The following is an 87332-nucleotide window of genomic DNA, read 5'->3' as shown; positions in this document are numbered from 1 at the left end:
GGCAGCTACCGCAACAGCTTCGAAGCCCAGCCGGCCGAGGCGCAGGTCGTGCCGCTGTGGCGACCCAAGCCCACGGCTCCCGAGGCCATGGTCGCGCTCGTGGTCGGCGGCGATGACGACGAGGCACCGACCGCTGTCCACACGCAACGCGATCATCGGGTGCAGGTGCGCTTCCATTGGCAGACCCAGCGTGCGGGCCAGCAGCGATCGACCAGCAGCGGACAAGGCAGCCTCGTCGCCGCCGGTCGCCACGCGAGCAATCGCCAGTCCGTCTGGCTGCGCGTGGCGGCCCCCGAGGCCGGCCCCAACTGGGGCGCACACCACCTGCCGCGCGTGGGCTCCGAGGTGCTCGTGTCGTTCATCGAAGGCGACATCGACCGACCGGTGGTCGCTCAGCAGCTGTACAACGGACAGGACCTGCCGCCCTGGTCAGCCGGCACCGACTCATCGGCCAACCATGCGGGCGTTCTCTCGGGCTGGCACAGCCGCGCGCTCGACGGCAGCGGCTACAACCAGTGGATCGCCGACGACGCACCTGGACAAGTTCGCACCCGCCTGGCCAGTTCGCACGCGGCCAGTCAGCTGAACCTGGGCCACCTCAATGCCCAGTCCCCCGACGAGAGCAGCCGCGGCGCCTGGCGCGGCAGCGGCGCCGAGCTGCGCTCCGACGCCTGGGTCGCCACGCGCGCCGGCGAGGGTTTGTTGATCTCCACGCTGGCCCAGGAACGCGCGGCAGGCAGCGTGCAGGACACTACCAGCGTGCGTGGCCAGCTCGCCGGCGCGTTGCGCGAGGCGCAGAAGCTGTCCGATGCGGCCGGCGGCGCCAAGGCGCTGGCGTTGAGCGCCACGGCGCTGCTGCAGCCGCTGATCGACGACATCGATCCGCAGAAGAATGGGCACTATCCCGGCAGCGTCAACGGACAGGACGCGCGCGAGCCCACGGGCGGAGAGAGCGCAGGCTCACGCGAAGGGCAAGACCCCGTGCCCGCTTTCGCCCGGCCGCTCATGGTGCTCGATGCGGCCATGAGCCTGAACATGGCCACGCTCGCCAGTGCGACTGTGTACGCAGGCGAGGCCATCCACTGGACTGCGCAGGCGCAGGCCCACATCGCGGCGGGCAAGACCGTGAGCTTTGCGGCTGGTAAATCCGTGGGGCTGTACAGCCACGAAGGTGGCATCCAGGTCATCGCGCAAGACGGGCCGGTGAGCGTGCAGGCGCACACCGACGAACTCGAATGGCTGGCCAAGGAAGGCTTCACGGTCACCAGCAGCAATGACGAGATCCATGTGCTGGCGCAGCAGAAGATCACGCTCAAGGGTGGGCAGACGAGCATCGAGCTGGATGGGATGAACATCACGCTGAAGATGCCGGGGCTGCTGGACATCAAGGGGACGAGCAAGAGCTTTGTGGGGCCGAAGGGGAATCCGGCGGAGTTGCCATACCTGCCCGTCGGCGCACTGACGGAAACGCCACCCGACCTCGAGCTGCACTACACCTACGACGATCTGACCCCTGTGGTGCAGGCCACCTACAAGGTCACCTTTGACAGTGGCGCCGTGCTGCAAGGCATGCTCGATCAGGACGGCTACAAACTACTGCGCGGGGTGCCCAAGGGCGGTTACCGCGTCGAATACGGTGAAGACGCGCGTGACTGGAAGGCCCCTCCGCTGGCCAAGAACGATGCGGAGTTTCAGAAGCAGGACGTGAAGGACCAGGGCGTTGCCCTGATCGAAAAGGCACTGGCCACAGAACCTCCGATCGGCGGCTGGACATCGGGAGAGGGAGAAAACGCATGAGCGGAACGCGTAGCGAAATCGAGCGCTTCTTTCGCACTCTGCTGCTGGGCGACTTCGAGGAAGACCAGCACTTCGGTGCCCAGATCGTCGGCGGGCTGATCTCGCTGATTCCGATCCTCGACCAGGTGATGGATGCGCGCGACATCACAGGCACCCTGTTCAAGATCAATCAACGCGGAGGGTTCGACAAGGCCAGCTCGGACCAGCTGGTGAACCTGGGCTTTGCGGCGTTCGGCGCCATCCCTGAAGTGGGCAGTGCGTTCAAGACCGTTTTCAAGCCGCTGTGGAGAGAGCGTCGGGCCGTCAAGGGTGCGGTTCACAGCGGCCTGCAAGCCGTGGAAGGCCTGCTGGGGTTGGGCAAGGGCGGCGCGATCAAATGGATACGAAAGGAGCTTCTTGGCAAGTGGGTGGCGCGCAGCAATGAGGCGATCCAGAAAGTCGATCTTGCAATGAACTCCTGCATCGAACTGCTCGAGTTCATTGCGACCGCGAGCGGCTGGAAAGACTGGATGATTCCCGACCCCGTGCAAAAGCTTGCCAGGGAACTGCTGCCCAGCCTGAAGAAGATGCGCGGCCAGATTCGGGCCCCGCTGCAGCGCGCCAGCAAGGAGATCTACGAATTCCTGGAAGACCTGCTGGGCGAGCAGGCCGCAGCCATCGTCATGGCGGCGGGTCAGCGCGCGGTGACGGCGTCTGCGAACCCGGGTACGCGCACCAAGGCGGGCCACAACGCGGTCGAGCTTCATCCCAGGGGGAAGGTGCCGGCTCGACAAAAAAAGCAGACAGTGGTGGGGCGCGCTGAAACCGACACCAGGAGGGGCGGTGGACCGGTTCATGTGGCCAAGCAGCTCATGCGCAAGGCGTTCAAGAGCCTGGCCAGCCAGGAGAAAGGGCTGGTGGGTGAGCACATGGCCGACTATCACGAGGTCAAACGGTTGCGCGGCAGTTGGCCGCACGACAAGCTCGAGGGGAAGTGGTCACCCGTGACGGTTCGAAAGCTCAACGTGGACAAGCGGCCGGTCAACCTGCGTCTGATTGACCTACCGAAGGTGAACCATGCCGGGCTGGATGCGGTGTGGCAACACGGCACGAACTACACCGTGACCGAGGCCAAGGCTCGCGAGAGCATCGGAGCCGCCTACGGGTTGGGGAAATTCCTCGTGAGCAAGGGGAAAATGCCCAAAGTCACCGGTCTGAGCCCAGATCACGAGTTGCTGCACTATCTGTTGAGTGACAGTCAGGATAAGCGAGGCGTGGAGTTCAAGATGGTGCAGATGTCCAAGGAATGGGTGACCGACAGAGCCCCAGCAGAAGGGCTTGATCGCGCGGCTGGAAACGCGATCAAGGCGTATGCAGCCGCACGTCGTGTTGTGCTCATCACCTATGAGTCGGAGGGGGCCGTCGATCACGCGGAGGCTCTCAAGGACATCCACATGGGAAAGCCGGATGCTCATGTCCATCCGCACACTCAGCACGGCCTCACGCGCGAGTGGGAGGCCGCAGCAATTGACGCAGTGGTGAAGGCTCGCGAGCGTGCGCGTCAGGCCAAGATCGAGACATCGCAGAGCGATGGAGCTGCAAGCGACAAGCCAGCGAAACCGAAAAAACCTCGCAAACCGACCAAGCCTCGCAAATGACGAGACATCTCGTCAACTCTAGAAATTTATAACTCCGTGCCATGACAGCTCAACAATTCCGCGCCGAGAGAAGGCAGAAATTCCTGACGGAACAGTACTACAAGCTCAACATTGTTGATCTTGCAGAGAGTTCAAAGGCCTATTCGCAAGGGATCGTCAACCTTCGTGCGCGAGGTGACCTTGAGCCTGCTGGGCAAGGTGGAATATTCAAGGACAAGCTCAATCTCCTGAAGCTGCACTACACCGCCGGTGAAGCCATAGAAGAGCTGAAGCCGATCTACGCAGATGTATTGAAAGCGTTGGGTGAATGGAATGATGCCTACCGTGTCTATATCAAGGCATTGGCGGCCGAGTCAGGCGAAGACTTGCGCGATGATGGAACGCCTCTAGATTTCGAAGACCTGTATCACTTCCAGCTGGCGATTGATGTGGTCAGTCTGGGAGTTCTGCTGGGTGACGGAGATGGGCTACGCCAGATCGCGAAGTGGCTCCAGCAGCATCGCGGCACGGACCTGCTCTTTGAATCCTTGATCGATCCCGCCGTTTCCGATCCACGAGACAACACGGACTTCTTTCATGTCAGCCCGTACGACCCGCTGATCGACGCTTTTTACACGGTTGAGACCCCCGACGAGGCTAGCGCCAAGGTCAAGGAATATCTCGACGGCTGGTACAAGAGCTTCGAAGGCGCGCCTTGGCATGACGGGCATTTGCATGCCGTAGAAGGGGAGTACATGCCCTATTACGGCTACTGGTCGTTTGAAGCCGCTGCTGTCTGCGTGACTCATGACATCGATGACAGCACTTTCCGCGATCACCTTCTGTACCCGAAAGATCTTGCGGACTGGGCGCGGGCCCATCATTCGTTGGCCCAACTCAAGCCCGGCGCATCGAAAGCGGCAGGGACTGACTCGCGCTCGACCCGTGTACCCGGTGGCGACGCTTGCCCTCAAACGGGTTGGTGGCTGACTCCCGCCAAGGTGGGGAGTCGCCGCTACTTCAAGGCTGGCGAAGTCATGCCTATCGTCAAGGGGAGCAACTACGGTTCCACTTTCTGGCAATGGGACATCGATCAGTCTTCTCCGAAGCTCTGAGGATCGAGGCCGAGGTGATAAAGGATCCAAAGGATCCAAGGTTGCGCGGGGAATCCGACTCAAGAACTGCGGCTGAATTGCGTGACGAGCGACCCGCGTGGCCTGGCGCGACAGCATTTCGCATTAGGCGCAGACAAGCGTTTCTGACAGAGCAGGATTACAAACTGAACCTCAAGACGTTCAAGTTTCTGATGTCAGAGTCGGAGAAAGCACTCCTCGAGCGCAAGGCCGCAGGAGAACTTGATCCATTCGGAGAGGCAGGAAAGTTCAAAGACCTCCTGAATATTCTCAAACTCCACTACACCGCCGGCTGTGCCATCGAGGAGCTGATGCCTCTGTACGGAGACGTGATGACAGCGTTGGGTGAATGGCATGCAGCAGAGCATGCATATTCCAAATGGCTCGCAACAAAGCGCGGGGAAGATCTGCGTTTTGATATGACGCCACTCGAATTCGAGGATCTTTCTCACTTCCAGCTCGCCATTGATGTCGTGAGCTTGGGCGTACTGTTGGGTGATGGCGATGCACTTCGCCAAAGCGCCCTCTGGATGCAACGCGCGCGAGGTACCGATCTGCTCTTTGAGTCTCTCATCGATCCAGCAGTCCCGGACCCAGGAGAGAACACGGATTTTTTCCATGTCAGCCCTTACGACCCGCTGATCGACGCCTTCTACACGGTCGATACCCCTGACGAAGCGAGTGCAAAGGTCAAGGAGTATCTCGACGGCTGGTACAAGAGCTTCGAAGGCGCCCCTTGGCATGACGGGCACCTGCATGCCGTCGAAGGCGAGTACGTGCCCTACTACGGCTACTGGTCCTTCGAAGCCGCTGCCGTCTGCGTGATTCACGGCATCGACGACAGCAGCTTTCGTGATCATCTGCTCTACCCCAAGGACCTTGCAGACTGGGCACGGGCCAATCGCTCGCTGGAGCGCCTCAAACCAGTCGCCTAGATGAGGCAAGAAAAGATGCCGTTGGGTCCTGTCGAGAGCGGAACGAAGAAATAGTCCCATGTGGCTCTACCTGCATCACACCGCCTCCGACCTCATCGACCTGGACCCCACAACCGGCCGCTGGCGCCCCGTCGACGACGCCGAGAAACCGCCAGGCGCCTCGGTCCTTGCTGACCTCCCCGTCAAAGGCGGCTACACGATCGAGAACGACAAGCGCTACTACAGCTACTGGACGTCCGACGAGAAGTTCGTCTTTCGCACCGACGACGGTGCCGTGTTCGAGATCTGCCAGAAGCGCGACGACGGCTCCGTGGAGATGCTCTCGCCCGTCCTGCGCAGCGAGATCGCGCCTTCGCGGTATGGCGATGGGCGCTTGCGGCAAGGCTTCAGCCAGTTCCGGCTGATGGACGCTGCGACAGGCAATGTCGTCTTCGAGCTGGACTACAACGCCGAGCGCTATCAACGCCTGTACCAGGCCGACTTCACAGCCGCGGCGGCGGAGCAGGATCTGTCCGACTGGGATTTCTTCGTCGCCTTGCAGGGCGCTATCGAGATCTTCGAAGAGCGTGCCGCGTCTGGCCGCGTCGCGTTCTCCGTGCAGGACGATGGCTCGGCACAGATCCAGGGGCAGCGCATGCGCCGCGATGAACTGCTGTTTGCGGACACGGGCCAGACCTGCCCCCGCTCGGGCGTCTGGGCCTGCCTGACCGATCTGCGGGTGAGCACGGCGGTCACGCAGGGCGAGCCGATGCCCTCGAACGGCGGGCAGCCGGTGCAATGGGTCTGGAGCCGCACCGACTGAGCGCAGCGCAGCCCGCGGCTTTTAACCCCGCCCCAGCCGGGTCACAGACCCTTGCGCATAATTGACGCAAGCTATGACTCTCACCGAACTCAAATACATCGTCGCAGTCGCCCGCGAGCGGCACTTCGGCAAGGCGGCCGAGGCCTGTTATGTGTCCCAGCCGACGCTTTCGGTGGCCATCAAGAAACTCGAGGACGAACTCGAGGTCAAGCTCTTCGAGCGCAGCGCCGGTGAAGTGACCGTGACGCCGCTCGGCGAGCAGATCGTCCAGCAGGCGCAGAGCGTGCTCGACCAGGCCGCCAGCATCAAGGAAATCGCCAAGCGCGGAAAAGACCCGCTGGCCGGCCCGCTGAACCTGGGCGTGATCTACACGATCGGCCCGTACCTGCTGCCCGACCTGGTGCGCCAGGTGATCGCGCGCACGCCGCAGATGCCGCTGGTGCTGCAGGAGAACTTCACGGTCAAGCTGCTCGAGATGCTGCGCGCCGGGGAGATCGACTGCGCGATCATGGCCGAGCCCTTTCCCGACACGGGCCTGGCGATGGCGCCGCTGTACGACGAGCCCTTCATGGCGGCGCTGCCCGTGAAGCACAAGCTGGCCGACCGCGAGTCGATCACCTCGGAAGAGCTGCAGAGCGAGACGATGCTGCTGTTGGGCACGGGCCACTGCTTTCGCGACCACGTGCTCGAGGTGTGCCCCGAGTTCGCGCGCTTCTCGAGCAACGCCGAAGGCATCCGCAAGAGCTTCGAGGGTTCGTCGCTGGAGACCATCAAGCACATGGTGGCCTCGGGCATGGGCGTGACGCTGGTGCCGCGCCTGTCGGTGCCGGCCGAGGCGCTCAAGCCGAAGGTCAAGGGGCGCAAGGAGCCCGAGCAGATGGTGCGCTACCTGCCCGTGCGCGACGCGCAGGACCGCGACCCGCCGATGCGCCGCGTGGTGCTGGCCTGGCGCCGCACCTTCACGCGCTACGAGGCCATTGCGGCGCTGCGCAACGCGATCTACGCGTGCGAGCTGCCGGGTGTCAAACGACTCTCCTAGCGATTCGGGGTCTTCGCCTACGCGCGGGCTGTTTGGGATCGCTGATCGCTGGGATAGAGTGAAGCTGTTGCGAAGCCGCCTGCCGGCTTTCAGAATTTCGGTGTTGTCACCCAACTTCAAGAAAGACCCCTCCGCCATGGCCAAACCCCCGAAAAAGACCAAGTCCCCGTCGCCTGCCTCCTCTGCCGGCAAGGTGCCCAAGAAGGGCGGCGCCGTCGTCGCACAGGAGTCGGGCAGCCGCAACGCGCCGATCATCAACATCGGCATCGAACGCCAGGACCGCGCGGCCATCGCCGAGGGCCTGAGCCGCGTGCTGGCCGACACCTACACGCTGTACCTCACGACGCACAACTTCCACTGGAACGTGACGGGGCCGCACTTCAACTCGCTGCATGCGATGTTCATGACGCAGTACACCGAGCTGTGGGGCTCGACCGACGTGCTCGCCGAGCGCATCCGCGCGCTGGGCCACTACGCGCCGGGTTCGTACGCCGAATTCAGCAAGATCGCCACCGTGCCCGACGTGCCGCAGACCCCGCCCAAGGCGATGGAGATGGTGCGCATCCTCGTGAAGGGCCACGAAACGGTGTCGCGCATCGCGCGCGAGTTCATCCCGGTGGCCGAAGAGGCCGGCGACGATCCTACCGCCGACATGCTGACCGCCCGCTGCACGGTGCACGACCAGACGGCCTGGATGCTGCGCTCGCTGCTCGAGGACTGATGACGTCTTCCTGATGTTCTCCCGGTGCGCCGGGAGTCCCTGCAAGAGCGGCACAATGGCCGCTCTTTTTTCGTCTGCCCGTCCGCCGCATGCCTCTCGCCCGCCGTTTCGCGCTCTACCTCGATCTGATCCGCTGGAACCGGCCGGCCGGCTGGCTGTTGTTGCTGTGGCCCACGTTGGGCGCGCTCTGGTTCGCGGCCGACGGCTGGCCCGGCTGGCACCTGCTCGCGGTGTTCACGCTCGGCACCTTCCTGATGCGCAGCGCAGGCTGCTGCGTCAACGACGTGGCCGACCGCGAGTTCGATCGCCATGTGAAGCGCACGGCCCAGCGGCCCGTCACGAGCGGCGCGATGTCGGTCAAGGAGGCGCTGGGGCTGGGCGCGGTGCTGGCGCTGCTGTCCTTCGGGCTGGTGCTCACCACCAACCGTACGACGGTGCTGTGGTCGTTCGCGGCGCTGGCGATCACGCTGATCTACCCGTTCGCCAAGCGTTTCGTGTCGATCCCGCAAGCGGTGCTGGGCATCGCCTTCAGCTTCGGCATCCCGATGGCCTTTGCCGCGGTGCAGTCGACGGTGCCGGCCTTTGCCTGGTGGCTGCTGGCGGGCAACCTGTTCTGGGTGCTGGCCTACGACACCGAGTACGCGATGGTGGACCGCGACGACGACCTGAAGATCGGCATGAAGACCTCGGCGATCACCTTCGGTCGCTTCGACGTGGCGGCGGTGATGGCCAGCTATGCGATCTTCCTGGCGGTCTGGATCTGGGCCGGTGCCAGCCGGTCGCTGGGGGTGCTCTTCTATCTGGGCGTTGCCGCAGCGGTGGCCCAGGCGCTCTGGCATTGGCGCCTGATCCATGACCGCACGCGCGAGGGCTGCTTCAAGGCCTTCCGCGAAAACCACTGGCTGGGCTTCGCGCTGTTCGTCGGCATCGTGGCGGGCTACACCGCTCGGTAGCCGCCCGCCACCGGCTCAGCCGCGCCCGAACTCCTCGCCCAGCTCGGCCGCGCGCTTCTGCGCGGCGCGGATGGCGGTCTTGAACTGTCCCTTCACATCCGAGGCTTCGAGCGCGCTCAGAGCCGCATAGGTCGTGCCGCCCTTGGAGGTCACGCGTTCGCGCAGCACCGACGGCGGCTCGGTCGCGCTGTGCGCCAGCGCCGAAGCGCCGGTGAACGTGCCGATGGCCAGCCGCTGGGCCTGGTCGGACGTGAGGCCCATCTCGACGCCGGCCTCGGTCATCGCCTCGATGAAATAGAACACGTAGGCCGGGCCGGAGCCCGACATGGCGGTCACCGCGTCGAGCGCGGGTTCGGCGTCGACCCAGATCAGCTCGCCGGTCGGCGCCAGCAGCTGGCCGACGCGCGCACGGTCGGCGCTTTCGACGCCCGCCCGCGCGAAGAGGCCGGTCATGCCCTTGCCCACCAGTGCGGGGGTGTTGGGCATGGCGCGCACCACGCGCTCGGTGCCGAGCCAGCGGGCGATGCTGTCGGACGGAATGCCTGCCGCCACGCTTAGGTGCAGCGCGTCTTCAGCAAAGGCGCGCACCGGGCGGGTGGCTTCCGCGAAGGTCTGGGGCTTGACCGCCCACACCACCACGGCGCAGCGCGCGAGGGCCTCGGTGGCCTCGGCCTTGGCGACGATGCCGAAGGACTGGGCCAGCTTGGTGCGGGCGTCGTCGAAAGGCTCGACCACTTCGAAGTTGTCGGCCGCGACGCCTTGCTGGATCAGGCCGCCGATGATGGCGCTGGCCATGTTGCCGCCGCCGATGAAGGCGATGGGGGGCAGGGGGCCCGGCGCGGTGCGGGGCAGGAAGGTCACGGCGATGGTCATGGTCGGTCGGTGTAGGCGAAAGCGGCGAACTGCGTCACTTGCAGCGGGTTGAAATTGTCGTCGCTCACGACCACCAGCAGGCGGCGGCCGTCGGGCAACGCTGGGCCCCAGCACATGCCCTCGGTGTTGTCGAGGCGCGAGAGGCCGAGGCTGGCGAAGTCGGCCACGAGCGTCTTGGCGGCCGGGCGGTGGTTGCCGGGCGCGAGGGCATCGATCGCGAGCACGTCGTCGGCGGCGCGGGTGTCTATTTCATACAGGCGCAGCGAATTGCCGGCGCCGGTGGCATAGGCCCGCTCCAGCACCAGCATGCGGTGGGCGTCGAGCATCAGCGCCTCGCTCACGCCGTTGTCGGCGTAGGTGCCCGGCACCAGCGGGCGCAGCGGAATGGCGTCGGGCACGTAGGCGATCTGGCGCACGGTGCGGCCGGTCGACAGGTCGACCTGGGTGAAGCGGCAGGGGCCACCGGGGGCGGCGGTGGTCGGGGTCGGGCCGTCCTGGACCAGGGCGTTTTCCATCGCGAGCCAGGCCGAGCGGTCGTCGGGCGTGAGGGCCAGCCCCTCGAACGTCAGGTTGTCGCGCGGGCCGCGGCGTTGGGTGGGGTCCGGGGCGAACATCGCCGGCAGGGCGAACTCACGCAGAAAGCGGCCGTCGCGCGTCGATTCATATAAGGCGGGACCGAAACCGCGGGCGATGTCGCCTTCGCTGGTCCAGAGCAGGGTGCCGGCCGAGGGGCGCAGGCGCAGGGCTTCGGGGTCGGGAACGGGCAGGCCGTCGACCGCCTGGCGCCGCCCGGGCCAGGGGCCGCCACCGGGGCGTTGCAGCTGGACAACGCCGGTGGGCTCGGGTGCGGCGTCGGCAGGCTGGGGCCAGCGTGCGGTGTAGCAGCGCACAGGGGCCAGGTCTGACCGGTCATCGCTGAGAAGCAGGTACTCACCTTTGGCGGGGTCGTAGTCGATGCCCGACAGGCCGCCCGCCGTGGTGTTCTCTATAGAGCGTCGGTGCGCCCAGCGGGCTTCCCCCAGGCGCCGCAGCCGGCCGGTGTCCGGCGCCGGTGCCGCGCTGCGGCATCCCGCGAGCCCCAGCGATCCCAGTCCCAGCAGGCCCGCGCCGCCCGCCAGCAGGCGTCGGCGCAGCACGGAAGGCGGCGAAACGAGGGGGTGGATGGGGGCGCGCACGCCACAAAGTCTAGCGGCTGTCGAAGTTCGCGTGATGAGGCAGTTGACATCGCCCGGCATGGGTGCCACAATCGCGGGCTTCGCTTTCAAAAGGCGAAGCTTTCAGCCCAAAGCGGAAGCGTCTCGAGTGGTTCGAGGCGTGGACGACGGGCCCAAGACTGACCGCGGTGTCTCCCTCCTGGAGGCTCATCGGTACAAGTTGGGAATATCAAGAAATGATCCAAACTGAATCCCGGCTCGAAGTGGCCGACAACACGGGCGCGAAATCCGTCCTGTGTATCAAGGTGCTCGGTGGCTCCAAGCGGCGTTACGCCAGCGTGGGCGACGTCATCAAGGTCAGCATCAAGGAAGCCGCTCCGCGTGGTCGCGTCAAGAAGGGCGAGATCTACAGCGCAGTGGTGGTCCGCACCGCCAAGGGCATCCGTCGTGCTGACGGTTCGCTCGTCAAGTTCGACGGCAATGCCGCCGTGCTGCTCAACGCCAAGCTGGAGCCCATCGGCACCCGCATCTTCGGACCGGTCACGCGCGAACTGCGCACCGAGAAGTTCATGAAGATCGTGTCGCTGGCACCCGAAGTTCTCTAAGGACACAACGCCATGAACAAGATTCGCAAAGGCGACCAGGTCATCGTGTTGGCCGGTCGTGACAAGGGCAAGCGCGGCGTCGTGTCGCTGCGCGCAGACGATTCGCATGTGATCGTCGACGGCATCAACCTCGTCAAGAAGCACACCAAGCCGAACCCCCTCAAGGGTACGACCGGTGGCATCGTCGAGAAGACCATGCCGATTCACCAATCCAACGTGGCGATCTTCAATGCCGCGACCGGCAAGGCCGATCGCGTGGGCATCAAGGTCACCCAAGGTGCCGACGGCAAGCGCGTGGCTGTTCGCGTCTTCAAGTCGAGCGGCGACGAAATCAAGTTCGCCTAAGAGGTACTCACATGGCACGTCTCCAACAACACTATCGCGAAAAGATCGCGAAAGACCTGACGGAAAAGTTCGGCTACAAGTCGCCGATGCAAGTTCCGCGTCTCACCAAGATCACCCTGAACATGGGTGTGGGTGAAGCAGTCGCCGACAAGAAGGTCCTCGACAACGCCGTCGCCGACCTGACCAAGATCGCCGGTCAGAAGCCTGTGGTCACCAAGTCGAAGAAGGCCATCGCCGGCTTCAAGATCCGCGAAAACCAGCCGATCGGCTGCATGGTCACGCTGCGTGGCGTGCACATGTACGAGTTCCTGGACCGTTTCGTCACCGTGGCCCTGCCCCGCGTGCGTGACTTCCGCGGTATCTCGGGTCGCGCATTCGACGGCCGTGGCAACTACAACATCGGCGTCAAAGAGCAGATCATTTTCCCTGAGATCGAGTACGACAAGGTCGACGCCCTGCGCGGTCTCAATATCAGCATCACGACGACGGCCAAGACCGACGAAGAAGCCAAGGCGCTTCTCGCTGGCTTCCGTTTCCCGTTCAAGAACTGAGGCGAACCATGGCCAAACAATCTTTGATCCAGCGCGAACTCAAGCGCGACAAGCTGGTTGCCAAGTTCGCTGCGAAGCACGCGGAACTGAAGGCAATTTCCAACGACGCGAAGAAGAGCGACGAAGAGCGCGCAGCAGCCCGCCTGGGCCTGCAGAAGCTCCCGCGCAACGCGAACCCCACGCGCCAGCGCAACCGTTGCGAAATCACCGGTCGCCCCCGTGGCACCTTCCGTCAATTCGGTCTGGCTCGCGCCAAGATCCGTGAACTGGCTTTCGCTGGCGACATCCCCGGTGTCACCAAGGCCAGCTGGTAAGCCAGGCAGGAGCAAACAACATGAGCATGAGTGATCCCATTGCCGACCTGCTGACGCGTATCCGTAACGCGCAGATGGTGGCGAAGCCCACTGTGTCGATCCCGTCTTCCAAGGTGAAGGCCGCGATTGCACAAGTCCTGAAGGACGAAGGCTACATCGACGGCTTCGAAGTGAAGACCGATGCTGGCAAGTCCGAACTCGTCATCACGCTGAAGTACTACGCTGGCCGCCCGGTCATCGAACGTATCGAACGCGTGAGCCGCCCCGGCCTGCGCGTCTACAAGGCCAGCGCCGCCATCCCGCAAGTCCAGAACGGCCTCGGTGTTGCGATCGTCACGACCCCCCAGGGCGTGATGACCGACCGCAAGGCTCGCGCTACCGGTGTCGGTGGCGAAGTTCTGTGCTACGTCGCCTAACCGAGACATCGAGGAGTTACTGAAATGTCCCGAGTAGGAAAAATGCCGGTCGCCATCCCCGCAGGTGTGGATGTGTCGATCAAGGAAGACCAGATCAGCGTCAAGGGTACGGGCGGCACGCTCAACCTGGCTCGCAATGCGCTGGTGAATGTCGTCAGCAATGACGGCAAGCTGAGCTTCGAGCCCGCCAACGAATCGCGTGAAGCGAATGCGATGAGCGGCACGATTCGCCAGCTGGTGAACAACATGGTGGTTGGCGTGACCAAGGGCTTCGAGAAGAAGCTCAACCTGGTCGGCGTCGGCTACAAGGCTGCAGCGTCCAACAACAAGTTGAACCTGCAAGTCGGTTACTCGCACCCGGTCAACATCGACATGCCGCAAGGCATCACGGTGACCACCGCGACCCCGACCGAAATCGTGATCAAGGGTGCTGACCGTCAGCGCGTTGGTCAAATCGCCGCTGAGATCCGCGCTGTTCGTCCGCCTGAGCCCTACAAGGGCAAGGGCATCCGTTATTCGGACGAGAAGATCGTGATCAAAGAGACCAAGAAGAAGTAAGGGGCAGCAAAATGATGTTGACCAAAAAAGCACAGCGTCTTCGCCGCTCGCGCCAGACCCGCATCCGGATCGCGACGCAGGGCGTGGCCCGCCTCACGGTGAACCGCACCAACCTGCACATCTATGCCACCGTCATTTCCGACGACGGCACCAAGGTGATCGCAACCGCATCGACCGCCGAAGCCGAAGTGCGCGCAGCACTCGGCGCCTCGGGCAAGGGTGGCAATGCCGCCGCTGCCACCGCCATCGGCAAGCGCATCGCTGAAAAGGCGAAGGCTGCCGGCGTCGAGAAGGTCGCTTTCGATCGCGCAGGTTTCGCCTACCACGGCCGCGTCAAGGCGCTGGCCGAGGCAGCCCGCGAAGCCGGTCTGCAGTTCTAATCGGACACGAGATTCAAAATGGCAAAGATTCAAGCAAGAACGCAGAACGAAGGTCCTGAGGACGGTTTGCGCGAGAAGATGATCGCGATCAACCGCGTCACCAAGGTGGTGAAGGGTGGTCGTATCCTCGGTTTCGCAGCACTGACCGTGGTCGGTGACGGTGAAGGCCGCGTCGGCATGGGCAAGGGCAAGTCGAAGGAAGTGCCTGCTGCCGTGCAGAAGGCAATGGAAGAAGCCCGTCGCAACCTGTTCAAGGCTGCGATCAAGAACGGCACGCTGCACCACCAGGTGCAAGGCCATCACGGTGCCGCCAGGGTCGTGATGTACCCGGCTCCCAAGGGTACCGGCATCATCGCCGGCGGCCCGATGCGCGCCGTGTTCGAAGTCATGGGCATCACCGACATCGTGGCCAAGAGCCATGGTTCGTCGAACCCCTACAACATGGTTCGCGCCACGCTCGACGGGTTGAAGAACTCGACGACGGCCGGCAATGTGGCTGCCAAGCGCGGTCTCACCGTCGAAGAAATCTTCGCCTGAGCGCAAGCTCTCGCAAGGCTGAAGGAAGCATTCAAATGACGCAACAACAAACCCTCAAGGTGCAGCTGGTGAAGAGCCCGATCGGCACCAAGGAATCGCATCGCGCGACCGTGCGTGGCCTCGGCCTGCGCAAGCTCAACAGCGTGAGCGAGCTGCAAGACACGCCCGCAGTGCGCGGCATGATCAACAAGATCAGTTATCTGGTCAAAGTTCTGTAAGAGAGACTGATATGGAACTCAATGGCATCAAGCCGGCAGCTGGCGCCAAGCACGCCAAGCGTCGCGTCGGCCGCGGTATCGGCTCCGGCATCGGCAAGACCGCAGGTCGCGGTCACAAGGGCCAGAAGTCGCGCGCAGGCGGTTTCCACAAGGTCGGCTTCGAAGGCGGTCAAATGCCGCTGCAGCGTCGCCTGCCCAAGCGTGGCTTCAAGTCGCACCTGCTGAAGTACAACGCCGAAGTCACGCTGACTGCTCTCGAGCAGCTCGGCCTGGCCGAAGTCGATGTCCTGGCACTGAAGCAAGCCGGCCTCGTGGGCCAGCTCGCCAAGGTCGTCAAGATCATCAAGACCGGCGAACTCACCAAGGCCGTCAAGCTGACGGGCGTGGGTGCGACCGCTGGTGCCAAGGCTGCGATCGAAGCAGCCGGCGGCAGCTTCGCCTGATCACCTTCGGACTGAAAGAAGTTCTTCGTGGCAACTAACGCGGCAACGATCGCAAAAACAGGCAAGTTCGGCGACCTTCGTCGTCGGCTCGTCTTTTTGCTGCTCGCGCTCGTGGTCTACCGGATTGGCGCGCACATTCCTGTGCCGGGTATCAACCCGGACCAGCTGGCAGCGTTGTTCCAGGGCCAGCAGGGCGGCATTCTGAGCCTGTTCAACATGTTCTCGGGCGGGGCGCTGTCGCGTTTCACCGTGTTCGCGTTGGGGATCATGCCGTACATCTCGGCGTCGATCATCATGCAGCTGATGACCTACGTGCTTCCCAGCTTCGAGCAATTGAAGAAGGAAGGCGAGGCCGGTCGCCGCAAGATCACGCAGTACACGCGCTATGGCGCGCTCGGCCTGGCTCTGTTCCAGTCGTTCAGCATCGCAGTGGCCCTCGAATCGTCGGCCGGTCTGGTGATCGCCCCCGGTTTCGGCTTCCGCTTGACCGCCATGGTGAGCCTGACCGCTGGTTCGATGTTCCTGATGTGGCTCGGCGAGCAGATCACCGAACGCGGTCTCGGCAACGGCATCTCGATCCTGATCTTTGCAGGTATCGCGGCCGGTCTGCCGGGTGCCATCGGCGGCCTGGCTTCGCTGGTGACGACCGGTGCGATGAACCCCATCGTCGCGCTCTTCATCATCGCGGTCGTGGTGCTGGTCACCTACTTCGTGGTGTTCGTGGAACGCGGTCAGCGCAAGATCCTCGTGAACTATGCGCGGCGCCAGGTCGGCAACAAGGTCTACGGCGGTCAGTCGTCGCACCTGCCCCTGAAGCTGAACATGGCCGGTGTGATTCCTCCGATCTTCGCGTCGTCGATCATTCTGCTGCCGGCAACGGTGGTGGGCTGGTTCAGCGCTGGTGATGGTGGCTTCCGCTGGATCAAGGACATTGCCAGCGCACTGCGTCCGGGCGAGCCGATCTACGTGCTGCTGTACGCTGCTGCGATCGTTTTCTTCTGCTTCTTCTACACGGCACTCGTGTTCAACAGCAAGGAAACGGCCGACAACCTGAAGAAGAGTGGTGCGTTCATTCCTGGCATTCGCCCGGGTGACCAGACCGCTCGCTATATCGACAAGATTCTGGTTCGCCTGACGTTGGCTGGCGCGGTGTACATCACCTTCGTCTGCCTGCTGCCCGAGTTCCTGATCCTGAAGTACAACGTGCCGTTCTACTTCGGTGGTACCTCCCTGCTGATCATCGTGGTCGTCACGATGGACTTCATGGCCCAGGTGCAAAACTACATGATGTCCCAGCAGTACGAATCGCTGCTGAAGAAGGCGAACTTCAAGACATCGTAGGGCTGTGAGTTTCAGTATTGAGTCCGGGCGGTAGACCGCCACGTTAAACAGTTTTAGGAGAATGAAATGAGAGTTTCGGCTTCGGTCAAAACCATCTGCCGTAATTGCAAGGTCATCCGCCGTAAAGGTGTGGTGCGTGTGATTTGCACCGACCCGCGCCACAAGCAGCGCCAGGGTTGATTGAAGAGTATTAGAGGACGCACATGGCACGTATTGCTGGCATCAACATCCCGCCGCACAAGCACGCTGAAATCGGCCTGACCGCCATTTTCGGTATCGGTCGCACCCGCGCCCGTCAAATCTGCGAAGCGAGCGGCATCGAATATTCGAAGAAGATCAAGGATCTGACCGACGCCGATCTCGAAAAGATCCGCGACCAGATCGCTCTGTTCACGATCGAAGGCGATCTGCGTCGCGAGACGACGATGAACATCAAGCGTTTGATGGACATCGGCTGCTATCGCGGCTTCCGCCACCGTCGCGGCCTGCCGATGCGCGGCCAGCGCACGCGCACCAACGCCCGCACCCGCAAGGGTCCGCGCAAGGCTGCGCAGTCCCTGAAGAAATAAGGATAGACAAGCATGGCTAAAGCACCTGCAAACAACGCCGCACAGCGCGTTCGCAAGAAGGTTCGCAAGAACGTTGCGGACGGTATCGCCCACGTGCATGCCTCGTTCAACAACACCATCATCACGATCACCGATCGCCAGGGCAACGCCCTGTCGTGGGCTTCGTCGGGTGGCCAGGGCTTCAAGGGCTCGCGCAAGTCGACCCCGTTCGCTGCGCAGGTCGCTTCCGAAGTGGCCGGCCGTGCTGCTGTCGAACAAGGTATCAAGAACCTCGACGTCGAGATCAAGGGCCCCGGTCCTGGTCGCGAGTCGTCGGTGCGCGCCCTGGCTGCGCTCGGCATCCGGATCAATTCCATTGCCGACGTGACGCCCGTTCCGCACAACGGCTGCCGTCCCCAGAAGCGTCGCCGCATCTGATCGTCAGTCCGCAAGGCGCAGCCAGCTTTCGAGCGGCTGCGCATTTGTTTTTTCACTAAGCCCACCGCCATCGGCACATCCGCCGACGGCTCCCGCAGGCAACTGCGGCAGATGACACCAAGGAAATACCGTGGCACGTTACCTCGGCCCCAAGGCCAAACTTTCCCGCCGTGAAGGCACCGACCTGTTCCTGAAGAGCGCCCGCCGCTCCATTCAAGACAAGGCCAAGTTCGACTCCAAGCCCGGCCAGCACGGCCGCACCTCGGGTCAGCGCACCTCCGACTACGGTCTGCAGCTGCGTGAGAAGCAGAAGGTCAAGCGCATGTACGGCGTGCTCGAGAAGCAGTTCCGCCGTTACTTCGAAGAAGCCGATCGCCGCCGTGGCAACACCGGCGCCAACCTGCTGTTCATCCTCGAGTCGCGCCTGGACAACGTGGTCTACCGCATGGGCTTCGGCTCGACGCGCGCCGAAGCACGCCAGCTCGTGTCGCACAAGGCGATCACCGTGAACGGCCAGTCGGTCAACATCCCGTCGTACCTGGTCAAGACCGGTGACGTGATCGCCGTGCGTGAAAAGTCGAAGAAGCAGAACCGCATTGTCGAAGCGCTGCAACTCGCCCAACAAGTCGGCATGCCGGCTTGGGTCGATGTGAACGCCGACAAGGCCGAAGGCACCTTCAAGAAGGTCCCGGATCGCGACGAATTCGCAGCCGACATCAACGAATCGCTGATCGTCGAACTGTATTCGCGTTGATTTTCTCTACCCGCCTGCGCGTCTTTGCGCCGGCGGGAGATTGATATTGTTGTTCACGTTCCTGCTCCGCACTCTGTTGCGGATCAGGCGCTTCACCAGCCTTACCGGTGTAACGAGCCGGGGGTATTGAGAGGAAGTCTGCATGCAAACCACCCTGCTGAAACCCAAGACCATCCAGGTCGAGCAACTTGCCGCCAACAAGGCCAAGGTCACGCTCGAACCTTTCGAGCGCGGCTACGGCCACACGCTCGGCAACGCGCTGCGTCGCGTTCTGCTGTCGTCCATGGTCGGCTACTCGGCCACCGAAGTCACGATCGCTGGCGTTCTGCATGAGTACTCGTCGATCGACGGCGTGCAGGAAGATGTCGTCAACATCCTGCTGAATCTCAAGGGCGTGGTGTTCAAGCTCCACAACCGCGACGAAGTCACGCTGAGCCTGCGCAAGGACGGCGAAGGCCCGGTCCTCGCATCGGACATCCAGACCCCGCACGACGTCGAGATCATCAACCCCGACCACGTGATCGCGCACCTGTCGCAAGGCGGCAAGCTCGACATGCAGATCAAGGTCGAAAAGGGTCGCGGCTATGTGCCTGGCACGATGCGCCGCTACGCGGACGAGCCGACCAAGTCGATCGGCCGCATCGTTCTCGACGCGTCGTTCTCGCCCGTCAAGCGCGTGAGCTACACCGTCGAAAGCGCTCGTGTCGAACAGCGTACCGACCTGGACAAGCTGCTGGTCGAGATCGAGACCAACGGTGCGATCAGCGCCGAAGATGCCGTTCGCGCATCGGCTAAAATCCTGGTTGAGCAGCTCGCCGTGTTTGCGCAGCTCGAAGGCGGCGAACTCGCTGCATTCGATGCACCCGCACCGCGCAGCGCCCAGCAATTCGATCCGATCCTGCTGCGCCCTGTCGACGAACTCGAACTGACGGTGCGTTCGGCCAACTGCCTGAAGGCCGAAAACATCTACTACATCGGTGACCTGATCCAGCGCACCGAGAACGAGCTGCTCAAGACCCCGAACCTGGGTCGCAAGTCGCTCAACGAAATCAAGGAAGTCCTCGCTTCGCGCGGTCTCACCTTGGGTATGAAGCTTGAAAGCTGGCCGCCGGCCGGTCTCGACAAGCGTTGATTTTTGTTTTGAATTGAGCCCCTGAGGGCTCGTGCCCGGGCAGTACCTGATACGGCTGCCTGTTTAATAAAGTAAAGGAAAAGCACCATGCGTCACGGACACGGACTTCGCAAACTCAACCGCACCAGCTCGCACCGCCTTGCGATGCTGCAGAACATGATGAATTCGCTCATCGAGCACGAAGTCATCAAGACCACGGTCCCCAAGGCCAAGGAACTGCGCCGCGTCATCGAGCCGATGATCACCCTGGCCAAGAAGCCCACGCTCGCCAACAAGCGCCTGGCCTTCGACCGCCTGCGCAGCCGCGACAGCGTCGTCAAGCTCTTCGGCGAACTCGGCCCGCGTTTCGCAGCGCGTCCGGGCGGCTACACCCGCATCCTGAAGATGGGTTTCCGCGTGGGCGACAACGCCCCGATGGCGCTCGTCGAACTGGTCGACCGTGCTGAAATTAAAGATGCTGGCGCTGAGCAAAACGCCGCTGAATAAGCTATAATTTATACTTGCCGCGCGATGGAGCAGCCTGGTAGCTCGTTGGGCTCATAACCCAAAGGTCGCAAGTTCAAATCTTGCTCGCGCAACCAATTTAAAAGGCCCTTTGAGAAATCAAAGGGCCTTTTTCTTTGTCCAAATTCTTTTGGAAATTCCCGGTCGAAATTCGACACAAAAAAATGCCCTCGCGAAGAGGGCTTTTCTGTTTCTGGACCGGCCCCCAAAGAGGCCGCTGTCGAGAACTTGCGCAGCGAATGCGTCTGAGGGGCTGCGCTGACGCGCAGCCCAAGCGCAGGATCAGTCCGGAATGACCGCCGTCACCTCGATCTCCACCTTCGCACGGTGCTCCACCAGCGCCGCGACCTGCACGCAGGTCATGGCCGGGAAGTTGCGGCCCAGCGCGTCGCGGTAGACCGGGCCGAGCTCGGACAGGCGACGGCTGTACTCGTCGCGGTCCGTCACGTACCAGGTCATGCGCACCATGTGCTCGGGGCCGGCACCGGCTTCGCGCAGCACTTCGGCGATGTTGCGCAGCGCCTGGCCGCACTGGTCGATGAAGTCGTCGGATTCGAACTGCTGCTGGGCATTCCAGCCGATCTGGCCGCCGACGAACACCTGGGTGCCGCGCGCCGCGATGCCGTTTGCATAGCCCTTCGGGGGCAGCCAGCCCGGAGGCTGAATGAGTTTGTTCGTCATGATGGTGTTGCTGTTGAGTTGTCTCAATTTGAAGCGCTGGAGTTTGCCGGTTTCGGTGCGCGGCAGCGCCGTCACGAACTCGATCTCCCGCGGGTACTTGAAGGGGGCGATGGTGGCTTTCACGTGGTCCTGGAGGGCCTTCACCATCGCTGCGTCGCCGGTGTGGCCGGGCTTGAGCACGCAGAAGGCTTTCACGATCATGCCGCGGTCGGCGTCGGGCTTGCCGATCACGCCGCACTCGGCCACGGCCGGGTGCTTGAGCAGCGCATCCTCCACCTCCGGGCCGCCGACGTTGTAGCCGGCCGTGATGATCATGTCGTCCGCACGCGCCTGATAGAAGAAGTAGCCGTCGTCATCCTGCACGAAGGAGTCGCCAGGGTAGTTCCAGCCGTTCTTCACGTAGTCGCCCTGGCGCGGATCGTCGAGGTAGCGGCAACCGACCGGGCCTTGCAGCGCCAGCTTGCCGACCGTACCGCGCGGCACCTCGTTGCCTTCGTCGTCCACCACCTTGGCGGTGAAGCCTGGCACCGCCTTGCCGACGGCGCCGCGGCGCACTTCGTCGCCGGCGGCCGAGATGTAGATGTGAAACACCTCGGTGCCGCCGATGCCGTCGAGCATCTCGATGCCGGTGGTCTCCTTCCAGAGCTGGCGCGTGGCGTCGGGAAGCGCCTCGCCTGCGCTCACGCAGATGCGCAGGCTCGGCGCCCCGTGCTGCCGGACGAAGGGCGCCATCTGGCGATAGAAAGTGGGCGCGGTGTAGCAGAGGGTCGCGCCGACCTCGTTGATGAGCTTCACGAGCGCCTCGGGCGAGAAAGCGCCCTCGGGAAAGTACACCGAAGCACCAGCCCACATCGGGAAGATCAGCAAGCCGCCGAGCCCGAAGGTGAAGGCCAGCGGCGGCGTGCCGACCACGATGTCGTCGCTGCGCGCGCGCAGCACGTGGCGCGGCCAGGTCTGGCACATGGCGACCACGTCGCGGTGCGTGGTGACGGGCGCCTTGGGCTTGCCCGTCGTGCCCGAGGTGAAGGCGAGCAGCGCGATGTCGTCGGCTGCCGTGGGGCAGGCGGGGAACACGCCGCTCTTGCCGGCCGCGCGTGCCGACAGCGAATCGGGCGCGTCGGGCTGGTTGAAGGCAATCACCGTCGTGAGCACCGGATGCGCCTGCTGTGCGGCCACCAGCTCCTCGAGCAGGCGGCCTTCGCACAGCGCGGCCACGGGCTGCGATTTCTCGATGATCTCGCCCAGCTCCTTGGCGCGCAGCAGCGGCATGGTCGCCACGGCGATCAGCCCGGCCTTGACCACGGCCAGCCACGACAGCGCCATCCACACCGAGTTGCCGCCGCGCAGCAGCACGCGGTTGCCGGGCACGAGCCCGAGATCCTCGACCAGCACCTGGGCGATGCGGTTCACCTCGACGCCCGCCTGGGCGTAGGTGAGCACGCCAGCGGGCGAGCGCAGCATCGGCTTGTCGCCGAAGCCCTTGGCGACCGCCTTGTCCAGCAGCTCCTCGACCAGGTTCAGCTGGTCGGGGAACTGCAGCTCGGGCAGGTCGTAGCGAAAGACCGGGAGCTGCGCGGCAGGCGGCAGGCGGTCATGAACGAAGCGATCGACTTGGGCAGACACGGTTTCACCCCCGCAAAACGGATTTGCCGATGATCAGTTGCTGGACTTCCGTCGCGCCTTCGTAAATGCGCAGCGAGCGGATGTCCCGGTACAGGCTTTCGATCTTGGTGCCGACCTTCACGCCGAGGCCACCATGCATCTGCAGCGCCATGTCGATCACGCGGCTCGCGTTCTCGGTGGCGCACATCTTGGCCATGGCGGCAGCCGCCGACACGTCGCCGACCGCCGGGGCGCCACGGCGCTCGGCGTCGTCGCGCATCCACGCGGCGCGGTAGGTGAGCAGCGCGGCGCTGTCGATCAGCGCGGCCATCTCGCCGAGCTTGGCCTGCGTGAGCTGGAAGTCGGCCAGCGTCTGGCCGAACATGCGGCGGCCCTTGGCGTGCGCGATGGCTTCGGCGAGCGCGCGGCGCCCCATGCCGAGCGCGGCGGCGGCCACCGAGGCGCGGAAGATGTCGAGCGTGCGCATCGCGAGCTTGAAGCCGCTGTTCAGCGTGCCCAGCTGCGCCGTGCGCGGCACGACGCAGTTGTCGAAGCGCAGGGTGGCCAGCGGGTGCGGCGCCATCACGTCGATGTGGGCCGAGGTGTCGAGCCCCGGCGTCGTCGCATCGACGATGAACACCGTGATGCCGCGCGTGCCCGCCGTGGGGTCGGTCTTCGCGAACACGCAGTAGAAGTCGGCGATGCCGCCGTTGCTGATCCAGGTCTTCTCGCCGTTCAGGCGCCAGCCGTCGGCGGTGGGCTCGGCGCGCATCGCCATCGCTGCGACGTCGGAGCCGGCCTCGGGTTCGCTGAGCGCGAAGGCCGCGATCTTCTTGCCCTGGCCCACGGCCGTGAGGTACTGCGACTGCTGCTCGGGCGTGCCGTCCAGCGTGATCGCGCCGCTGCCCAGGCCCTGCATCGCGAAGGCGAAGTCGGCCAGTGGCGAGTGGTAGCCGAGCGTCTCGCGCAGCAGCACGAGCGCGCGCGAATCGAGGCGCTCGAGCGCGCCGCCGGCACTGCCGGGCACCGCGTAGCGCAGCCAGCCGGCGTCGCCGAGGCGGCGCACCCATTCGCGGCAGGCCGCGCGGTCGTCGCGCTCATCGATCTCCTGGGCGGCGCACCAGGGCAGCAGGTCGTTGGCGAGCGCGCGGTGCGCGTCGTCGAAGAACGGCAGCGCGAGGTGCGCGGTCGACGGTGGGGCGGGAATCTTGGTCATCATGATGCGCGTCAGTCTCCGCCGAACACCGGCTTGCGCTTGGCCGCGAAGGCCTCGTAGGCGCGCTTGAAGTCTTCGGTTTGCATGCAGATCGCCTGTGCCTGCGCTTCGGCCTCGATGGCCTGGTCGATGGTCATCGACCACTCTTGCGCGAGCATGGTCTTGGTCATGCCGTGCGCGAAGCTCGGGCCTTCGGCCAGGTCGCGCGCGACCTTGGTGGCGGCGTCGAGCAGCGAGGCGCTGTCGTGCAGTGCGTTGAAGAAGCCCCAGGCCTGGCCTTCTTCGGCGGTCATGGCGCGGCCGGTGAAGAGCAACTCCGAGGCGCGGCCCTGGCCGATCACGCGCGGCAGCAGCGCGCAGGCGCCCATGTCGGCGCCGGCCAGACCCACGCGGGTGAAGAGGAAAGCGGTGCGCGTGGCGGGCGTGCCGTAGCGCAGGTCGCAGGCCAGCGCGATCATCGCGCCGGCGCCGGCGCACACGCCGTCGATCGCGCCGACGATCGGCTGCGGGCAGTTGCGGATGGCCTTCACGAGGTCGCCGGTCATGCGCGTGAACTCGAGCAGCTCGGGCATGCGCATGCCGGTCAGCGGGCCGATGATTTCATGCACGTCGCCGCCCGAGCAGAAGTTGCCGCCGGCGCCGGTGACGACGATCACCTTCACGTCGGTTGCGTAGGTCAGCGCGCGGAACAGGTCGCGCAGCTCGGCGTACGAGTCGAATGTCAGCGGGTTCTTGCGCTCGGGGCGGTTCAGCGTGATGGTGCCGACGCCGGCTTCATAACGCCAGGCGAAATGCTCGGCCTTGTAGTCGGCCTTGGGTTCGAATTGCGCGCGCATGGGATTGCTTGCGCCGATGTAGTGCTTCATGCGGTCTCCGCCAATTGGCTGCTGTGGGAATGTTGCTTGACCTTGCCGAGCAGCTTGTGAAGCTGCGCGATCTCCTTGGGGTTGAGGCTTGAAAAAGCCTCGACGATCCAGTCTTCGTGCTGCTGCGCCATCTCGTTGAAGAGCTTGCGCCCGCGCGGTGTGAGGCGCACGCGCCAGGCGCGGCGGTCGCCCTCGACGTTGATGCGCTCCACCAGCCCTTCGGTCACGAGCTGGTCGGTGATGCCGGTGACGTTGCCGCCCGTGACCATCATGCGGCGCGAGAGCTCGTTCATCTTCAGGCCGTCGGGCGAGCGCTCGAGCTGCGACATGAGATCGAAGCGCGGCAGCGTGGTGGCGAACTGCGCGCGCAGTCCGTTGCGCACCTGCTTTTCCACCAGCTGCGTGCAGGTGAGCATGCGCAGCCAGAGGCGCAGCGCCTCGGGGTGCTCGCTGTGGGCGCGTGCTTCGAGGTCCATGTCAGTGTGTCTCTTCGGTGTCGGCCGCGCGGCCCGCGGCAGCGGTGGCCGCGGCGATCTGCTGCTGCTTGGCGATCTCGCGGTACATCTGGTCGCGGCCGCTCAGGTACTGCTTGGGCCAGTCGACGTCGCGGCTTTGCAGCTTGGCCGCTTCGTGCAGCGTCCAGGCGGGGTCGGCCAGGTGCGGGCGCGCCACGGCGCACAGGTCGGCGCGGCCGGCCGCGATGATGCTGTTGGCCTGGTCGGCGTCGGTGATGGCGCCCACCGCGATGGTCGAGATGCCGACCTCGTTGCGGATGCGGTCGGCGAACGGCGTCTGGTACATGCGGCCGTACACGGGCTTCGCATCGCGCGTTGTCTGACCGGAAGAGACGTCGATGAAGTCGGCGCCGGCCTCCTTGAAGAGGCGTGCGATCACCACGGCGTCGGCATCGGTGTTGCCGCCCGGTGCCCAGTCGTGCGCCGAGATGCGCACGCTCATCGGCTTGTCGGCCGGCCACACGGCGCGCATCGCGCGGAACACTTCGAGCGGGTAGCGGCAGCGCGCTGCGATGTCGCCGCCGTACTCGTCGGTGCGCTGGTTGGTGAGCGGGCTGATGAAGGCCGACAGCAGGTAGCCGTGCGCGCAGTGCAGCTCGAGCCAGTCGAAGCCGCATTCGACGGCGCGGCGCGTGGAGTCGACGAACTGGTCGCGCAGCGTGTCCATCTCGGCGCGCGTGATCGCGGCCGGCAGCTGGTTCTGTTCGCCATAGGGCAGGGCGCTCGCGCCGAGCACAGGCCAGTTGCCGCTTTCGAGCGGCTCGTCGGTGCCTTCCCAGCCCACGCGCGTCGAGCCCTTGGGGCCGCTGTGGCCGAGCTGGATCGCGATCTTGGCGCTCGACTGCGTGTGCACGAAATCGACGATGCGCTTGAACGCGGCCTGCTGCGTGTCGTTGTACAGGCCCGTGCAGGCCGGCGTGATGCGGCCTTCGGGCGTCGGGCTCGTCATCTCGACGCACACCATCGCGGCGCCACCGAGCGCGCGCGCACCCAGGTGCACCAGCAGGAAGTCTTGCGGCACGCCGTCGACCGCGCTGTAGGTGGCCATCGGCGAGACCACGATGCGGTTCTTCAGCTCGAGGCCGCGCACCTTCAGCGGCATCAGCATCGGTGCCATCGCCTTGCCGCCTGCCAGCCACTGCTCGTAGCCGCCGAGCCAATGCGTGTCGCGCACGCGCAGGTTCTCGTGGCTGATGCGCTGCGAGCGCGTGAGCAGCGAGTAGGCGAACTGCTCGATCTCCATGCCCGTGTAGCGCGGCACGTTCTCGAACCACTCGGTCGAGTTGCGCGCGGCGTTCTGGATCTTCAGCACCTCGACGCTGCGTCGTGCTTCATAGCCTTCGAGCACGTGGTCGAGCGTGCCGCCCTGTTCGAATTCGTTGGCCAGGTCGATCGCGTCTTCGAGTGCGAGCTTGGTGCCCGAGCCGATCGAGAAGTGCGCGGTGTGCGCGGCGTCGCCCATGAGCACGACGGGCACCGAGCGGCCCTCGACGTCGATGCGGTGCGTCCAGCGCTCGCACACCACGCGCGGAAAGCGGATCCAGTTGGCCGAGCCGCGCAGGTGCGTGGCGTTGCTGATCAGCGCGTGGCCGCCCAGGTACTTGGCGAACAGCTTCTCGCAGAAGGCGATGGCCTCGGGCTGCTCCATCTGGTCCAGGCCGTGGGCCTTCCACACGGCTTCGGGCGTCTCGACGATGAAGGTCGAGGTCTTGTCGTCGAACTGGTAGGCATGCGCCTGGAACCAGCCGTGCTCGGTCTGTTCGAAGGCGAAGGTGAAGGCGTCGAAGGTCTGGTGCGTGCCCAGCCACACGAAGCGGCAGTTGCGCAGATCGACGTCGGGCTTGTACACGTCGGCGTAGCGCTGGCGGATGCGGCTGTTGAGGCCGTCGCTGGCAATGACGAGGTCGGCCTTGTACTGCGCGGCAATGGCCTGGTCGTCGGTGGCGTCGGTTTCGAACACCAGCTCCACGCCGAGTTCGAGGCAGCGTTCCTGCAGGATGTTCAAGAGGCGCTTGCGGCCGATGCCGCAGAAGCCGTGGCCGCCGGAGCGCACCTGGCGGCCCTTGAAGAAGACCTGGATGTCGTCCCAGTGGTGGAACTCGTTGCCGATGAGCGCGGCCGTGGGGCCGTCGGCTTCGCGCAGGTTGCCCAGCGTCTGGTCGCTGAGCACCACGCCCCAGCCGAAGGTGTCGAAGGGGCGGTTGCGTTCGACCACGGTGATCTGCAGCGCCGGGTTGCGGGCCTTCATCAGCAGGGCGAAATACAGGCCGGCTGGACCCCCACCGATGCACAGGATGCGCTGGAGGTCCGAGGCGGGCGCGAGGCGGGGGGTGGTCAAGCTGTTCATGGTTGAATAGTTTAGGCATAAACAATCTGTTGTCAACGAGGGGTTCTCTGCAGAGGCTCCCGTGCCCGTGCGGCGCGCGATGTCATGCAAATTCTTGGAAAAATCAATACCATGGCCCCATGCAACACTTGATACCCAAGATCGAGTCGCAGCTGGCCTCGCTGCCCGTGCCCATCGCACTGGAGCTGCCCGACGGGCGCCGGGTCGCCCAGGCGGGTTCACGCGTGACGCTGGCTTTCAAGGAGTGGTCGGTGCTGGCCAAGCTGGCCGGCCGGCAGGTCGGGGCCATCGGCGAGGCCTACGTCGAGGGCAAGGTGCAGATCGAGGGCGCCATGCGCGACCTGATCGACGCCACCGTCGGCCTGTTGCCCGGCAATCCGGCGGAGACCGACACCAGCTGGTGGAGCCGCCTGCAGCACCGCGCCAAGTCGCGCGGCTCGCACTCGCTGCGCAAGGACGCCGCGCAGATCGAGTTCCACTACGACGTCTCCGACGATTTCTACGCGCTGTGGCTGGACCCGCGCCGCGTCTATTCATGCGCCTACTTCCGCACGCCCGAGCTCACGCTGGCGCAGGCGCAGGAAGCCAAGCTCGACCACATCTGCCGCAAGCTCATGCTGCAGCCCGGCGAGCGTTACCTCGACGTCGGCTCGGGCTGGGGCGCGCTGCTGCTGTGGGCGGCCGAGCACTACGGCGTGGACGCCACCGGCATCACGCTGTCGAAGAACCAGCACGCGCATGTGCAGCGGCTCATCGAAGAAAAAGGGCTGCAGGGCCGCGTGCGCGTGGAGCTGCGCGATTACCGCGAGCTGCCCGACGACCAGCCCTTCGACAAGATCTCGTCGGTGGGCATGTTCGAGCACGTGGGCGCGGCCAACATGCCGACCTACTTCCGCAAGATCCACACGCTGCTCAAGCCGGGCGGGCTGGTGCTCAACCACGGCATCACCTCGGGCGAGCTGAACTACCGCCAGCTCGGTGCCGGCATGGGCGACTTCATCGAGAAATACATCTTCCCCGGCGGCGAACTGCTGCACGTGACGCACGTGCTGCGCGAGACCGCGGCGGCAGGGCTGGAGATGGTCGACACCGAGAGCCTGCGCCCGCACTACGCGCGCACGCTGTGGGCGTGGTCGGATGCGCTCGAGGCGCAGCTCGATGCCGCGCGCGAGGTGCTGGGCCGCAGCGGTGGCCGCCAGGGCGAGAACGCCGAGCGCGTTCTGCGTGCCTACCGCCTGTACCTCGCGGGCTCGGCGATGAGCTTCGAGCAGGGATGGATCTCGCTGCACCAGATGCTGTCGACCAAGCCCGACGGCAAGGTCGAACATGGCGCCTTGCGCGGTGCGCAATCGGTGTACCCTTTTGCCCGTGACTACATCTACAAATAAGTGAGGACACCAGCACCATGCTCTACCGCTTCAAATCCCGGGCCGCTCCAGACTTCGTGATGCTCGAGGTGCATGCGCGCCAGCTGCTCGACATCGTCGGCAAGCCGGCCGCGCCGCAGGGCATCATCACGGTCGAGCAGATTCCGGGCGCCATCGCCGCCCTCGAGGCCGCACTGGCCCGTGAAAGCAGCAAGCCCGCGCCGCACAACCACGACGAGCATGCCGTCGAAGGTCACGACGCCGAAGCCGAGAAGCAGCATGTCGGCCTGCACCAGCGCGCCGCGCCGCTGCTGCACATGCTCAAGGACTCGCAGGCCGAGAGCAAGGATGTGACCTGGGGGACCTGAGCGGTCCCGGCTCGTGATCAGTCCACCTTTGCGCCGGACTCTTTCACGACTTTCGCCCACTTCACGTGCTCGCTCGCAATGAGCTTCGTGAAGTCCGCCGGCGAATTGCCGCTGGGGATCGCGCCCTGGGCCAGCATCTTTTCCTTGATCGCCGGCGTGCCCAGCGACTTGGCCACTTCCTGCTGGATGCGGTTCACGATCTCCGGCGACGTGCCCGCCGGCGCCAGCAGCCCGAACCATGAGCTCGCCTCGTAGCCCTTGAGCGCGGGGCCACCGGCTTCTTCCACCGTCGGCACGTCGGGCAGCGCGGGCGAGCGCTGCGAACTGGTCACGGCCAGCGCCGTGAGCTTGCCGCCCTTGATCTGCGCCATCGACGAGGGCAGGTTGTCGAACATCACATCGGCGTTGCCGCCCACCATGTCCAGCAGCGCCGGGCCCGATCCCTTGTACGGAATATGGGCCATGAAGGTGCCCGTCATGCTCTTGAAGAGTTCGCCCGCCAGGTGGATCGAGGTGCCGCTGCCGCTCGATGCCATGTTCAGCTTGCCGGGATTCGCCTTCGCGTACTTGATGAAGTCCTGCACGTTGCGGATGTTCAGCGACTTGGCTTTTTCGGCGTTCATCTCCATCACGTTCGGCACGGCGGCCACCAGGGTGATCGGCGCGAAATCCTTGATCGGGTCGAAGGGCAGCTTGGGGTACAGCGCGCGGTTGATGCCGTGCGTGCCCACCGTGCCCATCAGCAGCGTGTAGCCGTCGTTGGGCGAGCGCGCGACGATCTCGGCGCCCACGTTGCCGCCGGCGCCCGCGCGGTTGTCCACGATGAACTGCTGGCCGAAGGCCTTCGAGAGCTCGGGCGCCACGGCGCGCGCCAGGATGTCGGTGGTGCCGCCGGCCGCGAAGGGCACGACGATGCGCACCGGCTTGGTCGGCCAGGTGGCCTGCGCGTGCGCGGCGCCGCCGAGCAGCGCCAGAGTGGCCGCCGCCGTGGCGACGAGCGCGAAGCGGCGGGTGGATGAGGTGACGGAAGAAGAGCGGGAGATGGAAGTCATGCGCGCCTTTGTACAGGGGGGCGCCGCAGGCGTCGCGAGTAAAAACCCCGGCCTTCGATGGACATCGCCGCTCAGCCCACCTGCATCCGCTGCGCGAACTGCGCCTCGCGAAAGCGCGCCAGTACGAAGTCGACGAACACCCGCGTCTTCGGCGGCAGCAGCTTCTTGCTCGGGTAGTAGATCCACACGGCGCCCGAATCCTGGTACCACCCGGGCAGCAGCCGCACCAGCGCGCCGCTGCGCAGGCCGCGTTCCACGAAGGGCATCGGCAGCATCGCCACGCCGAGCCCCAGCAGCGCCGCCTGCGCGATCGCCTCGGGGTCGTTGAAGATCGCGCGCGGGCGCGCCGGCAGGTCGACCATGGTTTCCTCGCCGCTCGCATGCCGCAGCGTCCAGGGCCGCAGCCGGCCCGTGGGCGACGAGCGGCGCAGCAGCACGTCGAAGCGCGCCAGCTCGGACGGATGCGCGGGCAGCGCGCGCCCCGTCAGGTAGGCCGGCGCCGCCACCGCGACCACGTGGATGCGCGCCAGCTCGCGCGCCACCACGCCGGGCGACAGCGCGATGCCGCCGCCGATGGCCGCGTCGAAGCCCTCGCCGACCAGGTCGACCTGCTGGTTGTCGAAATGCCAGTCGGGCACGATGCCCGGATAGCGCGCCAGGAAGTCGCCCATGAACGGCAGCACGTGCTCGCGCCCGAAGGCCTGGCCCATGCTCACCTTCAGCGTGCCCGAGGGCTGGCCGTCGTCCTGCGCGAGGCCGGCCACCGCGTCCTGCAGTGTCGCCAGCGCGCCGCCCACCTGCGCCAGGAAACGCTCGCCGGCCTCGGTCAGCGTGAGCCGGCGCGTGCTGCGCTGGAACAGCCGCACGCCCAGCCGCGCCTCGAGCCGCGCCACGTTCTTGCTGACCGCCGCCGGCGTCAGCCCCAGGCGCCGCGCCGCCGCCGAGAAGCTGCCGCCCTCGGCGCTCTGCACGAAGGATTCGAGGTGATTGAGCGGTTCCATGCCGCCATTCTGGCGCTATCTTCAACTTTGGGTTGAATCTGATCGGGCTGATTGATGGCTACCGCAAAGGGAATGGAATTCCGACACTGAAGGCCTTCCTCCTCCAACTGATCGGAAAAATCATGGCTTCCACCTCTGTTTCCTCTTCCCCCGTCCTGGCCGGCAAGGTCGCCTTCGTCACCGGCGGCTCGCGCGGCATCGGCGCCGCCATCGTGCGCCGGCTGGCTCGCGACGGCGCGGCCGTGGCCTTCACCTACGTCAGCGCGCAGGCCGAGGCCGACAAGCTCGCCGGCGAGATCCAGGCCGCCGGCGGCCGCGCGCTGGCCATCCGTGCCGACGCCGGCGACGCCGCCGCGCTGACGGCCGCCATTGCCCAGGGCGCACGCGCCTTCGAGCGCCTCGACATCCTGGTGAACAACGCCGGCGTGTACCTCGGCGGCGAGCTCGACACCTTCTCGCTCGAAGACTTCGACCGCACCATCGACGTCAACGTGCGCGCCACCTTCGTGGCCGTCCAGGCCGCCGCGCGCCACATGGGCGACGGCACGGGCCGCATCGTCAACATCGGGAGCATCAACGCCGAGCGCGTGCTGGACGCGGGCGCCAGCGTCTACGCGATGAGCAAGGCCGCCATCGTCGGCCTCACGCGCGGCCTGGCGCGCGACCTCGGCGCGCGCGGCATCACGGTGAACAACGTGCAGCCCGGCCCCATCGACACCGCCATGAACCCCGCCACCGGCCCGCGCGCCGCCTCGATGCACGACGTGATGGTGCTGCCGCGCCACGGCCGCGCCGAGGAAATCGCCGGCATGGTCGCCTACCTCGTGGGCCCGGACGGCGGCTTCGTCACCGGCGCCAACCTGAGCGTGGACGGTGGCTACACCGTCTGATCGGCGGCGCCGGGGTCGGGCGCGCGCTCCACCGCGCGGATCAGCGTGTCGAGCGTGTCGCTCAGGCGGGCCAGCTCGCCCGCATCGACGCCCGCGAACAGCTCGGCCTCGCGCTGCCGTCCCAGCGCGCCGACGGTGGCGTGCAGCGCCTTGCCGGCGGCCGTGAGGTACAGGCGGCTGCAGCGCTGGTCGGTCGGGTCGCTGCGGCGCTGCACGCGCTGGTGGCGCTTCAGGCCCGCCAGCGCGCGGCTCACGGCCATCTTGTCCAGGCCGGTGAGGTCGGCGACCTGCGTGGCGCTGAGCCCCGGCTGCGCGGCCAGCACGGCCATCGCGCGCCACTCGTTCAGCGTGAGCTGGTGCTCGCGCCCCACGCGCTCATGGAACGGCCGCGCCGTGAGGTTGACCACCCGCACCAGCTTGAAGAAGAGCGGGTCCATGGCCGTTCGTGCCTTTGTGGTTCAGCCGGCCAGCTTCTTCGCCGCCGCCACGATCGCGTCCACGCCGACGCGCGACTGCGCCTCCAGCACCGGCGCGTAGCCGACCGGAATGCGCGGCGCGCCCAGCCGCGCGACGCGGCAGCCCGTGGCCTCGGCCGCGCTCGCGGCGATCTCGGCGCCGAAGCCCGCGGCCTGCACCGCCTCGTGCACCACCAACAGCCGCCCCGTGCGCGCGCACGACGACAGCACCGTCTCGCGGTCCCAGGGCCACAGCGTGCGCAGGTCGATCAGGTCCACCGCGATGCCCTCGGCCGCCAGCGCGTCGCAGGCCGCGGCGCAAGGCTGCATCTGCTTGCTCCAGCTCACGAGCGTGAGCGCGTTGCCCTCGCGCACGCGCGCCGCCTGGCCCAGCGGCACGACCAGCGTGTCGTCCACCTCGCCGCGCACGCCCCACAGCGTCTTGTGCTCGATGTAGACCACCGGGTCGCCGCACTGCAGCGCTGCGCGCAGCAGGCCGTGGTTGTCCTGCGGTGTCGACGGGCTCACCACCACCACGCCCGGCAGGTGCGCGAACCAGGCCTCGAGCGACTGCGAATGCTGCGCCGCCGACGCATCCCAGATGCCGCCCGGCATGCGCGCCACCAGCGGCACGCGGCCCTGGCCGCCGAACATGAAGCGGTTCTTCGCGGCCTGGTTCACCAGCTCGTCCATGCCGCACAGCGCGAAGTCGACCACGCGCATCTCGACCACGGGGCGCAGGCCCGCGAGCGCCATGCCCACGCCGGCGCCCATGATCGCGGCCTCGCTGATCGGCGTGTCGATCACGCGCTCGGCACCGTACTGCTGCTGCAGCCCCTTGTACTGCCCGAAGATGCCGCCGCGGCCCACGTCCTCGCCGAGCACGACCACGCGCGGGTCGGCGTCCATCTCCTGCTGCAGCGCGCGCACGGCGGCTTCGGAATAGCTCAGTGTCGTCACAGCCATTGGCCTGCTCCCGTGGTCTGCACGTCGGTGAAGGCGGCGCTCGCCTCGGGCCAGGGCGCTGCGTCGGCCACGGCGAGGGCCGTGTCCACCTCGTCGCGCGCGGCGTTCTCGATGGCGTCCAGCGTCGCGGCGGCCACGCCAATGTCGAGCAGGTGGCCGCGGGCGCGCGCGATCGGGTCGGTCTCCAGCGCGGCGGCCAGCTCGGCCGGGTCGCGGTAGGCCGCGAGATCGACCGACACGTGGCCCTTCACGCGGTAGGTGAGCGCATGCAGCAGGCGCGGCCCCGCACCGCTGCGCACCTCGGCCACCAGCCGCGCGGCGGCGGCATGCACCGCGAACACGTCGTTGCCGTCGACCTGCGTGGCCGCGATGTCCATCGACGCGGCGCGCGCCGAGGCGCCGTCGCCGGCCGTCATCGGGCCGCTCGCGGTCGTGGCGCTCCAGCGGTTGTCCTCGCAGACGAAGAGCACGGGCAGGTCGTACACGCGGGCCCAGTTCAGCGCTTCGAGGAACGGGCCGCGGTTGATCGCGCCGTCGCCGAAGAAGCAGGCCGTGATGTCGTCGCTGCGCTTCAAGAGTTTTTGCGCATGCGCCGCGCCGACGGCGATCGGCAGCCCCGCCGCGACCACGCCGTTGGCGCCCAGCATGCCGACCGAGAAGTCCGCGATGTGCATCGAGCCGCCCTTGCCGCCGTTGAAGCCCGTGGCCTTGCCGAACAGCTCGCACATCATTCGCGTGAGGTCCGCGCCCTTGGCCAGCGTGTGGCCGTGTCCGCGGTGCGTGGAGGTGAGGTAGTCGCTCGCGCGCAGGTGGGCGCACACGCCCGCCGGCACCGCTTCCTGCCCGGTCGACAGGTGCAGCGGCCCGCGCACCTTGGCGGCGCCGCCCGCCTGCTGGCCGTAGGCGCTGACCCCGCCCTGGCTGGCGGTTTCGGCGGCGTTCTCGAAGGCGCGGATGCGCACCATGACGCGGTACAGCGCCTCGCCGGCGCCTGAGGGGTTGCTCGGGTCCATCTTGTCTCCAACGCCCTGGGGATCGGCGCTTCGAGAAAAATCGTATCAACCGAGACGGATTCGACCTACCGGGCTAACCCTTCGACCCCCCGCCCGGCCTCCTTTTCGGGCGCGGGCTTCCTGTTCTCTTCTCTATTTATTCTTCTTATTTAAGTTAGTAGTAGTAGATAAGGGTAAACCCGCCCTGTGGACAGGGCACTTTTTTCCTTGCCTGACAACAACTTGTGACACCCGAGACACTGTGTGCTCCTGTGCTTCCGTGGTGCTATCAAAAAAGGAACAACTTGGGCGCACGCGGTCCCGCTGTGGATAACAGGGGGCTTGTCCGGAAACTGTCCCCAGAGTTTTCCTGTGAGGAGGCCGGGCCTTGCCGCCCGGCCTCCGGGTCAGAGCGAAATGTCCGCGACGATGCGCGAGACCTGGCGCTCCACGAGGCTGTGTTCCGCGGCCAACGCGCGGATCGACTTGCCCGTGCTGTAGTCCGTGCGGATCCGTTCGTTGCGGAGGGCGTCGAGGGCCCGTTGGGCCTTGGGCAGCACGAAGCGAAGCCCCGTGCCGTCGACGGCGTACTCGGCGCTGAGGGCGCGCAGGTTGTCGAAGCCGATCAGCGCGGCGAACGGATGGTCGGGGGCCGGGTTCGCCGGAATGTAGATCCGCAGGCCGCCGTAGCGCGCGACGAAGGACATGGTGGCCGACAACCCGATCAGGCGGGCGAACTCCCGCAACCGGGGCGGCAGCAGGTCGCGCGCCGGCGCGGCCCGGCGCGGCCACGGCGCGATCGTGTGCGTTGGAAACGGCAAGGTGCTGACGAACTCGGGAGGGCTCATGGGGTGGGGCTCCGTTTCAGATGTCGGTGGGGCCGATCTGCACCTTGGCGGGCGGGCGCTCCCGCATCGCCGAAGGTTCGACCAGGCCCGCGGCTTCGAGCTGCGGCCGGCAGGCGTCGCAGGCGATCTCGTGCAGGCTGGCGCCGGGCGCCATGCACCAGGCGCAGAAAGAGGGTTCGGTGATGTGCATGCTCATACGGCGGCCACGTCCAGGTTGATCGGCGTGTACTCGCCGGTGACGTCGTTGCGTTCGTAGAAGCGGATGTAGGGCTTGGTGCTGGCGATGCGCATGCTGTCGCCGATCGCCCTCATCGCCTGCTGCCACTTCGCATCGGCGATGTCGTGCCGGCGCAGGCCGAGCACGCGGGCCGTGCTGATCTTGCCCTGCTGGTCGACGTGGAATGCATCGTTCACCAGCACCTTGATGTTGGCGTTGCTGCCCTTGCTCCAGCTCTGGATGCACTCGTCGATGAGCGCCTTGGCCGCCTGCAGCCGTTCGTCGAAGACGACGGTGTCCTGCATCCGGCGTTCCACCTTGTGCTTGCCGTCGAAGCTCACGAGCGTGACGTTGCCCTTGCGGCCGCCCTGCTTCACGTCGTAGGCCGCCAGGCTGCGCTCGATGAACGCGTGCACCGCGTTCATGGCGGCCACCTTGAAACCGATCAGCGCCGCGCTCTGCTGGCGGGCCTGCTCGCAGAGTTCGCTGACGACGGCATGGCGGTCCTTGTCGATGGGCTTGATCTTCGACACCGGGATCAGCGCGTCGTTGGCGTCTTTCCAGTAACCCGGGTGGTGTGCGATGGCTTCTTGCATGGAATGTCCTCTCAGGTGTTGGCGTTGTTCTGGGGGGTGTCGTTGTCGGAAAGGGCGAGCTGCCCGAGCAGGGCCGCCAGCGACACCTGGCGCAGCCGGCTTTCGATGCGCAGGCCGGAGACGGCGCGGCTGCGCAGGTAGCGGCAGGTCTCGTCGAGCTCGGCCGCCGTGGCGGCCATGAAGTAGCCGGTGTCGGGCTTGCCGCAGATGTGTTCGCCCTGCAGCCGCAGCGCGGCGACGTGTTCGCGCGCGCGGCGTTCCTGGGCGGGCGCCGGTGTCGAGCGGCCGGTGATGCGGGCGACGAGATCGCGCACGTGCAGGCCGTGCGCGCGCCCGACGCAGGTCCGCAGTTCGGCCAGCACCTGGGCGGCGGTGAGGGTCGGGTCGGCGCCGCTCATTGCGCGGACCCCCAGTAGCCGAACCGCGTGCCGAGCAGCAGGCTCGGCACCCGCGTGAAGTCGAGCGCGCCCGGCCGCACCACGGGGCTGTGCACGGGCATGTAGACGCTGGTGTCGAGCCGCGTCACGCGGCGCGCCGAGGCCATGCGCTCCGCCACGGGCCCGGGGCCGCATCGCCAGCGCCGCCGCCCGCCGACCGTCACGGCGTGGACGTGGCCGCCATCCGCCAGCCGTGCCAGTTGCCGGCGAAGCGCCGGGCTGCCCGGCTCGGGGCGGTAGCCCGCGAGGTGGTGCGCCAGCATGCGGTCGAGTTCCCCGGCCGATGCCGTGCCGTGCGCTTCGAGGTGCGCAGCAACGGCCCGTGCGAGTCGCTGCTCCCATGCGCGATCCGTGCGATCTGCCTGGTCCGTGGTGTCGTTCATGCGGGGTGTCCTTCCCTTGCCGTGCGTGGCGGCGGCGTGGCGCCCACGTCGCGCTGAAGCACGTAGCGTTTCAACCCGTCGACGCGGCGCGCGCCGATGCGCACGTCCTTCGGGCGCTGCCGCGACCAGGACAGCATCAGTGCGCCGGCCTGGCGCCGGGCCTCGGCCACGTCGTCGTCCGCATCGGCCAGCAGGCTCGCGGCTTCGTCGGCGGTCAGCGCGCGGCGGATGCGCAGCAGGCGCCACAGGCGTTCGGCAAAAGGGGCGCCGTCGCCCGCCATCGGCTCGGCCGTGTCGTCGGGCGGCGGTGGCGGCGCGGCCGCTTCGGCCTGCGCGTTCGCGATGCGCTGCTCGGCGAGTGCCAGCAAGGCCTTGGCGACGAACCATTCGGAAGAAGAGGCGGTGTCCTGCATCACGCACCTCCTGCCAGTCGTTCGAAGCGCATCGCGCCGTCGAACGCGGTCTTTTTCTCGGTCTTGACGAAGCCTTTTCTCACAGTACATTTCTCCTCGCTCGTGGCACTGCTCAGTTCACTGGCACGCCCGGTGAAGGCTGCAACCTTCATCGGGCACTCTTGAAATCACTCGTCTCTTCTTCTTCCTGCGTACACGCCAGGCCCTGGCGTGCCATGTCGGGCCACCCGGCCGCATCCCGTGCGACGAGCCCGCCGGCCACGCTCAGTCAGGTCCTTCGCCAGGAGGTGCCAGCGCATGCGGATTGCGCGTCATCGCGATGCCGCGGTGGCGCGGACGCCGGTAACGGCTGGGCCAGATCGCTTCGGGCTCGAGGGCCAGCGCGCGGGCCACGATGCGCTCCGCCGCAACCCAGGGGCGGTACAGAACTTCATTGATGTGCGCGTATTTGTGTTCTTTGGCCAACTTCGACAGGTTGGTTCCGACCATTGCAAGTGCAGCTTTAACCTGAGCCGGGTGCCAGTCCATCGAAAAATCTCGTTTTGTGTTGATAGCTTCGATTATGCACACAAAACAGGTTTTGACAATCTAAAAAAACACGCAAGGCGATATTTCTTGTCGGTGAAACACTTTTTGGGTTGAGAAAGTACCTTTGTGTGTTTAATATGTGCGCCTTCGCACAAAGCAGAGTGATCGTGACGTCGCCCACCCCTACCCCTTTCGACGACACCCAGGTGACCGCCCGCGTCAACGAGCTGGCCCTTGCACAGGGCGCGCGGTTGCGGGATCTGCGCAAGCGCAAGGGCCTGACCATCGACGACCTCGCGCAGCGCAGCGGTCTTCACTTCAATACGGTGGGGCGCATCGAGCGGGGCGTCAGCGACGCCAGCCTCGCGCAGCTGTATGTGATGGCCCTGGCGCTGGGCGTCGATCCGGCGGAGCTGAATCCCTTCCAGTCCGCCCAGCCGGCCAACCCGCTGTCGAGCGGGCTCGACGACGAGACCTTCGTGCTGGTGGAACTGCTCGACGTGCGCGTGAGCGCCGGCGGGGGCTCGTACAACGGCTCGCAGGAAGACATGGGCCGCTTCGCGTTCAACCGGGCCTGGATGGCGCGCAAGGGCGTGAAGCCGGCCTATGCCCGCATCGTCCATGCGCGCGGCGACTCGATGGCCGACAAGATCAACAACGGCGACATCCTGCTGGTCGACACCGCCACCAAGTCGCTCGACCAGGACGGCGTGTACGTGATCCAGCTCGACGGCCACGACTACGTGAAGGTGCTGCAGCGCGACTTCTCGACCGGCGGCCTGCAGATCATCAGCTACAACCCCGCCTACAAGCCCCAGGTGCTCAGCGCCGAGCAGGCCGCCGAACTGCACATCAGCGGTCGCGTCGTCTGGCACGGCGGCGAGATCTGACCCGCGCGTTCCCGCGATCGGCGGGCAGGCCAGTGTAGGCAGCACCCTGCGCTGAAAAGCAGGTCGGCGCATGTCGACCTCAGCCGATCGAGCCCCACGCCCGACCATGAGGGCATGGGCAAAGACATCTCTCGAAGGTTCCGGCGGCAACCTGCGTCCGCCGAAAAAGGGGGCGCGTCGCCGCGCCAATTGCTGACCGTTCTTGCGCTCAGCGCGGCCGGGCTGGTGGGCATCGTCGCGCGGGAGGGCTACAGCGACAAGGCCTACCCCGACCCCGTGCATGGCACCGCGGTGCCGACCATCGGCTTCGGCACCACCGGCGGCGTTCGCATGGGCGACACCACGGCGCCCGTGCCCGCGCTGCAGCGCGCGTTGCGCGATGTGCGGACGTATGAAAGCGCGCTCAAGCAGTGCGTGCAAGTGCCGCTGCACCAACACGAGTACGACGCCTATGTGAGCCTGGCCTACAACATCGGCGCCTTCAACTTCTGCACGGGCGGCCGCGCGGGCCACACCTCGGTGCTGGTGCAGCGGCTCAACCGCGGGGACTACGCCGGCGCATGCGACGCCATCCTTGGCTGGAAGTACGCGGGCACCACCGACTGCTCCGCGCCTGGCAACAAGACCTGCGGCGGGCTCTGGCAAGACCGTCTGCGCCTGCACGCGCAATGCCAGGGGAATGCGCCATGACCTTCAGCGCAAGACTGACCGCGATCGGTGTGGCCGTGGGTGCGGGCGCGCTGTTGCTCGCCGTCGGCGGATGGGCGGTGCACGACGCAGGCCGCACCCAGGAGCGCGTCCTCTGGCAGGACAAGGAAGCGCAGCGCGCCGCGCAATTCGCGAAAGACCTCGAAGCCGAGTACGCGCGCGGGCGTGCCGCATCGACCCGCTACCAGCTCGGCGCCAGCGCCCTGCAGGCCCGCTACTTCACCCTCGAAGGCCCGTTCCATGATCTACGCCGGCGCGTTTCTCTTGTCGTTCCTCCTGCTGTTCCTGATCGCCGCGCTGAGCGGCCTGGCGATCCTGCGCGACCTGTCGCGCCGCGAGCGGACCCGGATGCTGTCGCGCCTGGCGATGCACAGCGCGACCCTGTCGACCGCGGTCATCGCCTCAGCCTTGCTGCTGTCTGGCTGTGGAACAGCGCCCTCGCGGGCACGGACGTTCCCGCCGGTGCCTGCGGACTTGCTGACACCTCCGTCGAAGCCTGTGCTGCTGACGCCGGCCTCACCGTCGAAGACGCCTGGGACAACCACCACCTCAACGCGAAATCCTGCGCCGCCGATCGCCTCCGGCATCGCGCGCTGATCGAGTTCATCACAGAAAGGCCCGTCCCATGAGCGACTCCCACGCCCGCGCACAGGAACTGCTGTTGCTCGGCCAGATCCACGGCCTCGTGCAAGCCCTGAAGGAGGGACAGGACCAGCAGAACCGGCGCATGGACAGCTTCGATGCGCGCTTCGATGCACTCGACGGAAGGCTGCGCGCCGTCGAGCAGCGCGCGGCCGTGTTCGGCGCCGCCTCGGGCGGCGCGATGGCCATCGGCACCGCGCTGCTCATCGAGGCCATCAAGCAGTGGTTTCGCGGTGGGGGTCCCGGTGCGAACTGAACGCACGAACGAAGGCGCGCGCCGCCGTCTTTTCGCACCAGGGGCCGACAGATGTCGGCCTTTTGCATTTCGGGCCCGGCCGCGACAGTTGATTCACCAACCAACGCAGCCAACGATGCACACCACTTCCATCCACACGATCTTCACGCCGCAGCATTCGGCCGGAGCCGCGGCATGAGCGGCCTCGACACCTTGCGCGCGGCCATTGTCCAGACGCTGAACGGCGTGCCGCAGATCGGCCGCGTTCACGATCGCGAGCGCTTCGCGAGCGACGAGGCCGCGCTGCGCGCGCTCTACCTTCACACGCTGCCCGGCGGCGCACAGCAGCTGCGCGGCTGGTGGCTGCGCCGCGACGCCACCGAGGAGCGCAGCCTCAATGTCGGACGCACCCTCAGCGTCGACACCTGGACCTTGCACGGCTACATGGCCGTCGACGACGCCGCCGCATCGGAGCTCGCCTTCGACGCATTGATCGAGGCCGTGCGCGACGCCGTGCGCGCCGACCCGAGCTTCGGCGGCGCATGCGCCCCCAGCCCGATCAAGGACGAGAAAGCCACCGACGGCATGCAGGTCGGCGGCACCGGCGCGGTCAGTTTTTGCGGCGTGCAGTGCCACGGCGCCTCCCTGCAGTTGCGGACCTGGCGCTACCTCTGAGCCAGGCCCTCTGTTCATCAGTCCCTTCCTTCCATCAACCAACCAATCTACGGAGAACGCCGACATGGCAAAACTCATGCGCAAGATGGCCATCCTGGCCAAGCCTGAAACGGTACGCGGTACCGACGCCCTTCCGACCGGTGCGGCCAACGCCATCCTGGTCAGCGAAGTCACCCTGACCCCCATCGAAGGCGATGTGGTCCAGCGCGACAACGTGCGACCCTACTTCGGCTCGCGTGGCTCCGTGCTGGTGACCCAGTACAGCAAGATCGCCTTCTCGGTCGAGATCGCGGGCGTCGCCGCTGCCGGCGACGTGCCGGCCTATGCCGCGCTCATGCGCGGCTGCGCCATCGCCGTCACCACGGCCGCCGGCGTCAGCACCACCTTCGCACCGGCCACCGACAGCCTCGAGTCGCTCACCATCTACGGCAACGTCGACGGCACCGTCTACAAGATGACCGACGCGCACGGCAACGTGAAGGCCACCATCGACGCCAAGGGCATCCCGAAGTGGCAGTTCGAGTTCACGGGCCTGTTCGTGCCTGCCGCCGATGCACCGCTGCCCACGGCCGACTACACCAAGTTCATGGACCCGCTGGGCGTGAACAAGGCCAACACCACCCTCATGCTCGACGGCCTGGGCGTGGCGGCCAGCGCCTTCAGCTTCGATGCCGGCAACACCGTCGTGAAGCGCGACCTCATGACCGTCGACTCGGTCGAGATCACCGCCCGCGTCTCCACCGGCTCGGTCACCTTCGAGAACACCTCGGTGGCCACCAAGGACTGGATCGGCATGGCGCGTTCGAGCAAGCGCGTGCCCCTGGCCCTCAAGCACGGCCAGGGCGCGACCAACGTGGTCGAGTTCCTCTCGCCGCGCGCGCAGATCGGCAAGCCCACCTACAGCGACGTCGACGGCGTGCAGATGGTCACCGTGCCGCTCGAGTTCGTACCCAGCGGCTCGGGCAACGACGAGTGGTCGATCGTCGTGCGCTGAGCACGGCCTTCTTCTTCATTCGCTCAAGCACCCAGTCATTCATTCAAGACACAAGGAAGAGAACCCGATGCCCCAGAAGCTCAAGATCGCCGTGAAGCCCACCTTCATCGCCCCCGTGGTGATGCGTGTGCCCGGTGACGGCCAGGTCGAGGAGGTGCGTTTCGACGCCGTCTTCAAGCGCCTGTCCAAGACCGACAACGAAACGCTGCAGGCGCGGCTGGACGCGCGCAGCCTCACCGACCGCGAACTGCTCGACATGGTGCTGGCCGACTGGAAGGGCCTGGAGGGCGAAGACAACGCGCCCTTCATCTGCACGCCCGACAACCGCGCCGCGGCCGCAGAGGACTGGCCGACCTTCGAGGCGGCCATTGCCTACAGCTACTTCGAGCATGCGTACCCGGCCGCCGTAAAAAACTGAGGGGCGCCGCGCGCTTCGTGCTCGGAGTCGCGCATCGCGTCCATGACGAGCTGGACGACGATCTCCGCAGCCAGTGCGCGTCGCTCGGGCTCGACCCGAAAAAGCTCGTCTCCTCGATGGCGAACGGGGACGGCCCGCCGCCATTCGAGCTGTGGCCGGAACACCAGGAAGCCTTCGAGGTGTTCCATGCCTGCCGCACGCAATGGCGAGTGGTCGCCGGTGCGGCAGGCGCGTGGTTCCAGGGGTTGGACTTCGGTGCGGTCGACGTGGCGATGCGGCGCCTGGGCATTCCGCGTGTGCGCCAGCGTGAAGTGTTCCTGCAGTTGCAGGTGATGGAAGACGAAGGCATTGCGGTGCTGAACGTCTAGCAACAGCGCGGGCCGACGGCCATCGAAGGAGCTTGGGGCCGGCAGATGTCGGCCTTATTTTTTCTTTCTCTCACACGGACCATACAGACATGGCTGCGACACAAAAATTGGCAATCCAGATGACGATGGACGCGTCATCGATGAGTGCGAGCTTCTCGGAGGTCGCCGATGAACTTTCGAAATATATCGAAAGAGCCTCAACCGAAGTGAGCCAGGCGGAAGTCGCCAAGGCCAAGGTCGACGCCTCTATCAAGGACGTCTCTTCCTCGGTCAAGGAGGTCTCTTCCTCGGTTCAAAGCCTCTTTTCAAGTATCCAGAGTGGGAAGTCCCCCTTCACATCGTTGGTGAGTGAAGGCGGCAAGCTCGTCTCCACGCTCGGCGGCATCGGTCCTGCGACCGGGGCGCTGGGTGACTACCTTCTGAGTGCGTCCACCCGGGTCAATCTGGCGACCAAAGCGGTGACCCTTCTGACCGAGGCGTATGTCGAAGGCAGCAAGGAGGCCGCGGCGTACGCCAACGCCAACACAATGACCGGCAACTACGTCGGCCTGACCAGCGACCAGCTTCAGACAAAGGCGATCGAGATCGCCGGGACTAAGGGTACACAGGCCAGGGCCGCCGAAGCGGTGACCGCAGTGGTCAACACCGGAAGAATCGGCGGTGACGTCGTCAGCGAAGTAGCGGGCGCGACGGCTGAAATGAATCGGGTGCTCGGCACGTCGATCAACGAGGCCGTGAGCAATTTCGTCAAGCTGGCCGACGAGCCCTCCAAGGCGTCAGCCAAGCTCAATGAGACCTACCACTATCTGAGCGCGAGCACTTACGAGCGCATCGTCGCGCTGGAGAAGCAAGGGAAGACGGAAGAAGCGGCTGCACTCGCGCAGAAGACATTCGCCGTCGCGATGAAAGAACGGACCACCGAGGTTGTCGCCAATCTCGGCAGTCTGCAACGCGCCTGGCTGAACGTTACCGGATTCGCTCAAAAAGCATGGGATGCGATGCTCAATGTCGGGCGCCCCGTCACGCTTCAACAGCAGATCGATGCAGTCGATAAGCAGATCGCGCAGATCGATCTAGTCCAGCAAGGCAAGGGCTTTGTCAGCAACGGCAACGGCGCGGCTTTCGGTCGAGGAAAGGCCGGTGCGGCCCTGGATCGGGAACGTGCCGAGGCTGTGGCCAGGAAGGCGACGTTGGAGGAGAGCAAAGGACACGCGTCGAAGGCTGCATCCCAAAAGGGCGAGGCCGTTCGAGCCGAGGAGGCAGCCCTCGCCAAGAGCATCAAGAACAACGAGGAAAAGGTCGGTGAAGGGCGAAGAGTTGGAACAGGCGCTTCCGGCATTGGCCGTGCCGAAGACGAGGCTCGTCGAGCAAGCATCGAAGCTGTCCGCGAGGAATACAGCGCCAAGGCGCGAATCACCGCCGAGGGTTTCAAGAACATCGACAGCCTGCGCAAGCGCGATCTGCTCACCGACTATGGCGTCGTCCGGCAGAGGCGTGATCTGCGACTCCAGGATCTGAAGGACCAGGAGGATGCCGTCCAGAAAGAGATGCGATTGCTCGGTCCCGGGAAGGGGGCTGCTAGCGACAGAGGGAAGCTGGAGGCCAAGGCGAAAGAGATCGGCGATCAGCGTGGCTTCGTCAACAACGAAGCCGATCGGTCCTTTGCCGAACTGGATGCTGCCTCCCAGAGCAGCGTACTCAAGACCTCGCAGCAGGCAACGGAAAGGATTCGCGAGCAGGCTCGGGCACAGGAAGAGCAGAACGCCGTGTATGGCCTGTCCAAAGAGGCGATTCAGCAGTTGACCATCGCGCAGACCGAGCGGCAGATCCAGGAACTCGATGCAACCGAGAGCGTCGATCCTGCCTACCTGAAGTCGCTGCAGGCTCGTCTTGTTGCCGAGAAGGAATTGCTCGCGGCAACGCAGACCTCTGAACGCCTGAAAACCACCGACGAGAAGCAGAAGAAGGAGAAGGAAAAGGACGAGGAAAAGTCAAAGAAGATGGCCGGCGAAATCGGTGGCGTGTTCCGCGACGGCTTCGTGAATCTCCTGGAAGGCGGCGGTCGGGATGCCATAGACAAGATGGGCGAAGGGCTCAAGAAGAAGCTCGTGCAGTCGCTGGCTGATGCGTTCTACGACGCAACGCTGAAGGACGCGGTGGACGGCTTCTCCAAATGGTTGTCGGGCTCGCTCAAGAACGCGATGTCCGGCGGGGACGGTGCCAAGTCCGGTGGTGGTTCCTTGTCGGGGCTTGGAGGCATTCTCGGTGCCGTCTCTGGCCTGTTCGGCGGGTTTTCGGGGTCCACGGCCGCCGGGCTCGCGAACACGTTCGGCGGGAGCGATCCGCTCGGGTTCATGGTCAACGCAATGGGCTTGGTCAAGAGCGCCAACGGCAACGTCTTCGCCTCCCCCGGCCTGCACGCCTACGCCAACAGCGTGGTCGGCAAGCCCACCTTCTTCCCCTTCGCCAACGGCATCGGCCTCATGGGCGAGGCCGGGCCCGAAGCCATCATGCCTTTGCGCCGTGGCTCCGACGGCCGCCTTGGCGTGAGCGCTCAAGGTGCGAGTGGCGGCGGCGCGCTGCACTACGCACCCTCCACTGTCTTCCACATCGATTCGAGGTCCGATCGCGGCGCCGTGATGGCCGATCTGGACCGTGCACTTCAAGCAAACAACCAAGGCCAAATGGAACAACTCAAGCGTATGCGGGTGGTGCCCCAATGAGCATCATCACCTTGCCCCCCACCTTGCCTGTCAAGCGGCAGGACTTCGGTATCCAGACCTTCGACCTGAGCTTCAGCAGTGGCGACACCGGCTCGTCGCAGGTCGCCGTGCTGGCACCGCCGCGCCGCACCTGTGCGCTCGTGAGCGAAGAGCGCATTCCGCTGATGAACGAGGCCGCGATGTGGCGCAGCCTGGTGCATGCGCTGCGCGGCCAGGTCAACGTGCTCGCGGTCAGCGACATGTTGCAGCCGGCCCCGCGCGGTAGCGCGCGGGGCACATGGACGGCGCTGGCTGCTGCAGCGGGTGCGTCGTCGCTGTCGATCCAGATGGGGGCGGCCCAGGCCGGCAAGACCCTGCTGCAGGGCGACTGGATCGGCGTGAACCAGGGGTCGATCCAGCGACAGCTGCTGCACGTGCAGGCCGATGCCGTGGCGAACGCGTCGGGGCTGATCGTGGTGTCCGTCGAGCCGGTGTTGCGCGTGGCCGTGGCCGCCAGTAGCGCCGTGGTCTGGGATCGTCCGACCTGCCTCATGCGCAAGGTCGATACCAAGAACAACTGGTCGTCGGAGTCGCGCACGCAGGGCGGCTTCAGCCTCGATCTCATGGAGTCCTGGGAATGACAGTCACCACCAACAGCGGCTTTCAGGCCACCGCCAACGCCGGCGCCTATGGCGAACTCGCACTGGTCGAACTGCAACTGCGCTCGGGCACGGCGCGCTTCACGAACTGGCCGCTCAGCGTACAGGTCATGGGCGAGACCTGGCAGGGCGTGGGCAACCTCGGCTCCATCGGCGAGCTGCACGAGAGCGAAGACGGGGCGGCCGAGAAGCTCACGCTGACGCTCTCGCCAGTGGACATCGGCACACGTGCTTTGGCGCTTGGCGATCCCTCCGACTACCAGGACCGTCGTGTGCGCGTGTGGATCGCGATGCTCGATGCCAACACGCTGCAGATTACCGGCGCGCCCGTGCTGCGTTTCGTCGGCGTGATGGACCAGATGAAGATCGATCGCGACGGCAACAACGCCTCGATCAGCATGGACTGCCGCACGGCGAGCTACGACGTGCGCAGCAATCCCGCTGCACTGCGCATGAACAACGCGCAGCACCAGGCGCGGCATCCGGGCGAGCTCGGCTTCTCCTACCTCACGGGCCTGATCGGCAATCCCTCGATCTGGGTCAGCAAGTGGTTGCAGGCCAATCTTCAATACCGGCAAACCCTGGGGGTGCACAGCAAATGAGCACCGACCTTGACGCCTTCATCGACGCGCGACGCCATACCGGATTCGCCTATTTCAGGCACGACTGCGCAAGCATTGCCGCGGACTGGGTGCGCGAGCAGCGCGGCGCGGACCCGCTCGAGGCGCTGCGCGCGCCGGGCGGTGCATTGGCGCCCAAGAGGCTGCTGACGGCGCTGCGACATGTGCGTGCCTCGGGCGGTTTCGAGGCGGCGGCCTCCGCTCTCCTGGGGACCTCGCAGCCAGGTCGCATGGCGCAACGCGGCGATGTCGTGCTGGCTCGCAGCGGCCGTCGCATTGGCCGCGTTTCGGGCTACAGCTTCGGCATCTGCACGGGCTCACACATCGTGGCGCCCGGCACCGACCGATTGATTTTTCTTCCAATGACCGAGGGGGTGGCCGCATGGCGCATTTGATTCGACGGTTCTCCGTCCTGTTTGGCCTTCTTTGTTTTGCGGCGGTGGCGCATGCGGAGCCGACGTCCATCATCGGCGGGATCATTTCCGCCATCACGAGCTATGGAGCGGCAGTCGCTGCGGTCGTTTCGATCGTGAGTTCGGCCTACGCCTCATCGCAAGCCAAGAAGAAGGCGCGCCAGGCCGCGGCCCGCAAGTTCGCCGAAGACGTTGCCAACCTGCGTGACCGCACCGCCACGCTGGTCAGTTCGGAAGCTCCCTGGTCGACGGTCTACGGCGCACCTGCACGCGTGGGCGGCGCCATCGTTGCTGTGCTCGACAGCGGTGCGATGGCCCATTTCAAGCACATCGTGATCGTCTTCGCGGCGCATGAGTGCGAGGCCATCGACGAAATCTTCATTGACGGTACGTCGGTAGGACGACCTAACGCGGCCGGCTGGACCGATGGTGCCGAGTTCCAGATGCCGCCGCTGTTCAACGGATGGCCCTCGGAAGGTCCGTCGGTGAACGTGCAGTTTCACACCTCGCCCGGCGGTGTGGACTCGGCCGACAGCTTCCTTCGTGCCAGCCTCCATGAGACTTTCCCGGATGTCGATTTCTGGACGGAACAGCACAAGCTTAGCGGCTGCACCTATGCGGTCGTCACGCTCAACCTGCTGTTCGATCGTTTCCAGGGTGGCATTCCCGAGATCACCGCGAGGATTCGTGGCAAGAAGGTGCACGACCCGCGCACCGGTCAGACCGTCTACTCGCGCAACCCGGCACTGTGCCTGGCCGACTTCCTGCGCTCGGAGTCGGGGTACCTCGCGGCGGCCGACCAGATCGACGAGAACGCGCTCATCGCTGCCGCCAACGCTTGCGACGAGCAGGTGTACACCGCGGTGCAAGCAGGCGACGCGCTGAACTACGGCAACTCGCGCGCCCGGTACGTCTGCGACGGCATGTTCCGCTCCGACCAGGACCGCGAATCGACCCGTCAGCAGATCGAGGACGCGATGGCTGGCTTCAGCCTGGAGTCGGGCGGCGTCTGGCGCGTCCAGGCCGGCGCATGGAGCACGCCGGTGCTCAACCTCGACGACGACGACATGCTGGCACCCACGGCGGTGGCCCAGACCGCCCATCCCGGTGCGAGTCGCTTCAACGGCATGCGCGGCACGTATGTCAATGGCGCGCGCAACGGCGTCAGCGAGGACTTCTCGCCCTACCAGAACTCGAACTTCCGTGCACTCGATGCGAAGGACAAGTTCACCGACATGGCGCTGGCCTTCACGGCCTCGCACATGCGCTGCCACCAGATCGCCCGCGTGGTGGTCGAGCAGAGCCGCGGCGGCTTCGTGTTGCGCATCCATCCGAAGATGCTGGCCTGGCATCTGCAGCCCGGCGACCGCATCGTGCTCTCGAGCGCGCTGTACGGCTTCACCAACAAGACCTTCCGCGTCACCGACTGGACCTACGCGCGCAACGCACCGCTGTCGCTGCTCGTGATCGAGGACGTGCCGGCCTACTACGACCTGGCCGACGAGGTGCTGGCCGACGCGGCGCCGAACACCAACCTGCCGAGCCCGTTCCTGCAACCGCAGGCACCGTTCGACTTCAAGGTGGAAAGCGGTCCGTCGCAGATGTCGCTGCAGGACGGCGGCATGGTGGCGCGCGCCCGCGTCTCGTGGGCGAAATCGAACGAGCTCAACATCCTGAAGAGCGGCGCGGTCGAGGTGCAATGGCGCTCGCTGGCGCCGGTGAGCGACTGGCACTCGTCGCAACTGCCGGGCGATGCCACCGAGACCTTCCTGCTGGGCCTGTCGGTGCGCAGCCTCTACCAGGTGCGTGCGCGCTTTCGAACGCCCTACGCATCGAGCCCGTGGGCTACGGCCGAGCACACGCTGGTCGGCAAGGGCGGCGTGCCTGGCGACGTGGCGGGGCTTGCACTCGACGTGACCGACGCCGGCATCGTCGCCACCTGGGGTCAGCCGATCGGGCTCGACCTGCTCGACTGGAGCACGACCCGCGTGCGCATCGGCGCCAGCTGGGAGCTGGCCGACGAGGTGTTCTCCGCCAAGGGCGTGGCGGCCAACCTCGGATGGCTGCGCGTCGGCACCCAGCGTGTCTGGGCTTCGCACGGCAGCACGTCCAACCAATGGTCGGTGCCGGTCTCCGCGTCCATCGACATCGCGGCGCCTGCACAGCCGATCGTGAACGGCACCGTCTGGCGCAACGAGATCGACCTGGCCTGGCAGGACTGCAAGACCATGCAGCCGATCGCGTATTACGAGCTGCGCCGGGGTGCCACGCTCGAGACGTCCGAAGAGATCGGACGCACGGCTGAGCGGACCTTCGTTCGCACCGAAGCCACGGGCAGCTGGCGCTACTGGGTGCGCGCCGTCGATGCCGGCGGCAACGGCAGTGCGGCCGCGTATGTGCAGCTCACGGTGCTGCCCGGCATCGACGAAGCGCTGGAAGAACTCGAAAAGGGCCTGAACGAGGCCGTCGACGAGCTCAAGGCCGTCGATCAGGCGCAGGGCCAGGCGCTGGCGAAGGAAACGCAGGATCGCGCGCAGGCCCTGAGCGCCGAAGCGGCTGCGCGAACGGCCGCCCTGGCGGCAGAAACGGCCGCGCGCTCGGCGGCGTTGGTGTCCGAGGCCCAGCAGCGAACGCAGCAGGTCACGCAGGTGACGAATGCGCTCACCGCCGAAGCCACCACCCGCGCTGCGGCCGACCAGGCCGAGATCACGGCACGTGTGGCGGCCGTCTCGCAGGAGGTGGCCGACCGGAAGGCTGCGGTGACGGCCGAGGCCAGCACCCGCGCCACGGCGATCACCGCCGAACAGAGCGCGCGGGCGGCGGCACTGCTTGCCGAGACCAATGCCCGCAGCGCCGCGATTGCGGACGAGACCACGGCGCGGCAGACCGCGGACGAGTCGCTGTCGTCACGCCTCACGACGCTGAACGCATCGTTGAGCACCGCGCAGGCGGCACTGCAGACCGAAGCCACGACGCGCGCCAGCGCCGATGCGGCGGAAGCATCCGCACGCCAGCAACTGGCCACGCAGCTGCAGGCCGCCGACGCGTCGCTGACTGCCGCCATCGGCAACGAAGCCTCTGCGCGCAGTGCCGCGGACGCGGCCGAGGCCCGCAGCCGCGAGTCGCTCACGGTCGCGCTGGTGGGTGCGACGGACCTCGCCGCCACCTTGGCCTATGTGGATGGCGTGTCGCTGGACATCGGGTTTGCCGAGCAGAGCTACGGCGTCTGGCAGGCGCCGGCGCTGGGGCAGGTGGGCAGCGGCCTGATCGCCGAAGAACGCCAGGCGCGCGTGGCGGCTGACGCCGCAGAAGTCAGCGCGCGCGAGACGCTGCAAGCGCAGCTCACCGGTGGCTACGGCGGGTCGGACCTGTCGCAGGTGGTCAGCGGCCTGATCTACCAGGAGCGCAGCGCGCGCGCCACGAGCGACGAAGCCCTGGCACAGCAGATCACGTTGATCTCGGCAGGCGTGGGCGAGCAGTTCGACTACGCAAGGATCTGGTACTTCGATTCTGGCCTGGAGGCCTGGACGGGCAATGGCACGCCCTCCGTGGCGGCGGGATGGATCCGCCCCGCCAACCATGCGACCGATCCCTTCATCGTGTCGCCTGTGGGGATTGCCGCGAACGGTTCGACCTACGGCCAGATCCGCATGCGTGTGCGCAAGGTCGGTGCGCCCGCATGGGACGGCGCGCTGTCCTGGCGCGCGGCAAGCGACAGCGGCTTCGACGCGTCTCGGCGTGTGACGATGACGGAGCCGACCTACGACGGCGCAGGCATCGGCATGGTCACGGTCAGCCCCGGCTGGGATGTGGCCATCGACCAGCTCCGGATCGAGCTGTCCGCGGCGCAGACTGCCACGGCGTACTTCGAGATCGACTGGGTCGCCATCGGACGCCCGTCGCCGGGTGCTTCGAACGCCGCGCTGCAGAGCGAGATCGCTGCGCGTGCGAGTGCGGACGCCGCCGAAGTCTCGGCGCGCGAGAACCTCGCGACGCAACTGCGCGGCGCCTACAACGGCAACGACATCGGCGCACTGAGCTCGGGCCTCCTGGCATCGGAGCGCGATGCACGGGTGAGCGCGGACAGCGCCGAGGTCACGGCCCGGCAGCAGCTCGCAGCCACGGTGGCCAGCAACAAGACGAACGCGGATGCCGCGCTCGTGGCGGAGCAGACGGCGCGCGCCAATGCCGATGCCGCCGAGGTCACGGCCCGCCAGGCACTGGCCGCGACCGTGGCCGGGAACCTGGCCACCGTCAATGCCGCGATCAACGCCGAACAGAGCGCGCGGGCCACGGCGGACACGGCGGAAGTCACGGCGCGCGAATCGCTGGCCACGCAAGTGCGCGGTGCCTACACCGGCACGGACGTGGGGGCTGTCAGCTCGGGCCTGGTCTACAGCGAGCGCCAGGCACGCATCGCCGCCGACAACGCGGAGATCACGGCCCGCACGGCGCTGGCGGCCACGGTCGCGGGCAACAAGACCAGCGCCGATGCGGCGCTGGTGACTGAGCAGAGCGTGCGCGCCACCGCCGACACGGCCAATGCCAATGCGATCACCGCATTGCAGGCGACCGTCACCGGCAACGCCACGGCCGGCTCCGCAGCGGTGCAGAACGAGGCCGTTGCACGAGCGCAGGCGGACAGTGCAGAGGCGATCCAGCGGCAGGGCCTGTCCGTGGCGCTCACGGGCGTTCCCGATACTTCGGGCAGCCTGGACACGGTGATCGGGGCGTCGCTGGTCAACGACTTCGTGGGCAATGCCTTCGAAGTCTGGGAGAAGCCGACGGGCCCGACGCTCGCCAGCGGCCTGATCTACGAGGAGCGCCAGGCGCGCATCACGGCGGATGCGGCCGAGGTGTCTGCACGTCAGGCGCTCGAGGCGGTCGTCAACACCAACAAGGCGGATGCCGCCGCGGCCGTGACGGCCGAGCAGAGTGCCCGTGTCACCGCAGACACGGCGAATGCCAATGCGATCACGGCCCTGTCGGCCACCGTCAACCACACGACGAACGGCCTGCCGAGCAAGGCCAGCAACACGGCCCTGACCGCATTGACGACGCGCGTCACGAATGCAGAGGGCCTGATCACGTCGCAGGGCGATGCGATCACCAGCATCAACAGTGGGCTGGAGCTGGGGCGTGCCGATTCGCAGGCCAGCCTGACGGCAGACGAGAGCCTGGCGAATGCGACGGCATGGCGCAGCCACTACGGCACCAACCTGTCGACGTTCTTCGTCACGACCACGACCGGCAAGGTCGCCACGACGGTGTGCCGTTCGCCCGTGGGCGGCGCGAACTTCTGGAACTATTCGAAGAGCAAGGTGGTGATCGACCCGGCGCGGACCTACCGCCTCACGGCATGGGTCCGACGCGTGGATGCCAACGGCACGCACTACTGGACCTGGTGGCGCAACACGTTGGGCAACTACAGCAACAGTCCCATCGCCATCGGCAGCCTGCCCAACAACGTCTGGACCCAGATCTCGCTGGACCTGCTCGGCAGCGCCTTCGGTGACACCTCGGTCAGCCCCGGCTTCGCCCTGAACCACACGGGTGGCACGACAGGCTATTCAGAGATCCAGGGGTTCCGTTTCGAGGATGTCACGGACAGCCTGCGGATTACCAAGGCGGAGGCAACGAAGGCGGACGCCAGCGCGGTCAATGCGCTGACCACGCGAGTCACCAGCGCCGAGGGCTCGATCACGGCCCAGGCCAACTCGATGACCTCGTTGACTGCGACGGTGAACGGTCATACCTCGTCGATCTCGACCAACGCCTCTGCCATCGCAACACTGGATGGCACCGTCAAGTCGCAATGGCGCCTGAACGTCAACGCGGACAAGAAGGTCGCGGGCATGATCCTCAACAACGACGGCACGAAGTCCGAGCTGGTCGTGCTGGTCGACAAGTTCGCCATCGCGCAGGACGGCCCGGGCGGCGTGCCGACGTTCCCTTTTGTTGTCGGCAGCATCGGTGGCACACCTTCGGTGGGGATCAACGGCAACATGTTCGTCGACGGGTCGATCAAGGCTCGCTCGCTGGATGTGGAGCAGTTGACGGCTTCGATTTCCAAGCTGGGCTACATCACTTCCGGCCAGATCACGATCAACGGGGACGTGACGGGAACAGGTTGGGGCTACATCCGCAGCCCCAACAAGTGGCGCGACAACTCCTGGGGCTGGATCATGGCGCAGCACCCCAAGGGCGACATGTTCGTCGACTTCAGTCTCGCCGGCTGCGGACTCGTAATGCACTACGTGCCTGCAAGTCAGTCCACGAGTCAATACGCCAGCTTCCGTCTCTGGGGTCCCGGTTTCAACCTGGACCAGAGTGGCCTGACGATCGGAAGGGCAGTGATCGACACGCTCAGCATCCGAGGCGGGGCCGTCACGCTGCCCAATGCGAAGCAAGCCGAAAACGGTGGCAGTGGAACCACGATGTGGTTCACCGTGCCAGACAACGAAGGCGAATGGGTACAGACCTATATCACGGCGACAACTTTCGTGAACCCCTTTGGACTCGGTGTCGGGACACTGACCATTCGTGTGGATGGCAACTCTGAATGGCTGGGCGTCGGCTTGGAGGGAACAACGATCACCGGTGCAATCGTCCGGTACCTGAAGCCCGGCGGACACAGCATCGAAGTTGTAGGGACGTTCAATTGCGCGGGGACTTCCGTATTTTCTTTGGGATGTAGGAGATAAAGAGATGCCTGTTTACACGGTCTACGACAACACATCGGGTCGCGTGCTTGCGAGCGGCTCCGCGCCCACCAACGAGGATTGCTTGATGCAAGCCCGGGAGACGCACGAAAGCGTCTTGCTGGGGCAGACGGTGCCGCAAGGGCACTACCTCCATGTGGCCACACTGAAGCCCATTCCGATGGGCGACAAGCCCAGCCAGCATCATGTGTTCGACTGGACGCAATACGGCTGGGTCGACCCGCGATCGACGGAAAAGCGGCGCCAGGATCTGCGCGCACTCGTGACGGCGCGCCGTTGGGAAATCGAAACCGGCGGCATCACGTTGCAGAACGGCGCGCGTGTTCTCACGGGCAAACCCGACCAGGACCGCATCACGGCGGTGATCGTCAACGCCGAGATCGCCGGCATCGATGCCGTCGACTTCAAGGCCGACAGCGGATGGACCCGCCTGACCATCGACGAACTTCGCGGTGTGGCCCGAGCGATCGGCCTGCATGTCCAGGCGTGCTTCAGTGCCGAGCGCACGCACCACGCCGCCATCGACCAACTCCGGACAGAGGCCGAGACCGAGGCCTATGACATCTCCGCGGGCTGGCCCCTCACCCACAACAGCATCGAAACGCAATGACCACCACGCTCACCGACAAGAATTTCACGGAGCTGTTCACCTACTCTGGTGGCACAAACGGCACCTGCGTCAACTCGCAGGGGCTCATTCAGCCTAGCTCCACGCCGCGCTTCGATTTCGATCCGATCACGAAAGCTTCGAAGGGGTTGCTGATCGAAAGCCCGCGGCAGAACCTGTTGTTGTTCTCGTCTCGCTTCGATAGATATCCAACGTGGACGAGATCGAATGCCACGCCGGTGCCGGAAGCCGCTGTTGCGCCCAATGGGCGATGGGATGCATGCAAGCTGATTCTGAACAGCGGCGCCGCCGCAGGCCTCGGCCACGTCGTTCAGACCGTTGCCAAGGCTGCAACAGCGACCACCTACGCTTACTCCTTCTATGCGAAGGCGGGAGGCTCTTCGAGCGGCTGGATCTATGCGCGAGGCGCCTCTTCTGCTGACAGCATCAGCATTCCCTTCAACCTGACAACGATGGCAGCCGCAGGTGTGGCGAGCGGCGGATTTGTCGAGGTTTCGAAAAGGGTTGTCGATGCAGGCAATGGCTGGCGTCGTGTCGAATTGGTTTTCACGAGCGATGCTTCTGCCGCGCTTGTGGCCGCCATCTACCCCGGTTCTTCTGTTGGCACCAGTGGGTCGGGCGACGGTGTTGCCGGTATCTACATCTGGGGTGCGCAGCTTGAAACTGGCGCGTTCGCAAGCTCCTACATTCCCAGCGTCGATGCCGTCACGGCGCGCAGCTCCATCGGCAGCTACTACGACGCGAAAGGCATCCTGCGCTATGCGGCGGCGGGCGTTGCGCGCAACAGCTACGAGCCGTCGAACCTGATCTTGCCACCCGTGCTGATGGTCGAGGAGCAGCGCACCAACATCCTGCAAAAAAGCAGCGATATGCACTTGACGCCGTGGGCAACGAGCGGCGTCTATCGAGTGTCTGGAAAGTTGGCTCCGGATGGAAGTCTTCGGGCTGTTGAAGTGTCGGGCGCGCCGACGGGGCCTTTCGCTCAAACGGGGCCGGCGGCGACTTCCACTGTCTTGACCTATTCCGTCTACGTTCGAAATGTCTCCCGAACGGCCCCCATCTCACTCCTGCTGCGCAACAGTACGACGTCCACAAACTTCACCTTTGGCCTGTGCACGTTGTCGGGTGCCGCCCCCTCTATCTCAGGGGCCGGGTGGGAAATGCGGTCCGTAGGGAATGGGTGGTTTCGTTGCACCTACACACAGGCAACTGGCATCGGTGTCGGTGATGCGATGGCCTGCTATGCCGGATTCACCGATGCAGGTCCCGATAGCGGCGCTTTTCAGATCTGGGGCGCCCAGCTCGAAGCCGGTGCCTATGCGACCAGCTACATCCCGAGCACCGAGACCTTCACCAGCCGCGCATCCATCGGCACCTACTTCGACGCCACGGGTGTGATGAAGACCGCCGCGGCGGGCGCCGCGCGGATGACCTACAACCCCGCCGACCTGACCGTCGCACCCTGGCTCATGCAAGAGGTGTCCAGCACCAACCTGTTGACCGAGAGCGAGTTTCGCAATGGGCTTGCGGATGCGTCCGTCAGGATCGGATGCGCGGCAGCGTCCTGGAGCGAGCTGGGGTTCACGACAGGCATCGCATTCCCTGCGCCGCCGCCAGCCGGCACGTTCGCGTCTTATGCCGCCAAGTCGCCTGTTCTTGCGCCGTCGACCACCTACGTGATTTCCTGTTTCGTGAAGATGGATGACGGCGGAGCGCCCAGCATGCCCGCGTCTGGCGGCGCGGCGGACTTCGCGCTCGTCATCGCGAACGCGCCGATTTCTCCCGCCGCCTGCACCATGACGCATGTCGGGGGCGGCGTGTACCGGCTCACGGGCACGCGGACCACCGATGCATCCGTTCCCAGCACTGTGTCGGGTATCTGGAAGTACGGCACCAACAGCGCCCGGGCTTTCAAGTTCACGGGCTTACAACTGGAACAGGCGTCGTCCGCGTCGAGCTACATCCCGACAACGACGGCGACAGTGACGCGTCTCGCTGACGGCGCCACTTCAGCAACGACAACCCGACAGGCAGACGCCGCTACCTCCGGGGCAACCACGAGAGCAGGTGATCTCGTCCTCGTCGATGCAAAGAAGGGCTGGTGCAATGCCGCTGAAGGCACCATCTTCATGGAGTTCGGACGGCCGAAGGAGGGAGACACAACGGCAAGGAATCTTGTCGAGATTGGCACAGCGGTCGGAAATCGCGTGGGCATCGGGTTTACTGCATCGGCACTCGCCTACGCGTACTCCGCTGTCAACGGTCCGTCCGGGCCGAACACGGTCTCGGTCGGACTCCAGGGAACACCTGTTGGGAGCCCGGTCAAGGTCGCCCTCAGCTATGGCGCCGATGGCCTTCGGTTCGCGTGCAACGGCCAACTCCTCAAGGCTGCCCTGCCAACGGTCCCGCCGTTCGCCAACCTTGGCATTGGAAACCTGTCCTACGGCGGCAGCAATCAACCCTTTTTCCACGTCCGCGCGGTGCGCTACCAGCCGCAGAAGCTCACGGATGCGGAAGTGGTGGCACTGACGGCGTAAGGAAGTAACCCTGGCCGCAGGCCCAGCGCGAAAAGCGCAATCACACACCAGGCCCCTTCGGGGGCCTTTTTCATGCCCGCTCACGAACTCACGGCATCCCCAGGCAATCCTTCTTCGTACTGCCAAGCCCATCACCCATCCGTGCCTTCCCCCACATCTCGGGGAATTCCCGGGTGCCCGGAACCTCCCGCCGATGGGATAGTTAGTTCGCCACTCAAACTAACTACCCCGGCCCACCGTTCTGAGGAGAGACACCGATGCAACTGACAACGAAAAACACCCTGGCCGCCCTGGCGTTCGGTCTCACGGCCGTGGGCGCGATGGCGCAGACCGTGGTCGGCGTGAGCTGGTCCAACTTCCAGGAAGAACGCTGGAAGACCGACGAGGCCGCGATCAAGGCGCAGCTGGAAAAACTCGGCGCGAAGTACATCAGCGCCGACGCGGGCGGTTCGCCCGAGAAGCAGCTGGGCGACATCGAGGGGCTGATGTCCAAGGGCGCGAAGGCGCTGATCGTGCTGGCGATGGACAAGGACGCGATCCTGCCCGCCGTCACGAAGGCCACGCGGCAGAAGGTGCCGGTGGTGGCGTACGACCGGCTGATCGAGGCGCCCGGCGTGTTCTACATCACCTTCGACAACGTCGAGGTCGGGCGCATGGAGGCGCGCGAGGTGCTCAAGGTCAAGCCCAAGGGCAACTACGTGATCATCAAGGGCTCGCCGAGCGACCCGAACGCCGACTTCCTGCGCGCCGGCCAGCAGGAAGTGCTGGACGCCGCGATCAAGAAGGGCGACATCAAGATCGTCGGCGACGAGTACACCGAAGGCTGGAAGCCCGAGGTGGCGCAGAAGAACATGGAGCAGATCCTCACCAAGAACGGCAACAAGGTCGACGCGGTGGTGGCGGCCAACGACGGCACGGCCGGCGGCGCGGTCGCTGCGCTCACGGCCAAGGGCCTGCGCGGCATTCCGGTGTCGGGCCAGGACGCCGACTTCGCCGCGCTGAACCGCGTGGCGCTGGGCACGCAGACCGCGACGATCTGGAAGGACTCGCGCGAGCTCGGCCGCGAAGCCGCCACGGCCGCGGTCTCGTTGGCGGCCGGCAAGGCGGTCGAGAAGGCCGCGCCCTGGGCCGGCGGTGCCAAGAAGCTCTCGCTGTCCTCCCGCCTGCTGACGCCGGTGCCGATCACGCGCGACAACCTCGACGTGATCGTCAAGGCCGGCTGGATCAAGAAGGACGAACTCTGCAAGGGCGTCTCGGGCGCGAACGCGCCCGCGGCCTGCAAGTAACGCCGCAACCACCGGCGCGTTCGGCCCTTTTCTGAACGGCTGAACGCGCCGCTCCATCTCTTCGCAACATGGCTTCCGGCCGACCCGCAAGGGCCCGCCGGTGGGCGGTTGCGCACCTGTAGTCCGTCCTGAGGGGGCTTGAAAAAAATGAGCGATCCAACACCCGGCTGGTGGTGCCGCACCGGCATCGACCTGCGCCTGCTCCTGATGTGCGTGCTGCTGGCCGCGATGGCGGTGGCGTTCAGCATCATGTCGGGCGGCGTGTTCCTCTCGCCCGAGAACCTCTACAACGTCGCGCAGCAGACGGCGGTGGTCGGCATCGTCTCCACGGTGATGGTGCTGATCATCGTGGCGCGCCACATCGACCTGTCGGTGGGTTCGGTGATGGGCTTCGTCGGCGTGCTCATCGCCTACCTGCAGTACACCTCGGGCTGGTCGTGGCCCACGGCCTGCCTCGCGGGGCTCGCGGTGGCGCTCCTGGTGTCGATCTACCAGGGCTGGCTCACGGCGGTGCTGGGCGTGCCGTCGTTCGTGGTCACGCTGGGTGGGCTGATGTCGTTTCGCGGCGCGGCCTTCCTCGTGGCCGACGGCAAGACGCAGCCGGTGAACGACGAGTTCTTCCAGCGCCTGGGCGGCGGCTACGACGGCGGCATCGGCGTCACGGCCAGCTGGGTGCTCGCGGGGCTGGTGGCGCTGGTGCTGTTCGGGCGCATGGTGCAAAAGCGCCGCGCGCGCCAGCGCTACGACATGCCGACCGAGGCGCTGTGGCTCGACGTGCTGCTCACCGCAGTGCCGGTGGCGGTGGTGGTCGGCTTCGCCTGGGTGATGAACAGCTACCAGATCTCGTCCAAGAGCGAGCCGCAGGGCATTCCGATTCCGGTGCTGATCTGGGCGGCGGTGGCGATCGTGCTGTCGTTCATCGTGCACCGCACGCGCTTCGGGCGCTACGTGTTCGCGATGGGCGGCAACCCCGATGCGGCGGCGCTGGTGGGCATTCCGGTGCAGCGTGTCACGCTGATGCTGTTCGCGCTGCTGGCGGTGCTGGTGACGGTGGCGGCCATCGTGTCGATCGCGCGGCTCAACGCGGGCACCAACTCGCTGGGCACGGGCATGGAGCTGTACGTGATCGCGGCGGCCGTCATCGGCGGCACGGCGCTGGCGGGCGGCAGCGGCTCGATCTTCGGTTCGGTGCTGGGCGCGCTGATCATGCAGTCGCTGGACAGCGGCATGCTGCTGCTCGACGTGCCCATCGGCAAGCGCATGGTGATCATCGGCCAGGTGCTGATCGTCGCCGTCGTCTTCGACGTGCTGTACCGCCGCAAGTTCGGGGAGAACTGAAATGGCCGACATCGACAAGACCCAACCGCTCGTCGAGCTGCGCGAGATCCGCAAGGCCTTCGGCGGCGTGAAGGCCGTGGACGGCGTGAGCATCAACCTCTACCCCGGCGAAGTGGTGGCGCTCCTGGGCCACAACGGCGCGGGCAAGTCCACGCTGATGAAGATGCTCGCGGGCGCCTACCCGATCGATTCGGGCGACACGCTCATCGCGGGCGAGAAGGTCCACATCCGCACGCCCGCTGAGGCGCAGGCCCAAGGCATCGAGACCATCTACCAGACGCTCGCGCTGGCCGACAACCTCGACTCGGTGGCCAATCTCTTTCTGGGCCGCGAGAAGATGACGGCGTGGAACACGCTGGACGACCACTTCATGGAAGTGCAGGCGCGCAAGGTGTTCCAGCGCCTGAACAAGAACTTCACCAACATCCGCATCCCGGTGCGGCGCCTGTCGGGCGGGCAGCGGCAGGTGGTGGCGATCTCCCGCGCGCTGTACTTCAACGCGCGCATCCTCATCATGGACGAGCCCTGCGCCGCGCTCGGTCCCGAAGAGACGGCGATGGTCGGGCGCCTGGTCAAGCAGCTGAAGGACGACGGCGTCGGCATCTTCCTCATCACGCACGACATGCCCGACGTGTTCTCGCTGAGCGACCGGCTCGCGGTGATGAAGAACGGCAAGCTCGTGGGCACTTACCGCACGGCCGACGTGACCGAGGACGAAGTGCTCGGGATGATCATCGCCGGCAAGCGGCCCGAGGGACGCGAACAGGCGCACCACGCGGCAACCGCGGCCACCGCAGCGGCATGAAGACCATCGGCGACCAGCAACTGCTCAAGCGCCTGAACCGCAGCGTGCTGCTGCGGTTGCTGCGCGCGCAGCCGGGCTTGTCGCGTGCGCGCCTTGCGAGCGAAAGCGGGCTCACCAAGTCGACCGTGAGCCTGCTGGTGCGCGAGCTGCTCGACGAGGGCTGGTTGAGCGAATCGGGCGCGGCCGTGGCCGACGGGCTCGGGCGGCCGTCCACGCCGCTGCAGATCAACGTCGGCGTGCGCGCGCTGATGGGCGTGGAGATCGCCGTCGAAACGTTGCGCCTCGTGTGCGTCTCGCTGCAGGGCGAGGTGCTGCATGCGGAAGCCCAGCCGCTGGACGACGGTGAGCCCGCCCGCGTATGCGCACAGCTCGCGCGCATGGCGGCGGCGGCGCACGCGCACCTCGACCAGCGCGGCCTGCGCCTGTCGAGCATCGGCGTGTGCGTGCCCGGCGCGGTGGACGACTGTACGGGCGTGGTCCGCTTCGCGCCCAACCTCGGCTGGCGCAACGTGAACCTGCTGCCCGCGCTCGAAAAGGCACTGGCCGCGGCGGGCCTGCCGGGCGTCACCGTGCAGCTGCAGAACGACGCCGATGCCGCCGCGCTCGGCGAGTACGAGTTCGCGGCGGGCGAGGGCGAAGACCCGCTGATCTTCGTCAACAGCGACGTCGGCGTGGGCGCGGGCGTGGTGCTGAACGACCGCCTCTTCACCGGCGCGCAAGGCATGGCCGGCGAGATCGGCCACACCATCCTGCAGCTGGACGGGCCGCTGTGCTCGTGCGGCCGGCGCGGCTGCGCCGAAGCCTTCTTCGGCTCGCGCGTGCTGGCGCGCGAGGGCGCGGACATGGCGCGCGCCGCCGCCTTCTTCGGCGTGCTGCTGCAGAACCTGTGGGTCACCTTCAACCCGCGCGCGATCGTGCTCGGGGGCAAGGTCTGCGCGGAACACCCGGAGTTCGCGCAGGCCGCATTCGAAGGCGTGAAGGGCCACGCCGAGCGCGCCGGCATGCCCGCGCCGGAGCTGCGCACGGCGCGCTACGAAGCACTCGCGCCCGCGGTGGGGGCAGCGGCGTTGGCGCTGCACGACTACCTGCGGCCGCTGCAGCCCGATGCGAAGGCGCGCCGCGCGCGTGCATTGGCGCGCGCCGGCGCCTGAGCCGTCAGTCCGCTACCGCGCTGCTGTCGTCGTCGCGCCAGCCGCGCAGCCGCCGGTACAGCGTGCCGCGCGACACGCGCAGCTGCCGCGCCGCCTGCGACACGTTGCCGCCGTGCGCCGCGAGCGTGTCTTCGATCAGCTTGCGGCTGTGCTCGCGCAGTGTTTCGGTGGGCGGCGTCTCGCTGACGGGTGCAAGCGCCAAGGGCGGCTCCGCCTGCACGTCGATCGCCACGGGTGCATCGACCTGCGCGCTCGCCATCTCCGGCATCGCCACCGCATGTCGGAAGTCCGCGCCGTCCGCGCCCTTGAGCTGCGCCTGCATCCACACGCCGAGCCCGCTGGCCAGCCGCAGCGGTTGCGCGGCCTCGCGCCGGCCCAGCCGCAGCAGGCTCGCGAGGTCGTGGCCCAGCAGGCATTCCACGTCGCGGTCGTCGGGGGCCTCGGGCAACCGCCCCAGCAGCCGCGCGCCGGCGTTGTTGAGCCAGGCGATGGTGCCGTCGGGTGCGATGCCCGCGAGCGCCTCGAGCGGTGTGCCCAGCAGCGTGGGGCTGGCCTGGAAGCGCAGGATGAGGTGGTCGCGCGACTGTGCCTGCAGCAACCGGTTCTCGATGATGGTGGCGTGCAGCGCGACCATCGAGGCCGCGTCGAAACCGAAGCGCCGCGCTTCCACCGTGAGGTCGAGCACGCCCGCGAGCCGGCCGCTCACGTCGCGGATCGGCGCCGCGGCGCATTGCATGTGGCACAGCACGTCGTAGTAGTGCTCGGCGCCGTCCACGGTACAGGCCTGCCCGGTGCTGGCCACGATGCCCGGCGCCGTGGTGCCCACGACGCGCTCGGAGATGTTCACGCCCAGGCGCGCGGTCTGGCGCAGCACGGGCTGGTGCGTGCCGGCGGGCTGGCTCGTGACGTGCACCACCACGCCGTCGCGGTCGGTCAGGATCACGCGGCAGTCGGTGCCCGCGAGCATGTGCTCCATCTGCGCGAGCTCGTGCCGTGCCACGTCCAGCAGCTCGCGGTTGCGCGCGAGCGTGGTGTGCAGCCGGCTGGGCGTGACCGCGTCGAACGACACCACGCGCTGCCGGTCGGCGTGGGTGCGGCTGCAGCGCATCCACGACTGGATGACCGCCTCGCCGACCAGCCCCGAGGGGCGCACGCCTTCTTCGAAGAACTGCTGCCGCGCTAGCGCCACGCGCTGCGCCGGCGTGCTGGCAAAGAGTTGGCGCGGCGCATCCGCCGTGCCGAGCCTGTCGAGCGCCATGGGTTCGCCGCCTCTTCTGGATTCAGGGACCGTCTCGAATGTGTTCCGCAATGGAACAAGGCTGGACTGGGGAAATCCCGGGGGTGAAGGCTGGCGCCGTGCGAACGATCCTTGGGGCAGAACGACGAAGGAGACAGACCACGATGAAGACGACAACAAAGCCTCTTTCCGGGCGGCGCCTGCTTGCGGGCGCCTTGCTGTGCCTGGGCCTTGCGGCCCCGGCGCTGGCCCAGACCGCGGCCACCCCGCAGGACCGCGCCGGCGCGGCCGCCAAGCGCGTCGACGGCAACTTCGTGCGCGCCAACGCGGCGAAGAAGACGCCCGACTGGCCCAGCCACGGGCTCGACTACGCCGAGTCGCGCTTCAGCAAGCTCGACCAGGTCAACACCGGCAACGTGAAGCAGCTCGGGCTGGTCTGGTCGTACAACCTGGAATCGACGCGCGGCGTGGAAGCCACGCCGCTGGTGGTCGACGGCATCATGTACGTCACGGCCTCGTGGAGCATCGTGCATGCGATCGACACGCGCACCGGGCAGAAGATCTGGACCTTCGATCCGCAGGTCGACAGGTCGAAAGGCTTCAAGGGCTGCTGCGACGTGGTCAACCGCGGCGTGGCGCTGTACGAGGGCCGCGTCTACGTGGCCGCCTACGACGGCCGCCTGATCGCACTGGACGCCGCCACCGGCCAGAAGGTGTGGGAGAAGAACACCATCGACGGCCAGAAGGGCAGCTACACCATCACCGGCGCGCCGCGCGTGTTCAAGGGCAAGGTCATCATCGGCAACGGCGGCGCCGAGTACGGTGTGCGCGGCTACGTCACCGCCTACGACGCGAAGACCGGCGACCAGAAGTGGCGCTGGTTCGTGGTGCCCGGCGACCCGAGCAAGCCCTTCGAGGACGAGTCGATGGCGCGCGCCGCCAAGACCTGGGACCCGAGCGGCAAGTACTGGGAGGCCGGCGGCGGCGGCACCGCCTGGGACAGCTTCGCCTTCGACCCCGAGCTCAACCTGATGTACGTGGGCACCGGCAACGGCTCGCCCTGGGCGGCCAAGGCGCGCAGCCCCAAGGGCGGCGACAACCTGTACCTGGGCTCGGTGGTGGCGCTCGACCCCGATACCGGCAAGTACAAGTGGCACTACCAGGAGACGCCCGGCGACAACTGGGACTACACCTCCACGCAGTCGATGATCCTGGCCGACGTCAAGCTGGGCGGCAAGGCGCGCAAGGTGCTGCTGCACGCGCCCAAGAACGGCTTCTTCTTCGTCATCGACCGCACCAACGGCAAGTTCATCTCGGCGAAGAACTTCGTCGAGGTCAACTGGGCCACGGGCTACGACAAGAACGGCCGGCCGATCGAGATCGCCGCCGCGCGCCAGAACGAGAAGCCGGGCGACAGCATCCCGGGCCCGTTCGGCGCGCACAACTGGCACCCGATGTCCTACAACCCGCAGACCGGCCTGGCCTACCTGCCGGCCCAGCACGTGCCGATCAACCTGATGGACGACAAGGCCTGGAAGTTCGACGAGAACGCGCCCGGCCGGCCGCACGCGGCGCTGGGCTGGAACCTGGGCAAGTTCGCCAACGTCGAGCCGCCCACGAGCAAGCCCTTCGGCCGCCTCGTGGCCTGGGACCCCATCAAGCAGAAGGAAGCCTGGGGCGTGGACTACGCCTCGCCGTGGAACGGCGGCACGCTGACCACCGCGGGCAGCCTGGTGTTCCAGGGCACGGCCGACGGGCGCCTGGTGGCCTACCACGCCAAGACCGGCGAGAAGCTGTGGGAAACGCCCACCGGCACCGGCGTGGTGGCGGCGCCCGCGACCTACATGGTGGACGGCAAGCAGTACGTGTCGGTGGCCGTGGGCTGGGGCGGCGTGTACGGCCTGGCGCAGCGCGCCACCGAGCGCCAGGGCCCGGGCACGGTCTACACCTTCGCGGTCGGCGGCACGGCCAAGATGCCCGCCTTCGTCGAGTACCGCATGGCCAAGCTGGTGCAGGGCGTGAAGTACGACCCAGCCAAGGTCCAGGCCGGCACCATGCTGTACGTGAGCAACTGCGTGTTCTGCCACGGCGTGCCGGGCGTGGACCGCGGCGGCAACATCCCGAACCTGGGCTACCTCGACCCGGCCTACATCGAGAACCTCGACAAGTTCGTGCTCAAGGGCCCGGCCATGTCGCGCGGCATGCCCGACTTCACGGGCAAGCTCTCGGGCGACGACATCGAGAGCATCAAGGCCTTCATCCAGGGCACGGCGGACGCGATCCGGCCGAAGTAGAGGCATCGCGGACTCAAACAGAAAAGGCGCCATCGGCGCCTTTTCTTTTGGGCAGGGCGCTCGTCAGCCCGCCAGCCGCAGCTCGTGGATCAGCCCCGCCACGTTGCCCACCTGCAGCTTGTCGTAGATCGACTGGATGTGGTTGCGCACCGTGGCCGGCGAACGGTTCAGGATGGCGGCCACTTCCTTGTGGGTGTCGCCGCGCGCCAGCAGCTCGGCGATGGTGTGCTCGCGCGGCGTGAGGCTGTCGGCGCGGCAGCGATGGCGGCACTTGAGGAACAGCAGGCGCTGCTCGACGCGGTGCGTGACCACGATCTCGCGGCCGTTGAAGCGCGCATGGCCCTGCAGGAAGTGCTGCAGCAGCGCATCGGGCAGCGTGCGGCCGTGCCAGGCCGGCCACTCGGCCTTCAGCATGGCCTCGAACAGCCGGTCGGCGTGGTACAGCACGCCGCGCAGGTCGCCGATGGCCGAGCCGCCGGGCGACGCGCTGCCCGCCTCGAGGCGGTCCAGGTGCATCACGCGGTTCAGCGCCAGCGCCTGCATCACGTGCGGCGCGAGGCTCTCGAGCAGCTGCCGCTCGGCCTCCGACGGGTGGGCCTGCGGGTCGGCGCGGAACAGGCTGAGCCAGTGCACGAAGTTCGTCTGCGGGTTCGCGTCCGAGCTGATGAAGAAGTTGGCCTGCTCGAAGCGTCGGCCGTGCTCGCGCAGCGCGGCCTGGTCGTCGCGGCAGAACCAGGCGTCGGCGTTGAAGGCGAGCGTCGACTTCGGCCGCCTGGCCACCTCGACGGCGGCCGTGTCCATGTGCTTGACCTGCTCGTAGGCCATGACCATCTCGACCGGCTGGTTGTGCAGGTGGATCGTGTGGATGTCGATGCCGTGGTCGGTGCGGGTGGCGGTGCCCCACATCGACGAGTCGAAGGGCAGCACGGGCTTGAGCAGGTCGAGCGCCGCGTCCTGGAAGGCGTCGATGGGCAGCTCGTGCGAGAGGCGGTACAGCCGCAACAGGAGGTCGCTGAAGTCGCGCGGGACGCCGGCCGTGAAGGTCATGCGGGGAGTCTTCCAGCCCCGCCGCCGCATGCCCATCCCATGTTCCGGGGAAGCGTGCGGGGCTCGGCCGCACGGTTTCAAGAATGGTGCATTTGCATCATTTGATTTCCAAAAGCGAAAGCTATTGTTTGCAGCGCCCTCGGTTGCTGACCAGGCCCTTTCCCTTTTCGAGAGACCCACGATGCCCCACCCCACCTCCAGAATTCCCCACGCCCTCTCCCTTGCCACCCTGTTGATCCTCGGCGCCTGCGGCGGCGGTGGGGGTGGCGGAGGCGGCGGTGGTTTCGCGTTTCCCGTCGGCACGGGCAACGGCGGCACGCCGCCCGCCGCCGAGTCGCCCGGCACGTTGAGCGGCACCGTGGCCACCGGCGCGGCCTTTGCCGGCGCCGCGCTCACCGTGTTCGACCAGACCGGCGCCAAGGTCTGCGAAGTGACCGTGCCGGCCGAAGGCACCTACAGCTGCGTGCTGCCCGCGGGCACCAAGGCGCCGCTGGTGATCCAGGCCGTGCGCGACGACCTCACGCTCTACAGCACCACCGCCAGCACCGCCACCGGCACCACCAACGTCACGCCGCTGACCACCGTGGTGGTGGCGCAGCTGTCGCCCAACGGCGACCCGTCGAAGCTGGCCGCCGCCGTGCAGGCCGATGCCGGCGCCGTCACCCCGGGCGCCATCAGCGACCAGGTGGCCAAGCTCGTGGCCGCGCTGAAGCCGCTGCTGGACGCGCTCAACACCCACATCGACCCGATGAGCGGCACCTTCCAGGCCAACGGCACGGGGCAGGACCGCGTGCTCGACACGCTGAACGTGTCGGTGCGTCCCGACGGCACGGCCGCGAACATCGAGATCACCGTCAAGGCGCAGCCCGCGAGCGAAGAGAGCGCGCCCGTGTCCATCGTCTTTCGTACCGGCGAGAGCACCATCGCGCCGCTGCCCGCGGTCGATGCCGCGGCCCTCGTGCAGCCGCCCACGCCGGCGATGGTCAAGGACCTGCTGGACCGCCTCAACGCCTGCTACGCGTTGCCGCTGAACGAGCGCGTGGACAGCACCATCGGCTCCGACGGCAACGCCTTCGGCGAAGCCGCCAACGTGGTTGCGCCGGCCTGCCGCACGCTGTTCGTGGGCGACGACCCGGCCAGCTTCGTCGCGGCCGGCCTGCACATCGGGCGCGCGTCGAGTGGCCCGCGCCGGCCCTTCGAAAGCCTGTTCCGTTTCGGCCCGACGAACCTGAAGCACGACCGCGGCAACTTCGAATACTTCCACCCGGGCGGCGACGTCGCGCTCACCTACCGCTGGACCGACAGCGTGGGCAACACCGACAACGACGTCTTCAACGCCAGGATCGTGAATGGCGCGCTCAAGCTCACCGGCAACAGCAACACCTACCGCGCCGCCGTGCGTCCGCACCAGGAGCTGAAGGACTACCTCAAGCACGCGAACCGCATGTACCACGCCACGGGCTACAACTTCGTGGTGGACAACGTGGTCGACGGCAGCGGCAACCCGGTCTTCTCGAAGGTGGTGGCCACCTCGCCCGCGCTGCCGGGCCGCGAGATCGTCCTGCTGCCCCGCGCCGGGATGAGCAGCCTGGTGCTCACCAACGACGGCACCGCCAGCGGTGACAAGCTGGGTTCGGCGGTCTGGCGCATGGCCGGTCGCTACGTCGATCCGGCGCAGACCGGCAACCCGGCCGATTTCGAGAGCGGCAACCTCTTCGCATCGCCGCAGTTCGACGACACGCAGCTGCGTGCCATTCCCGACCAGACGGTGTGGAAGTTCGAGTTCTTCCTGGCGGCCGGCGGAACCAACCCCGTGCAGTACGCGCGCACCTTCGCGCGCGTGCCGACCGTGGCCGAGGCCGCGCAGCTGCCGACCGTGGAGATGACGCCGGCCCTGCGCGCCGAGCTGATGCCGGAGATCGACGGCGTTGCGCGCGGCATCGTGTTCGGCGCGCCGGTGCCCTCCGACCCCACCGCCAACAACATCGACTTCAGCGCCGAAGGCAACCAGGACGGCTGGTCGGTGCCCAGCGGCGCCTACGCCCCGACCACCTTCCTGGTGGCCGGCCGCGGTCCCAACAACAACCGCTTCACCGACTCGGTGACCGTGCGCACCTCGGCACGCAAGGCCGTCATCTCCTGCCAGCCCGTGAACTCGCCGAGCGACAACCACTGCACCAGCGTGGGCAGCAACGCCTGGCAGTACGCGCAGGGCTCGTCGGTCAGCAGCTTCATCTTCACGGCGCGCACCGCACGCCAGGTCGAGGTGCGCAAGAACTTCGAGGTGTGGACCGTCCCGACGCCCTGAGTCTTTCTCCTGCTGTCACCGCATGAAAAAAGCCGCCGGCCCTTTCGGGTCGGCGGCTTTTTCGATGGGAGATCGAAAGGATCAGTCAGCGTAGACGCCAGCCGCCTTGATGATCGGGCCCCACTTGGCGATTTCGGCGGCAACGAACTTCTTGTGTTCGGCCGGCTCGACGCGCTTGTCGGTGGTGATCACGGCGCCCAGGCCTTCTTCGCGCTTGATGAACGCCGGGTCCTTCATGGCAGCGCGGATGGCTTCGTTGATCTTCTTCAGCACCGGTGCGGGCGTGCCCTTGGGGGCGTACACGCCGTGCCAGATCGACACTTCGAAGCCCTTCAGGCCCGACTCGTCGAGCGTGGGCAGGTCCTTCAGCGCGGGCGTCGTCAGGCGCTTGGCGGTGGTCACGGCGTAGGCCTTGACCTTCTTGGCTTCGATCTGCGACGTGGTGTTGGTGGTCTGGTCGCACAGCAGGTCGATCTGGCCGCCCAGCAGGTCGGCGATGGCCGGCGCGGTGCCCTTGTACGGCACGGGCGTCATTTCGACCTTGAGTGCGCTCTGGAACAGCAGGCCGCACAGGTGCGAGGCGGCGCCCAGGCCGGCGTTGCCCAGGTTGATCTTGCCCTTGTTGGCGTTGATCCAGGTCGCCAGTTCCTTGTAGTTGTTGGCGGGCAGGCCGGGCTTGCCGATGAGCGTCATGGGCACTTCATTGACCATGCCGAGGTATTCGAAGTCGTTCTCGACGCTGAACGGCAGCTTGCGGTACAGCGCCGGCATCGTCGACATGCCGATGTGGTTCAGCAGCAGCGTGTAGCCGTCGGGGTTGGCGCGGGCCACCTTGGCGGTGCCGATCGAGCTGCCGGCGCCGGCGGTGTTGTCCACGATGATCGTCGTGCCCAGCGTCTTCTGCAGCGATTCGGCCAGGTCGCGGGCCACGCGGTCGGTCGGGCCGCCGGCCGAGAAAGGCACCACCAGCGTCACGGGCTTGCCTGCGGGGAAGTCCTGGGCGTGTGCGCCGAAGGCGGCCGCGGCAATCGCCGCGAGGGCGAACAGTTTCTTCATGATGTCTCCGACGGAGTTTTTAAATGGAAAGGGTCGCGATCTTATCGGCTGACCGGGGGCTGACCCATACCGAATAGCCCTTAGGAATGTCACCGTTTTCGCCCCATGCTGGGGCATGATCACGCCCGTCCCGCGCACCCGCGCCGGGGTGACCACAACCACAAACAGGCCCGCCCGACGGGCGGCATCGAGGAGAAGAAACCAATGGATCCCTGGGTCTATCCGCGCGAGCGCTGGCTCGGCAAACTCACGCTCGTGCTGGGCCTGCTGGCCTGGGCGCTGATCATCGTGGGCACGCTGGGCATCGCGCTCGTCTACGTGCTGCTGGGCTTCATCGGCTATGTGTTCGCGCAGTCGGCGGTCATCGCCTGGATCAAGGGCACGGGCGTGAAGCTGTCGCCCCAGCAGCTGCCCGAACTGCACGCGCGCTTCGTCGACTGCTGCACCCGCCTGGGCATCGCGCAGCCGCCCGAGGCCTACCTGCTGCACGGCGACGGCATGTTCAACGCCTTTGCCACGCGCTTCTTCGGCCGCAACTTCGTGGTGCTGCTGTCCGACGTGGTCGACGCCATGGAGGCGCAGCCCGACGGCATCCACTTCTACATGGGCCACGAGCTGGGCCACATCCGCCGCGGCCACCTCACGGGCCACATCTGGCGCGCGCCCGTGCTCTGGCTGCCGCTGCTGGGCGCGGCCTATGCGCGCGCCAAGGAATACACGTGCGACCTGCACGGCGCCGCCTGCTGCCGCGAGGTCGACTCCGCGCCGCGCGCGCTGGTGGCGCTAGCCGCCGGCGCGCAGCAGTGGCGCAACGTGAACCTGCAGCGCTACGCCGCCCAGTCGGCCGGCAACCGCGGCTTCTGGGGCTCGTTCCACGAACTCATCGGCGGCTACCCGTGGCTCACCAAACGCGTCGCGCGCGCCATCGACCCGGGCGCCAAGCTGCCCGAGCGCAACCCGGTGGCGTACCTGCTCGCGCTCTTCGTGCCGTATGCCGGCCGGGCCGGCGGCGGCGCGGCCGGTGCGTTGATCGTGGTGGCTGTCATCGGCGTGCTGGCGGCCGTGGCCATCCCCGCCTACCAGGAGTACCAGACCCGCGCCGTCGTCGCGCAGGCCTGGGCCCAGGGCGCGCCGGTGCGCGACGCGCTCACGCGCCACTATGAAGAAAAGGCCGAGATCCCCGACACCCTGGCTGCCGTCGGCCTGCCGGGTAACCTGCCCAACGGCGCGACCCTCACGCTCGACCCGGACAGCATGGTGGTGGAGGTGGCCACGCCCCAGGGCACGCTGCGCATGGAGCCGTCGTCGACGGACCGGGGCATTGCGTGGCATTGCAGCGCGGGGGAGGGGTTGAAGGAGAAGGCGTTGCCGGCCAGCTGCAAGAAGTAGCCGTTCACTGGCTCTGATGGCGTCTCCCGCTTCCATCGCAAACGCGGGGCGCCTGCCGCGCGACTTCGCGCTCATCACCGTGGCGGTCGAAGCGGCCATCGTGGGGGGCCACTTCGGCAGGCAGTTGTGGCCCGGCTCGGGGCACGAGGGCTATGGCCTGGACGTGTGGGCGGGCATGGCGGCCAACCTCGCAATGTCCTGGGTGCTGGCGGCGGCACTGGCCTGGAGCCATGCGCGCCAGGCATTGGAGGTGCGTGGCGGTGCGCGCCTGGCGCAGCTGCGCGGCCCGCGTGTGCGCCATGCCGGGGCCTATCTCATCGTGCGGGTGCTGGACTACTTCGTGCTGAGTCCGTGGCTCTACGGGCTGGGGTTGCTCTACATGCCGGGCGGTCGGCTGGTGCAACTGGCGATGCTGGTGCTGAGCGTGTGGCTGGCAACCTGGCTTGCGCTGAGGCAGGGCACTCAGGCATCGGCCGCGTCGTTCGATGCGGGCGATGCCAACGCCGTGGCGCCCGCGAGCGCATCGCCGGGTCGCGCCACGGTAGCGCTGTTGATCGCCGCCGTGTCCGCGTCGATCCAGATTTGGTGCGCGATGGTCACGGACCCGTGGCACGAGGCCATGAGGACCATGGACCGCGTGGCGCCCTTCCTGAGCTGGGTCGCGCCGCCGTTGTTGGTCTTTGCTCTGGCGTTCTGGGGCGCGTGGCTCGGCATCGGCCGTGGCCCGCTCCCCACACGGGTCCGGCCCTTCCGGGCCGTGGCCGCGTCGGTGCTGGCCTTTGTGCTGGTGCTGGCGGGCTGCGCTGCCGTCATCCTCGCGGGACTGGGGTTGCTGGAGCCGTCCCAGACCAGCATGGCCGGTGTCGGCGACCTGGTCATCCTGCTGGCCGCGCTCGTACCGCTCTACCCCTTGCTGACCGTGCTCCTCACGCGCTTCATTACGCGCCGCCTGTACCGCCCCTACTTGTAGCTGCGCGCGTCCTCGATCACCTTGCCGTCGTTCGGCAGGCTGCCCGGCGCCACCAGTTCGATGGTGCCGCGCAGCTTGGTCACTTCGCGCACCGCGTCGGCAATGCGTGCGTCGAGCCCGGCCGGGGCGCCGGCGCATTCGAGCTTGAAGGTCATCTGGTCGTCGCCCATCTCGCCCGACACCACGAGCCGCGCGCGCATGATCTCGGGAAAGCGCCGCACGACCTCGGCGACCTGCGAGGGGTGCACGAACATGCCGCGCACCTTGGTGGTCTGGTCGGCGCGGCCGAGCCAGCCCTTGATGCGCTTGTTGGTGCGGCCCGTGGGGCAGGTGCCCGCGAGCACGGCCGAGAGGTCGCCGGTGCCGAAGCGCACCAGCGGGTAGTCGGGGTTGAAGGTGGTGACGACGATCTCGCCCACCTCGCCGTCGGGCACCGGGTCGCCGGTGCCGGGGCGCACGATCTCGACCAGCACGCCCTCGTCGATCACCAGGCCCTGGCGCGCGCTGGTTTCGTACGCGATGAGGCCCAGGTCGGCGGTGGCGTAGCACTGGATGCCCTGCACGCCGTGCGCGGCGATCCAGTCGTGCAGGCTGGGCGGAAAGGCCTCGCCGGACACCAGCGCCTTGGTGAACCACGGCAGCTTCTGGCCTTTTTCTTCGGCCTTCTCCAGCAGGATCTTCAGGAAGCTCGGCGTGCCCGCGTAGCCGTCGGGCTTGAGGTCGACGATGGCTTCGAGCTGCTGCTCGGTCTGGCCCGTGCCGCCCGCGAAGATGGTGCAGCCCATGGCGTGCGCACCGCTTTCCATGATGGAGCCGGCCGGCGTCATGTGGTAGCTGAAGCTGTTGTGGATCAGCTCGCCGCTGCGAAAGCCCGCCGCATGCAGCGCCCGCGCGGTGCGCCAGTAGTCGCGCGCCTCGCCCTCGGGCTCGTAGATGGTGCCGGGGCTCGCGAAGATGCGCGGCATGCGCGGCCCGCGCACGATCGACGCAAAGCCGCCGAAGGGGTCGTCGGCGCGGCGCGCCTTCTGCAGCTCGAGCAGTTCCGACTTGCGCGTGACGGGCAGCTTCGCGAGGGCTTCGCGCGAGGTCACGTCGCCGGGCTTCACGCCGTCGAGGATCTTCGTGAAGGCGGACGTTGCAGTCTGTGCCTGCGCGATCTGCCTGGGCAGCGCGGCCAGCAGGTCACGTTCGCGTTCGGCGGGGTCGCGGATTTCCAGTTGGTCGTAGTGGTCGTTCATGTCCGTACCCTTCGTCTATCGATTCGGTCGCTCTGGGGTGGGTACTTCAGGCCAGCCAACGCTTGCGGCGCTTGTAGCTCTTCACATCGCGGAAGCTCTTGCGGTCCGCGCCGCCCACGCCGAGGTAGAACTCCTTCACGTCCTCGTTCTCGCGCAGGCTCTTGGCCTCGCCGTCCATCACGATGCGGCCGTTCTCCAGGATGTAGCCGTAGTCGGCGTAGCGCAGCGCCATGTTGGTGTTCTGCTCGGCCAGCAGGAAGGTCACTTTTTCCTTGGTGTTCAGGTCTTTGACGATCTCGAACACCTCTTCCACGATCTGCGGCGCCAGGCCCATCGAGGGCTCGTCGAGCAGCACCATGGTCGGGTTGGCCATCAGCGCGCGGCCGATGGCGCACATCTGCTGCTCGCCGCCCGAGGTGTAGGCCGCCTGCGAGGTGCGGCGCGTCTTCAGGCGCGGGAAGTACGCGTAGACCTTCTCCAGCGTCTCCTGCACCGCGGCCTTTCCGTCGGTGCGCGTGTAGGCGCCGGTCATCAGGTTCTCTTCGATGGTCAGGTGGGCGAAGCAGTGACGGCCTTCCATCACCTGGATCAGCCCGCGCTTGACCAGCTCGGCCGGCGACAGCGCCTCGATGCGCTCGCCGCGCAGTTCGATGGTGCCCTTGGTCACGGCGCCGCGTTCGCCCGCGAGCAGGTTGCTCACGGCGCGCAGCGTGGTCGTCTTGCCGGCGCCGTTGCCGCCGAGCAGTGCCACGATGCCGCTTTCGGGCACGGTCAGCGACACGCCCTTGAGCACGAGGATCACGTGGTTGTAGATGACCTCGATGCCGTTGACGTTGAGAAGGATCTTGGGTTCGCTCATGGTGTGGTCCGAAGCATTCGCAAGAACGGCACATCGCCGTCCTTGCGAATGGCGGCTCTTGCGAGCCGCCACGGCACTCAGTGCATCAGGATTGGCAGTCCGCGGCTTCGCGGCGTGTCAGCTTCTTCTCGCCGGCGTACTTGTCGGCAGCGGCCTTCACCATCGGCTTGATGATCTGGCTGTCGGCCTCGTACCAGTCCGACATGCCGCCCCACTTCGCACCGTCCCAGGTGTGCACGCGCGCCCAGGTCGAGCCCATGTGGTCCTGGCACGAGGTGCTCACCGGACGCATCACGCCCGAGAAGCCCAGGGCGTCGAGCTTCTTCTGGTCGAGCGCGAGGTTTTCCATGCCCCAGCGCACCTGCTCGCCGGTCATGACCTTGCCCTTGCCGAAGCGCTCCTGTGCGCGCTTGACGGCCTCGATGGTCAGCATCTGGATGATCACGCCGCGCGTGTAGAGCACCGAGCCCACTTCGTCCTTCGGACCTGTGCCCTGGCCCTTGTCGTGCACCTGCTTGAGGATGTCCTGGATCACCTTGGGCTGCGTGCCCGAGGTGTTCAGCGCCAGCGCGTTGTAGCCCTTGGCGTTGGCGCCCACGTCCTTCACGTCGGGTTCGGCGCCGGCCCACCACACGCCGTACATCTTCTCGCGCGGGTAGCCCGTGGCCACGGCTTCCTTTAGCGCGGTGGAGTTCATCACGCCCCAGCCCCACAGCAGCACGAAGTCGGGACGCGACTGGCGCACCTGCAGCCAGGCCGATTTCTGTTCCACGCCCGGTGCGGTCACGGGGATCAGCGACAGCTCGAAGCCGTTCTGCTTGGCGCGCTCCTGCAGCAGCGGGATCGGCTCCTTGCCGAACGGCGAGTCGTGGTACACGAGGGCGATCTTCTTGCCCTTGAGCTTGTCCATGCCGCCTTCTTTTTTGCCGATGTGCTGGATCAGGATGTCGGCCGCGGTCCAGTAGGAGCCCATGAGCGGGAAGTTCCACTTGAACACGCCGCCGTCCTGCGAGGCCGACAGGCCGTAGCCCAGCGTGATGAGCGGGATCTTGTCGGTGGGCACCTTGTCGGTCAGCGCGAAGGTGATGCCGGTGGCTTGCGGGTCGAACAGCGCGACGCCCGGGCGGCCCTTCAGGCGCTCGTAGCACTCCACGCCCTTGTCGGTCGCGTAGCCGGTCTCGCATTCCTCGTACGAGATCTTCACGCCGTTCATGCCGCCGGTGGCGTTGACGAGCTTGATGTAGTCCTGCTTGCCGTTGGCCCACGGCGTGCCGTTGGGCGCGTAGGGGCCGGTGCGGTACACCAGCAGCGGGAAGAACTGTTCCTTGGCCTGCGCCTGCGCGAGCGAAGGCGCGAAGGCCGCGCCGAGGGTGCTGGCCACCAGGGCGGCGGTCAGAGCGAGCGATTTCAGTGTCATGCCTGTCTCCTTTTGTGGGCACCTCGGTGCCGGGTTTTTACGAACGAACAACAACAAGAACCTGTCAGTGCGGGAAGGGCCACAGCCGCAGCTTTTCCTTGGCCGTGGACCACAGCCGTGCCAGGCCGTGCGGCTCCACGATCAGGAAGAACACGATCAGCGCGCCGAAGATCATGGTCTCCAGGTGCGAGGCCAATGCGGTCGAGATCGAGAAGCCCAGCCACCCCGGCAGCTGGTTCAGGAAGAGCGGCAGCAGCACGATGAAGGCGGCGCCGAAGAAGCTGCCCATGATCGAGCCCAGCCCGCCGATGATCACCATGAACAGCAGCTGGAACGAGCGGTCGATGCTGAACGCCGCCGGCTCCCACGCACCGAGGTGGATGAAGCCCCACAGCGCGCCGGCCACGCCGACGATGAAGCTGCTCACCGCGAAGGCCGTGAGCTTGGCGTACACCGGGCGGATGCCGATCACCGCGGCGGCCACGTCCATGTCGCGCATCGCCATCCACTCGCGGCCGATGGCGCTGCGCACCAGGTTCTTGGCGAGCAGGGCGAACACCACCACGAAGATCAGGCAGAACAGATACTTCTGCACCGGCGACTCGATCGGCACGCCGAACACGTTCAGGCCCGCCACGCTCACCGAGCCCGACGAAGAGTTGTTGGTGAACCACTGGATGCGCAGGAAGGCCCAGTCGGTGAAGAACTGCGCGGCCAGCGTGGCCACCGCCAGGTACAGGCCCTTGATGCGCAGGCTCGGAATGCCGAACAGCACGCCGATCACCGTCGCGCACAGCCCGCCCAGCAGCAGCGAGGCGATGAGCGGCATGCCGTCGATGCGCACCTGGAAGTTGTAGGCCGCGTACGCGCCCACCGCCATGAAGGCGCCGGTGCCCAGAGAGATCTGGCCGCAGTAGCCGACCAGGATGTTGAGGCCCAGCGCCGCCAGCGACAGGATCAGGAAAGGCGTGAGGATGGCGCGCATCCAGTAGTCGGACACGCCCATCGGCACCACGACGAACGCCACGAGCAGCAGCACCAGGATCGCCAGGCGGTCCTGCGCGATCGGGAAGATCTGTTGGTCGGCGCGGTAGCTCGACTTGAACTGGCCGTTTTCTCTGTAGAACATGTCAGACCCGATCGATGATCTTTTCGCCGAACAACCCCTGGGGCCGCACAAGCAGGAAGACCAGTGCAAGAACATAGGCAAACCAGATCTCGATGCCGCCACCGAGCATGGGGCCGAGATAGATTTCAGACAGCTTCTCGCCGACACCGATCAACAGGCCGCCGATGATGGCGCCGGGGATCGAGGTCAGCCCGCCGAGGATCACCACCGGCAGCGCCTTCAGCGCCACCAGCGAGAGCGAGAACTGCACGCCGAGCTTGGAGCCCCAGATGATCCCGGCCACCAGGGCCGAGAAGCCGGCCACCGACCACACGATCACCCAGATGCGCGACAGCGGAATGCCGATCGATTGCGCGGCCTGGTGGTCGTCGGCCACCGCACGCAGCGCGCGGCCCGTGGCGGTCTTCTGGAAGAAGATGGCCAGCACCACCACCAGCGCGGCCGACACCGCCGCCGCCACCAGGTCTTCCTGGCTCAGCAGCAGGCCGCCCTCGAAGGTGCCCTGCAGCACCATCAGCGGTTCCTTGGGCATGCCGACATCGATCTTGTAGATGTCGTTGCCGAAGATCGTCTGGCCCACGCCGTCCAGGAAGTAGGCGATGCCCAGCGTGGCCATCAGCAGCGTGATGCCTTCCTGGTTCACCAGCTTGCTCAGCGCCAGCCGTTCGATGAGCCAGGCCACCACGATCATCACGGCCATGGCCGCGATGAAGGCCAGGATGTTCGCGAGGATCTGGCTCTGGAAGCCGAACCACTGCGGGAACCACTCGGCGAAGCGCGCCATGGCCAGCGCCGCGAACAGCACCATCGCGCCCTGCGCGAAGTTGAAGACGCCCGAGGCCTTGTAGATCAGCACGAAGCCGATCGCGATCAGCGAATACAGCATGCCGACCATGAGGCCGCCGAAAAGGGTTTCGAGGAAAAATCCCATGGTCAATGCTCCACGCCGAGGTACGCCCGGATCACGTCTTCGTTGTTCCGAACTTCATCCGGCGTGCCGTCGCCGATCTTCTTGCCGTAGTCCAGCACCACCACGCGGTCGGAGATGTCCATCACCACGCCCATGTCGTGCTCGATGAGCACGATGGTCGCGCCGAACTCGTCGTTCACGTCGAGGATGAAGCGGCTCATGTCCTGCTTCTCTTCCACGTTCATGCCGGCCATGGGTTCGTCCAGCAGCAGCACCTGCGGCTCCATCGCCAGCGCGCGGCCGAGGTCGACGCGCTTTTGCAGGCCGTAGGGCAGGCGGCCCACCGGCGTCTTGCGGTGTGCCTGGATTTCCAGGAAGTCGATGATGTGCTCGACGAACTCGCGGTGCTGCAGCTCCTCGCGTTCGGCCGGGCCCCAGCGCAGCGCCTGTGCGAACAGGCCGCTCTTCATCTTGAGGTTGCGCCCGGTCATGATGTTGTCGAGCACGCTCATGCCCTTGAACAGCGCCAGGTTCTGGAAGGTGCGCGCCACGCCCATCTCGGCCACCTGGCGCGAGTTCATGTGCTTGAAGGTCTGGCCGCGGAAGGTGATGGAGCCCTGCTGCGGCCAGTACACGCCGTTGATGCAGTTCAGCATCGAGCTCTTGCCCGCGCCGTTGGGGCCGATGATGGCCCGCACCTCGTGCTCGCGCACGTTGAAGCTGATGTCGGTCAGCGCCTTCACGCCGCCGAAGCTCAGGCTGATGTTCTGGACGTCGAGGATGACGTCGCCAATCTTTCGGTTGCTCATGCAGCGGCCTTCACGATGGGGAAGGTCTTGGCGTCGTTGATCTTCAGCGTGGCGCTGACAACCCCCGTGCGTCCGTCCTCGAACTTGACCTGGGTCTCGATGTACTGGGCGGTCTTGCCGCCGTACAGCGCATCGACCAGCACGGCGTATTTCTCGGCGATGAAGCCGCGGCGCACCTTGCGCGTGCGGGTCAGCTCGTCGTCGTCGGGGTCGAGTTCTTTGTGCAGCACGAGGAAGCGCGCGATCTGTGTCTCGCCCATGCCGTCCTCGGCTGCGAGGTCGGCGTTGACCTTGGCGATGCACTCGGCCACCAGCGTCAGCACCTCGGGCTTGCCGGCCAGGTCCACATAGCCGCCGTAGGCCAGGCCGCGGCGCTCGGCCCAGTTGCCGACCGCCTCGAAGTCGATGTTGACGAAGGCACAGACCTCGTCGCGGCCGTTGCCGAAGCACACGGCCTCCTTGATCTGCGGGAAGAACTTGAGCTTGTTCTCGATGTAGTTGGGCGCAAAGATCGCGCCGCCCACGAGCCGGCCCACGTCCTTGGCGCGGTCGATGATGCGCAGGTGGCCTTCGCTGTCGAGCACGCCGGCGTCGCCGGTGTGGAAGTAGCCGTTGGCGTCGAGCACCTCGGCGGTGGCGTCGGGGCGCTTGTAGTACTCCTTGAGCACCGACACGCCGCGCACCAGCACCTCGCCGTCGTCGGCGATCTTCAGCTCGATGCCCGGCGCCGCCGTGCCCACGGTCTGCAGCTTGACCTTGCCGTCCTGCTGCAGGCACACATAGGCGCAGGTCTCGGTCTGGCCGTAGAACTGCTTGAGGTTCACGCCGATGGAGCGGTAGAAGCGGAACAGGTCGGGCCCGATGGCCGCGCCGGCCGTGTAGGCCACGCGGATGCGGCTCATGCCCAGCACGTTGCGCAGCGGGCCGTAGATGAGCAGGTTGCCCAGGCTGTACATGACGCGGTCGCCGGTGCTCACCGGTGCGCCGTTCAGGATGTCGGCGCCCACGCGCTGCGCCAGCGCCATGAACTTCGCATAGAGCCAGCGCTTGGGTGCGGCCGCGTCTTCCATGCGGATCGACACGGCCGTGAGCAGGCCTTCGAAGGTGCGCGGCGGGCCGAAGTAGTAGCTCGGGCCGATCTCGCGCATGTCGTTCATCACCGTCTCGGCCGACTCGGGGCAGTTGAGCGTGAAGCCGCCCACCAGCCACTGCGCCACCGAGAACAGGTGGTCGCCCACCCACGCCATCGGCAGGTAGCTCATGATGTTGTCGCCGGGGCCGAGCTTGTCGGTCTCGACGCCGCCGCGCCCTGCCGCGATGAAGCTGGCGTGCGTCTGGCACACGCCCTTGGGGCGGCCGGTGGTGCCCGAGGTGTAGAGGATCACGCCGACGTCGGTGGCCTCGCCGCTGGCCACGGCGCGGTCGTAGTAGCCGGCGTTGGCCTTGTCGAAGGCCCGGCCCAGCTCGCGCAGCTGCTCGTAGCTCATGAGCCCCGGCTGGTCGTAGTGGCGCAGGCCCTTGGGGTCGTCGTAGATGATGTGGCGGATGCCCGATGGCCGGCCCTCTTGGCCCTCCTGCCCTTGCTGCAGCTCGCGGCACTCGAGCAGCTTGTCGACCTGCTCCTGGTCTTCGACGATCACGAACTCGATGCCCGCGTCGTTCAGCATGAAGACCATCTCGCTGGCGACCGCGTCCTGGTACAGGGGCACGGGCACGCCGCGCAGGCTTTGCGCGGCGAGCACCGCCATGTACAGGTGCGGCCGGTTGGCACCGACGATCGCGAGGTTGTCGAAGGCCTTGAAGCCAAGGCTTGCCAGACCGCAGGCCATCTCGCGCACTTCCTGCGCCACGGCGTTCCAGGTCCAGGTTTGCCAGATGCCAAGGTCTTTTTCGCGCACGGCGGGAGCCTCGGGACGGGCCTCGGCATGCGCGAGCAGCAGACGGGGGAAGGTGGGGGCGGTGGTTTGCACAGTGGCCGGATCGTAGGTCCCACTTTGACGCCCGGTTGTCGTTCCAACGACAATCCTAGGGACACTACTCCCCGGAGTTTCCCGATGCCTCCTGGCAACCTCAACCCACAGAACGTGCTCGGCGGTTCCATCAAGGACCGTGTGCGCCCTGCCAATGCCGCTGAACTCGACGGTATTCCGTGGCTGCCCACGCTCACGCCCGCCGAGCGCCGCCGCGCCGAGGCCACGCTCGTGGTGGGCGAGGCCGAGCCCGGCGACCTGGTGTGCCGCGTCGGGCGTTCGCCCACCTACTGGTTCGGCGTGGTCGAGGGCCTGCTGAAGATGAGCAACGACAACGCCGACGGCGGCTCGGTCACCTACACCGGCGTGCCGCCCGGTGGCTGGTTCGGCGAGGGCACGGTGATGAAGCGCGAGCCCTACCGCTACAACATCCAGGCGCTGCGCCGCAGCCTCGTGGCGGGGCTGCCGATCGAGAGCTTCCACTGGCTGCTCGACCACTCCATCGGCTTCAACCGCTTCGTGATGAACCAGCTCAACGAGCGGCTGGGCCAGTTCATCGCGGCGCTGGAGATCGACCGCCTCAACAACCCCGACGCGCGCGTGGCGCGCAACCTGGTGTCGCTGTTCAACCCGGTGCTGTACCCCGGCGTGGGCGAGGTCTTGCGCATCACGCAGCAGGAACTGGCGTACCTTGTCGGCCTGTCGCGCCAGCGCGTGAACGAGGCGCTCAATGCGCTGTCGGCGCAGGGGCTGATCCGCGTGGAGTACGGTGGCCTGCGCGTGCTCGACCTGCCGGGCCTGCGCGCCACCGCGATGTCCAGCCGCAAGAACAACAGTACTTCGAACTGAAAGATAAAAACATGGCCCTCTCCGACCACCTGCAGATCGTTCCCGCCGACGCCCAGGCGAGCTTTCTGCCGCCGCAGCAGCAACAGGCCACGCAGGCCCGCAACGAGGAAGACGACGGCCCGACGCTGGAAGAAGCCATCGACCGCGCCGAGGCCTTGGGCGAACAGATCGACGCGCTCAACGAGATCCTGGCGCGCCCGCTCAAGGACATCCTGGCCGACCGCGAGAAGTCCGAAGAAGCCGCGCTGGCCTGGGACCGCTTCGGCGCGATGTGGATGCTGTCGCAGCGCGCCATGCGCCGCGTCGCGCTCGACCTGGCGGCGCAGCTCGGCGTGAGCGAGGAAGAGGTCGTGGCGCGCGCCATGGCGAACGCCAACGCGGTGCTCAATGGCGCGGACGAGGTCGATTTCGGCGGCTCCATCGCGCCTGCGCAGCTGCAGCACATCGCCCGCCACCGCAACTTCCTGCGCGCCCAGTTCCGTACCGGCTGACGCGCGCGGCCTTTCGATATCCCTTAGCCTTGCGGCCTTCTCCTGCCTCCACACCACCATGACCACCTCCGCCTCTTCCCACCTCACCGTCATCACCGGCGCCTCGCGCGGCTTGGGCCGTGCCATGGCCGAACAGCTGCTGCAGGCCGGCCACACGGTGCTCGGCATCGCGCGCAAGCCCTCGCCCGAACTGGCCGAAGCCCCCAAGGCCAGCGGCGCTGAACTGACGCAATGGGAGCAGGACCTGTCCGACCCGGTCGCCGTCGCGGCGCGCCTGTCGGACTGGCTGCGCACGCTGGACGGCCAGCGCTTCGACAGCGTCACGCTCATCAACAACGCCGGCACCGTCGGCAACCCCGCGCCGCTGTCGCGCGCCGTGCCGGCCGAGCTGGCGCAGGCCCTGCGCATCGGGCTCGAGGCGCCGATGCTGCTCACGGCCGCTTTCCTCGGCGGCACGCGCGAATGGCGCGGCGCGCGCAAGGTGCTGAACATCTCGTCGGGCCTGGGCCGCAACGCCCTGGGCAGCCAGGCGCCGTACTGCGCGGCCAAGGCCGGCATGGACCATTTCTCGCGCGCCGTGGCGCTCGAAGAGGTGCATGCGCCGAACGGCGCGCGCATCGTGTCGCTGGCGCCCGGCATCATCGACACCGACATGCAGGTGCAACTGCGCGGCGCTTCGGCCGAACAGTTCCCGGACCGCACGCGTTTCGTGAGCATGAAGGAAGAAGGCCGGCTCGACAGCCCCCAAAGCGCCGCGGCCAAGGTGCTCGCCTACCTGGCGCGCGCGGACTTCGGCAGCAACCCCGTGGCCGACGTGCGCGACCCGGCCTGAACGCGACGACCACATCATGGCCACCGCAAAGTCCATCGACACCGTCGAATACAAGCTCTTCCCGTCACCGAGGAACGTGCACCGCATCGTCTTCGAGCACCAGGTGTTCGTGCCGTACCCGTACGCGCTGATCGTGATGGACGAGTTCTATTTCAAGGGCCGCTACAGCCTGTTCTCGGCCTGCCGCATGAGCGACGGGAAGATGGGGCAGGTGGCGACGTTCGAGGAGGCGGCGGACGTGGAGATCTTCAATACGAAGTTCGTGCCGGACTGAGCGCGCGGCGTTTCTTGACTTGTTCCCTCTCCCCTCGGGGAGAGGGCTAGGGTGAGGGCAGCAGCCTTCGCACGCGCAAGGCCTTCGCCATCGCCGTCAGCCCTCACCCCAACCCTCTCCCCAAGGGGAGAGGGAGCAAAGCCCCATGGTGGGGCTTGCGTTTACTCGATCGTCGCCCCCGAGGCCTGCACGATCCCCTTCCACTTCTCGTAGTCCGTCTTCAGCAGCGCACCGAACTGCTCCGGCGTCATGCTCTGCGGCTCCGCGCCCTGGGCGATGATGGCCGCCTTCATCTCGGGCGTGGCCAGCAGCTTGTTGACTGCCGCATTCAGCGTGGCGACGACGTCCTTGGGCGTGCCGGCCGGCACGAAGACGCCGTACCAGGTGCTCACGTCGAAGTCCTTGTAGCCCAGTTCGGCCACGGTGGGCGTGTCGGGCAGTGAGGTGCTGCGCTTGGCGGAGGTGACGGCCAGCGGGCGCAGCTTGCCGGCCTTGATCTGCGCCATGGCCGAGGGCACCGACGACACCATCAGGTCGACGTTGCCCGCGAGCACGTCCATCATGGCCGCGTTGGAGCCCTTGTAGGGCACGTGGCGCATCTTGATCTTGGCGGCGCCGTTGAAGATCTCGCCGGCCAGATGGATGGTGGTGCCGTTGCCCGGCGAGCCGTAGGTGACGGTGTCGGGCGCGGCGCGCGCGGCCTTCACCACGTCGTCCAGCGTCTTGAACTTGGAGTTGGCCTGCGTGACGATCACCACGGGCGTGTAGGCCACGTGGGCCACGGCCGTGAGGTCCTTCACCGGGTTGTAGCTCAGGCTCTTGTAGAGCCAGGGCGCGACGACCATGTTGTCCTTCTGGCCCATCACGATGTCGTAGCCCGTGGGCGCGGCGCGCGCGGCCTCGGCGATGCCGATGGTGCCGCCGGCGCCCGCGCGGTTGTCGGGCACCACGGTCCAGTGGTTGGCCTCGGTGAGCTTCTGCGCGACCAGGCGCGCCAGGATGTCGGTGCCGCCGCCGGGCGGGAAGGGGACGACCATGCGAATGGGCTTGGCGGGGTAGGCGGCGGTCTGGGCGTGGGCCGGGGCGGTGGCCGCCACGGCGGTGAAGGCCAGCGCGAAGGCCAGCGGACGGAGGAAGTTCGATGGGGTCATGGGGTGCATTGTCTCGTTCTGGGGGGCAGGGGGGATGCAGTCTGCCGGAAGTGCCGATGCAGGGTTTTCGCGGTTCGCGATGGCCCTCGTCTCGGCTGGCGGGGGCAGAACGCGGGGGCGGTGCGTACTTTCGGACGCCTTGACATGCCGTGAGGCGAGTCGAATACTCCACCAAATGGTTGAGTATTTCTGGCTCGCCCGGCGCTCGGCGGCTTCCGGGCGCCCTTCCTCTTTGCGGGAGGCTCCCATGCTCGGACACATCAATGCAGTGGCCAACCTGGCGGTGAAAGACCTCGCCGTGGCCCGACGCTTCTACGAAGACACGCTCGGCCTGGCGCAGGTCGATGCCGAAGGCGACGAGGTCATCGTCTACCGCAGCGGCAACACGCGGCTCAATGTCTACCGCTCGGCCTTCGCGGGCACCAACCAGGCCACGGCCGTGACCTGGTCGGTCGACGGCGACATCGAGCGCCTCGTGGCCGCGCTCAAGGCCAAGGGCGTGCGCTTCGAGCACTACGACATGCCCGGCACCACGCTCGCGGGCGACATCCACGTCATGGGCGACATGAAGGTCGCGTGGTTCAAGGACCCGGACGGGAACATCCTGAACCTCATCAACGTCTGAGCTGCCCCTGTCCATCCGGCATCCCCCGTTTGGGGGAAGCCAAGGGCGACGCGCTGCGGACAATCCCTCCTGCCATGCACCGGCCTGGCATGGAGGAGTCACCACATGCGCGCACCGCCGCCCGAGCAGTCAACGCCTGAATCACCCGCGCGCCCCGAGCGCGTCGCGGTCATCGCCATCCACGGCGTGGCCGACCAGAAGGCCGGCGACACGGCCCGCGCCATCGCCTCGCTGATGCTCAACCACCCCAGCCCCGACGCCACCTACCGCCAGGCCGACTGCGACAGCCACCTGTTGCCGGTGCCGCCGCTGACCTCGATGGTGCAGCAGCGCACCGGGCATCAGGACAAGAACGAGAAGGCCGCCACCGAAGGCGCCGCCGCGCAGAAGGCCTACGTGCCGCCCGTGCGCAAGGCCATGCGGCAGTCGAAGACCTCGGACTTCAGCGCCGACGACTGGATCTCGACCGCCGAGGCCGACGACGCGGGCGTGGTGCGCGCCGCCAAGGGGCACGGGCTGCTCACGCCGCGCGAGCTGAAGAAGAGCAACCCCGACATCGCCTTCAGCGACTACCTGCTGTTCAAGTCGCAGCGCGCCGAGCCTGACCACGAGGCCTACGAGGCCACGCGCGTGCGCATGACGCGCGACGCCACCGATGCGAACGGGCAGCCGGTGCAGCAGCGCATCGACGTGCACGAGATGTACTGGGCCGACCTGTCGCGCCTGCCGGGCTCGGTGGCGCGCATCGTCGCGGAGCTCTTCACCATCGTGTTTCGCCTCTCGCAGCTGGGCCGCGACGCGGTGGACCGGGCCGCCGAGGCGGCGGGTGTGAACATGAAGCCCAGACCTCCGGGCGCACGGCGCTGGGCCTGCCTGGCGAAGCTGCAGACCGCGCTCGACTGGGCCTTTGCGAACCTGCTGGCCAACATCTTCCTGCAGCTGCTGCTGGTCGGGTTGGTGATCGCGGGGCTCGGGAGCTTGGTGCAAGCCGAGCTGTGGCCGCAGGAGCTGCCACACGTCGAGCTGGTGCGCCGGGTGCTGGCGGTGATCATTCCGGCGGCGGGGCTGTGGGCGTACGGCTACCGGGGGCGTTCCGGTGTGTCCGGCCGGATGGTGGTGGGCCTGTACGCCCTCTTGGCGATGTGGTTCCTGTGGACGCAGGTGCCCGCGCATTGGGTGGTTGGCCTGACGTGGCTGGCGCTGATGGCGGCACTGGCCGACCGTGCCTTGCGCATCGCGCGGGACCGCTTTCCTGCGGCACGCACCTGGGGGCTCGGCCTGATGGGGGTCACTGCGGCGGCATTGCTGATTCAGGTGGCGAACAATGCGTCGGCGGCGGGCGGCGCAGACGATTTGCGCCACTGGGTTCGGGCCGGCATGCAAGTGGTCGAGTACCTGCTCCTGGGCATCGTGCTCTGGTGGGCTGGCGCCGGCGCGCTGCTTGTCGCCTGGCTGGTTGCGGGGTGGATGGCGCCTGGAAAGGATGCCGCAGCACATGCCAGCGTGGCAACGGGGCGGCTGGGGTTGTTCGTGTCGGTGGCGGCATTCGTCGCGTTGTCGATGGTGTTCTGGGCTGTGTTGACGAACCTCGTGGAACTCGGGGCAAGGCATATCGATTACCTGCCGTTCTGGTTCGACAAGAAGAACATGTGCTGGATCGACGGCGCAGGCTTCTTGCACACCCGCTATGAAAGAAGCACGGAGACATTCGCGTTGGTGGCTGCCCTGACGTTGTCGTTGTTGCTCTACCTTGTCGCGGCGTTGCTGCCGAGCCTGCTCGCCGAAGCCAAGGTGAGCTTCGGGACTTCGCAGCGCCAGGGCTATTGGTTGGGGCAGGGCTACAGGCGACTCGACTGCTTTGTTGCCTGGCTGACCGGACTCAGCGTTCTGGCTGCCTGCACGGTCGCCGTCCTGCTGGTGTTCGCCCAATTGGGCATTGCCTTCGGAGACACGATGGACGAATGGAGTCGCGCGCTGGCCGAATTTTCAAGGGTTTTCCTCAAGCCACTGATCTTCAGCGCCGCCACCCTCGCCGCCGCCATCTCGCTGCTTGGCGGTTTTCTCACGCGCACCGTGCCGGGCCTGCGCATGCCGCTCGACGTGGCGCTGGACGTCGACGGCCACTTCCGCGAGTTTCCGCGCCGCGCCATCCCGCGCGCGCGCATCTTCTCGCGCTACGTGTCGCTGCTGGAGCACGTGGCGGCGCAGGGCTACGACCGCATCGTGATCGTGGCCCACAGCCAGGGCACGGTGATCTCGACCGAGCTGCTGCGCTACCTGCAGTTCCGCGCCGCACAACAGGTCGATGCGCGGGTGACCGACCTTTGGGCGGCGCTCAACAAGAGCCGCCTCCTGCTGCTCACCGCCGGTTGCCCGCTGCGCCAGCTGTATGCGGCGCGCTTTCCGCACCTCTACGGCTGGGTGACGGCGGAAGACGCGAACGGCGGCGGGCCGAGCGCGGCCCAGGTCGGCGTGGCCCGCTGGGTCAACCTCTACACGGCGGGCGACTACGTCGGGCGCTGGCTCTGGGGCGAGGACGACAAGCCCTACGAGCCGGTGACGACGCCGCCGGCCTGGTGCGTCGCGGCCGAGCACGAGGCCTGCCTCGGCCTGGGCGCCCACACCCACTACTTCGACCTCGACCAGGCGTACGTGGCGCGCTGGATCGACTGGATGGTGACGGCGCGCCCATGAAAAAGCCGGCCCGCAGGCCGGCTTTTTCTTCATGCCGAAAGCGCGGGCTTCAGCCGAAGTTCTTGGCCGCGAAGTCCCAGTTGGCCAGCTTGGCCAGGAAGGTCTCGACGAACTTCGGGCGCAGGTTGCGGTAGTCGATGTAGTA

General features: G+C 66.6%; 88 protein-coding genes, 1 tRNA gene and 2 pseudogenes. 58 read left to right on the top strand and 33 right to left on the bottom strand.

Going from position 1 to position 87332, the window contains the following annotated elements; all coding sequences use genetic code 11:
• The 8 genes from AC3WQM_RS29015 to ubiA form a co-directional block, all read left to right on the top strand.
• Positions 1-1797, top strand: a 1797-nt coding sequence (locus tag AC3WQM_RS29015) for a DUF2345 domain-containing protein (RefSeq protein WP_492683437.1), incomplete at its 5' end; no start/stop codon positions are given.
• Complete coding sequence (locus tag AC3WQM_RS29010; RefSeq protein ID WP_492683436.1) at positions 1794-3434, top strand: hypothetical protein; 1641 nt, start codon at positions 1794-1796, stop codon at positions 3432-3434. The genes AC3WQM_RS29015 and AC3WQM_RS29010, both read left to right, overlap by 4 nt.
• Before the next feature lie 41 nt (positions 3435-3475).
• Entirely contained in the window at positions 3476-4528 is a 1053-nt protein-coding gene (locus AC3WQM_RS29005; protein ID WP_492683435.1) for a PoNe immunity protein domain-containing protein, read from the top strand.
• Positions 4495-5481 carry a PoNe immunity protein domain-containing protein gene (locus AC3WQM_RS29000; RefSeq protein ID WP_492683434.1) on the top strand — a complete coding sequence of 329 codons (987 nt, stop codon included), beginning with the start codon at positions 4495-4497 and terminating at the stop codon, positions 5479-5481. Before AC3WQM_RS29005 ends, AC3WQM_RS29000 begins: the two co-directional genes overlap by 34 nt.
• Positions 5482-5539: 58 nt before the next feature.
• A complete protein-coding gene (locus AC3WQM_RS28995) occupies positions 5540-6283 on the top strand; it encodes a hypothetical protein (RefSeq protein WP_492683433.1) in 744 nt (247 codons plus the stop codon).
• A gap of 73 nt (positions 6284-6356) precedes the next feature.
• Entirely contained in the window at positions 6357-7322 is a 966-nt protein-coding gene (locus AC3WQM_RS28990; RefSeq protein WP_062474802.1) for a LysR substrate-binding domain-containing protein, read from the top strand.
• 136 nt (positions 7323-7458) lie between these two features.
• On the top strand, positions 7459-8043 hold the full coding sequence (locus AC3WQM_RS28985) for a Dps family protein (RefSeq protein WP_139700624.1): 585 nt from the start codon (positions 7459-7461) through the stop codon (positions 8041-8043).
• An 89-nt stretch (positions 8044-8132) separates the two neighbouring features.
• A complete protein-coding gene (ubiA, locus tag AC3WQM_RS28980; RefSeq protein ID WP_492683432.1) occupies positions 8133-8996 on the top strand; it encodes a 4-hydroxybenzoate octaprenyltransferase in 864 nt (287 codons plus the stop codon).
• 15 nt (positions 8997-9011) lie between these two features.
• Here the strand turns inward: ubiA and proC are convergent, their stop codons facing one another.
• Together proC and AC3WQM_RS28970 are read right to left on the bottom strand one after the other, a co-directional pair.
• Positions 9012-9869 carry a pyrroline-5-carboxylate reductase gene (gene proC, locus AC3WQM_RS28975; protein ID WP_492683431.1) on the bottom strand — a complete coding sequence of 286 codons (858 nt, stop codon included), beginning with the start codon at positions 9867-9869 and terminating at the stop codon, positions 9012-9014.
• Positions 9866-11002 (bottom strand): esterase-like activity of phytase family protein, encoded by a 1137-nt coding sequence (locus AC3WQM_RS28970; protein WP_492683439.1) that lies wholly within the window; start codon positions 11000-11002, stop codon positions 9866-9868. Before AC3WQM_RS28970 ends, proC begins: the two co-directional genes overlap by 4 nt.
• 257 nt (positions 11003-11259) lie before the next feature.
• Here AC3WQM_RS28970 and rplN point away from each other — a divergent pair, with 257 nt between their 5' ends.
• The 18 genes from rplN to AC3WQM_RS28880 all read left to right on the top strand — a co-directional run bounded on the left by rplN (position 11260) and on the right by AC3WQM_RS28880 (position 20184).
• A complete protein-coding gene (rplN, locus tag AC3WQM_RS28965; protein WP_009124801.1) occupies positions 11260-11628 on the top strand; it encodes a 50S ribosomal protein L14 in 369 nt (122 codons plus the stop codon).
• Between the two features lie 12 nt (positions 11629-11640).
• Positions 11641-11973 carry a 50S ribosomal protein L24 gene (rplX, locus tag AC3WQM_RS28960; protein ID WP_062474813.1) on the top strand — a complete coding sequence of 111 codons (333 nt, stop codon included), beginning with the start codon at positions 11641-11643 and terminating at the stop codon, positions 11971-11973.
• Positions 11974-11984: 11 nt separating this feature from the next.
• On the top strand, positions 11985-12524 hold the full coding sequence (gene rplE, locus AC3WQM_RS28955) for a 50S ribosomal protein L5 (protein WP_056576993.1): 540 nt from the start codon (positions 11985-11987) through the stop codon (positions 12522-12524).
• Positions 12525-12532: 8 nt separating this feature from the next.
• Complete coding sequence (rpsN, locus tag AC3WQM_RS28950) at positions 12533-12838, top strand: 30S ribosomal protein S14 (protein ID WP_489061237.1); 306 nt, start codon at positions 12533-12535, stop codon at positions 12836-12838.
• A gap of 20 nt (positions 12839-12858) precedes the next feature.
• Positions 12859-13254, top strand: coding sequence for a 30S ribosomal protein S8 (gene rpsH / locus AC3WQM_RS28945; RefSeq protein ID WP_056516708.1), 396 nt, complete (start codon positions 12859-12861; stop codon positions 13252-13254).
• A 24-nt stretch (positions 13255-13278) separates the two neighbouring features.
• On the top strand, positions 13279-13812 hold the full coding sequence (gene rplF / locus AC3WQM_RS28940) for a 50S ribosomal protein L6 (protein WP_099793808.1): 534 nt from the start codon (positions 13279-13281) through the stop codon (positions 13810-13812).
• A gap of 14 nt (positions 13813-13826) precedes the next feature.
• Complete coding sequence (gene rplR, locus AC3WQM_RS28935) at positions 13827-14192, top strand: 50S ribosomal protein L18 (protein ID WP_056577252.1); 366 nt, start codon at positions 13827-13829, stop codon at positions 14190-14192.
• 18 nt (positions 14193-14210) lie between these two features.
• Positions 14211-14729, top strand: coding sequence for a 30S ribosomal protein S5 (gene rpsE, locus AC3WQM_RS28930; RefSeq protein ID WP_099793806.1), 519 nt, complete (start codon positions 14211-14213; stop codon positions 14727-14729).
• Positions 14730-14764: 35 nt separating this feature from the next.
• Complete coding sequence (rpmD, locus tag AC3WQM_RS28925) at positions 14765-14947, top strand: 50S ribosomal protein L30 (protein ID WP_019653974.1); 183 nt, start codon at positions 14765-14767, stop codon at positions 14945-14947.
• Between the two features lie 11 nt (positions 14948-14958).
• Positions 14959-15390, top strand: coding sequence for a 50S ribosomal protein L15 (gene rplO, locus AC3WQM_RS28920; protein ID WP_099793804.1), 432 nt, complete (start codon positions 14959-14961; stop codon positions 15388-15390).
• Between the two features lie 27 nt (positions 15391-15417).
• Positions 15418-16731 (top strand): preprotein translocase subunit SecY, encoded by a 1314-nt coding sequence (gene secY, locus AC3WQM_RS28915; RefSeq protein ID WP_119555012.1) that lies wholly within the window; start codon positions 15418-15420, stop codon positions 16729-16731.
• Positions 16732-16797: 66 nt separating this feature from the next.
• Positions 16798-16911, top strand: a complete 114-nt coding sequence (rpmJ, locus tag AC3WQM_RS28910) for a 50S ribosomal protein L36 (protein ID WP_013544106.1) — start codon at positions 16798-16800, stop codon at positions 16909-16911.
• A 23-nt stretch (positions 16912-16934) separates the two neighbouring features.
• Positions 16935-17300 (top strand): 30S ribosomal protein S13, encoded by a 366-nt coding sequence (gene rpsM, locus AC3WQM_RS28905; RefSeq protein WP_013544105.1) that lies wholly within the window; start codon positions 16935-16937, stop codon positions 17298-17300.
• 12 nt (positions 17301-17312) lie between these two features.
• Positions 17313-17717 (top strand): 30S ribosomal protein S11, encoded by a 405-nt coding sequence (gene rpsK / locus AC3WQM_RS28900; protein ID WP_009124825.1) that lies wholly within the window; start codon positions 17313-17315, stop codon positions 17715-17717.
• A gap of 130 nt (positions 17718-17847) precedes the next feature.
• Positions 17848-18471 (top strand): 30S ribosomal protein S4, encoded by a 624-nt coding sequence (gene rpsD / locus AC3WQM_RS28895; protein ID WP_056576976.1) that lies wholly within the window; start codon positions 17848-17850, stop codon positions 18469-18471.
• 142 nt (positions 18472-18613) lie between these two features.
• Complete coding sequence (locus AC3WQM_RS28890) at positions 18614-19603, top strand: DNA-directed RNA polymerase subunit alpha (protein ID WP_056576973.1); 990 nt, start codon at positions 18614-18616, stop codon at positions 19601-19603.
• 87 nt (positions 19604-19690) lie between these two features.
• The gene (rplQ, locus tag AC3WQM_RS28885; RefSeq protein ID WP_056576970.1) at positions 19691-20089 is read left to right on the top strand and encodes a 50S ribosomal protein L17; all 399 of its coding nucleotides are present in this window, start codon (positions 19691-19693) and stop codon (positions 20087-20089) included.
• A gap of 18 nt (positions 20090-20107) precedes the next feature.
• Positions 20108-20184, top strand: a tRNA-Met gene (locus AC3WQM_RS28880).
• A 205-nt stretch (positions 20185-20389) separates the two neighbouring features.
• On the opposite strand, the pseudogene AC3WQM_RS28875 reads toward AC3WQM_RS28880, so the two are convergent.
• From AC3WQM_RS28875 to AC3WQM_RS28850, 6 genes and pseudogenes are all read right to left on the bottom strand, one after another.
• Positions 20390-20731 (bottom strand): annotated as a pseudogene (locus AC3WQM_RS28875) (RidA family protein); the annotation flags it as partial.
• A 66-nt stretch (positions 20732-20797) separates the two neighbouring features.
• Positions 20798-22411: pseudogene (locus AC3WQM_RS28870) on the bottom strand (AMP-binding protein); the annotation flags it as partial.
• 4 nt (positions 22412-22415) lie between these two features.
• Positions 22416-23609 carry an acyl-CoA dehydrogenase family protein gene (locus AC3WQM_RS28865; protein WP_492683430.1) on the bottom strand — a complete coding sequence of 398 codons (1194 nt, stop codon included), beginning with the start codon at positions 23607-23609 and terminating at the stop codon, positions 22416-22418.
• An 8-nt stretch (positions 23610-23617) separates the two neighbouring features.
• Positions 23618-24472: an enoyl-CoA hydratase family protein gene (locus AC3WQM_RS28860; protein ID WP_492683429.1), complete on the bottom strand. Its 855-nt coding sequence runs from the start codon at positions 24470-24472 to the stop codon at positions 23618-23620.
• Complete coding sequence (locus AC3WQM_RS28855; protein WP_101491458.1) at positions 24469-24948, bottom strand: MarR family winged helix-turn-helix transcriptional regulator; 480 nt, start codon at positions 24946-24948, stop codon at positions 24469-24471. Before AC3WQM_RS28855 ends, AC3WQM_RS28860 begins: the two co-directional genes overlap by 4 nt.
• Position 24949: 1 nt before the next feature.
• Positions 24950-27334: a bifunctional salicylyl-CoA 5-hydroxylase/oxidoreductase gene (locus AC3WQM_RS28850; protein ID WP_492683428.1), complete on the bottom strand. Its 2385-nt coding sequence runs from the start codon at positions 27332-27334 to the stop codon at positions 24950-24952.
• Positions 27335-27453: 119 nt separating this feature from the next.
• Between AC3WQM_RS28850 and AC3WQM_RS28845 the strand changes: the two genes are divergently transcribed.
• Both AC3WQM_RS28845 and AC3WQM_RS28840 read left to right on the top strand, forming a co-directional pair.
• The gene (locus AC3WQM_RS28845) at positions 27454-28722 is read left to right on the top strand and encodes a class I SAM-dependent methyltransferase (protein WP_489061230.1); all 1269 of its coding nucleotides are present in this window, start codon (positions 27454-27456) and stop codon (positions 28720-28722) included.
• A gap of 17 nt (positions 28723-28739) precedes the next feature.
• Positions 28740-29069, top strand: a complete 330-nt coding sequence (locus AC3WQM_RS28840) for a DUF1840 domain-containing protein (RefSeq protein WP_489061229.1) — start codon at positions 28740-28742, stop codon at positions 29067-29069.
• A gap of 17 nt (positions 29070-29086) precedes the next feature.
• Here AC3WQM_RS28840 and AC3WQM_RS28835 read toward each other — a convergent pair whose 3' ends face one another.
• Together AC3WQM_RS28835 and AC3WQM_RS28830 are read right to left on the bottom strand one after the other, a co-directional pair.
• Positions 29087-30121: a Bug family tripartite tricarboxylate transporter substrate binding protein gene (locus AC3WQM_RS28835; RefSeq protein WP_492683427.1), complete on the bottom strand. Its 1035-nt coding sequence runs from the start codon at positions 30119-30121 to the stop codon at positions 29087-29089.
• Between the two features lie 71 nt (positions 30122-30192).
• The gene (locus tag AC3WQM_RS28830; protein ID WP_492683426.1) at positions 30193-31122 is read right to left on the bottom strand and encodes a LysR family transcriptional regulator; all 930 of its coding nucleotides are present in this window, start codon (positions 31120-31122) and stop codon (positions 30193-30195) included.
• A gap of 122 nt (positions 31123-31244) precedes the next feature.
• Here AC3WQM_RS28830 and AC3WQM_RS28825 point away from each other — a divergent pair, with 122 nt between their 5' ends.
• Positions 31245-32012, top strand: coding sequence for an SDR family oxidoreductase (locus AC3WQM_RS28825; RefSeq protein WP_062474843.1), 768 nt, complete (start codon positions 31245-31247; stop codon positions 32010-32012).
• Here the strand turns inward: AC3WQM_RS28825 and AC3WQM_RS28820 are convergent.
• The 11 genes from AC3WQM_RS28820 to AC3WQM_RS28770 all read right to left on the bottom strand — a co-directional run bounded on the left by AC3WQM_RS28820 (position 32000) and on the right by AC3WQM_RS28770 (position 37847).
• Positions 32000-32449, bottom strand: coding sequence for a MarR family winged helix-turn-helix transcriptional regulator (locus tag AC3WQM_RS28820; protein WP_492683425.1), 450 nt, complete (start codon positions 32447-32449; stop codon positions 32000-32002). The two genes, AC3WQM_RS28825 and AC3WQM_RS28820, sit on opposite strands and share 13 nt — an antisense overlap.
• A 21-nt stretch (positions 32450-32470) precedes the next feature.
• Positions 32471-33433, bottom strand: a complete 963-nt coding sequence (locus tag AC3WQM_RS28815) for an alpha-ketoacid dehydrogenase subunit beta (protein WP_492683424.1) — start codon at positions 33431-33433, stop codon at positions 32471-32473.
• Positions 33424-34446 (bottom strand): thiamine pyrophosphate-dependent dehydrogenase E1 component subunit alpha, encoded by a 1023-nt coding sequence (locus AC3WQM_RS28810; RefSeq protein WP_492683423.1) that lies wholly within the window; start codon positions 34444-34446, stop codon positions 33424-33426. Before AC3WQM_RS28810 ends, AC3WQM_RS28815 begins: the two co-directional genes overlap by 10 nt.
• Before the next feature lie 386 nt (positions 34447-34832).
• On the bottom strand, positions 34833-35273 hold the full coding sequence (locus tag AC3WQM_RS28805) for a Mor transcription activator family protein (protein WP_492683422.1): 441 nt from the start codon (positions 35271-35273) through the stop codon (positions 34833-34835).
• A gap of 16 nt (positions 35274-35289) precedes the next feature.
• Complete coding sequence (locus AC3WQM_RS28800; RefSeq protein WP_139700597.1) at positions 35290-35469, bottom strand: hypothetical protein; 180 nt, start codon at positions 35467-35469, stop codon at positions 35290-35292.
• A complete protein-coding gene (locus tag AC3WQM_RS28795; RefSeq protein WP_095950404.1) occupies positions 35466-36086 on the bottom strand; it encodes a DUF3164 family protein in 621 nt (206 codons plus the stop codon). The genes AC3WQM_RS28800 and AC3WQM_RS28795 overlap by 4 nt, the downstream gene beginning before the upstream one ends.
• Positions 36087-36097: 11 nt before the next feature.
• Positions 36098-36484 (bottom strand): hypothetical protein, encoded by a 387-nt coding sequence (locus AC3WQM_RS28790; protein WP_492683421.1) that lies wholly within the window; start codon positions 36482-36484, stop codon positions 36098-36100.
• Positions 36481-36906, bottom strand: coding sequence for a hypothetical protein (locus AC3WQM_RS28785; RefSeq protein ID WP_139700593.1), 426 nt, complete (start codon positions 36904-36906; stop codon positions 36481-36483). Before AC3WQM_RS28785 ends, AC3WQM_RS28790 begins: the two co-directional genes overlap by 4 nt.
• The gene (locus tag AC3WQM_RS28780) at positions 36903-37319 is read right to left on the bottom strand and encodes a hypothetical protein (protein WP_492683420.1); all 417 of its coding nucleotides are present in this window, start codon (positions 37317-37319) and stop codon (positions 36903-36905) included. Before AC3WQM_RS28780 ends, AC3WQM_RS28785 begins: the two co-directional genes overlap by 4 nt.
• Entirely contained in the window at positions 37319-37471 is a 153-nt protein-coding gene (locus tag AC3WQM_RS28775) for a hypothetical protein (RefSeq protein ID WP_185993763.1), read from the bottom strand. Before AC3WQM_RS28775 ends, AC3WQM_RS28780 begins: the two co-directional genes overlap by 1 nt.
• Before the next feature lie 112 nt (positions 37472-37583).
• Positions 37584-37847, bottom strand: a complete 264-nt coding sequence (locus tag AC3WQM_RS28770) for a helix-turn-helix domain-containing protein (RefSeq protein WP_159274832.1) — start codon at positions 37845-37847, stop codon at positions 37584-37586.
• 167 nt (positions 37848-38014) lie between these two features.
• Here AC3WQM_RS28770 and AC3WQM_RS28765 point away from each other — a divergent pair, with 167 nt between their 5' ends.
• From AC3WQM_RS28765 to AC3WQM_RS28675, 19 genes are all read left to right on the top strand, one after another.
• On the top strand, positions 38015-38737 hold the full coding sequence (locus AC3WQM_RS28765) for an XRE family transcriptional regulator (protein ID WP_492683419.1): 723 nt from the start codon (positions 38015-38017) through the stop codon (positions 38735-38737).
• A 189-nt stretch (positions 38738-38926) separates the two neighbouring features.
• Complete coding sequence (locus AC3WQM_RS28760) at positions 38927-39427, top strand: lysozyme (protein WP_492683418.1); 501 nt, start codon at positions 38927-38929, stop codon at positions 39425-39427.
• Entirely contained in the window at positions 39424-40074 is a 651-nt protein-coding gene (locus AC3WQM_RS28755; protein ID WP_492683417.1) for a hypothetical protein, read from the top strand. The genes AC3WQM_RS28760 and AC3WQM_RS28755 overlap by 4 nt, the downstream gene beginning before the upstream one ends.
• Positions 40071-40343 carry a hypothetical protein gene (locus AC3WQM_RS28750; RefSeq protein ID WP_235944287.1) on the top strand — a complete coding sequence of 91 codons (273 nt, stop codon included), beginning with the start codon at positions 40071-40073 and terminating at the stop codon, positions 40341-40343. The genes AC3WQM_RS28755 and AC3WQM_RS28750 overlap by 4 nt, the downstream gene beginning before the upstream one ends.
• A gap of 174 nt (positions 40344-40517) precedes the next feature.
• On the top strand, positions 40518-40997 hold the full coding sequence (locus AC3WQM_RS28745) for a hypothetical protein (RefSeq protein ID WP_095950410.1): 480 nt from the start codon (positions 40518-40520) through the stop codon (positions 40995-40997).
• 64 nt (positions 40998-41061) lie between these two features.
• Entirely contained in the window at positions 41062-41991 is a 930-nt protein-coding gene (locus AC3WQM_RS28740) for a phage tail tube protein (RefSeq protein ID WP_492683416.1), read from the top strand.
• 67 nt (positions 41992-42058) lie between these two features.
• Positions 42059-42409: a hypothetical protein gene (locus AC3WQM_RS28735; protein WP_095950412.1), complete on the top strand. Its 351-nt coding sequence runs from the start codon at positions 42059-42061 to the stop codon at positions 42407-42409.
• A gap of 17 nt (positions 42410-42426) precedes the next feature.
• Positions 42427-42777 carry a DUF1799 domain-containing protein gene (locus AC3WQM_RS28730; RefSeq protein ID WP_139700586.1) on the top strand — a complete coding sequence of 117 codons (351 nt, stop codon included), beginning with the start codon at positions 42427-42429 and terminating at the stop codon, positions 42775-42777.
• A gap of 89 nt (positions 42778-42866) precedes the next feature.
• On the top strand, positions 42867-45500 hold the full coding sequence (locus tag AC3WQM_RS28725; protein WP_492683415.1) for a phage tail tape measure protein: 2634 nt from the start codon (positions 42867-42869) through the stop codon (positions 45498-45500).
• On the top strand, positions 45497-46120 hold the full coding sequence (locus AC3WQM_RS28720; protein WP_492683414.1) for a hypothetical protein: 624 nt from the start codon (positions 45497-45499) through the stop codon (positions 46118-46120). The genes AC3WQM_RS28725 and AC3WQM_RS28720 overlap by 4 nt, the downstream gene beginning before the upstream one ends.
• On the top strand, positions 46117-46740 hold the full coding sequence (locus AC3WQM_RS28715) for a hypothetical protein (RefSeq protein WP_159274826.1): 624 nt from the start codon (positions 46117-46119) through the stop codon (positions 46738-46740). The genes AC3WQM_RS28720 and AC3WQM_RS28715 overlap by 4 nt, the downstream gene beginning before the upstream one ends.
• Positions 46737-47153, top strand: a complete 417-nt coding sequence (locus AC3WQM_RS28710; RefSeq protein WP_492683413.1) for a DUF6950 family protein — start codon at positions 46737-46739, stop codon at positions 47151-47153. The genes AC3WQM_RS28715 and AC3WQM_RS28710 overlap by 4 nt, the downstream gene beginning before the upstream one ends.
• Positions 47141-53875: a hypothetical protein gene (locus tag AC3WQM_RS28705; RefSeq protein ID WP_492683412.1), complete on the top strand. Its 6735-nt coding sequence runs from the start codon at positions 47141-47143 to the stop codon at positions 53873-53875. Before AC3WQM_RS28710 ends, AC3WQM_RS28705 begins: the two co-directional genes overlap by 13 nt.
• A gap of 4 nt (positions 53876-53879) precedes the next feature.
• Positions 53880-54503: a DUF4376 domain-containing protein gene (locus AC3WQM_RS28700; protein ID WP_492683411.1), complete on the top strand. Its 624-nt coding sequence runs from the start codon at positions 53880-53882 to the stop codon at positions 54501-54503.
• A complete protein-coding gene (locus AC3WQM_RS28695) occupies positions 54500-57058 on the top strand; it encodes a phage head spike fiber domain-containing protein (RefSeq protein WP_492683410.1) in 2559 nt (852 codons plus the stop codon). The genes AC3WQM_RS28700 and AC3WQM_RS28695 overlap by 4 nt, the downstream gene beginning before the upstream one ends.
• A 263-nt stretch (positions 57059-57321) precedes the next feature.
• A complete protein-coding gene (xylF, locus tag AC3WQM_RS28690) occupies positions 57322-58344 on the top strand; it encodes a D-xylose ABC transporter substrate-binding protein (protein WP_492683438.1) in 1023 nt (340 codons plus the stop codon).
• A 147-nt stretch (positions 58345-58491) separates the two neighbouring features.
• The gene (locus tag AC3WQM_RS28685; protein WP_492683409.1) at positions 58492-59682 is read left to right on the top strand and encodes a sugar ABC transporter permease; all 1191 of its coding nucleotides are present in this window, start codon (positions 58492-58494) and stop codon (positions 59680-59682) included.
• Position 59683: 1 nt separating this feature from the next.
• Positions 59684-60487 (top strand): ATP-binding cassette domain-containing protein, encoded by an 804-nt coding sequence (locus AC3WQM_RS28680; protein WP_492683408.1) that lies wholly within the window; start codon positions 59684-59686, stop codon positions 60485-60487.
• Entirely contained in the window at positions 60484-61638 is a 1155-nt protein-coding gene (locus tag AC3WQM_RS28675; protein WP_492683407.1) for an ROK family transcriptional regulator, read from the top strand. The genes AC3WQM_RS28680 and AC3WQM_RS28675 overlap by 4 nt, the downstream gene beginning before the upstream one ends.
• Before the next feature lie 4 nt (positions 61639-61642).
• Here AC3WQM_RS28675 and AC3WQM_RS28670 read toward each other — a convergent pair whose 3' ends face one another.
• The gene (locus AC3WQM_RS28670) at positions 61643-62896 is read right to left on the bottom strand and encodes a helix-turn-helix domain-containing protein (RefSeq protein WP_492683406.1); all 1254 of its coding nucleotides are present in this window, start codon (positions 62894-62896) and stop codon (positions 61643-61645) included.
• A gap of 143 nt (positions 62897-63039) precedes the next feature.
• Here AC3WQM_RS28670 and AC3WQM_RS28665 point away from each other — a divergent pair, with 143 nt between their 5' ends.
• Positions 63040-65169 (top strand): PQQ-dependent dehydrogenase, methanol/ethanol family, encoded by a 2130-nt coding sequence (locus tag AC3WQM_RS28665; RefSeq protein WP_492683405.1) that lies wholly within the window; start codon positions 63040-63042, stop codon positions 65167-65169.
• A 63-nt stretch (positions 65170-65232) separates the two neighbouring features.
• Here the strand turns inward: AC3WQM_RS28665 and AC3WQM_RS28660 are convergent, their stop codons facing one another.
• Complete coding sequence (locus tag AC3WQM_RS28660) at positions 65233-66216, bottom strand: helix-turn-helix transcriptional regulator (protein WP_492683404.1); 984 nt, start codon at positions 66214-66216, stop codon at positions 65233-65235.
• A 181-nt stretch (positions 66217-66397) separates the two neighbouring features.
• Between AC3WQM_RS28660 and AC3WQM_RS28655 the strand changes: the two genes are divergently transcribed.
• Positions 66398-68524 (top strand): carboxypeptidase regulatory-like domain-containing protein, encoded by a 2127-nt coding sequence (locus tag AC3WQM_RS28655; RefSeq protein ID WP_492683403.1) that lies wholly within the window; start codon positions 66398-66400, stop codon positions 68522-68524.
• Positions 68525-68605: 81 nt separating this feature from the next.
• On the opposite strand, the gene AC3WQM_RS28650 is transcribed toward AC3WQM_RS28655, so the two are convergent.
• Entirely contained in the window at positions 68606-69580 is a 975-nt protein-coding gene (locus AC3WQM_RS28650) for a tripartite tricarboxylate transporter substrate-binding protein (RefSeq protein ID WP_489061214.1), read from the bottom strand.
• 204 nt (positions 69581-69784) lie between these two features.
• Here AC3WQM_RS28650 and AC3WQM_RS28645 point away from each other — a divergent pair, with 204 nt between their 5' ends.
• A complete protein-coding gene (locus AC3WQM_RS28645) occupies positions 69785-70969 on the top strand; it encodes a M48 family metalloprotease (protein ID WP_492683402.1) in 1185 nt (394 codons plus the stop codon).
• A gap of 16 nt (positions 70970-70985) precedes the next feature.
• On the top strand, positions 70986-71939 hold the full coding sequence (locus tag AC3WQM_RS28640) for a hypothetical protein (RefSeq protein WP_492683401.1): 954 nt from the start codon (positions 70986-70988) through the stop codon (positions 71937-71939).
• Here AC3WQM_RS28640 and AC3WQM_RS28635 read toward each other — a convergent pair.
• The 7 genes from AC3WQM_RS28635 to AC3WQM_RS28605 form a co-directional block, all read right to left on the bottom strand.
• The gene (locus tag AC3WQM_RS28635) at positions 71930-73177 is read right to left on the bottom strand and encodes a phenylacetate--CoA ligase family protein (protein WP_492683400.1); all 1248 of its coding nucleotides are present in this window, start codon (positions 73175-73177) and stop codon (positions 71930-71932) included. The genes AC3WQM_RS28640 and AC3WQM_RS28635 overlap by 10 nt on opposite strands.
• Before the next feature lie 46 nt (positions 73178-73223).
• Entirely contained in the window at positions 73224-74036 is an 813-nt protein-coding gene (locus AC3WQM_RS28630; RefSeq protein WP_492683399.1) for an ABC transporter ATP-binding protein, read from the bottom strand.
• An 85-nt stretch (positions 74037-74121) separates the two neighbouring features.
• Positions 74122-75453 (bottom strand): ABC transporter substrate-binding protein, encoded by a 1332-nt coding sequence (locus AC3WQM_RS28625; protein ID WP_489061209.1) that lies wholly within the window; start codon positions 75451-75453, stop codon positions 74122-74124.
• A 64-nt stretch (positions 75454-75517) separates the two neighbouring features.
• Entirely contained in the window at positions 75518-76582 is a 1065-nt protein-coding gene (locus tag AC3WQM_RS28620) for a branched-chain amino acid ABC transporter permease (protein WP_062473892.1), read from the bottom strand.
• Position 76583: 1 nt separating this feature from the next.
• Positions 76584-77513, bottom strand: a complete 930-nt coding sequence (locus AC3WQM_RS28615; RefSeq protein ID WP_492683398.1) for a branched-chain amino acid ABC transporter permease — start codon at positions 77511-77513, stop codon at positions 76584-76586.
• 2 nt (positions 77514-77515) lie between these two features.
• On the bottom strand, positions 77516-78301 hold the full coding sequence (locus AC3WQM_RS28610; RefSeq protein ID WP_062473888.1) for an ABC transporter ATP-binding protein: 786 nt from the start codon (positions 78299-78301) through the stop codon (positions 77516-77518).
• Positions 78298-80271 (bottom strand): AMP-dependent synthetase/ligase, encoded by a 1974-nt coding sequence (locus AC3WQM_RS28605; protein ID WP_492683397.1) that lies wholly within the window; start codon positions 80269-80271, stop codon positions 78298-78300. The genes AC3WQM_RS28610 and AC3WQM_RS28605 overlap by 4 nt, the downstream gene beginning before the upstream one ends.
• A gap of 84 nt (positions 80272-80355) precedes the next feature.
• On the opposite strand from AC3WQM_RS28605, the gene AC3WQM_RS28600 reads away from it, so the two are divergent.
• From AC3WQM_RS28600 to AC3WQM_RS28585, 4 genes are read left to right on the top strand one after another with little or no spacing between them, the layout of a single operon-like run.
• A complete protein-coding gene (locus tag AC3WQM_RS28600) occupies positions 80356-81120 on the top strand; it encodes a Crp/Fnr family transcriptional regulator (RefSeq protein ID WP_062473884.1) in 765 nt (254 codons plus the stop codon).
• A gap of 11 nt (positions 81121-81131) precedes the next feature.
• Positions 81132-81611: a hypothetical protein gene (locus tag AC3WQM_RS28595; RefSeq protein ID WP_492683396.1), complete on the top strand. Its 480-nt coding sequence runs from the start codon at positions 81132-81134 to the stop codon at positions 81609-81611.
• A 58-nt stretch (positions 81612-81669) separates the two neighbouring features.
• Positions 81670-82443 (top strand): SDR family NAD(P)-dependent oxidoreductase, encoded by a 774-nt coding sequence (locus AC3WQM_RS28590; RefSeq protein WP_492683395.1) that lies wholly within the window; start codon positions 81670-81672, stop codon positions 82441-82443.
• A gap of 16 nt (positions 82444-82459) precedes the next feature.
• Positions 82460-82717 carry a hypothetical protein gene (locus tag AC3WQM_RS28585; RefSeq protein WP_492683394.1) on the top strand — a complete coding sequence of 86 codons (258 nt, stop codon included), beginning with the start codon at positions 82460-82462 and terminating at the stop codon, positions 82715-82717.
• Positions 82718-82878: 161 nt separating this feature from the next.
• Here the strand turns inward: AC3WQM_RS28585 and AC3WQM_RS28580 are convergent, their stop codons facing one another.
• On the bottom strand, positions 82879-83868 hold the full coding sequence (locus AC3WQM_RS28580) for a Bug family tripartite tricarboxylate transporter substrate binding protein (protein ID WP_492683393.1): 990 nt from the start codon (positions 83866-83868) through the stop codon (positions 82879-82881).
• A 247-nt stretch (positions 83869-84115) separates the two neighbouring features.
• Between AC3WQM_RS28580 and AC3WQM_RS28575 the strand changes: the two genes are divergently transcribed.
• Both AC3WQM_RS28575 and AC3WQM_RS28570 read left to right on the top strand, forming a co-directional pair.
• Positions 84116-84493 (top strand): VOC family protein, encoded by a 378-nt coding sequence (locus AC3WQM_RS28575; protein WP_492683392.1) that lies wholly within the window; start codon positions 84116-84118, stop codon positions 84491-84493.
• A gap of 105 nt (positions 84494-84598) precedes the next feature.
• On the top strand, positions 84599-87187 hold the full coding sequence (locus tag AC3WQM_RS28570; protein ID WP_492683391.1) for a hypothetical protein: 2589 nt from the start codon (positions 84599-84601) through the stop codon (positions 87185-87187).
• 49 nt (positions 87188-87236) lie between these two features.
• Here AC3WQM_RS28570 and AC3WQM_RS28565 read toward each other — a convergent pair.
• Positions 87237-87332, bottom strand: a 96-nt coding sequence (locus AC3WQM_RS28565; protein WP_321165240.1) for a Fe-Mn family superoxide dismutase, incomplete at its 5' end; no start/stop codon positions are given.

It is taken from the genome of Variovorax sp. FW301-JW7 (genome assembly GCF_058788795.1).
The sequence above is the reverse complement of the archived record's forward strand: the minus strand, read 5'-3'. Positions and strand labels throughout refer to the sequence as shown.

Bases quoted from the DNA above. Each gene is read 5' to 3' on its own strand.
- AC3WQM_RS28855 (WP_101491458.1), bottom strand. From the start codon at position 24,948: ATGGACCTCGAAGCACGCGCCCACAGCGAGCACCCCGAGGCGCTGCGC.
- rplF (WP_099793808.1), top strand. From the start codon at position 13,279: ATGTCCCGAGTAGGAAAAATGCCGGTCGCCATCCCCGCAGGTGTGGAT.
- AC3WQM_RS29010 (WP_492683436.1), top strand. From the start codon at position 1,794: ATGAGCGGAACGCGTAGCGAAATCGAGCGCTTCTTTCGCACTCTGCTG.
- AC3WQM_RS28685 (WP_492683409.1), top strand. From the start codon at position 58,492: ATGAGCGATCCAACACCCGGCTGGTGGTGCCGCACCGGCATCGACCTG.
- AC3WQM_RS28650 (WP_489061214.1), bottom strand. From the start codon at position 69,580: ATGAAGAAACTGTTCGCCCTCGCGGCGATTGCCGCGGCCGCCTTCGGC.
- AC3WQM_RS28670 (WP_492683406.1), bottom strand. From the start codon at position 62,896: ATGGCGCTCGACAGGCTCGGCACGGCGGATGCGCCGCGCCAACTCTTT.
- AC3WQM_RS28630 (WP_492683399.1), bottom strand. From the start codon at position 74,036: ATGAGCGAACCCAAGATCCTTCTCAACGTCAACGGCATCGAGGTCATC.
- AC3WQM_RS28595 (WP_492683396.1), top strand. From the start codon at position 81,132: ATGGCCCTCTCCGACCACCTGCAGATCGTTCCCGCCGACGCCCAGGCG.
- rpmJ (WP_013544106.1), top strand. From the start codon at position 16,798: ATGAGAGTTTCGGCTTCGGTCAAAACCATCTGCCGTAATTGCAAGGTC.
- rplQ (WP_056576970.1), top strand. From the start codon at position 19,691: ATGCGTCACGGACACGGACTTCGCAAACTCAACCGCACCAGCTCGCAC.
- AC3WQM_RS28580 (WP_492683393.1), bottom strand. From the start codon at position 83,868: ATGACCCCATCGAACTTCCTCCGTCCGCTGGCCTTCGCGCTGGCCTTC.
- AC3WQM_RS28770 (WP_159274832.1), bottom strand. From the start codon at position 37,847: ATGGACTGGCACCCGGCTCAGGTTAAAGCTGCACTTGCAATGGTCGGA.
- AC3WQM_RS28840 (WP_489061229.1), top strand. From the start codon at position 28,740: ATGCTCTACCGCTTCAAATCCCGGGCCGCTCCAGACTTCGTGATGCTC.
- AC3WQM_RS28710 (WP_492683413.1), top strand. From the start codon at position 46,737: ATGAGCACCGACCTTGACGCCTTCATCGACGCGCGACGCCATACCGGA.
- AC3WQM_RS28830 (WP_492683426.1), bottom strand. From the start codon at position 31,122: ATGGAACCGCTCAATCACCTCGAATCCTTCGTGCAGAGCGCCGAGGGC.
- AC3WQM_RS28785 (WP_139700593.1), bottom strand. From the start codon at position 36,906: ATGAACGACACCACGGACCAGGCAGATCGCACGGATCGCGCATGGGAG.
- rpmD (WP_019653974.1), top strand. From the start codon at position 14,765: ATGACGCAACAACAAACCCTCAAGGTGCAGCTGGTGAAGAGCCCGATC.
- rpsH (WP_056516708.1), top strand. From the start codon at position 12,859: ATGAGCATGAGTGATCCCATTGCCGACCTGCTGACGCGTATCCGTAAC.
- AC3WQM_RS28615 (WP_492683398.1), bottom strand. From the start codon at position 77,513: ATGGGATTTTTCCTCGAAACCCTTTTCGGCGGCCTCATGGTCGGCATG.
- AC3WQM_RS28735 (WP_095950412.1), top strand. From the start codon at position 42,059: ATGCCCCAGAAGCTCAAGATCGCCGTGAAGCCCACCTTCATCGCCCCC.
- AC3WQM_RS28745 (WP_095950410.1), top strand. From the start codon at position 40,518: ATGAGCGGCCTCGACACCTTGCGCGCGGCCATTGTCCAGACGCTGAAC.
- AC3WQM_RS28675 (WP_492683407.1), top strand. From the start codon at position 60,484: ATGAAGACCATCGGCGACCAGCAACTGCTCAAGCGCCTGAACCGCAGC.
- AC3WQM_RS28995 (WP_492683433.1), top strand. From the start codon at position 5,540: ATGTGGCTCTACCTGCATCACACCGCCTCCGACCTCATCGACCTGGAC.
- AC3WQM_RS28835 (WP_492683427.1), bottom strand. From the start codon at position 30,121: ATGACTTCCATCTCCCGCTCTTCTTCCGTCACCTCATCCACCCGCCGC.
- AC3WQM_RS28610 (WP_062473888.1), bottom strand. From the start codon at position 78,301: ATGAGCAACCGAAAGATTGGCGACGTCATCCTCGACGTCCAGAACATC.
- AC3WQM_RS28990 (WP_062474802.1), top strand. From the start codon at position 6,357: ATGACTCTCACCGAACTCAAATACATCGTCGCAGTCGCCCGCGAGCGG.
- AC3WQM_RS28715 (WP_159274826.1), top strand. From the start codon at position 46,117: ATGACAGTCACCACCAACAGCGGCTTTCAGGCCACCGCCAACGCCGGC.
- AC3WQM_RS28820 (WP_492683425.1), bottom strand. From the start codon at position 32,449: ATGGACCCGCTCTTCTTCAAGCTGGTGCGGGTGGTCAACCTCACGGCG.
- AC3WQM_RS28865 (WP_492683430.1), bottom strand. From the start codon at position 23,609: ATGATGACCAAGATTCCCGCCCCACCGTCGACCGCGCACCTCGCGCTG.
- AC3WQM_RS29000 (WP_492683434.1), top strand. From the start codon at position 4,495: ATGGGACATCGATCAGTCTTCTCCGAAGCTCTGAGGATCGAGGCCGAG.
- AC3WQM_RS28750 (WP_235944287.1), top strand. From the start codon at position 40,071: ATGAGCGACTCCCACGCCCGCGCACAGGAACTGCTGTTGCTCGGCCAG.
- rplE (WP_056576993.1), top strand. From the start codon at position 11,985: ATGGCACGTCTCCAACAACACTATCGCGAAAAGATCGCGAAAGACCTG.
- AC3WQM_RS28800 (WP_139700597.1), bottom strand. From the start codon at position 35,469: ATGAGCATGCACATCACCGAACCCTCTTTCTGCGCCTGGTGCATGGCG.
- AC3WQM_RS28625 (WP_489061209.1), bottom strand. From the start codon at position 75,453: ATGACACTGAAATCGCTCGCTCTGACCGCCGCCCTGGTGGCCAGCACC.
- AC3WQM_RS28740 (WP_492683416.1), top strand. From the start codon at position 41,062: ATGGCAAAACTCATGCGCAAGATGGCCATCCTGGCCAAGCCTGAAACG.
- rplR (WP_056577252.1), top strand. From the start codon at position 13,827: ATGTTGACCAAAAAAGCACAGCGTCTTCGCCGCTCGCGCCAGACCCGC.
- rplO (WP_099793804.1), top strand. From the start codon at position 14,959: ATGGAACTCAATGGCATCAAGCCGGCAGCTGGCGCCAAGCACGCCAAG.
- rpsE (WP_099793806.1), top strand. From the start codon at position 14,211: ATGGCAAAGATTCAAGCAAGAACGCAGAACGAAGGTCCTGAGGACGGT.
- AC3WQM_RS28695 (WP_492683410.1), top strand. From the start codon at position 54,500: ATGACCACCACGCTCACCGACAAGAATTTCACGGAGCTGTTCACCTAC.
- AC3WQM_RS28575 (WP_492683392.1), top strand. From the start codon at position 84,116: ATGCTCGGACACATCAATGCAGTGGCCAACCTGGCGGTGAAAGACCTC.
- AC3WQM_RS28600 (WP_062473884.1), top strand. From the start codon at position 80,356: ATGCCTCCTGGCAACCTCAACCCACAGAACGTGCTCGGCGGTTCCATC.
- AC3WQM_RS28590 (WP_492683395.1), top strand. From the start codon at position 81,670: ATGACCACCTCCGCCTCTTCCCACCTCACCGTCATCACCGGCGCCTCG.
- AC3WQM_RS28790 (WP_492683421.1), bottom strand. From the start codon at position 36,484: ATGAGCGGCGCCGACCCGACCCTCACCGCCGCCCAGGTGCTGGCCGAA.
- AC3WQM_RS28720 (WP_492683414.1), top strand. From the start codon at position 45,497: ATGAGCATCATCACCTTGCCCCCCACCTTGCCTGTCAAGCGGCAGGAC.
- AC3WQM_RS28645 (WP_492683402.1), top strand. From the start codon at position 69,785: ATGGATCCCTGGGTCTATCCGCGCGAGCGCTGGCTCGGCAAACTCACG.
- AC3WQM_RS28700 (WP_492683411.1), top strand. From the start codon at position 53,880: ATGCCTGTTTACACGGTCTACGACAACACATCGGGTCGCGTGCTTGCG.
- rpsN (WP_489061237.1), top strand. From the start codon at position 12,533: ATGGCCAAACAATCTTTGATCCAGCGCGAACTCAAGCGCGACAAGCTG.
- AC3WQM_RS28725 (WP_492683415.1), top strand. From the start codon at position 42,867: ATGGCTGCGACACAAAAATTGGCAATCCAGATGACGATGGACGCGTCA.
- rplN (WP_009124801.1), top strand. From the start codon at position 11,260: ATGATCCAAACTGAATCCCGGCTCGAAGTGGCCGACAACACGGGCGCG.
- AC3WQM_RS28665 (WP_492683405.1), top strand. From the start codon at position 63,040: ATGAAGACGACAACAAAGCCTCTTTCCGGGCGGCGCCTGCTTGCGGGC.
- AC3WQM_RS28795 (WP_095950404.1), bottom strand. From the start codon at position 36,086: ATGCAAGAAGCCATCGCACACCACCCGGGTTACTGGAAAGACGCCAAC.
- AC3WQM_RS28635 (WP_492683400.1), bottom strand. From the start codon at position 73,177: ATGAACGACCACTACGACCAACTGGAAATCCGCGACCCCGCCGAACGC.
- AC3WQM_RS28825 (WP_062474843.1), top strand. From the start codon at position 31,245: ATGGCTTCCACCTCTGTTTCCTCTTCCCCCGTCCTGGCCGGCAAGGTC.
- AC3WQM_RS28570 (WP_492683391.1), top strand. From the start codon at position 84,599: ATGCGCGCACCGCCGCCCGAGCAGTCAACGCCTGAATCACCCGCGCGC.
- rplX (WP_062474813.1), top strand. From the start codon at position 11,641: ATGAACAAGATTCGCAAAGGCGACCAGGTCATCGTGTTGGCCGGTCGT.
- AC3WQM_RS28810 (WP_492683423.1), bottom strand. From the start codon at position 34,446: ATGGACCCGAGCAACCCCTCAGGCGCCGGCGAGGCGCTGTACCGCGTC.
- AC3WQM_RS28860 (WP_492683429.1), bottom strand. From the start codon at position 24,472: ATGAAGCACTACATCGGCGCAAGCAATCCCATGCGCGCGCAATTCGAA.
- AC3WQM_RS28640 (WP_492683401.1), top strand. From the start codon at position 70,986: ATGGCGTCTCCCGCTTCCATCGCAAACGCGGGGCGCCTGCCGCGCGAC.
- AC3WQM_RS29005 (WP_492683435.1), top strand. From the start codon at position 3,476: ATGACAGCTCAACAATTCCGCGCCGAGAGAAGGCAGAAATTCCTGACG.
- AC3WQM_RS28890 (WP_056576973.1), top strand. From the start codon at position 18,614: ATGCAAACCACCCTGCTGAAACCCAAGACCATCCAGGTCGAGCAACTT.
- AC3WQM_RS28755 (WP_492683417.1), top strand. From the start codon at position 39,424: ATGACCTTCAGCGCAAGACTGACCGCGATCGGTGTGGCCGTGGGTGCG.
- AC3WQM_RS28805 (WP_492683422.1), bottom strand. From the start codon at position 35,273: ATGAGCCCTCCCGAGTTCGTCAGCACCTTGCCGTTTCCAACGCACACG.
- AC3WQM_RS28705 (WP_492683412.1), top strand. From the start codon at position 47,141: ATGGCGCATTTGATTCGACGGTTCTCCGTCCTGTTTGGCCTTCTTTGT.
- rpsM (WP_013544105.1), top strand. From the start codon at position 16,935: ATGGCACGTATTGCTGGCATCAACATCCCGCCGCACAAGCACGCTGAA.
- AC3WQM_RS28775 (WP_185993763.1), bottom strand. From the start codon at position 37,471: ATGAAGGTTGCAGCCTTCACCGGGCGTGCCAGTGAACTGAGCAGTGCC.
- AC3WQM_RS28845 (WP_489061230.1), top strand. From the start codon at position 27,454: ATGCAACACTTGATACCCAAGATCGAGTCGCAGCTGGCCTCGCTGCCC.
- AC3WQM_RS28660 (WP_492683404.1), bottom strand. From the start codon at position 66,216: ATGACCTTCACGGCCGGCGTCCCGCGCGACTTCAGCGACCTCCTGTTG.
- AC3WQM_RS28850 (WP_492683428.1), bottom strand. From the start codon at position 27,334: ATGAACAGCTTGACCACCCCCCGCCTCGCGCCCGCCTCGGACCTCCAG.
- rpsK (WP_009124825.1), top strand. From the start codon at position 17,313: ATGGCTAAAGCACCTGCAAACAACGCCGCACAGCGCGTTCGCAAGAAG.
- ubiA (WP_492683432.1), top strand. From the start codon at position 8,133: ATGCCTCTCGCCCGCCGTTTCGCGCTCTACCTCGATCTGATCCGCTGG.
- AC3WQM_RS28985 (WP_139700624.1), top strand. From the start codon at position 7,459: ATGGCCAAACCCCCGAAAAAGACCAAGTCCCCGTCGCCTGCCTCCTCT.
- AC3WQM_RS28620 (WP_062473892.1), bottom strand. From the start codon at position 76,582: ATGTTCTACAGAGAAAACGGCCAGTTCAAGTCGAGCTACCGCGCCGAC.
- AC3WQM_RS28655 (WP_492683403.1), top strand. From the start codon at position 66,398: ATGCCCCACCCCACCTCCAGAATTCCCCACGCCCTCTCCCTTGCCACC.
- AC3WQM_RS28680 (WP_492683408.1), top strand. From the start codon at position 59,684: ATGGCCGACATCGACAAGACCCAACCGCTCGTCGAGCTGCGCGAGATC.
- AC3WQM_RS28815 (WP_492683424.1), bottom strand. From the start codon at position 33,433: ATGGCTGTGACGACACTGAGCTATTCCGAAGCCGCCGTGCGCGCGCTG.
- AC3WQM_RS28780 (WP_492683420.1), bottom strand. From the start codon at position 37,319: ATGCAGGACACCGCCTCTTCTTCCGAATGGTTCGTCGCCAAGGCCTTG.
- proC (WP_492683431.1), bottom strand. From the start codon at position 9,869: ATGACCATCGCCGTGACCTTCCTGCCCCGCACCGCGCCGGGCCCCCTG.
- AC3WQM_RS28585 (WP_492683394.1), top strand. From the start codon at position 82,460: ATGGCCACCGCAAAGTCCATCGACACCGTCGAATACAAGCTCTTCCCG.